General features: G+C 61.2%; 101 protein-coding genes and 2 pseudogenes (1 of these 103 running past the window's edge). 35 read left to right on the top strand and 68 right to left on the bottom strand.

Annotated elements, in window-relative coordinates:
• Positions 1-81: the 5' end (the start) of a cytochrome c biogenesis heme-transporting ATPase CcmA gene (gene ccmA / locus BUE09_RS14025; protein WP_073301540.1), read on the bottom strand. 555 nt of this gene lie to the left of the window's left edge; the window shows 81 of its 636 coding nt (coding positions 1-81); the start codon lies at positions 79-81; its stop codon lies beyond the left edge, outside the window.
• A gap of 126 nt (positions 82-207) precedes the next feature.
• Here ccmA and fliK point away from each other — a divergent pair, with 126 nt between their 5' ends.
• A complete protein-coding gene (gene fliK, locus BUE09_RS14020; protein WP_073301539.1) occupies positions 208-1731 on the top strand; it encodes a flagellar hook-length control protein FliK in 1524 nt (507 codons plus the stop codon).
• Positions 1728-2051 carry an EscU/YscU/HrcU family type III secretion system export apparatus switch protein gene (locus BUE09_RS14015; protein ID WP_073301538.1) on the top strand — a complete coding sequence of 108 codons (324 nt, stop codon included), beginning with the start codon at positions 1728-1730 and terminating at the stop codon, positions 2049-2051. The genes fliK and BUE09_RS14015 overlap by 4 nt, the downstream gene beginning before the upstream one ends.
• Here BUE09_RS14015 and BUE09_RS14010 read toward each other — a convergent pair.
• The 15 genes from BUE09_RS14010 to flhA all read right to left on the bottom strand — a co-directional run bounded on the left by BUE09_RS14010 (position 2032) and on the right by flhA (position 16858).
• Positions 2032-2472 (bottom strand): rhodanese-like domain-containing protein, encoded by a 441-nt coding sequence (locus BUE09_RS14010; protein WP_073302008.1) that lies wholly within the window; start codon positions 2470-2472, stop codon positions 2032-2034. The two genes, BUE09_RS14015 and BUE09_RS14010, sit on opposite strands and share 20 nt — an antisense overlap.
• Before the next feature lie 163 nt (positions 2473-2635).
• Positions 2636-3049, bottom strand: coding sequence for a DUF2802 domain-containing protein (locus BUE09_RS14005; protein WP_073301537.1), 414 nt, complete (start codon positions 3047-3049; stop codon positions 2636-2638).
• Positions 3050-3052: 3 nt separating this feature from the next.
• Positions 3053-3532: a chemotaxis protein CheW gene (locus BUE09_RS14000; RefSeq protein ID WP_019340623.1), complete on the bottom strand. Its 480-nt coding sequence runs from the start codon at positions 3530-3532 to the stop codon at positions 3053-3055.
• Between the two features lie 85 nt (positions 3533-3617).
• Complete coding sequence (locus BUE09_RS13995; protein WP_073301536.1) at positions 3618-4442, bottom strand: CheW domain-containing protein; 825 nt, start codon at positions 4440-4442, stop codon at positions 3618-3620.
• An 86-nt stretch (positions 4443-4528) separates the two neighbouring features.
• Complete coding sequence (locus BUE09_RS13990; RefSeq protein ID WP_073301535.1) at positions 4529-5317, bottom strand: ParA family protein; 789 nt, start codon at positions 5315-5317, stop codon at positions 4529-4531.
• Between the two features lie 90 nt (positions 5318-5407).
• Positions 5408-6235, bottom strand: a complete 828-nt coding sequence (gene motD, locus BUE09_RS13985; RefSeq protein WP_073301534.1) for a flagellar motor protein MotD — start codon at positions 6233-6235, stop codon at positions 5408-5410.
• Positions 6236-6376: 141 nt separating this feature from the next.
• On the bottom strand, positions 6377-7117 hold the full coding sequence (locus BUE09_RS13980; protein WP_019340619.1) for a flagellar motor protein: 741 nt from the start codon (positions 7115-7117) through the stop codon (positions 6377-6379).
• Positions 7117-8217 (bottom strand): protein-glutamate methylesterase/protein-glutamine glutaminase, encoded by a 1101-nt coding sequence (locus tag BUE09_RS13975; RefSeq protein ID WP_073301533.1) that lies wholly within the window; start codon positions 8215-8217, stop codon positions 7117-7119. The genes BUE09_RS13980 and BUE09_RS13975 overlap by 1 nt, the downstream gene beginning before the upstream one ends.
• A gap of 49 nt (positions 8218-8266) precedes the next feature.
• Positions 8267-10459 (bottom strand): chemotaxis protein CheA, encoded by a 2193-nt coding sequence (locus BUE09_RS13970; RefSeq protein ID WP_073301532.1) that lies wholly within the window; start codon positions 10457-10459, stop codon positions 8267-8269.
• A gap of 12 nt (positions 10460-10471) precedes the next feature.
• Positions 10472-11266 (bottom strand): protein phosphatase CheZ, encoded by a 795-nt coding sequence (locus BUE09_RS13965; protein ID WP_073301531.1) that lies wholly within the window; start codon positions 11264-11266, stop codon positions 10472-10474.
• Between the two features lie 23 nt (positions 11267-11289).
• Positions 11290-11664, bottom strand: coding sequence for a chemotaxis response regulator CheY (locus BUE09_RS13960; RefSeq protein WP_172830728.1), 375 nt, complete (start codon positions 11662-11664; stop codon positions 11290-11292).
• A 117-nt stretch (positions 11665-11781) separates the two neighbouring features.
• Positions 11782-12525 carry an RNA polymerase sigma factor FliA gene (gene fliA / locus BUE09_RS13955; RefSeq protein ID WP_172830747.1) on the bottom strand — a complete coding sequence of 248 codons (744 nt, stop codon included), beginning with the start codon at positions 12523-12525 and terminating at the stop codon, positions 11782-11784.
• The gene (fleN, locus tag BUE09_RS13950; RefSeq protein WP_019340613.1) at positions 12522-13352 is read right to left on the bottom strand and encodes a flagellar synthesis regulator FleN; all 831 of its coding nucleotides are present in this window, start codon (positions 13350-13352) and stop codon (positions 12522-12524) included. The genes fliA and fleN overlap by 4 nt, the downstream gene beginning before the upstream one ends.
• A gap of 91 nt (positions 13353-13443) precedes the next feature.
• Entirely contained in the window at positions 13444-14721 is a 1278-nt protein-coding gene (flhF, locus tag BUE09_RS13945; RefSeq protein ID WP_073301530.1) for a flagellar biosynthesis GTPase FlhF, read from the bottom strand.
• Positions 14722-14737: 16 nt separating this feature from the next.
• Positions 14738-16858 (bottom strand): flagellar biosynthesis protein FlhA, encoded by a 2121-nt coding sequence (flhA, locus tag BUE09_RS13940; protein ID WP_073301529.1) that lies wholly within the window; start codon positions 16856-16858, stop codon positions 14738-14740.
• 204 nt (positions 16859-17062) lie between these two features.
• On the opposite strand from flhA, the gene sodC reads away from it, so the two are divergent.
• Positions 17063-17584 (top strand): superoxide dismutase family protein, encoded by a 522-nt coding sequence (gene sodC, locus BUE09_RS13935; RefSeq protein ID WP_073301528.1) that lies wholly within the window; start codon positions 17063-17065, stop codon positions 17582-17584.
• A gap of 259 nt (positions 17585-17843) precedes the next feature.
• On the opposite strand, the gene flhB is transcribed toward sodC, so the two are convergent.
• The 18 genes from flhB to fliE all read right to left on the bottom strand — a co-directional run bounded on the left by flhB (position 17844) and on the right by fliE (position 33216).
• Positions 17844-18980, bottom strand: a complete 1137-nt coding sequence (flhB, locus tag BUE09_RS13930; RefSeq protein ID WP_073301527.1) for a flagellar biosynthesis protein FlhB — start codon at positions 18978-18980, stop codon at positions 17844-17846.
• A gap of 36 nt (positions 18981-19016) precedes the next feature.
• The gene (gene fliR, locus BUE09_RS13925; protein ID WP_073301526.1) at positions 19017-19796 is read right to left on the bottom strand and encodes a flagellar biosynthetic protein FliR; all 780 of its coding nucleotides are present in this window, start codon (positions 19794-19796) and stop codon (positions 19017-19019) included.
• Positions 19797-19832: 36 nt separating this feature from the next.
• Entirely contained in the window at positions 19833-20102 is a 270-nt protein-coding gene (fliQ, locus tag BUE09_RS13920; RefSeq protein WP_045425749.1) for a flagellar biosynthesis protein FliQ, read from the bottom strand.
• A gap of 18 nt (positions 20103-20120) precedes the next feature.
• A complete protein-coding gene (gene fliP, locus BUE09_RS13915; RefSeq protein WP_073301525.1) occupies positions 20121-20897 on the bottom strand; it encodes a flagellar type III secretion system pore protein FliP in 777 nt (258 codons plus the stop codon).
• On the bottom strand, positions 20897-21316 hold the full coding sequence (fliO, locus tag BUE09_RS13910; RefSeq protein WP_073301524.1) for a flagellar biosynthetic protein FliO: 420 nt from the start codon (positions 21314-21316) through the stop codon (positions 20897-20899). The genes fliP and fliO overlap by 1 nt, the downstream gene beginning before the upstream one ends.
• Before the next feature lies 1 nt (position 21317).
• A complete protein-coding gene (gene fliN, locus BUE09_RS13905) occupies positions 21318-21788 on the bottom strand; it encodes a flagellar motor switch protein FliN (protein ID WP_019340603.1) in 471 nt (156 codons plus the stop codon).
• A gap of 40 nt (positions 21789-21828) precedes the next feature.
• Positions 21829-22800: a flagellar motor switch protein FliM gene (gene fliM / locus BUE09_RS13900; protein ID WP_019340602.1), complete on the bottom strand. Its 972-nt coding sequence runs from the start codon at positions 22798-22800 to the stop codon at positions 21829-21831.
• A 12-nt stretch (positions 22801-22812) separates the two neighbouring features.
• On the bottom strand, positions 22813-23343 hold the full coding sequence (fliL, locus tag BUE09_RS13895; RefSeq protein ID WP_073301523.1) for a flagellar basal body-associated protein FliL: 531 nt from the start codon (positions 23341-23343) through the stop codon (positions 22813-22815).
• Positions 23344-23545: 202 nt separating this feature from the next.
• Complete coding sequence (locus BUE09_RS13890; RefSeq protein WP_073301522.1) at positions 23546-24775, bottom strand: flagellar hook-length control protein FliK; 1230 nt, start codon at positions 24773-24775, stop codon at positions 23546-23548.
• 121 nt (positions 24776-24896) lie between these two features.
• Positions 24897-25289, bottom strand: coding sequence for an Hpt domain-containing protein (locus BUE09_RS13885; RefSeq protein ID WP_073301521.1), 393 nt, complete (start codon positions 25287-25289; stop codon positions 24897-24899).
• On the bottom strand, positions 25282-26988 hold the full coding sequence (locus tag BUE09_RS13880; RefSeq protein ID WP_073301520.1) for a fused response regulator/phosphatase: 1707 nt from the start codon (positions 26986-26988) through the stop codon (positions 25282-25284). Before BUE09_RS13880 ends, BUE09_RS13885 begins: the two co-directional genes overlap by 8 nt.
• On the bottom strand, positions 26988-27293 hold the full coding sequence (locus tag BUE09_RS13875; protein ID WP_073301519.1) for an STAS domain-containing protein: 306 nt from the start codon (positions 27291-27293) through the stop codon (positions 26988-26990). The genes BUE09_RS13880 and BUE09_RS13875 overlap by 1 nt, the downstream gene beginning before the upstream one ends.
• Positions 27294-27467: 174 nt before the next feature.
• The gene (gene fliJ, locus BUE09_RS13870) at positions 27468-27920 is read right to left on the bottom strand and encodes a flagellar export protein FliJ (protein ID WP_073301518.1); all 453 of its coding nucleotides are present in this window, start codon (positions 27918-27920) and stop codon (positions 27468-27470) included.
• 3 nt (positions 27921-27923) lie between these two features.
• Positions 27924-29282: a flagellar protein export ATPase FliI gene (fliI, locus tag BUE09_RS13865; RefSeq protein ID WP_073301517.1), complete on the bottom strand. Its 1359-nt coding sequence runs from the start codon at positions 29280-29282 to the stop codon at positions 27924-27926.
• Entirely contained in the window at positions 29272-30060 is a 789-nt protein-coding gene (fliH, locus tag BUE09_RS13860; protein ID WP_073301516.1) for a flagellar assembly protein FliH, read from the bottom strand. The genes fliI and fliH overlap by 11 nt, the downstream gene beginning before the upstream one ends.
• 17 nt (positions 30061-30077) lie before the next feature.
• Positions 30078-31094: a flagellar motor switch protein FliG gene (gene fliG, locus BUE09_RS13855; RefSeq protein ID WP_029404681.1), complete on the bottom strand. Its 1017-nt coding sequence runs from the start codon at positions 31092-31094 to the stop codon at positions 30078-30080.
• A complete protein-coding gene (gene fliF, locus BUE09_RS13850) occupies positions 31087-32871 on the bottom strand; it encodes a flagellar basal-body MS-ring/collar protein FliF (RefSeq protein WP_073301515.1) in 1785 nt (594 codons plus the stop codon). Before fliF ends, fliG begins: the two co-directional genes overlap by 8 nt.
• 15 nt (positions 32872-32886) lie before the next feature.
• Positions 32887-33216 (bottom strand): flagellar hook-basal body complex protein FliE, encoded by a 330-nt coding sequence (fliE, locus tag BUE09_RS13845; protein ID WP_073301514.1) that lies wholly within the window; start codon positions 33214-33216, stop codon positions 32887-32889.
• Positions 33217-33520: 304 nt separating this feature from the next.
• Between fliE and BUE09_RS13840 the strand changes: the two genes are divergently transcribed.
• Complete coding sequence (locus tag BUE09_RS13840) at positions 33521-34708, top strand: benzoate/H(+) symporter BenE family transporter (protein WP_073301513.1); 1188 nt, start codon at positions 33521-33523, stop codon at positions 34706-34708.
• A gap of 553 nt (positions 34709-35261) precedes the next feature.
• Here BUE09_RS13840 and BUE09_RS13835 read toward each other — a convergent pair.
• Positions 35262-36023, bottom strand: coding sequence for an SDR family oxidoreductase (locus BUE09_RS13835; protein ID WP_073301512.1), 762 nt, complete (start codon positions 36021-36023; stop codon positions 35262-35264).
• A gap of 213 nt (positions 36024-36236) precedes the next feature.
• Here BUE09_RS13835 and BUE09_RS13830 point away from each other — a divergent pair, with 213 nt between their 5' ends.
• Positions 36237-37241, top strand: coding sequence for an NADP-dependent oxidoreductase (locus BUE09_RS13830; RefSeq protein WP_073301511.1), 1005 nt, complete (start codon positions 36237-36239; stop codon positions 37239-37241).
• Positions 37242-37288: 47 nt separating this feature from the next.
• Here the strand turns inward: BUE09_RS13830 and pyrF are convergent, their stop codons facing one another.
• Positions 37289-37984 (bottom strand): orotidine-5'-phosphate decarboxylase, encoded by a 696-nt coding sequence (gene pyrF / locus BUE09_RS13825; protein ID WP_073301510.1) that lies wholly within the window; start codon positions 37982-37984, stop codon positions 37289-37291.
• A 161-nt stretch (positions 37985-38145) separates the two neighbouring features.
• Between pyrF and BUE09_RS13820 the strand changes: the two genes are divergently transcribed.
• The gene (locus BUE09_RS13820; RefSeq protein ID WP_073301509.1) at positions 38146-38313 is read left to right on the top strand and encodes a DUF2897 family protein; all 168 of its coding nucleotides are present in this window, start codon (positions 38146-38148) and stop codon (positions 38311-38313) included.
• Between the two features lie 140 nt (positions 38314-38453).
• Positions 38454-41033: a bifunctional diguanylate cyclase/phosphodiesterase gene (locus BUE09_RS13815; RefSeq protein WP_073301508.1), complete on the top strand. Its 2580-nt coding sequence runs from the start codon at positions 38454-38456 to the stop codon at positions 41031-41033.
• Positions 41034-41048: 15 nt separating this feature from the next.
• Here BUE09_RS13815 and BUE09_RS13810 read toward each other — a convergent pair whose 3' ends face one another.
• From BUE09_RS13810 to BUE09_RS13780, 7 genes are all read right to left on the bottom strand, one after another.
• The gene (locus BUE09_RS13810; RefSeq protein ID WP_073301507.1) at positions 41049-41555 is read right to left on the bottom strand and encodes a hypothetical protein; all 507 of its coding nucleotides are present in this window, start codon (positions 41553-41555) and stop codon (positions 41049-41051) included.
• Between the two features lie 16 nt (positions 41556-41571).
• A complete protein-coding gene (locus tag BUE09_RS13805; protein WP_073301506.1) occupies positions 41572-43005 on the bottom strand; it encodes an aminotransferase-like domain-containing protein in 1434 nt (477 codons plus the stop codon).
• Positions 43006-43116: 111 nt separating this feature from the next.
• A complete protein-coding gene (locus BUE09_RS13800; protein WP_073301505.1) occupies positions 43117-43923 on the bottom strand; it encodes an OmpA family protein in 807 nt (268 codons plus the stop codon).
• Positions 43920-44231 (bottom strand): DUF4398 domain-containing protein, encoded by a 312-nt coding sequence (locus BUE09_RS13795; RefSeq protein WP_417777284.1) that lies wholly within the window; start codon positions 44229-44231, stop codon positions 43920-43922. The genes BUE09_RS13800 and BUE09_RS13795 overlap by 4 nt, the downstream gene beginning before the upstream one ends.
• A 49-nt stretch (positions 44232-44280) precedes the next feature.
• Positions 44281-45105 carry a substrate-binding periplasmic protein gene (locus BUE09_RS13790; protein ID WP_073301503.1) on the bottom strand — a complete coding sequence of 275 codons (825 nt, stop codon included), beginning with the start codon at positions 45103-45105 and terminating at the stop codon, positions 44281-44283.
• A 128-nt stretch (positions 45106-45233) separates the two neighbouring features.
• Positions 45234-46163, bottom strand: a complete 930-nt coding sequence (locus BUE09_RS13785; protein ID WP_073301502.1) for an electron transfer flavoprotein subunit alpha/FixB family protein — start codon at positions 46161-46163, stop codon at positions 45234-45236.
• Positions 46164-46913 carry an electron transfer flavoprotein subunit beta/FixA family protein gene (locus tag BUE09_RS13780; RefSeq protein WP_045425680.1) on the bottom strand — a complete coding sequence of 250 codons (750 nt, stop codon included), beginning with the start codon at positions 46911-46913 and terminating at the stop codon, positions 46164-46166. It lies immediately after the preceding gene.
• Positions 46914-47242: 329 nt separating this feature from the next.
• Between BUE09_RS13780 and BUE09_RS13775 the strand changes: the two genes are divergently transcribed.
• Entirely contained in the window at positions 47243-48898 is a 1656-nt protein-coding gene (locus BUE09_RS13775) for an electron transfer flavoprotein-ubiquinone oxidoreductase (protein WP_073301501.1), read from the top strand.
• Between the two features lie 218 nt (positions 48899-49116).
• On the opposite strand, the gene BUE09_RS13770 is transcribed toward BUE09_RS13775, so the two are convergent.
• From BUE09_RS13770 to BUE09_RS13755, 4 genes are all read right to left on the bottom strand, one after another.
• Positions 49117-49326 carry a cold-shock protein gene (locus BUE09_RS13770; protein WP_073301500.1) on the bottom strand — a complete coding sequence of 70 codons (210 nt, stop codon included), beginning with the start codon at positions 49324-49326 and terminating at the stop codon, positions 49117-49119.
• Positions 49327-49534: 208 nt separating this feature from the next.
• The gene (locus BUE09_RS13765) at positions 49535-51370 is read right to left on the bottom strand and encodes a GldG family protein (RefSeq protein WP_073301499.1); all 1836 of its coding nucleotides are present in this window, start codon (positions 51368-51370) and stop codon (positions 49535-49537) included.
• Positions 51371-51380: 10 nt separating this feature from the next.
• Positions 51381-52112, bottom strand: a complete 732-nt coding sequence (locus BUE09_RS13760) for an ABC transporter permease subunit (RefSeq protein WP_073301498.1) — start codon at positions 52110-52112, stop codon at positions 51381-51383.
• Positions 52109-53032, bottom strand: coding sequence for an ABC transporter ATP-binding protein (locus BUE09_RS13755; protein ID WP_073301497.1), 924 nt, complete (start codon positions 53030-53032; stop codon positions 52109-52111). Before BUE09_RS13755 ends, BUE09_RS13760 begins: the two co-directional genes overlap by 4 nt.
• Before the next feature lie 184 nt (positions 53033-53216).
• Between BUE09_RS13755 and BUE09_RS13750 the strand changes: the two genes are divergently transcribed.
• Entirely contained in the window at positions 53217-53693 is a 477-nt protein-coding gene (locus BUE09_RS13750) for a YqhA family protein (protein ID WP_073301496.1), read from the top strand.
• A gap of 210 nt (positions 53694-53903) precedes the next feature.
• Entirely contained in the window at positions 53904-56411 is a 2508-nt protein-coding gene (plsB, locus tag BUE09_RS13745; RefSeq protein WP_073301495.1) for a glycerol-3-phosphate 1-O-acyltransferase PlsB, read from the top strand.
• Here the strand turns inward: plsB and BUE09_RS13740 are convergent, their stop codons facing one another.
• The 3 genes from BUE09_RS13740 to BUE09_RS13730 are packed head-to-tail and all read right to left on the bottom strand — an operon-like array spanning position 56412 to position 60932.
• Positions 56412-57560, bottom strand: coding sequence for an L-lactate dehydrogenase (locus BUE09_RS13740; protein WP_073301494.1), 1149 nt, complete (start codon positions 57558-57560; stop codon positions 56412-56414).
• 13 nt (positions 57561-57573) lie between these two features.
• Complete coding sequence (locus BUE09_RS13735; RefSeq protein WP_073301493.1) at positions 57574-59304, bottom strand: thiamine pyrophosphate-binding protein; 1731 nt, start codon at positions 59302-59304, stop codon at positions 57574-57576.
• A gap of 17 nt (positions 59305-59321) precedes the next feature.
• On the bottom strand, positions 59322-60932 hold the full coding sequence (locus BUE09_RS13730) for an FAD-dependent oxidoreductase (protein WP_083380763.1): 1611 nt from the start codon (positions 60930-60932) through the stop codon (positions 59322-59324).
• Positions 60933-61122: 190 nt separating this feature from the next.
• Here BUE09_RS13730 and BUE09_RS13725 point away from each other — a divergent pair, with 190 nt between their 5' ends.
• From BUE09_RS13725 to trhA, 3 genes are read left to right on the top strand one after another with little or no spacing between them, the layout of a single operon-like run.
• The gene (locus tag BUE09_RS13725) at positions 61123-62127 is read left to right on the top strand and encodes an AraC family transcriptional regulator (RefSeq protein WP_073301492.1); all 1005 of its coding nucleotides are present in this window, start codon (positions 61123-61125) and stop codon (positions 62125-62127) included.
• Positions 62128-62179: 52 nt separating this feature from the next.
• A complete protein-coding gene (locus BUE09_RS13720) occupies positions 62180-62866 on the top strand; it encodes a DUF4197 domain-containing protein (RefSeq protein ID WP_073301491.1) in 687 nt (228 codons plus the stop codon).
• Between the two features lie 25 nt (positions 62867-62891).
• The gene (gene trhA, locus BUE09_RS13715; RefSeq protein ID WP_073301490.1) at positions 62892-63509 is read left to right on the top strand and encodes a PAQR family membrane homeostasis protein TrhA; all 618 of its coding nucleotides are present in this window, start codon (positions 62892-62894) and stop codon (positions 63507-63509) included.
• A 23-nt stretch (positions 63510-63532) separates the two neighbouring features.
• Here trhA and BUE09_RS13710 read toward each other — a convergent pair whose 3' ends face one another.
• The 3 genes from BUE09_RS13710 to BUE09_RS13700 all read right to left on the bottom strand — a co-directional run bounded on the left by BUE09_RS13710 (position 63533) and on the right by BUE09_RS13700 (position 66209).
• Positions 63533-63988, bottom strand: coding sequence for a hypothetical protein (locus BUE09_RS13710; RefSeq protein ID WP_073301489.1), 456 nt, complete (start codon positions 63986-63988; stop codon positions 63533-63535).
• 182 nt (positions 63989-64170) lie between these two features.
• A complete protein-coding gene (locus BUE09_RS13705) occupies positions 64171-65529 on the bottom strand; it encodes a heavy metal sensor histidine kinase (RefSeq protein ID WP_073301488.1) in 1359 nt (452 codons plus the stop codon).
• The gene (locus BUE09_RS13700) at positions 65526-66209 is read right to left on the bottom strand and encodes a heavy metal response regulator transcription factor (protein WP_073301487.1); all 684 of its coding nucleotides are present in this window, start codon (positions 66207-66209) and stop codon (positions 65526-65528) included. The genes BUE09_RS13705 and BUE09_RS13700 overlap by 4 nt, the downstream gene beginning before the upstream one ends.
• Before the next feature lie 219 nt (positions 66210-66428).
• On the opposite strand from BUE09_RS13700, the gene BUE09_RS13695 reads away from it, so the two are divergent.
• The 6 genes from BUE09_RS13695 (at position 66429) to BUE09_RS13670 (ending at position 71077) form a co-directional block, all read left to right on the top strand.
• Positions 66429-66692, top strand: coding sequence for a heavy-metal-associated domain-containing protein (locus BUE09_RS13695; protein WP_073301486.1), 264 nt, complete (start codon positions 66429-66431; stop codon positions 66690-66692).
• A gap of 22 nt (positions 66693-66714) precedes the next feature.
• Positions 66715-67158 carry a DUF411 domain-containing protein gene (locus BUE09_RS13690; RefSeq protein ID WP_073301485.1) on the top strand — a complete coding sequence of 148 codons (444 nt, stop codon included), beginning with the start codon at positions 66715-66717 and terminating at the stop codon, positions 67156-67158.
• 80 nt (positions 67159-67238) lie between these two features.
• Positions 67239-69101 (top strand): copper resistance system multicopper oxidase, encoded by a 1863-nt coding sequence (locus tag BUE09_RS13685; RefSeq protein WP_073301484.1) that lies wholly within the window; start codon positions 67239-67241, stop codon positions 69099-69101.
• Between the two features lie 11 nt (positions 69102-69112).
• Entirely contained in the window at positions 69113-69442 is a 330-nt protein-coding gene (locus BUE09_RS13680) for a hypothetical protein (RefSeq protein WP_073301483.1), read from the top strand.
• Complete coding sequence (locus tag BUE09_RS13675; protein ID WP_073301482.1) at positions 69432-70397, top strand: copper resistance protein B; 966 nt, start codon at positions 69432-69434, stop codon at positions 70395-70397. The genes BUE09_RS13680 and BUE09_RS13675 overlap by 11 nt, the downstream gene beginning before the upstream one ends.
• A gap of 11 nt (positions 70398-70408) precedes the next feature.
• Entirely contained in the window at positions 70409-71077 is a 669-nt protein-coding gene (locus BUE09_RS13670; protein ID WP_073302004.1) for a c-type cytochrome, read from the top strand.
• Positions 71078-71125: 48 nt separating this feature from the next.
• On the opposite strand, the gene mdoH is transcribed toward BUE09_RS13670, so the two are convergent.
• From mdoH to BUE09_RS13650, 4 genes are all read right to left on the bottom strand, one after another.
• Positions 71126-73711 carry a glucans biosynthesis glucosyltransferase MdoH gene (gene mdoH / locus BUE09_RS13665; RefSeq protein ID WP_073301481.1) on the bottom strand — a complete coding sequence of 862 codons (2586 nt, stop codon included), beginning with the start codon at positions 73709-73711 and terminating at the stop codon, positions 71126-71128.
• Positions 73704-75221: a glucan biosynthesis protein G gene (locus BUE09_RS13660; protein WP_073301480.1), complete on the bottom strand. Its 1518-nt coding sequence runs from the start codon at positions 75219-75221 to the stop codon at positions 73704-73706. The genes mdoH and BUE09_RS13660 overlap by 8 nt, the downstream gene beginning before the upstream one ends.
• A gap of 288 nt (positions 75222-75509) precedes the next feature.
• On the bottom strand, positions 75510-77801 hold the full coding sequence (bglX, locus tag BUE09_RS13655; RefSeq protein ID WP_073301479.1) for a beta-glucosidase BglX: 2292 nt from the start codon (positions 77799-77801) through the stop codon (positions 75510-75512).
• Between the two features lie 304 nt (positions 77802-78105).
• On the bottom strand, positions 78106-78645 hold the full coding sequence (locus BUE09_RS13650; protein ID WP_073301478.1) for a DUF3087 domain-containing protein: 540 nt from the start codon (positions 78643-78645) through the stop codon (positions 78106-78108).
• Positions 78646-78893: 248 nt separating this feature from the next.
• Here BUE09_RS13650 and BUE09_RS13645 point away from each other — a divergent pair, with 248 nt between their 5' ends.
• The 5 genes from BUE09_RS13645 (at position 78894) to pdeM (ending at position 86486) form a co-directional block, all read left to right on the top strand.
• The gene (locus BUE09_RS13645; protein ID WP_073301477.1) at positions 78894-79448 is read left to right on the top strand and encodes a hypothetical protein; all 555 of its coding nucleotides are present in this window, start codon (positions 78894-78896) and stop codon (positions 79446-79448) included.
• A 156-nt stretch (positions 79449-79604) separates the two neighbouring features.
• Positions 79605-80621 (top strand): ligase-associated DNA damage response exonuclease, encoded by a 1017-nt coding sequence (locus BUE09_RS13640; protein ID WP_073301476.1) that lies wholly within the window; start codon positions 79605-79607, stop codon positions 80619-80621.
• A gap of 223 nt (positions 80622-80844) precedes the next feature.
• Positions 80845-82551: an ATP-dependent DNA ligase gene (locus tag BUE09_RS13635; RefSeq protein ID WP_073301475.1), complete on the top strand. Its 1707-nt coding sequence runs from the start codon at positions 80845-80847 to the stop codon at positions 82549-82551.
• 423 nt (positions 82552-82974) lie between these two features.
• Entirely contained in the window at positions 82975-85593 is a 2619-nt protein-coding gene (locus BUE09_RS13630; protein ID WP_073301474.1) for a ligase-associated DNA damage response DEXH box helicase, read from the top strand.
• 236 nt (positions 85594-85829) lie between these two features.
• On the top strand, positions 85830-86486 hold the full coding sequence (gene pdeM / locus BUE09_RS13625) for a ligase-associated DNA damage response endonuclease PdeM (RefSeq protein WP_073301473.1): 657 nt from the start codon (positions 85830-85832) through the stop codon (positions 86484-86486).
• A 5-nt stretch (positions 86487-86491) separates the two neighbouring features.
• Here pdeM and BUE09_RS13620 read toward each other — a convergent pair whose 3' ends face one another.
• Positions 86492-86725 (bottom strand): hypothetical protein, encoded by a 234-nt coding sequence (locus BUE09_RS13620; RefSeq protein WP_019340258.1) that lies wholly within the window; start codon positions 86723-86725, stop codon positions 86492-86494.
• A gap of 185 nt (positions 86726-86910) precedes the next feature.
• Here BUE09_RS13620 and BUE09_RS13615 point away from each other — a divergent pair, with 185 nt between their 5' ends.
• Positions 86911-88242 (top strand): erythromycin esterase family protein, encoded by a 1332-nt coding sequence (locus BUE09_RS13615; protein WP_073301472.1) that lies wholly within the window; start codon positions 86911-86913, stop codon positions 88240-88242.
• 3 nt (positions 88243-88245) lie between these two features.
• A complete protein-coding gene (locus BUE09_RS13610) occupies positions 88246-88917 on the top strand; it encodes a phosphoribosyltransferase (protein WP_073301471.1) in 672 nt (223 codons plus the stop codon).
• Between the two features lie 10 nt (positions 88918-88927).
• Here the strand turns inward: BUE09_RS13610 and BUE09_RS20405 are convergent, their stop codons facing one another.
• The 6 genes from BUE09_RS20405 to cysM all read right to left on the bottom strand — a co-directional run bounded on the left by BUE09_RS20405 (position 88928) and on the right by cysM (position 95973).
• The gene (locus tag BUE09_RS20405) at positions 88928-89083 is read right to left on the bottom strand and encodes a hypothetical protein (protein ID WP_167369788.1); all 156 of its coding nucleotides are present in this window, start codon (positions 89081-89083) and stop codon (positions 88928-88930) included.
• A 313-nt stretch (positions 89084-89396) separates the two neighbouring features.
• Positions 89397-89936: a DUF2058 domain-containing protein gene (locus BUE09_RS13605; RefSeq protein ID WP_045425605.1), complete on the bottom strand. Its 540-nt coding sequence runs from the start codon at positions 89934-89936 to the stop codon at positions 89397-89399.
• A 108-nt stretch (positions 89937-90044) separates the two neighbouring features.
• Positions 90045-90875 (bottom strand): nucleoside triphosphate pyrophosphohydrolase, encoded by an 831-nt coding sequence (gene mazG, locus BUE09_RS13600; protein ID WP_073301470.1) that lies wholly within the window; start codon positions 90873-90875, stop codon positions 90045-90047.
• A 462-nt stretch (positions 90876-91337) separates the two neighbouring features.
• Positions 91338-93584, bottom strand: a complete 2247-nt coding sequence (gene relA, locus BUE09_RS13590; RefSeq protein ID WP_073301468.1) for a GTP diphosphokinase — start codon at positions 93582-93584, stop codon at positions 91338-91340.
• A 100-nt stretch (positions 93585-93684) separates the two neighbouring features.
• A complete protein-coding gene (gene rlmD / locus BUE09_RS13585; protein ID WP_073301467.1) occupies positions 93685-95040 on the bottom strand; it encodes a 23S rRNA (uracil(1939)-C(5))-methyltransferase RlmD in 1356 nt (451 codons plus the stop codon).
• 33 nt (positions 95041-95073) lie between these two features.
• Positions 95074-95973: a cysteine synthase CysM gene (cysM, locus tag BUE09_RS13580; protein WP_073301466.1), complete on the bottom strand. Its 900-nt coding sequence runs from the start codon at positions 95971-95973 to the stop codon at positions 95074-95076.
• A gap of 284 nt (positions 95974-96257) precedes the next feature.
• Here cysM and BUE09_RS13575 point away from each other — a divergent pair, with 284 nt between their 5' ends.
• Positions 96258-98054 carry a gamma-glutamyltransferase family protein gene (locus BUE09_RS13575; RefSeq protein WP_073301465.1) on the top strand — a complete coding sequence of 599 codons (1797 nt, stop codon included), beginning with the start codon at positions 96258-96260 and terminating at the stop codon, positions 98052-98054.
• A gap of 140 nt (positions 98055-98194) precedes the next feature.
• Here the strand turns inward: BUE09_RS13575 and BUE09_RS13570 are convergent, their stop codons facing one another.
• On the bottom strand, positions 98195-100948 hold the full coding sequence (locus BUE09_RS13570) for a response regulator (RefSeq protein WP_172830729.1): 2754 nt from the start codon (positions 100946-100948) through the stop codon (positions 98195-98197).
• 127 nt (positions 100949-101075) lie between these two features.
• Positions 101076-101702: a trimeric intracellular cation channel family protein gene (locus BUE09_RS13565; RefSeq protein ID WP_064480217.1), complete on the bottom strand. Its 627-nt coding sequence runs from the start codon at positions 101700-101702 to the stop codon at positions 101076-101078.
• A gap of 123 nt (positions 101703-101825) precedes the next feature.
• Here BUE09_RS13565 and BUE09_RS13560 point away from each other — a divergent pair, with 123 nt between their 5' ends.
• Positions 101826-102728, top strand: a complete 903-nt coding sequence (locus tag BUE09_RS13560) for an HTH-type transcriptional regulator ArgP (protein WP_073301463.1) — start codon at positions 101826-101828, stop codon at positions 102726-102728.
• Between the two features lie 171 nt (positions 102729-102899).
• A complete protein-coding gene (locus BUE09_RS13555; RefSeq protein ID WP_073301462.1) occupies positions 102900-103613 on the top strand; it encodes a 4'-phosphopantetheinyl transferase family protein in 714 nt (237 codons plus the stop codon).
• 142 nt (positions 103614-103755) lie between these two features.
• Here the strand turns inward: BUE09_RS13555 and BUE09_RS13550 are convergent, their stop codons facing one another.
• Together BUE09_RS13550 and BUE09_RS13545 are read right to left on the bottom strand one after the other, a co-directional pair.
• Complete coding sequence (locus BUE09_RS13550) at positions 103756-105372, bottom strand: ATP-binding protein (protein WP_073301461.1); 1617 nt, start codon at positions 105370-105372, stop codon at positions 103756-103758.
• On the bottom strand, positions 105369-106091 hold the full coding sequence (locus BUE09_RS13545) for a response regulator (protein ID WP_073302002.1): 723 nt from the start codon (positions 106089-106091) through the stop codon (positions 105369-105371). The genes BUE09_RS13550 and BUE09_RS13545 overlap by 4 nt, the downstream gene beginning before the upstream one ends.
• 929 nt (positions 106092-107020) lie before the next feature.
• Between BUE09_RS13545 and BUE09_RS13540 the strand changes: the two genes are divergently transcribed.
• The 6 genes and pseudogenes from BUE09_RS13540 to BUE09_RS13515 all read left to right on the top strand — a co-directional run bounded on the left by BUE09_RS13540 (position 107021) and on the right by BUE09_RS13515 (position 114503).
• Complete coding sequence (locus BUE09_RS13540; RefSeq protein WP_073301460.1) at positions 107021-109921, top strand: ribonucleoside-diphosphate reductase subunit alpha; 2901 nt, start codon at positions 107021-107023, stop codon at positions 109919-109921.
• A 455-nt stretch (positions 109922-110376) separates the two neighbouring features.
• Positions 110377-111627, top strand: a complete 1251-nt coding sequence (locus tag BUE09_RS13535) for a ribonucleotide-diphosphate reductase subunit beta (RefSeq protein ID WP_073301459.1) — start codon at positions 110377-110379, stop codon at positions 111625-111627.
• 177 nt (positions 111628-111804) lie between these two features.
• Positions 111805-112488, top strand: coding sequence for a hypothetical protein (locus BUE09_RS13530; protein WP_073301458.1), 684 nt, complete (start codon positions 111805-111807; stop codon positions 112486-112488).
• Positions 112489-112834: 346 nt separating this feature from the next.
• Positions 112835-113029, top strand: a pseudogene (locus BUE09_RS13525) (transposase); the annotation flags it as partial.
• A gap of 78 nt (positions 113030-113107) precedes the next feature.
• Positions 113108-113758, top strand: a complete 651-nt coding sequence (locus BUE09_RS13520) for a hypothetical protein (RefSeq protein ID WP_073301457.1) — start codon at positions 113108-113110, stop codon at positions 113756-113758.
• A gap of 183 nt (positions 113759-113941) precedes the next feature.
• Positions 113942-114503: pseudogene (locus BUE09_RS13515) on the top strand (REP-associated tyrosine transposase).
• Positions 114504-115070 lie beyond the last annotated feature (567 nt).

Below are 115070 nucleotides of genomic sequence, written 5' to 3'. Positions count from 1 at the left end.
CTGCAGGTCTAACCTCTCGAAAAGCAGGCGCCAGTCTCGCTCGCAGGAAAGCGCCACAGTTTCTACAAAGGGGCTGGACACGCTAGGGCTACCTCAAGATGAAAGGAGCCCGGCCGCTACATGCTCGGGCGGGCGGCGGAATTATACATGCCGAACCCGGGCGCCAAAGACCACAATGTAGAAAGGTTGTAAGAGCATTTAAGTAAGATGACCGAGATCAAAAGCACCCATGCAATTCCCGCGACCGGTCCCTCTCGCCCGGCAGTGGCGCCGGCTGACCTGGCGCTGAAACTGCTGCAGCCGATGCAGGGATTGCTTGCCGCTGGTGAGAGTGCCGAGGCGGAAGTCATCAGTATCAAGGAGGCCTTGCAAAGCTTTCAGTTGACGCTACGCCTGACCCTGACCAATGGACGACATGCAACGGTCGAAACCACGAGTCCAAAAGCAGCCACGCCCGGGGCTGCTCTGTTCATCACCGCTGTAACCGATTCGCGCCTGATAGCCACACTGCAGCCTAATAACCGTCAGCCGCAGAGCAGCATCGACCTTTCGCAACTGCCCACGGGCAGCGTGGTACAAGGCAAGGTGACGGCCAGCCAGCAGACCCAGCAGGACGGCAAGATTCTGTTCAAGGTCGTCATCACCCTGCTCAATTCGCCGCTCGCCGGACAGAAGCTCAATGTCGAATCCGCCATGCCGCTTGCGCCGGGCAGCCTGATTACCGCGCGCGTTCAGGGCGACCAGTCACTGGCCTTCTTGCCACTGAGCGGTCGCCTCGATCAATTGATGCTCGGTCAACAACTGACTGCCCAGCACAGCCGCCAAGGCTCGATCGAAGGGCTGCTCAGTGCGCTTACATCCAGCTCGGCATTGCCGGACCAGTTGCGAGGTGCAGCAGAGCGATTGCTCGGGCTGGTGCCGAACATGCAACAACTTGGCGATGCCAAGGCCCTGGCACAGGCGCTGGCGCGCAGCGGGGTCTTTCTGGAAGGCAATCTCCTGCGCGGCGAAGCAAGCGATCTGCCGACCGACATGAAGGCCACATTGCTCCGCCTGATCGCGCAACTACCGGGCCTACCGGGTGGAGGACCGCTAGGAGCGGCGCAAGCAAGTGCGAGCCTCGGCCAGGCCCTGCCGGCCTTTGCACGCAATGCGCTCGGTGCGCTTGGCCAGCCCAATTCGCGCCAGCTGGCGCAAAACTTCCCGTTATCGAACCGGTTATTGCCGAACGCCGATGAAGAGGCCGATCTTGAACTATTGCTCAAGCTAGCCGCGGCGGCCGTATCGCGGCTACAGACACATCAACTGTCCAGCTTGGCTCAGACCCAGACCAGCCCGGACGGCACCCAGGTCACGACCTGGCAGCTCGAGGTGCCAATGCGCGACCAGCGCGATATCGTCCCGCTGCAAGTGAAGTTTCAACGTGAAGACGAACCCCAACAAAGCCGCAAGGAAAAACCGGAAACGCTCTGGAAGGTCGAACTCGCGTTCGATGTCGCGCCCCTCGGCCCGTTGCAAGTCCAGGCACAACTGCTGCAGGGCAGTCTTTCGAGTCAGATCTGGGCCGAACGCAGCGGTACTGCCGAGCTGATCTCGGCAGAGCTTGAGCACTTGCGTCAGCGACTGGTCACAGCAGGGCTGAATGTCGGTGAACTGGCCTGTCGACAGGGCACGCCGCCACAGGGACCTCGCACTTCACTGGATCAACGCTTCGTGGATGAAACCGCATGACTGCCCCTACGCCGCGCCAGGCCATCGCTCTCACCTATGACGGTGCCACCGCACCGACCCTCTCAGCGAAAGGCGACGATGAACTGGCCGAAGCGATTCTGGCAATCGCTCGCGAACACGATGTACCGATTTACGAAAATGCCGAACTGGTGAAATTGCTAGCGCGCCTGGAACTGGGCGATGCGATCCCGGAAGCGCTTTACCGCACCATTGCCGAAATCATCGCCTTTGCCTGGTACCTGAAAGGTAAATGCCCGCCGGGCTTTGGCCGTGACAGAGATACATCGGCGATTCCGCGACTCAATGGGCCTGAGCATTGAGCGTCGCGATATCATCGATCTGGTCTTTTTCCTGCGGAAAATCAGCCAGCATCCAGGCGAAATAACCTTCCCGAAAATAAAAAACCTGCTGGTAGCCCCATTCGACTGCAAGGCGAACTGCCTCCGCGCTGGCCGGACAGACCTCGCTGTCGCAATAAACGACCAGCGGCACGCTTCTTGGCCATTCGGTGCGCGACAGGCCAATGAATTCACGCGCGAGATTCATATGCACCGCACCTTCAACGTGCCCCCAGCTCCATTCGCGCCTGGGGCGCACGTCGATGAACACCGCTCCGAGCGCATGAAGCTGCCGAGCCTGATAAACATTGATAGTCATTGCACCATCGACTTCCGCTGGCGCTTCCGCTGCAAAAACCCACGCGGGGCTCGCCAGCAGGCACAGCATTAGAATGCGCAGCATCACATCCTCCCCGCCCTTGAGGCACAGGTCGGCACCAGACATGGTGAGACCTTGTCCAGATTGGAGGAAGCAATGGTCATATCGTTCACTGCCGCGGTCGACGGGTCGACGGGTCGACGGGTCGACGTATTGGCAACTGAGCGCAGCGCTAAAATTCTCGGCGCTAATCGGTATCGCGGCGCGCCTGATGCAGCTTGCGCATCAATTCGGCTTCGGATTGGGACAACCCGCAGGACTGCGTCAGATCATCGACGCTAGCGCCCATACCGACCAGCTTAGCCGCCTGGGAAAAAGAGAAGTTATTGGGATCACGCTGTTCGAGCTGGCCTAGCTTTTCTGGCAACGGGGCAACGATGCGCGACAGCTCATGCAGGTCTTTACCCATCCGAACGTTGCTTTCGAGGTAATTATCCAGCCGCGCGCCGAGCGCCTTGATGCGTTTGTCACGGATAGCGTCTTCGCGCGCTTGCGCTTCGACCTGCTGGCGCTGACGGCGAAACAGCCAGATGCAGCAACCGAGCAATGCCAGGCAGCACAAGGCAAGCGCAACGACCGCCGCTACCAGCGACGCAATCATGCTTCAGATGCTCTCAAGTTCCGCCCATTCTTCTTCGCTCATCATCTTGTCCAGTTCGACCAGAATCAGCAGTTCATTGTTCTTGTTGCATACGCCCTGGATGAATTTCGCCGACTCATCGTTACCAACGTTCGGTGCGGTTTCGATCTCCGACTGGCGCAGGTAGACCACCTCGGCAACGCTGTCGACAAGAATGCCGACCACCTGGCGATCAGCCTCGATGATAACGATACGGGTGTTGTCCGATACCGGCGCCGTGTCGAGACCAAAGCGCTGGCGCGTATCGATCACCGTAACGACGTTGCCACGCAGGTTAATGATGCCCAGTACATAGCTGGGAGCACCCGGCACCGGGGCGATTTCGGTGTAACGCAGCACTTCCTGGACCTGCATCACGTTGATGCCATAGGTCTCGTTATCCAGTCGGAAGGTTACCCATTGCAGGACCGGATCATCGGAACCCTGTGCGGAAGTCATCTTCATAGCCCCACCTCTTCATGTACCGCACTGGCGGTTGATTCTATCGGTTACTCGGAGCGCTTGCGTGCCCCTCGGTTTGTTCAATTGGTTACGACGGGACGCCCTTGAGATGTCGGGTCGCGCCGCTGGCGATCAGCTCGGCGAGCGCGGTTACGTCGACCAGAGCACACATGTGGTCAATCACCGTCCCGGCGAGCCAGGGGCGCTGCGTGCGCTGCGTGCGCCACTTCACTTCTTTCGGGTCCAGACGAATCGAGCGGCTGACCTGGTGTACCGCCAGGCCCCACTCATAACCCTGCACTGAAATCACGTACTGAAGCCCGTCGCGGAAATCGTCGCGATAGCGCTCGGCCATGACCCAGCGTGCAGTGTCCAGCACTTTCAGATTGCCAGCCTGGCTCGGCAAGATGCCGAGAAACCAGGCGGGCTGGCCGAAAAGAGGCGTGAGTTCCTGCCCGGCAAGCGGATAGATCGAACCGAGACTGACCAGCGGCACCGCCAGCGTCAGCCCGGCCACATCAAACAGCAAACATTCGAACGGTTCCTCGCCCCACTCCGGCTGGCTGTTCGGGATCGCTGGCGGGCCGTTCGGCGCCTGCGCCTGCAAGTCGAAAATGGCAATCGGCTCGACCGTTGCAGGCGGTGCATCCACCGATGATTCGGGGGGCAATTCGAGCAACGCCTGCACCTCGGCAACTACCGGAACGGCAATGGCTTCGGGTTCAGGCGGAGCAACCGGACGTAGCGCCACGACCCGCTGTGTATCGCGCTGCTGCTCCTCGAGCACGGCCGCCTGGAACTCGTCTGGACTGACCGATTCGGCCAATTCCATGACGGCATCCTGCAGAAGTGCATCGAGATACGACTGCAGTGTCTGTTGCGATCGGCTTTCTTTAAGAACGGTACGACTCATGGAACCAACTCGTGCAAACCCACTGGATAGGCTATCGGCCGCACCCAGGGCGAACTTGAACGGCGAACGCGGCCATACGTCGTCATTCAGGCCACCTCTGGCGAGGCTTGCGCCGCCAACAGTGTCTTGAGCAGTGCGCGATAGGCGAGCACGCCACGGCTACTAGGATCGTGCTGCGATGGCGTCAGGCCGGCGCGACTGGCATCACGCAGACGTGTATCAATCGGAATGAAGGCTTGCCAGAGGTGCTCCTGATAGCCATTGCGCAAGACTTTGAGCGTGTTCATCGAGGCTTGGGTGCGGCGATCAAACATCGTAGGCACGATGGTGTAAGGCAAGGCCTGCCGACGCGACCGGTTGATCATGCTCAGCGTACTGACCATGCGCTCCAGCCCCTTCATGGCCAGGAATTCGGTCTGCACCGGGATGATCAGCTGCTGACTGGCGGCCAGCGCGTTGACCATCAGCACGCCCAGCAGCGGTGGGCTGTCGATAATGGCGTAATCGAAATCCTGCCAGAGCTGAGAAAGACTTTTGGCGATGACCAGGCCGAGGCCGTTCTGGCCCGGGGACTGGCGCTCCAGCGTCGCCAGCACTGTGCTGGATGGCAACAAGGAAAGGCGCTCATGGCTGGTTGGCAGCAACAACTGCCAGGGAAGCCCCTCGGGAACGGTACCCTGATGCTGGAACAAGTCGAAAACGCTGTGATCGAGGTTGTCCGGATCATGCCCGAAATAGCTGGTCATCGAGCCGTGGGGATCGAGATCCAGCGCTACGACCCGCTTGCCGGAGTCGGCCAGCAAACCGGCAAGTGCAATGGAGGTAGTGGTTTTGCCCACCCCGCCTTTTTGATTGGCTACAGCCCAGACTCTCATAACTCTCTTTCCATCCGGATCGAACCAGACCGGGACCGGCCGTCTCGGCATGAGCCAACGACGGAGAATTGACGATGCCGCGAGCGGCCCCTAACCATCAGAAGGCACAGCACGTTGTGTGCCAGCTTGCGAGGCATCGCTCACAGGCTGGGCATTCCCACTTCCCACACCGCTGACGCTGCGACGGACATCAAGATTGCGTGAAATAACCAGGATCACACGGCGATTACGTGCCCTGCCTTCGGCAGTGGAATTATCCGCAATGGGCTGGAATTCGCCGTAACCCACCGCCGCCAACCGTGCCGGGTCAACACCGTCCGCAGCCAACATCCGCACCACACTGCCAGCACGCGCCGCCGACAGTTCCCAGTTGGTCGGAAACTTCGCCGTATTGATAGGCAGATTGTCGGTGAAGCCTTCAACGTGAATCGGATTATCGAAAGGTGCCAGTATCCCGGCGACCTTTTCCAACAGGGCGAATGCATGGTCATTGGGCAACGCATCGCCGCTGGGAAATAGCAAGCTCGAGTTCAGCTCGATTTCGACCCAGAGTTCATTGCCGCGAATCGTCAGTTGATCAGAGGCGATCAGATCGGCAAAGGCCGCCTGCATGCTCTGCATGATGCTCTGCAGCGGATCGATTGGCTGCTGCGATGATTGCGGCTCATCGATCTGGGATGCGTCCTGCTGGGTAGTCCGCGGCCGCTCTTCTCCAATCGGAATCGGCTTTACGGCCCTGTCGACCTGGTTGAAGACACCGACCAGCGAATCGGACAGGATCTTGTATTTGCCTTCGTTGAGCGAGGAGATCGAGTACATCACCACGAAGAACGCAAACAGCAGCGTGATGAAGTCCGCATAGGACACAAGCCAACGCTCGTGATTCTCCGGCTCTTCGTGGGAGCGGCGGCGCGCCATAATCAGATCGACTCCAACCGAGAGCGACAGATGAACAGGCTCACCGTAGCGGCGCTTGGGCAGAGCGTAGTGGATAAAGCGTTTGCCATGTTCATTCCCAGACCCGCAGCGCGAAGCATACGCACCGTTGCTGAAGGGTTATCAATCGAGGAAACCTTGGAGCTTCATTTCGATTGAACGCGGGTTCTCTCCCTCAGCAATCGACAGAACGCCCTCAAGTAACATTTCGCGGTAAGCGGTCTGCTTCTGCACCACGCTTTTGAGCTTGTTGCCCATCGGCAACACCAACAGGTTGGCAAAGGCCACGCCGTAAATGGTGGCAACGAATGCAACCGCAATACCGCTGCCCAGCTGGCTGGGATCGGCGAGATTGCCCATGACATGGATCAGCCCCATCACCGCACCGATAATGCCGACCGTGGGGGAATAGCCGCCCATACTCTCGAACACTTTCGCCGCCCTGAGATCGCGGGTTTCCTGCGTATACAGGTCAACCTCGAGAATGCTGCGAATCACTTCCGGCTCAGCCCCATCGACCAGCAGCTGCAAGCCTTTGCGGGCGTAGGGGTCAGGCTCGGTTTCGGCGATCGGCTCAAGACCAAGCAGCCCCTCCTTGCGCGCCGTGGCACTCCATCCCGTGACCAGACTGATTCCACGAACCATGTCGATGCGCGGCGGGAAAAATATCCAACCCATCACAGACATCGCACGCATGAATACCGCCATGGGCGTCTGCAGCAGCACCGCACCGAGCGTACCGCCGAGTACGATCAATGCGGCTGGCCCGTTTAGCAGCGCCGAAACATGCCCGCCTTCGAGGAAGTTACCCCCGACAATGGCAACAAACGCAAGGACCAGCCCGATCAGGCTGAGTACATCCATCAGATGCACGCCTCGCTCAAGCGGCGACCAATGTCATCGAGCCCGTAGACGGCGTCGCTGAGGTTGGCCTTGACCACTGCCATCGGCATGCCATAGATGACGCAACTGGCCTCGTCCTGAGCCCAAACCTGGCTACCGCTCTGCTTGAGCATCCTCGCCCCTTCGCGGCCATCAGCCCCCATGCCGGTCAGCACCACGGCCAGTACCTTGTCGCCGTAAGCCTTGGCGGCGGAGCCGAAGGTGACATCGACGCAGGGCCTGTAATTGAGACGCTCGTCGCCCGGCAGGATACGCACCGTACCGCGCCCGTCGACCATCATCTGTTTGCCGCCGGGCGCCAGCAGTGCGAGGCCGGGACGCAACAGATCACCGTCTTCGGCTTCCTTGACGCGGATCTTGCAAAGCTTGTCCAGGCGTTCGGCAAAGGCTTTGGTAAAGGCCGCGGGCATGTGCTGGATCAGCACGATAGGCGCCGGAAAGTTTCCGGGCAGCTGGGTCAACACGCGCTGAAGCGCCACCGGCCCACCGGTCGAGGTGCCGATGGCGACCAGCCTGTACGGCTTGCGCCGAGGCGCCGGCGTCGACGCCGCATGGACTGGCGCGGCAGGCCTCGCATGGGTTGTGCTACCCAAAGAGGTGCCAATCGGACGCACTGCCTGGGGAGGAGCAGCCGGAGCGCTAACGGTGCTGCTGAAACGGCGATTGCTACGCGAGATGCTATGCACCTTCTCGCAGAGCAACTGCTTGACCTTGTCCGGGTTTCGCGAGATGTCCTCGAAATTCTTGGGCAGAAAGTCGACGGCGCCCGCATCCAGCGCATCGAGCGTGACCCGTGCGCCTTCGTGGGTAAGCGAGGAGAACATCAACACCGGCGTTGGGCAGCGCTGCATGATCTGCCGGACTGCGGTGATACCGTCCATCATCGGCATCTCGTAATCCATGGTGATGACGTCCGGTTTCAGCGCCAGCGCCTGGTCGATCGCCTCGCGCCCGTTGGTCGCGGTTCCGATCACCTGAATGTTCGAGTCTGAGGAAAGGATCTCCGATACACGACGGCGGAAGAAGCCGGAATCGTCCACCACCAGGACCTTGACTGCCATAAAACAACTCCTAGCGACAGCGGTCCGTGAAGACACCGCTGGCTACTGATCAGATCCGGCGCGCGTAGCGCTTGAGCATGCTCGGGACATCCAGAATCAAGGCGATACGACCGTCGCCGGTGATAGTCGCACCGGACATTCCCGGAGTGCCCTGCAGCATCTTGCCCAGCGGCTTGATTACCACCTCCTCCTGCCCAACCAGCTGATCGACGACGAAGCCGATACTCTGATTGCCGACGTTGAGGATCACCACGTGCCCTTCACGCTGCTCTTCGAGCTCGGCTCCGTGCACCAGCCAGCGCTTGAGATAGAACAACGGCAGCGCCTTGTCGCGGACAATCACGACCTCCTGACCATCAACCACGTTGGTGCGGGACAGGTCGAGGTGGAATATTTCGTTGACGCTGACCAGCGGGAAGGCGAACGCCTGGTTGGCGAGCATCACCATCAGGGTCGGCATGATTGCCAGCGTCAACGGCACCTTGATCACGACGCGCGAGCCCTGGCCTTTGCTGGAAAAGACATTGACCGTGCCGTTAAGCTGCGAAATCTTGGTCTTGACCACATCCATGCCGACGCCGCGGCCGGACACATCGGAGATTTCGGTCTTGGTCGAGAAGCCCGGCGCAAAGATCAGATTGTAGGATTCCAGGTCGCTCAGGCGATCGGCTGCGTCCTTATCGAGCAAGCCCTTCTCAACCGCCTTGGCGCGCAGGACGTCCGCATCCATGCCTTTGCCGTCATCGGTGATCAGCAGCAGGATATGGTCGCCTTCCTGCTCGGCGGAAAGCACCACCTTGCCGGTCCGCGGCTTACCGGCAGCTTCGCGCTCTTCCGGTGTTTCGATGCCGTGGTCCACCGCGTTTCGCACCAAGTGGACCAGCGGATCGGCCAGCGCTTCCACAAGGTTCTTGTCCAGATCGGTTTCTTCGCCGACCAGCTCCAGATTGATTTCTTTTTTGAGGCTGCGCGCCAGGTCGCGAACCAGACGCGGGAAGCGGCCAAAGACCTTCTTGATCGGCTGCATGCGCGTTTTCATCACCGCGCTCTGCAGGTCGGCAGTCACCACATCGAGGTTGGACACGGCCTTGGCCATGGCCTCATCGGCACTGTTGGAGCCCAGGCGCACCAGGCGATTACGCACCAGCACCAGCTCACCCACCATGTTCATGATTTCATCGAGTCGCGCCGTATCGACTCGAACGGTTGTCTCCGCCTCGCTCGCGGGCTTCTCCGGTGCGGCGGCAGGCTTGGATGCAGGCTCCGCTTTCGCCGGAACAGCGGCTTTGCTTGCTACAGCGCTTGCAACTGACTTAGCTGGCGCAGCTTTCTTTTCCGCAGGCGCGGCAACCGGTGCAGGCTTAGCAGCGGGCGCCACTGCAGCTGCGGCTGGAGCGGCTGCGTCGGGCTCAAATTTCCCTTTGCCATGCAACTGGTCCAGCAGCGCTTCGAATTCGTCGTCGCTGATATTCTCACCACCTGCGGCTACAGGCTTGGCAACCGCCTCAGCAGGTGCAGCTGCCACTGGCTCGGCGAACTGGCCTTTGCCGTGCAGTTGATCGAGCAGTGCCTCGAACTCATCATCGGTGATCTCGTCGTTGGCAGACGGCTGCACGGCCGCAACCGGTGCAGCCGGGGTCGCGTCCTGTTCAGTCGCAAACTGACCCTTCCCGTGGAGCTGATCAAGCAGCGATTCGAACTCCTCGTCGGTGATTTCGTCTGCACCGCTGGAATTCGGGGTCTCGGCAGACTCGTCCAGCGCACCAAGAAACTGCTCGAATTCACTGTCGGCGGTTACCGCAGGCTCGGAGGCCGGCTCGACAGGTGCTTCGGCCACTGGCTCCTGCGCTCCGGCCGGCTCGGCCAAACGGGCCAGAGCTGCCAGCAGCTCAGGGGTCGCAGGGGTTACCTCGGTACGCTCACGCACCTGGCTAAACATTTCATTGACGGCATCCAGAGCCTGCAGCACGACATCCATCAATTCCGAGTCGACGCGACGTTCACCCTTGCGCAGGATGTCGAAGACGTTTTCGGCGATGTGGCAGCACTCCACCAGCTCATGCAGCTGGAGAAACCCGGCACCGCCTTTTACCGTATGGAAACCGCGAAAAATCGCATTGAGCAAGGCTGTGTCATCGGGGCTGCTTTCCAGCTCCACCAGCTGCTCTGACAATAGTTCGAGAATCTCGCCGGCCTCTACCAGGAAATCCTGGAGGATTTCTTCATCGGCGTCGAAGCTCATATTTAACTTCCCCTAAAAGCCCAGGCTCGAAAGCAGATCATCGACATCGTCCTGCCCGGAAACGACGTCTTCACGTATATCGGCATGCATCTGCGGACCTTCACCATTGGAAGGCTGTTTTTCTTGTTTTTTCATTTCCTGCTCGGCGCGCATCGCTTCGCGGTCATGCTGGATGCCCGCCACGCGGTCAACCTGGCCCGCCATCAGCACCAGATTAAGCAGGTTGCTTTCGAGTTCGGTAATGAGCCGGGTCACCCTTTTGATCACCTGACCGGTAAGGTCCTGGAAATCCTGGGCCAGCATGATTTCGCTAAGGTTCTGCGACAGCTGACTGCCATCGTTCATGCTGCGCTGGAGAAACTGATCGATGCGCTTGACCAGGTCGCGAAACTGTTCAGCATTCATATCGCGACGCATGAAGCGCTGCCAGTCGGCAGTCAGGCTCTGAGCTTCGTAGCTAACGTAATTCACCAGCGGTGCCGATTCTTCAACCAGGTCCATGGTGCGGTTGGCCGCTTTTTCGGTCATTTCCACCACATAGGACAACCGGTCCGTGGCGTCGGTAATTGGCGACGGGTCGCCCCCCGTCGCACAGGTGTCCATTTCGAGCTTGACGATGGCGTTGTGCAGCTCGCGGGTGAGCTTGCCAACCTCTCGATAAAGTCCGTTATTTCGCGCCTGATTGAGCTCGTTAAACATCTGCGTCGCTTCTTCGAAGCGGCCTTGTTGCAGACTTTCAATTAATTGGGGTGCATGAGCCTTCAGAGTCGCTTCGAACTCTGCCAGGCCTTGGTCTGCTTGCGTCATAGTGCCCTCGCGGCGGTACTGCTTCAGCCGTTGACGCGCTCGAAGATCTTCTCGATCTTTTCTTTGAGCACTTGAGCCGTGAATGGCTTGACCACGTATCCGTTAACGCCAGCCTGCGCGGCCTCGATGATCTGATCACGCTTCGCTTCGGCGGTGACCATCAACACCGGCAGGTGCTTGAGGCGCTCGTCGGCGCGCACGGCGCGCAGCAGATCGATGCCGCTCATGCCGGGCATGTTCCAGTCGGTGACGAGGAAATCGAAACTTCCGCTTTTCAGCATCGGCAGGGCAGTCGTGCCGTCGTCCGCTTCAGCGGTGTTGGTAAATCCCAGATCACGCAAAAGGTTCTTGATGATCCGTCTCATGGTCGAGAAGTCATCGACGATGAGGATTTTCATGTTCTTGTCCAAGTACACCTCCGTAAACCCGAATCCGAGACCTGCTCACGGTCTGTTTGCGGGCCTCATGAATGAAGCTCGTAAGCGGTCTCTAATGCTTTTGTTGCAAACCGGTCGTTAACGCGCGCGCCACTCGCCAAGACGAGCCCGCAGACGTGCCGCGCACTGACTGTGCAACTGGCTCACCCGCGATTCGCTGACGCCCAGCACCTGGCCAATTTCCTTCAAGTTCAACTCTTCGTCGTAATACAGCGAAAGCACCAACTTTTCACGTTCAGGCAGGTTACCGATGGCCTCAGCCAACGCCTGTTGAAAACGCTCGTCTTCAAGATCGCGGGACGGTTCCGGATGGGTGCTGGCAGCATCCTCCTCGAACTCCCCATGCTCGCCTTCGGTCAGCAAGTCATCGAAGCTGAACAGGCGGCTGCCCAGGGTGTCGCCCAGAATGCCGTAGTACTCATCGAGACTCAATTTAAGTTCGGCCGCAACGTCCTGATCTTTAGCGTCGCGCCCGGTTCTGGCCTCAATTACCCGAATCGCCTCACTGACCATGCGCGAATTCCGGTGTACCGAACGCGGCGCCCAGTCACCTTTGCGCACCTCGTCGAGCATGGCGCCGCGTATGCGAATACCCGCATAGGTCTCGAAACTCGCACCCTTACCAGCGTCATATTTCTTTGACGCCTCCAGCAAACCGATCATGCCGGCCTGCATCAGATCGTCGACCTGAACACTCGCCGGCAACCGCGCCAGAAGGTGATAAGCGATGCGCTTGACCAGCGGCGCGTACTGATCGATGAGTTGGTACTGCGAGTCTTTAGCCTGAGCTTTGCTGTAATACATACCGGATCCAGCCGCTATTGTTCGTTAGGCTCTGCGGCGGGCCTGACCAGGCGCTCCACAAAGAACTCCAGATGACCGCGCGGCGTCGCCGGCAAAGGCCAGGTATCGACCTTCTGCGCAATGGCCTTGAACGCCAGCGAGCATTTAGCCCGCGGGTAGGCCTCGTAGACAGCGCGCTGCTTTTGCACGGCCTTGCGCACCAACTCGTCGTACGGGATCGCGCCGACATATTGAAGCGCCACGTCGAGGAAGCGCTCAGTTACCTTGGTCAGCTTGGCGAACAGGTTGCGACCTTCCTGTGGCGCATGGGCCATGTTGGCCAGGACTCGGAAGCGGCTGATGCCGTAGTCGCGATTGAGCAACTTGATCAGCGCATAGGCATCGGTGATCGACGTGGGCTCGTCAGTCACCACCAGCAGCACTTCCTGTGCGGCGCGCACAAAGCTCACCACACCGTCACCAATACCCGCAGCGGTATCGATGATCAGCACATCAATGTCATCACCAATGTCGCTGAACGCCTGGATCAAGCCAGAATGTTGCAGCGTCGATAGCTGCACCATGCTCTGAGTGCCGGAAGCGGCCGGCACGATACGCACCCCGCCCGGCCCCTGAATCAGCACATCGCGCAGGTCGCATTCACCGGCAATGACATCGGCCAGGGTGCGCTTGGTCGTCAGGCCGAGTAGCACGTCGACGTTAGCCAGACCAAGGTCGGCGTCGAGCAATACCACTCGGCGCCCGAGATCAGCCAGGGCCAGCGCCAGATTGACCGACACGTTGGTCTTGCCGACGCCACCCTTGCCGCCGGTCACTGCAATAACCTGTACGGGATGCATACCCATTTTCACACGCCTATCTCTTGCTGGAGCCCTTGGGCCATCGATGCGTTCAGCCCGAACGCGTCTTCTTTGTGTGTCTCACGTAGCAAAGCGTTCATCCGACCTTCCGAGAACTGTTGTACAGATCGGAGAACATGTCAGCCATGGTTTCCTCGCTGGGATTCTCTTCCGATTGCAGACTCACCGCGCGACTGACCAACTGATGGCTGCGCGGGAGATGCAGATCGTCAGGGATGCGCGGCCCATCGGCAAGGTACGCGATGGGCAGATGCTGGCTGATGGTCAGGCCCAGCACATCACCCAGGCTCCCGGCTTCATCCAGTTTAGTCAGGATGCAGCCAGCCAGTCCGCACCGGCGGTAGTTGTGCCAAGTTGCCTTGAGCACCTGGCTCTGGCTGGTCGCCGGCAGGACCAGATAATTCTTCGCTTTAATGCCACGGTCCGCCAGTGCCTCGAGTTGCATCTTCATCATCGAGTCACCTGCCGGCAAGCCAGCGGTGTCGACAAGAATCAGCCGCTTACGGGCCAGTGGCGCAAGCGTTTTGCTCAGGGGTTGACTCGGGTCCAGCTGAACAACCGGGACATTGAGAATCCGCCCCAGCGTCTTCAGCTGTTCCTGAGCACCGATGCGGTAGTTGTCCATGCTCGCCAGCGCGATGCTTTGCGGACCGTGCTTGAGCACGTAGCGCGCGGCAAGCTTGGCCAGCGTAGTGGTCTTGCCGGCACCGGCCGGGCCGACCAACGCGATCACCCCGCCCTCTTCCAGCGGCTCGACCTTGGTCACCTTGATCGATTGCGCCAGATGCGCCAATAACATCCGCCAGGCCTGGCGTGGTTCCGATACGGTCGAAACTTTTTCCAGCAATGCGCGTGACAGCTCGGCAGGTAGGCCGATGCGCTGGAGGCGGCGCCACAGGCCAGCCTGTTGTGGACGGCGGCTCTGCTCCTGCCCCCAGGCAATCGAACCGAGCTGTACTTCGATCAATTCGCGCAGGCCCTGCAGCTCCGACTGCATCGCTTCGACCGCACGTGACTCGAACGACGGGCTAGTGGCGCCTGGGGTTGCCTGGGCAGCCGCAGAGGGCTTCTCGTCAAGCAGTTGGCGATCCTGACCGATCGACCCGCGTGCCGGGCCGCTCATTTCCGCATGAGCGCTGGCAAGACGCGCCTGAGTCTTGCGCAGCTCGGCTTCGAGGGCTGGGTTCGGCTGCTTCGCCGCCGCCGACTCCATCGGATAATCAAGCACAGCGGTCAACTCGACGCCGCCTGCGACCCGACGGTTTCCCGTGATCACGGCATCAGCGCCCAGCTCGTCACGAATCATCTTCATGGCGATACGCATGTCGGCTGCGAAGAAACGTTTGACCTGCATGGCCTGTAGCCCTCAGTTAATTCTGACCCACCGTTGAAACGATGGTGACCTGCTTGTTATCCGGTATTTCCTGATAGGCCAGGACATGAATGTTCGGTACGGCGAGCCGGGCAAATCGCGACAGCATTGCGCGGACCGGACCTGCCACCAGCAGAATCGCCGGCTTGCCTAACATTTCTTGACGCTGTGCCGCCTCTACCAGAGAACGTTGCAACTTTTCGGCCATTCCCGGCTCGAGGAGAATGCCATCTTCCGAGCCTTGCCCAGCCTTCTGAAGACTATTGAGCAATATCTGTTCCAACCTGGGTTCAAGAGTGATCACAGGCAGCTGCGGCTCAAGCCCGACAACGTTTTGCACGATTGCACGAGACAGCGCGACACGCACTGCCGCCACCATCGCGGCGGGATCTTGACTCTTGGCGGCAACGTTGGCGATGGCCTCGGCAATCGTACGGATGTCGCGCACCGGCACCTGCTCCTGCAGCAGCGCCTGCAATACCTTGAGCAACGTGGACAAGGAGATCATCCCTGGCACCAGCTCCTCGGCAAGCTTGGGCGAGCTCTTGGCCAACAACTGCAGAAGTTGCTGAACCTCCTCATGCCCGAGCAATTCATGGGCATGCTTGTGCAGGATCTGGTTGAGGTGCGTCGCCACCACGGTGCTGGCATCAACCACGGTGTAGCCGAGCGATTGCGCCTGATCGCGCTGACTGGCTTCAATCCATACCGCCTCCAGGCCGAAAGCCGGATCCTTGGCGGCGATGCCGTTGAGCGGGCCGAACACCTGGCCCGGGTTGATCGCCAATTCTCGATCCGGATACACCTCGGCTTCCGCCAGGCTGACGCCCATCAGCGTCAAGCGGTAGGCGTTGGGCAGCAGGTCGAGATTGTCACGAATGTGCACCGACGGCATCAGAAAGCCGAGATCCTGGGACAGCTTCTTGCGCACGCCCTTGATCCGGGCCAGCAGCTGTCCACCCTGATTGCGGTCAACCAAGGGGATCAGCCGGTAGCCGACTTCCAGGCCGACCATATCCACCGCGGTCACATCATCCCAGCCCAGTTCCTTGGTCTCGGCGGCCCGCTGGGCCGGAAGCATCTCCTGCTGCTTCTGGACATCCTGCTCGGCCTGTTGCGAGACCTGCTTCTGACGGTGCCAGATCCAATAGGCGCCACCTGCTGCCACCGCACCGAGGCCGAGAAACGACATGTGCGGCATGCCCGGCACCAGGCCCATGGCGATCATGATGCCCGCCGCCACCGCCAGCGCTTTGGGCGAGGCGAACATCTGCCGGTTGACCTGCTGCCCCATGTCCTCGGAACTGGTAACGCGGGTCACCATGATGGCAGCGGCCGTCGACAGCAACAGCGACGGGATCTGCGCAACGAGGCCGTCACCGATCGTCAGCAACGCGTAAACCTGCCCCGCCTCACTGAAGCTCATGCCGTGCTGCGCCATGCCGATGCCGACGCCGCCGATGAGGTTGATGAACAGAATCAGCAGGCCTGCAATGGCATCACCGCGAACGAATTTGCTCGCACCGTCCATCGAACCGTAAAAATCCGCCTCGGAGGCGACTTCGACCCGGCGCACTTTCGCTTCAGTTTGATCGATCAGGCCGGCGTTAAGGTCGGCGTCGATCGCCATCTGCTTGCCAGGCATGGCATCAAGGGTGAAGCGCGCGCTGACTTCGGAGATTCGCCCGGCACCCTTGGTGACCACGACGAAGTTGATGATCATCAGGATCGCGAATACGACGATGCCGACGACGTAGTTGCCGCCGATCACCACGTTGCCGAAGGCCTCGATCACATGGCCAGCCGCTGAGCCGCCCTCATGGCCATTGATCAGCACCACCCGCGTCGACGCCACGTTGAGCGCAAGACGCATCAGCGTGGCGACCAGCAGAATCGTCGGAAATACAGCGAAATCCAGTGGCCTCAGCGCGTAGACGCTGACCAGCAACACGACGATCGACAAGGCAATATTGAAGGTAAACAGCAGGTCCAGAAGGAACGGCGGCACCGACAACATCATCATGCCCATCATCACCAGCAACAGCAGTGGCACTCCGAGGTTGCCGCGCCCTGCGCCCGCTAGGCCATTGCCGAAATTGATGAGTTGCGAGCGATCCACGTAAACCCCGCCAGACAAGAACAAAGAATTGACGCAAAAACGCGCCCTGTCCGGGCTATAGCAAGAAGGGGTCCAGTTTTGGTCGAGCCTCGATACGACCACGCAAGGCCACGGCGGGCCAACCGAACGCGTCTGGGCCGAGACAGTCAGACACTCGACGGGGCGGTGTAACGCTGCCCCACTTAGTCAGTACAGGAGCGTGCTATGAAACAGTGGTTAATCGCTGCAATGGCCGGCTGCGCCGCAATGGGCGTGCAGGCCGAAACCCTTTCAGTAAACATGAACAAGGTCAACGACCAGGGCGTCGCCAGCGCCGTCGGCACCGTGAAGATCGAAACCACCGATCAGGGCCTGGTATTTCGTCCCGACCTGTCTGGCCTGAATGCCGGCGCGCATGGCTTTCACGTCCACGCCAATGGCAGCTGCCAGCCGGCAGAGAAAGATGGCAAGCCGGCAGCAGCGGTTGCGGCTGGCGGCCACTGGGATCCGAAGAACGCTGGCAAGCACGGCGAACCTTGGGGTGAAGGGCACATGGGTGATCTGCCGGTTCTGGTGGTTGATGCCGAAGGTAATGCCAACCAACCAGTCGTGGCGCCGCGCCTGAAAAGCCTGGGCGATCTCAAAGGTCACGCGCTGATGGTTCATGAAGGCGGCGACAATTATTCTGATGAACCCAAACCGCTCGGCGGTGGAGGCGCTCGGGTCGCCTGCGGCGTGATCGAGTAACGCGGCTTCAGGTTTCGTCGGGTTGCGCTTCTGCGACCCGGTTCAGATCCGCACTGGTGGGCTGAAGCCCACCCTACCGGGTGTAAGTCGAATGATGACCGTCGTAGGGTGGGCTTCAGCCCACCAGCCCGGTATGACGGCTCAACCCGCCAAGAAGATGAACACGGAGCCGACGGCGGACTAACCTACCGGACGGCTCCACGCCCAACGTTTCAAACCTCGAAGCATCAAACGTTATACAGAGAACGTTTTCCCTCGATCATTCATCACGGCGCAAGTCCGGTGGAATGGGCAGACTGCTCAACGGATCGGGCCGCTTGCCCTTGCCGGAGCGGTACTGGCGTAGCTGATACACGTACGCCAGTACCTGTGCCACAGCGAGGTACAGCCCCGCCGGAATCTCCCGGTCAAGCTCGGTCGAGTAGTACACCGCTCGCGCCAGAGCCGGGGATTCGAGCACTGTCACGTGATGCTCGTTGGCAATTTCGCGAATCTTCAGGGCGACAAAATCCCCACCCTTTGCCACCAGCATCGGCGCCCCGCCCTTGCTGCCGTCGTATTTGAGCGCCACGGCGAAGTGCGTCGGGTTGGTGATGACCACATCCGCCTCCGGGACCGCCTGCATCATCCGCCGCTGGGCCGCATCGCGCTGCAGCTGGCGAATCCGCGATTTAACCTCGGGCTTGCCCTCGCTGTCCTTGTACTCGTCGCGCACTTCCTGCTTGGTCATCATCAGCTTCTGCTTGTTGTCCCAGAGCTGAAAAGGCACGTCCACCGCAGCAATCAGGATCAAACCACAGGCCATCCACAGCGCACACCAGCCCACCACCTCGACACTGTGCATGATGGCTAGGTCCAGCGGCTGTTTGGCAATCGACAAGAGGTCGTCCTGATAGGCACCTAGCACCGCCAGCGCCACCAGTAACACTACGAGAAACTTGCCCAGCGCTTTCAGCAGCTCGACGAGGGCCTTGGTCGAGAACATCCGTTTCAGGCCGGGACCGGGGTTCATCCGGCTGAACTTGGGCGCCATCGCCTTGCCAGAAAACAGCCAGCCACCCAGCGAGATCGGGCCGATGATGGACACCACCAGCAGCACGATCAGCAACGGCATGATGGCTTCGAGCGCGATCATGCCGCTGCTCATCAGCAGTCGCACCATGGCGCCTTCGTCCAGCAGGGTTTCACGGCTGAGCTCGAAGCTGCCTTGCATGACGGCCATCAGGCTGCCAGCCAGGCTGCCACCAGACGCTAATAGACCGCCAATGCCACCCAGCGTCACCGCCACCGTATTCAGTTCACGGGAACGGGCCAGCTGGCCTTTTTCGCGCGACTCACGGATGCGTTTCTCCGTGGGCTCCTCGCTTTTATCGGCGCCGCTTTCGCTCTCAGCCATATTCGGCCTCCGCCAGCGTTAGGGAACAGATCAGCATCAGCGCAGGCCGATCAGTTCGCGCAGCATCGCCAGCGCTTCACTGACGAAGGTCTGGTACTGCGCAAGAATGTCGGCCATGCCGATCCAGACGATGATCAAACCAAGCACCAGCGTCAGCGGGAAACCGATCGAGAAAATATTCAACTGCGGCGCGGCGCGGGTCATCAGGCCGAAGGCGAGGTTAACCACCAGCAGCGCGGTGATCGCCGGCAGCACCAGCAGCAACCCGGCACCCAGCACCCAACCAAGCTTACCGGCCACCTCCCAGAAGTGGTTGGTGCCAACCAGCCAACCGCCAATGGGTAAGGTCACGAAGCTCTCGGTGAGGATTTCCAGCACCACCAAGTGCCCATTCATGGCGAAGAACAGCAGAATCACCAGCATATTGAAGAACTGGCCGATCACCGGCACCGAGACACCGTTGGCCGGGTCGACCATCGACGCGAAGCCAAGGCCCATCTGCATGGCAAGCAACTGCCCGGAGACGATGAATACCTGGAAGAACAGCTGAAGCACGAAGCCCAACATGACACCGATGAGGATCTGTTCGGCAATCAGCACCAGCGCCTGCCCGCTCAACGCCTCCACCACCGGCACCGCTGGCAACCCCGGGACGAGGACAACTGCAATCGCGACTGCCAGGTAAAGCCGAACCCGCATTGGCACCAACTGGGTGCCGATAATCGGCATGCTCATCAGCAGCGCCGCAATGCGAAACAACGGCAGCAGAAATTGCCCGACCCAGGCACCGATCTGAGCATCGCTGAGCTCAAGCATTGGCGCACCGCTTGCGAGAGTCTTCGATGATCATGACTAGCCGATGATCAGCGGAATGTTCTGGACCAGCCCCTGGGTGTACTCCATCAGCTCTCGAACCAGCCAAGGCCCGGCCCAGATCAGCGTCAGCAGCATGACCAACAAGCGCGGCAGAAAGCTCAAGGTTTGTTCGTTGATCTGAGTAGCCGCCTGGAACATCGCCACCACCAGGCCGACCAGTAGACTCGGCACGACCAGCACGCCAACAATCATGGCGGTCATCCAGAGGGCCTCACGAAACAGGTCAACCGCGACTTCGGGTGTCATGCGTGTCTCCGTATTGCCCTAAAGCGTGCCGAAACTGCTGGCGAGCGTGCCGATGATCAGTCCCCAGCCGTCAACCAGCACGAACAGCATGATCTTGAACGGCAACGAGATGATCAGCGGCGAGAGCATCATCATGCCCATAGCCATCAGCACGCTGGCGACCACCATGTCGATGATCAGAAACGGAATGAAGATCATGAAGCCGATCTGGAACGCGGTTTTCAGCTCGGAAGTCACGAATGCTGGGACCAGGATGGTTAGAGGCGCTGCGTCCGGCGTCTGGATATCGGTCCGGCGAGACAGCCGCACGAACAGCTCCAGGTCGCTCTCGCGAGTTTGCGCGAGCATGAAATTCTTCAACGGTACTTCGGCCCGTGCTATCGCATCCGGTGCAGACAGTTGCTCGTTCAGATATGGCTGCACCGCCTCGTTGTTAATCCGTTCGAACACTGGCGCCATGATGAACAGCGTCAGAAAGATGGTCAGGCCAACGAGGATCTGGTTCGACGGCGTCTGCTGCAGGCCCAATGCCTGACGCAGGATGGAAAAGACGATGATGATTCGGGTGAAGCTGGTCATCAGCATGACGAACGCCGGAATGAAGCTCAGCGCGGTCATGATCAGCAAGATCTGCAGACTGACGGAGTATTCCTGCTGGCCCTCGGCATCGGTGCTCAGCGTGATCGCCGGGATCGACAGCGGATTGTCGCCCTGCGCGATCAAACCACCGGCATCCTGGCCCACGGCGAACGGGGCGGCCAGGATCAGCACGGCCGCCAACAACAATCGAAGCATCAGAGCTTGTCCTTATGGTCCCGCCCGAGCAGCTCCATCAGGCGCTGGGCAAACTCCGGATTGGCAGGCTCGGCGTCCGGCAGATGTACCGGCTCCTCAAGCACATGCAGCGGTGTAATTCGACCGGCACTGAGGCCGAGCAGCACCTGCTCACTACCAACCTGCACCAGCACCAGCCGCTCACGGGGGCCGAGCGCATGGCTGGAAATCAGCTTGATCGCCTGGTTGCTGCGCGGATTCAACTGCTGCATACGACGCAGCAACCACGCCAGCAGGAAAATCAGCCCGATCACCAGCAGCAGGCCGAGCAGCAACTTGGTCATCTGCCCACCCATGCCGGTGCTGCTCATATTTGCAGCCGGCTCGGCAGCCATTACTGGCAAAGCCAGAAACACCGAGAGAAAGGCCAAGATCCGCATGTCAGCGTAGCTTCTTGATGCGTTCGCTCGGACTGATCACATCAGTCAAACGAATGCCGAACTTTTCGTTCACGACCACCACTTCGCCGTGCGCGATCAAGGTGCCGTTAACCAGTACATCGAGCGGCTCGCCGGCCAGGCGATCGAGTTCGACGACAGAGCCCTGATTGAGCTGCAGCAGGTTGCGGATACTGATTTCGGTACTGCCAACTTCCATCGAGATGGAAACCGGAATATCCAGAATGACGTCCAGGTTCGGCCCTTCCAGGCCAGCGGACACGGCGGCCGCCTTCGGACTGCTACCAAACTCTTCCAGCGGCGCGCGGGGTGGCGCGGGCGCCGTCGCCGGCCCCTGGTTCAGCAAGGCATCGATGTCATCCTGATTGGCGTCACCGGCTTCAGCCAGCGCCGAAGCCCACTCGTCGGCCAGCGCCTGCTCTTCAGCGGAAGTGTTTTCGTGTTCGTCTGCCATCGCTAATCCTCGACCGGCGGGTAATTGAATAAAGACTGAATCAACGTGGTCGCAGTACGGATTCGAGCACTTGCAACGCCAGGTTGCCCTTGTGCGCACCCAGCTTGACCTTGAACGCCGGCATGCCATTGGCGCGCATAATCATGTCTTCGGGCATTTCCACCGGGATCACATCACCCGGCTGCATGTTGAGAATCTCGCGCAACTTGAGCTGGCGCCGTACCACCGTCGCACTGAGCGGCACGCTCACATCGAGCACGTCTTCGCGCAATGCATTGACCCAGCGCTCATCCTGATCGCTGACGTCGGACTGGAAACCGGCATCGAGCATTTCGCGGATCGGCTCGATCATCGAGTACGGCATGGTGATGTGGAAATCGCCACCGCCGCTTTCCAGCTCGATATGGAACGTCGACACCACTACCACTTCGCTGGGGCTGACAATATTAGCCAACGCCGGATTTACTTCCGAATGTACGTACTCGAAGTTGACGTCGAGCACCGCGTGCCAGGCTTCCTTCAGATCGACGAATGCCTGATCCAGCACCATTCGCACAACACGCAGCTCGGTGGGTGTGAATTCACGCCCCTCAATCTTGGCGTGCCGACCGTCGCCGCCAAAAAAGTTATCGACTAGCTTGAACACCAGCTTGGCATCGAGGATGAACAGCGACGTGCCCCGCAGCGGCTTGATCTTCACAAGGTTGAGACTGGTCGGTACATACAGCGAATGTATGTACTCACCAAACTTCATCACCTGAACGCCACCGACAGAAACATCTGCCGAGCGACGCAGCAGGTTGAACATGCTGATGCGTGTGTAGCGGGCAAAACGTTCGTTGATCATCTCCAGGGTGGGCATGCGCCCCCGAACGATTCGGTCCTGGCTGGTCAGGTCGTAGCTCTTGATGCTGCCCGGTTCGGAATCGCTTTCGGTATCGACCAGACCGTCGTCGACTCCGTGCAGGAGCGCGTCGATCTCGTCTTGCGAGAGCAGGTCTTGAACAGCCATCTGAAACGACCCCTATTGCAATACGAAATTGGTGAACAGGACTTGCTCGATCGCGAGCTTCCCGATTTCCTTCTGCGCCAGCTCCTGAACACTGGCAGTCGCCTGCTGCCGCAGCATCTCTTGGCCGACAGGCGTCGCCAGGCTGGCAAAGTCCTGACTGGAGAACAACATCACCAGTTGATTGCGTAACAAGGGCATGTGTTCCTTCAATCCGTCGAGCGCTGTTTGATCCCGTGACATCAGCGCAACGCTGACTTGCATGTAACGCTGGCGGCCATTGGCATTGGTGAAGTTGACAATAAAAGCCGGCGCCAGCACTTCGTAGATCGCCGCTTGCCGCTGGGGCGCGGCATCAGTTTTGGCAGCCTCATCCGCGGGCTGTTCTGATTCGCCTCGAGACATGAAATACAAAGTAGCGCCCACCGACACCCCCACCGCCAACAGCAATCCCAGAACAATCATGATGATCAGTTTGAGCTTGCCCTTCCCTTCGGTCGCAGCCGCAGGACTCGGAACGTCCGGTGGTCCTTGTTTCTTCGCCATGCCAAATATCCGTCATCACAAGTGTTTTCACTCGCCTCACAACGATGCGAGCAACTGCTATGCCAAAGTATCGACCAGCGAACAGGCAGCGTAAACGATTGCCACACCGCATCGCTTTTTTGCAGACGAATAGATTGAATCGCGCGGTGCCGCAAGCAAAAAAAACCGGGCGCGAAGCCCGGTTCCGGTCAGTTGGTTACATTCACGCGTAGTAGTCCACCAGACCACGGTCACCACCGGCACGGCCGCCGCTGATTTCCATCGTGCCTTGGATAATCTCTTCTTCCCCCGCGGCCAACGCCCCGGCAACGCCACGGTTACGCGAATCGCCGCCGCTCTCGCCCTGCCAGCCGCGCGACTGGTCAGAAACGTTGACATCCATGGTCATGCCCTGCTGGGCAAAACTGTCACGCAATCGCTGCATCTGGCCTTCCAGCGCCTCGCGGACGTTCGCATGGGGACTCATGAAGGTCACCTGCGTCTGGTCTTTGTTCATGTCGATCCGAACCTCCATGCGCCCCAACTCAGCGGGATCAAGCTGGATCTCGGCCGACTTGAGGTTTTGGCTGGATAGCCACATCACCCGGTCTACTACCGCCTCACTCCAACCGGACTGCTGCATCTGGACCGGTTGGCCAGGCACCATTGGCGGTCTGTGTAGCTGCTGCATCTGGTTCTGCTGCGTGATCGCTTGAGTCAGTGGACTAAGCCGATTGATCGCCGCTTCGCTGGCGCTCGTGCGGCTTTCTTTGGGCGCTTCCAGCGTCTCGAGCAGCTCGGCGAAGCCTTCTTCCAACGAGCTTTCGTCGGCCTCGTCGACTAGCTCATCAGCCAACAGGCTCGTCGAGACTGCTTCCTGGGCGTCCAGTGTGGGGTCCGTTGGAACGAGGTTCGCTACAGGGCTCTTCTGAGCGGCGGATTGAATCTCCAGCGCCCGCTGCCCAGTTAGCACCGTTTCCTCCCCTTCGATATGTTCTGCAGCCGCCTGCGGCGGTGTCAGGCCTGCTAGAAATTCGCTGCCGGCCAGAGCCGACTCGGCGACCGGCTGTTCCGTGCCGGCTTCACCCTGGCCGCCCATGCCGAACAGCAGCAACGGGTCAAGCTCGGCCTCCGGGTTCGACACGCTGTCATCGGCCGTCTCGGTGCTGGTGGGCAAGTCATTGCCGGTCTCGGGCGCTATCGGCTGTTCGCTGCCGCTCGCCTTGTCGGTTTCCTGACTCGACTCCTCGCCAGCTGGCTTGTTTTGGGCTGGCTTCGCCGCCGCACTCTGCGCTTCGGCAGGCTTCCCCTGACGCTCTTTTGCGTAAACGTTGGCGAAGCTGGAAGCCTCGTCCCGACTGGATTGAGGAGCAGGCTTGGAGGAACTGCCCGCTGACTTGGCGGCAGTGGTCGGCGCCTTGATATTGAGCAACAGATCGGGGGAAACGGCCATGATCTTTCCGCTGAGGATGGGGACGTGCCCATGATCAAGCAAACTCCGGGCCAGTTAGTAGCGGACCGAAGTCCCGTCACAGCGTAGCGACCCGCAGCACGCCGGGGGGCACAGCTGACGATCAGCCAGGCCCGCCCCAACGCTGGCGTTCGGCGCGATAGAGAATGCGCACGATGGCAAATTCGCGTTCGATGCGCTCGATCAGCGCGGGTGTCTCATCGAGCTGATCGCGCCTGGCGGTTTCCTCCATCTCGCGACAAAGTTCTGCCAGCAGCGCGGCGCCCATGTTGCTGCAGCTGCCTTTGAAGCTGTGCGCGGCCTGCCGCAAGCTCTCTGCCTGGCCGCTCCGACAGGCCGCGTGCAACAGGCGCAGTCGCTCTTCCGAATCGACGAGGAAAGTATCCAGCAGCGCCGGATACTCCGCTTCCATTACGGCCTGTAGCGTTTCCAACACACTGCTGTCGAGATGCTCGGCCACGGAGTTACTCCCGGCTGTAAACGGCGAATTATGCATGACCGGACCAATGGAACTCCACGTTGAGTACCTTGCCGTCGGGCTGCCAATGAAAGCGTTCGCTCAACTGGCGAATCATGCGCAGGCCTCGCCCGCCCAGGCGCTCGCTGCAATATTGCTGATTCAGTGCACGCTGCACGTCGAACCCCGCTCCGCTGTCGCGGACAGCGATGCGCAGATACCCATTCGCCCCTTCAGACTTGACGGTCAGCTCGATGGACACGAAGCCTTCATCAAGCGCGTCCAGCCGTTGTTGGCGTTCCCGGTAATAGCTGGCGAAGCCTTCTGCGTCGCGCTTGATCGATGAATCGAGCGACAGCACGCCATGCTCCAAGGCGTTGGAGTAAAGCTCGGTCAGCACGGTAAAAATCGTGCCGATACGGTAGCGCAAAGGTGAGATCTGCAGCAGAAGCTGCATCGTCATGGGCAACGGGTCAGCCGTGCGCAGACTGTCGGGGCGCAGCTCGAAGCAGGTCGACCAGTCCCTCGGGCGCCGCTCTCGGCTTCCCAGAGGATAAGCATGAAGCGGATGAAGTGCTGCCGTGCCCGGCTCGATGAACATGCTGACTTCGACCAGGCTCAAATCGTCAAGTATTTGACCATGAAAGGTATGGAGTGCCTCCTGAATGTCGTCGAACAAGGTCGCCGGGTTGCCGTTGGCCTCCATCACGGCAAGCAACCGTTGCTCGCCGAACAGCTGATCGTCGGCGTTTCGGCTCTCCAGCAGCCCGTCCGATAGCAGTAGCAGGCGATCACCCGCCGCCAGCGGCAGCGTCTCAAAGCTGTCATCGAATGACGATGCTTCGCGCACCCCAAGCGGCAGATGCTTCGATCGTAACGGCAACCGCTCGTTGTCCGCTGCCTTGAGCAGATAACCGTCCGGCAATCCACCGTTCCATACGCGCAAAATTCCCTGCTCGAGGCTGATATCGAGAAAGGTGGCGCAGCAGAACATCTCGACCGGCAGGATCAACTTAAGCTTGGCGTTGATATCACGAAGGATCTGGTTGCTCGAATAGCCCTTGGCAGTCATTCCGTAAAAGGTTTCGGCCAGCGGCATGGCCCCGATCGCAGCCGGCAGTCCATGGCCCGTGAAGTCGCCGAGCAGCACGAACATCCTGCCGGCGGGTGCGTCGGCAGCCAGCAACAGATCGCCGTTGAACAGCGCACGCGGCGACTGCCGGTAACGGATATTGGGGGCGTTCAGGCAGCCGGCGTGGGCAACCTTGTCGAATATGGCCTTGGCCGCGCGCTGCTCGTCGAGCAATTGCTGATTGCGGTGCCCGATGAGATCACGCTGCTCCAACACCGTCGCCTGCAATCGCCGCAAGCGGTGCATGGCCTGGATCTTTGCTTCCAGAATTATCGGGTTGTAGGGCTTGGCGATGAAGTCATCGCCGCCCGCCTCCAAACAGCGAACCAGCGCTTCATTCTCGGTCAGCGAGGTGAGAAAGATGATCGGCACCAGTTCATTGCCAGCCAGCCGCTTGATCTGCTGTGCCGCTTCGAAGCCGTCCATCACCGGCATCAATGCATCCATCAATACCAGCTGTGGGCGCTCGCGCTCGAACAGTTCCACCGCTTCAGCGCCATTGGCGGCGGTCACCACATGATGGCCCTGCTGGCGGACGATAGCCGCCAACAGCATGCGATCAGCCGCACCATCCTCGGCAATGAGTATGGAGAGCCGGCGAGGCATCAGGCGATCGCGAACAGTTGTTCGAAGTTGGAAACCGAAAGGACTTTGCGAACATCCGAATTGCAGTTGATCAGGCGGATATCGGCCTTATCGCTGCCCGCATGATCACGCAGCAAGAGCAACATGCCAAGGGCAGAACTGTCGAGATAGGTCGCGCCGTTGAGGTCGACCACATAGCGTCGCGGCGAACTCCCGGCACACTGATAGGCATCGCGAAAGGCCTGATGAGTATTGAAATCAAAGCGCCCCTGAATCGTAATGGTCAGCTCCTGTCCATCGGCCGATAGCTGTGAACTGATGGTCATCTAGCACTCCTGATCCGAACGAGGTCGTAGCCTTTCGCCACGGCTGTCGTTATTGCTGGGTTGGTGATGGCCGCTGACTGGCGCCTTGTCCAGCGCCAGCAGCTTCAATTCCAGCCGCGCCGTTGTAAAGAAAGCTGATGAAGATTTAGCACCCAAAGCCCGGCACAGCAAGCTTCAATCCTGCCTGGGCCGACCCGAGAGTCGCTGGGAAAACTCGTCCAGCAATTTTTGCTCTCGCTTGTCCGCTGCGATCCTCGCCTCCTGCAGGTAGCGTTCGACCAGTTTGCGCAGGCCATCGAGCCGCGCGCGTCGCTGCTGCCATTGTTCACGCAGCTTGTCGAGGTTGTTACGGTGCCAGTCCAGGCTGCGCTGCTGTTGTCCGATGGCCGATTCGAGCTGAGAGAGAAAACGCTGATAGTTCATCAGCCATTGGCCAGATACACCCTGGCTGCCTTGCGCCATCCACTGCTGCTGGTAATCGGCAAAGTATTGTCGTAACTCGCCGAGCTTGGTTTCAGCCTGGGCGACCTGGGTCTGGCCCTGCCCAAACAGCTTCGCGGCCTCTCGCTCGGCACGCTCGGCCATATCGATCACCGGCGCCAGGCGCGCCGCTCGGCTGGCTGGCAAGGATTAGCCTGCGGCCTTGGGATTGAATACGCTGGCCAGCAGCGCTTCGCTCTGGGCCAAATGCTCGGCTTCGTTCAGGCCCTGCCGAAGATAGCGAACCATCTCCACCTGCCGGGCGATGGCGAGGTCGGTTTCCGGATCGCCTCCCGGTACGTACGCACCGACGCTGATCAGGTCGCGGCTCTGCTGAAAACGCGACCAGAGCTGCTTGAAGCGCTGTGCATTGCGCATATGCTCGGCACTGACCACCTGCGGCATGACCCGGCTGATCGAGGCCTCGATGTCGATTGCGGGGTAATGCCCCTCCTCCGCCAAGCGGCGCGACAACACAAAGTGACCATCCAGCACGCCTCGCGCGGCATCGGCAATCGGATCTTGCTGGTCGTCACCCTCGGACAAGACGGTATAAAAGGCCGTGATCGAGCCGCCGCCTTCTTCCGCGTTGCCAGCGCGCTCCACCAGGCTTGGCAGCTTGGCAAACACCGAGGGTGGGTAGCCCTTGGTCGCGGGCGGCTCGCCAATGGCCAGGGCAATCTCGCGCTGGGCCTGGGCGAAGCGGGTCAGCGAATCCATCAGCAGCAGTACGTTCTTGCCCTTGTCGCGGAAATACTCGGCGATGCGCGTGCAGTACATGGCCGCGCGCAGGCGCATCAGTGGCGCATCGTCAGCGGGCGATGCGACAACGACCGAACGCTTAATACTTTCTTCGGTGAGGATGTTTTCAATGAATTCCTTCACCTCCCGACCACGCTCGCCGATGAGCCCGACAACGATGATGTCGGCCTCTGTGAAGCGCGTCATCATGCCAAGCAGGACCGACTTACCGACGCCGGTGCCGGCAAACAGGCCGAGACGCTGACCGCGCCCCACGGTGAGCAAGCCGTTAATGCTGCGGATACCGACGTCCAGCGGCTCGCTGATCGGGTGGCGTTTGAGCGGGTTGATCACCGGGCCGTCCATCGGCACCCAGTCTTCCGCTTTCATTCCGCCCTTGCCGTCCAGTGCACGGCCGGCGCCATCCAATACGCGCCCCAGCATCGAAGTACCCATCGGCAAGCGACCGGTATTGGCCAAGGGCACCACCCGTGCACCAGGCGCGATACCGGCGAGACTGCCGACCGGCATCAGGTAGAGCTTGCCGCCGGAAAACCCCATCACCTCGGCTTCGACCTGGGTCGGGTGGTAGCTGTCCTCGTTGATCACCAGACAGCGACTGCCGACAGCAGCGCGCAAGCCTTCGGCTTCCAGCGTCAACCCGACCATACGCAACAACCGACCCTCGAGGATCGGTTGGCTGGGAAGCTTGATCGCCTGGCCGTAGGTTTCGAAGCGCTTGGCGAAGCTGGTGCGTTCAAGACGCATCGGGTTTTTCCAGGTCCGGATTCAAATTCAGGTGGAGGTCGGCCTCGGGTGGACTGGTGGCGTTTTCACGCTGCTGTTCGAACAGCTGACTGATGGCTTGCCCCAGGCGCGTCTCGATGCTGGCATCGATGCGGCTCTGCTCGGTCTCGATCCGGCAGCCGCCGGGCAGCAGATCACTGTCCTCGACTATCTTCCAAGCCTCTTCGTGACGCTCCCGCAGCGCCTTGACCAAGTCGAAATCTTGCGGGTTTATATAGATGCGCACGTTGCTGGCGCCCATGGGTAGCAGCTTGAGCGCTTCGCGCAGCACCTGGCGGATTTGGCTGGAATCGATCAGCAGATCGCGCTGAATCACCTCGCGAGCCAGCTGACTGACCAGCGTGACCATAGCGTGTTCGAGGTTGCGATCCTGATCGGCGATGGGTTCGAGCAGCTGCGTCATCAGCTTTTCCAGGCTTTCCAGCCTGGGCGTCAGGGCCGCCTCAGCCTCCTGCTTGGCCTTCAGCTGACCGGCGTGAAAGCCATCCTTCTCGCCAGTACTGAAGCCTTCGTTGTAAGCCTCCTGACGAATCGCCTCGAGCTCGTCGAGCGTCAGTGGTTTGACTTCCTCGACCGGCACGTCTTCGCTGCGCGCCAAGTCTTCGACTTCAACTGGCCCCTCGCCAACCTCTGAGTCCTCCGGCTCAGCACCCAGAGGGTCGAAGCTCGGCAAGGCCCAGCGATCGAAAATGTTGACGTCTTTCGCGCGAATTACATCGCTGGGGTTTTCCTTGGACATTCAGGTTCTGCGCCTTGCTAGACCATTTCCTCGCCGCCCTTGCCGCCGAGCACGATTTCTCCGGCTTCGGCCATGCGGCGAGCGATAGTGAGAATTTCCTTCTGCGCGCCTTCGACTTCGCTGATGCGCACCGGCCCCTTGGCTTCCAGATCGTCACGCAGCAATTCGCCGGCGCGCTTGGACATGTTCTTGAAGACCTTCTCCTTGATCGCTTCATCGGCGCCCTTGAGCGCCAGAACCAGCACATCGGAGGATACTTCGCGCAGCAGCACTTGAATGCCCCGGTCGTCGACATCGGCAAGATTGTCGAAGACGAACATCAGATCTTCGATCTGCGACGACAGATCTTCGTCGACGTCGCGAATGGCGTCCATCAGCTGGCCTTCAACGGAGCTGTCGAGGTAGTTCATGATGTCCGCGGCGCGCTTGACACCGCCCAGCGTTGCCCGCGTGGTGTTGGCGTTGCCGGAGAATTGTTTCTCGAGGATCAGGTTCAGCTCCTTCAGCGCCGCCGGCTGCACGGTGTTGAGCGACGACACGCGCAGCACGATGTCGAGGCGCACCTTGTGGTCGAAGTGCGAAAGCACCTCGCCCGCCTGGTCTGGGTCCAGATACGCCACCACGATGGCCTGGATCTGCGGGTGCTCGTAGCGGATCACGTCAGCGACCGCGCGCGGCTCCATCCACTTGAGACTGTCCAGGCCGCTGGTGTTGCCGCCGAGCAGAATCCGGTCGATCAGGCCACCGGCTTTGTCCTCACCCAGTGCCTGAGTCAGCATCTTGCGGATGTAGCCGTCCGAACCGACCCCGAGGCTGGTCTGGTCGCCCACAATCTCGACGAACTCGCCCATTACCTGTTCAATCTGGTTTTTTTGCACGTTTCGCAGCTGCGCCATCGCCGTGCCGACCTTCTGTACTTCCTTCGGGCCGAGGTGACGCAGCACCTGCGCGGCGTCGGCCTCGCCCAGCGAGAGCAGCAGGACCGCAGCCTTGTCGACTTTATTCAGCTTGACGGGAACTCGAGCATCACTCATCTGCGTTGATCCACTCTTTGACAACCTGAGCCACCCGGCCCGGGTCCTCTGCTACCAGATTCTTGATGGCATTCAATTGCGCATCGTATCCCTCGGTCGGGCTCGGCAGCATGATGCTCTGCGGTCCGCTCAGGCTGACGCGGTCGCTGGAAAGCGCACCGTCTATGCCTTCCATGTCACCGAGTTCTGCATCGCCACCGACTGTTTGCAATTCCTTGCTCTTGCCCGCATTGGTCAGGTTGTTCAGCACGGGCCGGAGCACGCCGAACACCAGCACCAGGATGAACAGGACGCCGAGCACCTGCTTGACGATGTCCCAGAACCACGGCTGCGAGTAGAACGGAATTTCGATGAACGTCTCGTCGAGCGAATCAGCAGCAAACGGCGCATTGATTACGCTGACGCTGTCGCCACGGCTCGCATCGAAACCGACCGCGTCCTGTACCAGCCGGGTGAAGCGCGCCAGTTCATCGGCAGTGCGCGGCACCCGAGTCGTGGTTCCATCAGCTGCAACGGTCAGCTGATCGTCGAGCACCACGGCGACCGACAGCCGACGTAGACGTCCCTGCTGCTGCTTGGTGTAGCTGATCGAACGGTCCAACTCATAGTTGCGGGTCGCCTGTTCGCGCTTGTCTGCGGGGTACGGCGCCAACATCGGTTGGCCTGTTGCCGGATCCATGACCTGCTGACCGTTGGCGTCCAGCAATGGCTGCCCCGGCGCAACGGCACCCGCCGCGGCCTGGCCCGCCATAGCATTCTCCGGCGCAGTCGCGGGTCCCGGTGGCTGATTGCTCAGCGCGCCAGGTACGCCCTGCGGACCAAGGCTGCTCTGACGCTGCTCGCTAACACTCTGCTCACTGCGCAGTGCCGGTTGATCCGGGTTGAAGGTCTCGGAGGTGGACTCAACCGCGCTGAAATCCACATCAGCAGACACTTCGGCCTTGTAACGACCGCTGCCCAGCACCGGCTGCAGGATGTTGTGCACGCGCTGGGTATAAAGACTTTCCATGCGCCGGCTGTAGTCGAACTGCTTGCCGGCCATGCTCAGCTCGGTGAGACCTTGCTGGTCGGACAGCAGGTTGCCTTTCTGGTCGACTACGGTGATCTGTGACTTGGTCAGCTCAGGCACGCTGGTGGCGACCAGGTTGATGATGGCCATCACCTGACTTGGCTCGAGATTGCGCCCTGGATACAGCTCGACCAGAACCGATGCACTCGGCTTGCGCTCGTCTCGGACGAACACCGAACTCTTCGGAATGGCCAGGTGGACGCGAGCGCCCTTGACGTTATTCAGGCTGGAAATGGTACGACCCAGCTCACCTTCGAGACCACGGCGATAGCGGGTCGCTTCCATGAACTGACTGGTGCCGAGGCCTTGCTCCTTGTCGAGAATCTCAAAGCCGATGTTGCTGTCAGTCTGGGCGATGCCGGCGCTGGCAAGTTTCAGCCGCGCACGCGCAAGGTCGTCCGCCCTGACCAGCAAGGCGCCGGAATTGGGCTCGACGGTGTATGAAATATCGGCAGCCGCCAAGGTTTCCATCACCTGGTTGGCGTCCATTCCGGCAAGGCTGCCCAGCAGCGGGCGGTAGTCCGGCTGCTGTGACCAGAGCACCACGGCAAACCCGATGGCAACGCTCGCAGCCAGACCAACCAGCAGGCCGATCTGCCGCAACATCGACATTTCGGAGAGGTTTTCCAGAAAGGACAGGCCCAACAGGGGCTTCTTCGGGACTTCCGAAGCAACCGGCACTGGAACCTTGCTAAGCGCGTCAGCCATTATTCAAACCCTGCCTTAAACCGGCATCTGCATGATGTCTTGGTACGCCTGGACCAGCTTGTTGCGCACCTGGGTCATTGCCTGGAAGGAGACGCTGGCCTTCTGCGACGCGATCATGACCTCGGTCAGATCGATGCCACCCTGGCCCATCTCGAAAGCGGTGGCCAACTGGTTGGAAGCCTGCTGGGTTTCGTTCACTTTATTGACGGCCTGGCCGAGCATGTCGGAAAAGCTTGGAGCGCCCACTTCTGGGGCCGCCGTCACAGGCTTGGAACGCGCCATTGCATCGGTCTGCATGGCCCGCATTTCCAGCATCAAGCGATTGAATTCGATACCCTGACTCATCATTCCTCCAACAGTTGCGGTTTTTTTGACGCCTCGCAGCAGGTAGAGGAGTAATAGCAACATCGGTGCCAGTGTCCGCCCGACGATTGCGGTGTAGCGTGGAAGCGAGGACGAACGGTGCTGAGATGGAGCCGGTGACTGTTACGTTGATCGCGCCATTGGCTGTATCGCGACGCGATGCGCGCAACGTCCTAGCCTGTCGTTTCCGCGCCGACCGGTTCCAGTCGAAGCAGGCTAACCGCTTCACTTGTCGGTAACCCTCACTCCTGCGTATCCACCGCTCAAACCAGACCCTAAGCCGACGATGACCGAAATCACCGCCTCACCTCAGCGATTCTTCAAGGACAGTTCGGCTTCTACGGTCGTAGCGGGCTTCATCGCCATGCTGACCGGCTACACCAGTTCGCTGGTGCTGATGTTCCAGGCCGGACAGGCTGCCGGGCTCAGTAGTGGTCAGATCTCATCGTGGATCTGGTCACTGTCGATCGGCATGGCAATCTGCAGCGTCGGGCTGTCGTTGCGTTACCGAACGCCGGTCGTTATCGCCTGGTCGACGCCCGGCGCTGCGCTGCTGATCAGTAGCCTGCCTAGTGTTCCCTATGGCGAAGCCATTGGCGCGTTCATCTTTGCCTCAGCGTTGATAGCGCTCTGCGGGATCACAGGCAGCTTCGAACGGCTGATGCGCAAGGTGCCCTCCTCGTTGGCCGCGGCCTTGCTGGCCGGTGTGTTGTTCAACATCGGCATTGAAATATTCCGCGCTGTTGAAGTCCAGCCAGTACTGGTGCTGGGCATGTTTTTCAGCTATCTGCTCGCCAAGCGCTTTCAACCCCGCTATGCCGTGCTGGCTGCGCTACTGATTGGCTGCGGTCTGTCGGCAATTATGGGTCTGCTGAATTTCAGTGAGCTGAGCCTGGAAATTGCCGTGCCGGTTTGGACCACGCCGAGCCTGTCGCTCGCTGCCATCTTCAGCATTGGCATACCGCTGTTCGTGATTGCCATGGCCTCGCAGAACATGCCGGGGCTGGCCGTACTTCGCGCCGAGGGCTATCAGGTGCCGGCCTCGCCATTGATATCGGTGACGGGCATTGCCTCGGTGTTGCTGGCTCCGTTCGGCTCCCACGGCATTCACCTGGCGGCGATCACCATGGCCATCTGCAGCGGGCCGGAGGCGCACCCGGATTCATCCCGGCGCTATACGGCGGCGATCTGGTGCGGCGTGTTCTACGGGATTGCAGGGATTTTCGGCGCCACGCTGGCTGCGCTGTTCGCCTCGTTTCCGGCGGCGCTGGTGTTGTCCATCGCCGCCCTGGCCTTGCTCGGCTCGATCGGTTCAGGCCTGACCCAGGCCATGCAACAGCCCAACGAGCGCGATGCGGCGTTAATAACTTTCATGGTAACGGCGTCGGGGCTGACGCTGTTTGGCATAGGGGCGGCGCTCTGGGGGTTGATTGCGGGCGGGCTGACGTTGGCAATACTCAACAAGCGGGCCTGAGGAACGAGATTGGATTCGACTACCTGACTAGGAGGATTGTGAGTGGTTAATTTAAGGGAGTGATCTTGAGGGAGCGATCTTGATCCGATCTCTCTGCTGCGATACCGCCTCTTTCGCGGTCGAGACCGCTCCCACAGAAACCCTGCCCCGCCGCCGTAGCCTCACCCGTGGGAGCGGTCTTGACCGCGATCTTTTTACTCAATGCCGCCGCCTTTCGCGGTCGAGACCGCTCCCACAAAAACCCAGCCCCGCCGCCGTTGCCTCACCCGTGGGAGCGGTCTTGACCGCGATCTTTCTACTCAATGCCGCCGCCTTTCGCGGTCGAGACCGCTCCCACAAAAACCCAGCCCCGCCGCCGTAGCCTCACCCGTGGGAGCGATCTTGATCGCGATCTCTTTGCTGCGATACCGCCTCATTCGCGGTCGAGACCGTTCCCACAAAAGCCCAGCCCCGCCGCCGTAGCCTCACCCGTGGGAGCGATCTTGATCGCGATCTTGCTACTCAATGCTGCCGCCTTTCGCGGTCGAGACGGCTCCTACAGGTTTCGGCGCCGCTAGATTGCCGTCGCTCCGCCATCCACCGCCAGTGCATGGCCGGTGGTAAAGGCCGCAGCATCGCTGCAGAGATAGAGCACAGCAGCAGCAATTTCCTCGACCTTACCTACGCGACCGACTGGATGCATGGCTGCCGCGAACTCCGCCTTACGCGGATCCGCCTCATAAGCACGACGAAACATGTCGGTATCGATCACCGCGGGGCAGACCGCGTTGACCCTGATCTTCTTCTTGGCGTATTCAATGGCCGCTGACTTGGTCAGACCAATAACCGCATGCTTGGACGCCGAATAAATGCTCATCTTCGGTGCCGCCCCGAGACCTGCCACCGACGCCGTGTTGACGATGGCGCCGCTGCCCTGCGCGAGCATCAGCGGTAATTGGTGTTTCATGCACAGCCAGACCCCTTTGACGTTAACCCCCATGATCGCGTCGAACTCGGCTTCACTGCCTTCGGCCAGGCGCCCCTGTTCGATTTCGATTCCAGCATTGTTGAATGCATAGTCGATGCGACCAAAGGCCGCCACCGCCTGCTCGATCATCGCCTTGACCTCTGCGTCGCGGGTGACGTCACAGCGCACGAATACCGCCTCGCCGCCGGTCTCACGAATTGCCTCAGCGCATGCAGCCCCACCCGCTTCATCCACATCGGCCACCACCACCTTCAGCCCCTGCTCGGCAAACGCCAGTGCCGTCGCGCGGCCGATGCCCGCGGCACCGCCGGTAACCAATGCGACCTGACCGGAAAAACACATGCTCATGCTAGATACCCTGATCAATTGAAAGAAGGCGCCAGTCCGAATGTGACTGCAAGCCATATGCTGGTCATGGTTATACCGCCATCGCGTGATCCGCTTAAGCGGTAGCTGGCGATATCACTCGCGCGGATGCCAATGCATTCCAGCGCGGCCGCCTTGCTTGCGGTGCTGCTTCAGGGAGGCTAAACCAAGGGTTTGCACACACAAGAGGTTTCCATGGACAAGACCAATCGCCAGTTTCTGCTGGCCAAGCGCCCGGTTGGCGCACCTAACCGCGAAACCTTCGAATTCGCGGAAAAACCGCTGGGCGAACTCGGCCCGAACCAGATACTGGTGAAGAACGAGTACCTGTCGCTAGACCCAGCCATGCGGGGCTGGATGAACGATGCCAAGTCCTACATTCCCCCGGTCGGAATTGGCGAGGTGATGCGAGCCTTGGGCGTCGGCAAGGTCATCGCCTCCCAACACCCCGGGTTCGCCGAAGGAGATTACGTCAATGGCGCGCTGGGCGTGCAGGACTACTTCCTCGGTGAGCCGAAAGGCTTTTACAAGGTCGATCCGAACCAGGCGCCGCTGCCTCGCTACCTGTCTGCGCTAGGCATGACGGGTATGACCGCCTACTTCGGGCTGCTGTCGGTAGGCGAGCCGAAAGCCGGCGAAACCGTGGTGATCTCAGGCGCAGCAGGCGCGGTTGGCAGCGTCGCGGGCCAGATCGCGAAGATCAAAGGCTGTCGCGTGGTCGGGATTGCCGGCGGCGCGGACAAGTGCCGCTTTCTTACCGAAGAGCTCGGTTTCGACGCGGCCATCGATTACAAGAGCGAAGACGTAGCCGCTGGCCTGAAGCGCGAATGCCCGAAAGGCGTTGACGTCTATTTCGACAATGTCGGCGGCGACATTCTCGACGCGGTGCTGACGCGTATTGCTGTTGGCGCGCGCATCGTCATCTGCGGCGCCATCAGCCAGTACAACAACAAGGAAGCGGTCAAGGGACCGGCCAACTACCTGTCGCTGCTGGTCAATCGCGCAAGGATGCAGGGCATGGTGGTGATGGACTACGTTTCACGCTATCCAGAAGCCATGAAAGACATGGCAGGCTGGATGCAAAGCGGCGAGCTGAAGAGCAAGGAAGACATCGTCGAAGGGCTGGAAACCTTCCCTGAGACACTGATGAAGCTGTTCACCGGCGGTAACTTCGGCAAGCTGGTGTTGAAGGTCAGCTAAGCGGGCAGCAGAGAAGCCGGTCGCTACGATGGCGACCGGCTATTCGATCAGGCCAGTTCTGCAACGACCGCCGCCAGCGCTTGAGCCGGGTCGGCGGCCTGAGCGATTGGGCGGCCAATCACCAGGTAATCAGAACCTGCCTGAATGGCCTGCGAGGGCGTCAGAATGCGCCGCTGATCATCCGCTGCGCTGCCGGCGGGACGAATGCCCGGCGTCACCAGCTGCAGGCCGGCGAACTGTGCCTTCAGTGGTTGCGCCTCCTGAGCCGAGCAGACCAACCCATCCAGTCCAGCCTTTTCGGCCAGACCCGCGAGCCGCAATACCTGCTGCTGCGGTTGCAGATCCAGCCCGATATCCGCCAGGTCAGCCTGCTCCATGCTGGTCAACACTGTCACGCCGATGAGCAGAGGCTTTTGCCCGCTCAGCTTATCCAAAGTCTCCCGGCAGGCGGCCATCATCCGCAGGCCACCCGAGCAATGTACGTTCACCATCCACACGCCCAGTTCCGCAGCAGCCTTTACGGCCATCGCCGTAGTATTCGGAATGTCATGGAATTTCAGGTCGAGAAACACCTCGAACCCCTTAGCCTGCAACGCCTCAACTACTGGCGGGCCGCAGCGGGTGAACAGCTCCTTGCCAACCTTGACGCGACACAACGCCGGGTCCAGCTGCCCGGCCAGTGCCAGCGCAGCATCACGGGAGGGAAAGTCGAGCGCAACGATAATCGGCGTCTGGCAGGGCATGGCAAGTCCTCGGCAAAATTCGGCGCGCATTGTCGCAGAAAAACAACGGCCGAGCGGAGCCGCTCAAGCGAAGCTCGCCACACTGTGGTGCACCGGTATGGCTTCACAATGCTGCCCGGCGTAAGGTGGTATGCATACAGATCAAGCTACTGGAGAAGTCCATGCCCTGGTATATCTGGCTTTTGCTGGCTCTCGTCATTGGCACGGTCATCGGCGGCCTGCTGATGTTGCGCGCGGGTGCGCGCAAGATCCCTCTGACCGAAGAGCAAAAACAGCGCATTGCTCAGCGCAACGCTGAAGCAGACGCCCAAGACGCTCGGGATCGCTGAGCCCAGCCCGGGTTTAGCGCCGCATCCACTGATGCTTGGCATCTGCTGACCGCGCGTCCAGAAAAGCGCTGAACTGGAGACAAAAGATGGCCTTTAGCCATAAACCAAGCGATCATCCGTCCTCTTTACGGGATGATTGAATGTCAGCATCGCGCCAGCCCACCGATAACATCGATCCCAACGTCAAAAGCGCCTTCGCTCGTCGCACCCTGCCTGGCATTGCCTGCCTGTTGGCGGTTGCGCTGCTGGCAGCTGCCGTTGCGGTTATCCAGATCGCCAGGACCATCGACAGTGATGCGCTTGTGCGGGAGCATTTTCTGACGGGCAAGGCATTTGAAGCGCACCGGCGCGGCATGAGCCGACACGTGGCGGACAACGCCTTCTGGGGCGACGCCTATGCCAATCTGAGCAGTCGGGTAAATCTGAACTGGGCATACGAACAGGAAAACCTGGGCCCCTCTCTTTACGCAGACTTTGGCTATGACGCCGTTTTCGTGATCGATTCGGAAGGCAAAACCACCTACTCAGTTGTTCGCGGTGAGCTCGTTCAGGTCGACGCTCAGCAATGGCTCGAGAGCGGTTTGCAGAACCTGCTGGCCGATGCGCGGATCGCCCTCGAGGATGATGAGACTTCCGCTGGCATACTCACCGCCGAAGGACATCCGGCCATGGCGACTGCTGCGGTGATGACAACCGGCGGCAGCGATATCGAAGAGCACCCCGGCCCGGCCTCGGTACTGGTCTTCGTTGACCTGTTGGACTCCAACCGACTCCTTGAGCTAGGCGAAGCGTATGCCGTTGAAGGGCTTCGCGTGGACGATAGCAGCGAGCGCATCGACGGCGCGCTGACCGAGCTGATCAGGCTCGACGGCTCTCCGGTGCGCTTTATCTGGAGCGCGTCCCAGCCCGGCGAATATCTGCTGTGGATGACACTACCGGTACTCGGCGCCGTAACCCTCGGGCTTGGCCTGCTGGCCTGGCTGCTGTTGTGCCAGGCGCTCAAGACCGTACGTATCATGGATGCAGGCTACAAGCGCCTGGCGAGCAGCCGCACCGCGCTGGCGGCCAGCGAGGAACGCTTTCGTGACGTGGCAGAAGCCGCTTCCGACTGGATATGGGAAACGGACCAGAACGCCCAATTGACCTATTTGTCGGCCCGCTTTCAGGAGATTACCGGGCATGCGCCTGCGACCTGGATCGGCCGCCCGCTGATCGACCTGCTGGTCACCGATCACGCCGCGCTGCAGGACTGGCTGAGCGGTAAACACAGCGTGCCGCTGCGTTGCAGCTATCACGCCGCTGATGGGGGCGTGCGCCATTGCCGCTTATCCGCTCGCGAAATTCGTGATGATGGCCGGCTGCTCGGATATCGAGGCACCGCCAGCGATGTCACCGAGGAGACCAAGGCTCAGGCGCGGGTCCAGTATATGTCTCAGCACGATGCCTTGACTGGCTTACCCAACCGCAACCGGTTACGCGACTACCTCGAAGGCAAGCTCAACTCACTGACTACCGCGTCGCGGCTGAGCGTTCTCTATATCGACCTGGATCGCTTCAAGCCGGTGAACGATACCCTCGGTCACGGCGCCGGCGACGAAGTCCTCATCGGCGTCGCCAATCGCCTGAAGCAGTGCATCAGAGGTGACGATCTGGTCGCCCGCCTGGGCGGCGACGAGTTCGTCATGGTAATGAGCCGTCTGCAACACAACGAAGATATCGAAATGCTCTGTGCCCGCGTTGTCGGAGCCATCAGCGAGCCATTCAGCTATGAAGACAAGCTGATCCATATCGGCGCCAGCGTGGGAATCGCCGTGGCGCCGACCGATGCCAGCCAGGCTAGCGAACTGCTGCGGTGCGCCGATATTGCGCTGTACCAGGCCAAGGCCAACGGGCGTGGTACCTGGTGCTTCTATGGCAGCGAGATGGACAAACGACTGCATGAAAGGCGTAACCGGGAGGACGAGCTGCGTCAGGCAATCGCCGAAGGCCAGTTCGAAGCCTATTACCAGCCCCGCTACCTGAGCAAAGACATGAGCATCAACGGTGCCGAAGCCTTGCTGCGCTGGCACCACCCCAGCCGGGGCCTGCTGCTACCTGAACACTTCATTCCGCTCGCAGAGGAAACCGGGCTGATCGTGCAGCTGGGCGAGTGGGTGCTGCGCGAGGCCTGCTTCGAGGCGGCAAGTTGGGCTGATGACCTGGTCGTGTCGGTCAATCTTTCGCCGCTGCAACTGCGCGTTGGCGATTTGTACCAGATGATTGTCAGTGCACTCGGGGATAGCGGTCTGCCCGCAAACCGCCTGGAGCTGGAGATTACTGAAACCGCATTGCTGCAGGAGAACGAGAGCACACTGGGTGTGCTCAATCGCTTGAAATCGCTCGGTTTGCGGCTTGCAATGGATGATTTCGGTACCGGCTACTCGTCGCTGAGCAACCTACGTAAATACCCGTTTGACATGATCAAGATCGACGGCAGCTTCGTTACCGGGATGTCTCATTCAAATGAAAGCCATTCAATCGTCAAAGCCTTGATCGATCTTGGCCATGGCCTGCGCATGCGTGTCACCGCGGAAGGTGTGGAAACGCTGGAACAGCTGAATTTGCTGCTCGCCGACGGCTGTAGCGAACTGCAAGGGTTTCACATGAGCCATCCGCTGCCAGCCACGGAACTTAACGCATTGCTCAACAGCACGCGCCCGCGCGACGAGACGAAACAATAATCCAGCAGCAGCGGTTCAACGTTTGAGCTCAAAATTGATCTGCGCCCCATCGATAAGGGCTTCGTCCTGGGCCGTTCCAGGCAATAGCTCGCCGCTCATGTGCAGCGAGCGAGAACTCTGGCTGGACTCGAACAGCGGTGGGAGGAGACTCAGGGACCTCGGCTCGTCAGCTGGCTCGAGATCTTCGGCCCAATCCTCCGGAAGGCTCAGGTCGAGATCCGGCTCGGGCAGTTTGACCTTTTCCACCGCGGCCTTGGGCTCCGAGGTAGAAGGCTTGGTCTTTGGCGCAGGTGCAACGGGATCAGTCGATAGCGGATCGGGAGACCCTGCCAGGGCCGACTCATTCTCGATCTCGATATTTTCCAAACTGTCCGGCACATCTAGCCTGGGCTCGGCTTCTACCGGCGCAGCGGCGTCAGGCGGAGAAACGGCGATCTTTGGCGGCGTGGGAGGCTTAGGCTGGTTCGGAACCTCATCACAGGCGGCAAGTAGCGACAGCCCTATTAACATCAGCCACCTCATTTTCCCGCCCTCCTCGTCATTTATCGCATTGTCGGCAAAGCTCCCCCGCAAGCTCACCTAAGGTCTTCAACGCTCGCTCCGCCTCGGCCGTCCAGGGCAGCGCGCAGTTGAGCCGCACACAGTGATTGAACTGCTGAGTGTTGCTGAAAATCAGGCCCGGCGCGATGCTGATCCCCCGCTTCAACGCCTGGACGTGCAGCTCCTTGGTATTCACCCGAGCCGGCAAGCTGACCCAGAGAATGAACCCGCCCGTCGGCCGAGTCATCTGCGTGCCCTCTGGGAAGTAGCGCTGCACGGCAAGCTGGAAAGCGCTGAGATTCTTCCGATACTCGTGGCGAATGTAACGCAGATGGCGATCGTACCCCCCGTTTTCAAGATACGCCGCAACGCCCATCTGCGTGACGCTGCAGGCCGAATGCGTACTGAAGGTCTGCAGACGTTTTACCTCCTCGCGGTATCGGCCTGGCAGTATCCAGCCGATACGCACACCCGGCGAAAGGGTCTTTGAGAAGCTCGAGCAATAAATCACTCGCCCCTCGGTGTCATTGGACTTGAGCGCCCGGATCGCCCCTACGTCGAACAATAACTCGCCATAGATATCATCTTCGACAATCTGAATGTCGAAATTCGCCGCCAGTTTCAATAACTGCTTCTGCCGCCCGTCGGGGATGCTGCCACCGAGGGGATTGCTCAAACGCGCCGTCAGCACGAGCGCCTTGATCGGCCACTGGCTAGCCGCGAGCTGCAACGCCTCGAGGCTAAGCCCGGTATCCGGATCGCAGGGAATCTCGATCACCTTGAGCCCGAGCAAATCGGCCAGTTGAAGCAAGCCGTAGTAGCTGGGCGATTCCGCTGCGATCAAATCGCCGGGTTTGGTCAGCACGCGCAAGGACATCTGTAACGCATCGACACAGCCGTGCGTGATCACCACTTCGTCAGGCCCGACGACCACACCCGCGTCGCGCATGCGAATCGCCACCTGTCGACGCAGCGGCTCATAACCGGGGCTGAACATGTAGGTGAACGCCTGCTGGCTCTGGAAGCGAGTGACCTTGGCAAGCTGCTGATGCAATGCACGGACGGGCAAATAATCTACGTGCGGTACGGCAGCGCCCAACGGTATGAGCCCGTCACGGCGTGACTCACTGAGCACCTGATTGATAATGCTGCTGCGGGTGACCAGCGTTGGTCGTTCGACCTGAGCGATGTCCGGCGTAGGGGCGGTCAATGCAGGGGTGTGATGCACGTAAAACCCCGACTGTGGACGGGCACGGATCATCCCTTGGTCTTCGAGATTGGCATAGGCCTGCAGAACGGTTGCGTGACTTACGTTCAGCTGCATGCTCATCTTGCGCACCGAAGGCACCCGCTCACCCGGCCGGTACACGCCTCGACGAATATCGTCCGCCAGCTGGTGTGCGATGCGCTGATAAAGCAACAGATTGGTCATAACGTCCGCTCCCGCCAACTGAACCATAACAGTAGTACAACACCGCTATGCACGACCAATACAGTTGCCGCTTAACTCGGCGACACAGTCAGTTACGTCTATCGAATCTTTTCAGCGCGGGTTACTCAGCCGTCCTTGCTCATCGGAAAACAGGATCTCGACGCGACGATTCTGCGCGCGCCCGCGCGCCGACGCGTTTTCCGCAACGCGATATTGCTCGCCATAGCCAACCACCTCGATGCGTCCCGCATCGACTCCGAGACTTTGCATGAACTCACCCACCACCTGCGCACGGGCCTTCGACAATGCAAAGTTCTCGGCCTTATCACCCCGATTGTCGGTATAGCCTTCAATCCGGACCCGCCGCTTGGGATTGAGCTGCAGAAAATGGACGACCTTGAGCAGCGTGCGGTTGGCCGAAGATCCCAGTTCGGCACTGGACGGTCTGAACAACACATCCCCAAGGGTCATGACCAGACCGCGGTCGGTCTCGGCAGCTGCCAGGCTGACCATCTGATCCTCCAACCAGCGACCCTGGTGTTGCATGTCCAGTATCCGGGCTTGCTGTACAGCCTCACGCAAACGCTCGCGTTCCATGTTCAGCTGGGTCGCGCGCCGCTGGTTCTGTAGCTGTTCGCTGTGCTGGCGGGCAATCTCGCTATAACGCTTGCTGAGGTATGCGTAATGAATGACGTCCTCTGCACTGCCCCAGTAGTCGGCGAACCGCTTGGCCCGGTCCAGCGACTCGCCCGCCCGCATCACGTCCTTGGGCGCATCCTGAAGGATTTGTGGTTCCTCACTTACGCTCTGAAGAGCCATCGATGCGTCTTGCAGCTGCTGTTGCGACTCGCGCGTTGCGCAACCTTGAAGCGCACCGAGCGCAAGCAGCACTGCAGGTACCAAGTAGGCCGGTTTCACTGCAACGCTCCCAGCTGTTCACGCAAGCGCGCGATGCGGCGGTGCAATTCCGCCAGTTCCTGCTGACTTTTCTCGTTTAGAACTCGAGCTTCTGCCAGCCGCGCATCAAGCTCGGCTTGCTCGGCCTGCAGACGTGCCTCTCGGTAACGCTCATCCTTCATCGCGGCGACCGCAGCCGTATATTTCTGCTCCGCCTGCGTCAGTTCCGGCGTCTGCTCCGCAGCGCCCACCGAGCGTGCCTGGTTCAGCGCCTGTTCGGTAAGCCGCAGCTGTTCAGTGGGTGCAGGATCGCTGGCGCAGCCAGCCATCACCAGAAGCATGAGCATGCCGCAAAGATGTTTTATCAAGTGAAGAGTCCTAGCGTTGCGAATTGCGGGTCGGCGCTGGCTGCTGTTTCCAGCGTTCAAGGTTCTCTACCAGCAGTTGCTGCGGTACCCCCGCGGCGCGCAATTCTGTCATTTTTATCGCGAGCTGTCCGCGGAGCCACGGGCCGTTACACGCCGAGTCGTGAGCGACCGCAAAGTGCAAACCGCGACTGAACACCGGTGGCTCCAAGCGCTGGATATCAGCGAGAAGCCCTTGTCGGGCGGCATATGCAATGAAACTGTAACGCTCATGCAGGACATAATCGGCCTTGCCCGTCGACAGCCTGTTCAGGGCCTCGGCCAGACTGGGAGCAGCACGTAAACGAAGGTTTTCCTTGGCATAGCGCTCGAACGCACTGCCATAGCCTTCAGCCTTCACATAAGCGCCCGTTCGACCTGCCAGATCTCCCCGGTCTGAATAGAGGAAGCCAGGCTTCTGACCTACCCAGGCGGACACCTGCAAGGCTGTGATCGATGGATGGATGAAATCCAGATAGGCCAGTTCCTTTGGTGCCAGGACCGCATCGGCCAGCACATCGACCCGCCCGCTGCGCACCTGCTCCAGCGCTGCGCCCGCATCACCGGTGTAGAGCACTTCGAGCTTCAGGTCGAGCGAGTCGGTGATCTTTTTCAGCAGATCAGCGTTCGCTCCAACGAGCCGCTTGGGATTCTGCGGATCGCGCCAAAGAAAAGGAGGGTTGTCTGCACCGCCAGTCGCGATCAGCCGATCACACTTTGCAGCCGCCGCGTGTGCTGCGACGGGTGTTGCCAACAACACGGCGAGCAAAGCGGACTTCAGCAAAACGGCACAGCGCATGGAAAACCTCGTTGGTCGGGATCGGGCAGGCTTCTTCTCGGGCCTGCCGGAATCTTACCATTGGCCAGCGCAGCCAAGCGCCCATAAAAAAACCCGCTGCGAGAGCGGGTTTTTTCCAAGCGGCTCAGTTACACGAGCTGCTCCAGTTCCGGCAGGATTTCGAACAAATCGCCCACCAGGCCGTAATCGGCGACCTGGAAGATTGGCGCTTCTTCGTCCTTGTTGATCGCGACGATCACTTTGGAATCCTTCATGCCCGCCAGGTGCTGGATCGCACCGGAGATGCCCACCGCGATATACAGCTGCGGTGCAACGATCTTGCCGGTCTGGCCGACCTGCATGTCGTTCGGCACGAAGCCGGCATCGACCGCCGCGCGCGATGCGCCAACGGCGGCACCGAGCTTGTCGGCCAGCGAGTAGAGGTGCTTGAAGTTGTCACCGTTCTGCATACCGCGACCACCGGAGACGACGATCTTCGCAGCTGTCAGCTCGGGACGATCAGACTTGGCCAGTTCTTCACCTACGAACGCGGAAACGCCCGCATCGCCAGTACCGGAAACTTGCTCGACAGCCGCCGATCCGCCTTCAGCATTGACCGGATCAAAACCAGTGGCACGCACGGTGATGACTTTGATCGCCGCGCTGGATTGCACGGTGGCAATGGCGTTACCGGCATAGATCGGACGCTTGAAGGTGTCTGCGCTTTCGACAGCGATGATTTCCGAGATCTGATCAACGTCCAGCTTGGCGGCTACGCGCGGCAGGAAGTTCTTGCCGTTGGTAGTGGCAGCAGCCAGCACGTGGCTGTAGTTCTTGGCCAGATCAGCAATCAGTGGTGCAACGTTTTCCGGCAGCTGGTTGGCGTAGGCAGCGTCGTCGGCGACCAATACCTTGGATACGCCTTCGATCTTGGCAGCCGCCTCACCGATAGCAGCGCACCCGGCGCCCGCAACCAGCACGTGAATGTCGCCGCCGATCGCCTTGGCTGCAGCCACGGTGTTCAGGGTGGCCGCAGCCAGAACGGCATTGTTGTGTTCAGCGATAACCAGGATAGTCATTTAGATTACCTTCGCCTCGTTCTTCAGTTTCTCGACCAATTCAGCCACCGACTTGACCTTGATACCCGCGCTGCGTGCAGCAGGCGCTTCGACTTTCAGGGTCTTCACGGTGGAAGTGGTGGTTACGCCCAGCGCGTCCGGCGTCAGCACTTCCAGCGGCTTCTTCTTGGCCTTCATGATGTTCGGCAGCGACGCGTAGCGCGGCTCGTTCAGGCGCAGGTCGGTGGTCACGATTGCCGGCAGATTCAGCGCAACGGTTTGCGCGCCGCCGTCGATTTCCCGTTCGACGTTTACCTTATCGCCCGACACTTCGACTTTCGAAGCGAAAGTGCCCTGAGCGAATCCGGTCAGTGCACCCAGCATCTGTCCGGTCTGGTTGTTGTCGCTGTCGATGGCCTGTTTGCCAAGGATCACCAGCTGCGGCTGCTCCTTGTCGACTACAGCCTTCAGAAGCTTGGCGACGGCCAGGGAATTGAGTTCTTCGCTGGACTCGACCAGCACGGCGCGATCAGCACCCAGCGCCAGCGCGGTGCGCAGCTGCTCCTGGGCAGCGGTCGGACCGATGGATACGACAACGATCTCGCTCGCCACGCCTTTTTCTTTCAGGCGTACGGCTTCTTCCACAGCGATTTCGCAGAAGGGGTTCATCGACATTTTGACGTTGGCGAGGTCGACGCCGGAGTTGTCCGCCTTGACGCGAACCTTGACGTTGTAATCGACCACTCGTTTGACAGCTACAAGAATCTTCATGGATTCCTCGTTACTCTCCGGTGAATAGAATTTCGCCGAGGCGAACCGAGCCATGCTCAAGGACCGGGCTGCCTTAGCCTTCGGACCTGTTCGGCGAGCACAAAACTGCCTGTATCTTGACTGCAGGCAACAGCTGGGGTCAACAACGCAAATGACCCGTCATAAGCCGCTGTTTCCGGATTCTATCAGGCTTGAGAGAAATTCAAACAAACGTTTGTATTGGACCCTTTCGGGCGTCTATATATAATGCGGCAGCTCGGCTTGGTCAGGGATACGATCCAGCCCTCCACTATCTATAAAACAATCAAGCCTTGAGTAGGAGATAGCCAATGGAACGCGAATACATGGAATTCGACGTAGTCATCGTCGGCGCCGGCCCCGCGGGCCTGTCCGCTGCCTGCCGACTGAAGCAACGAGCCGCCGATGCCGGAAAGGAAATCAGCGTCTGCGTCGTTGAGAAGGGTTCCGAAGTTGGCGCCCACATCCTATCCGGTGCCGTGTTCGAGCCGCGCGCGCTAACTGAACTCTTTCCCAACTGGAAAGAACTGGAGGCGCCGCTCAACACACCAGTCAAGCGTGACGACATCTACCTGCTCAAGACTGCCGAAGCCGCTCGCAAGCTGCCCAATGCGTTGGTTCCGAAAACCATGCACAACGAAGGCAATTACATCATTTCGCTGGGCAATCTGTGTCGCTGGCTGGCCCAGCAGGCCGAAAATCTTGGTGTCGAAATCTACCCGGGATTTGCCGCTCAGGAAGCGCTGATCGACGAACAGGGCGTGGTGCGCGGCATTCTAACCGGTGATCTCGGCGTGGACCGCGAGGGCAATCCGAAAGAAGGCATGTACACCCCCGGCATGGAGCTGCGTGCGAAGTACACCCTGTTCGCCGAAGGCTGCCGTGGTCATATCGGCAAGCAGCTGATCAATCGATTCCAGCTCAATGCCAACGTCGATCCGCAGCACTACGGGATTGGCATCAAGGAGCTTTGGGACATCGACCCGGCCAAGCACGAGCAGGGTTTGGTCGTGCACACTGCGGGCTGGCCGCTGAACGATGACAACACCGGCGGCTCCTTCCTTTATCACCTGGAAAACAACCAGGTCGTGGTCGGGCTGATCGTCGATCTCTCCTACAGCAACCCGTACCTTTCGCCGTTCGATGAGTTCCAGCGCTACAAGCATCATCCGGTGATCAAGCAGTACCTGGAGGGCGGCAAGCGCGTCTCCTACGGCGCGCGGGCGATCGCCAAAGGCGGCATCAATTCGCTGCCGAAGATGGTGTTCAATGGCGGCGCATTGATCGGTTGCGACGCCGGCACCTTGAACTTCGCCAAGATCAAGGGCAGTCACACCGCCATGAAATCCGGCATGTTGGCCGCAGAAGCGGTAGCAGACGCCCTGTTCGCAGGCCGTGAGGGTGGCGACGAGCTGACTGGCTATGAAGAAGGTTTCAAAGCCAGCTGGCTTTACCAGGAGCTATACGCCAGCCGCAATTTTGGCGCAGCGATTCACAAGTGGGGCGCCATCAAGGGCGGTGCGTTCAACTTCATCGACCAGAACATATTCAGCGGCAAGATTCCGTTCACGTTGCACGACACCAAGCCGGATTACGCGTGTCTGAAGACAGCCGCAGAGTCGAAGAAGATCGACTATCCCAAGCCGGACGGTAAGCTCAGCTTCGACAAGCTGAGTTCGGTATTCCTCTCCAACACCAACCATGAAGAAGAGCAGCCGGTTCACCTCAAACTGATCGATCCGAGCATTCCGATCGAGAAGAACCTGCCCATGTACGACGAACCTGCCCAGCGTTACTGCCCGGCCGGCGTCTACGAGGTGGTGGACAATGATGAAGGCGGCAAACGCTTCCAGATCAACGCGCAAAACTGCGTGCACTGCAAGACTTGCGACATCAAGGACCCGGCCCAGAATATTGTCTGGGTCGCGCCGGAGGGCACCGGGGGTCCGAACTACCCCAACATGTAACTAAGGCTGCCCTGCAGTGCAGCGAACCCCGCCCCGGCGGGGTTTTTGCTTTTTTGAGATCCATCATTTCGGCGAATGCGAAGGAAATATCCGCCATCGAGCACGTCACCAGAGCAGCCACCCAGCAAAAAGCCCTGAAAACGAAAAGCCCCGGCCTGGGCCAGGGCTCTGTCACAGTTCCGCTAACAGCCGAAGGGCTGTTAGCGAATAGCCGGCGGTTACAACCCAGCCACATCCTCCGCCTGCAGGCCTTTCTGTCCCTGGGTGACCGAAAACTCGACCTGTTGCCCCTCGGCCAGAGAGCGGTGGCCTTCGCCACGAATCGCCTGGTAATGCACAAACACATCCGCACTACTGCCACGCTGGATGAATCCATAACCCTTGGCATCGTTGAACCACTTGACGGTCCCGGTTTCGCGCTCAGCCATCCTACTTCTCCAACTCGATTCTTATTATTCCCGCTCGGGGATCAACGGACAGGCGTGATCTTCTTAGATCAACGCCAGCGCCAAATATAGCGCAGCGGCCATGACAAGTACGTTTCTGGCGGTGCCGGCGCATCAGCATCGGCCCGATTGGGGCTCGGGCGCTCAGCACACAACACAAGCAAACCGCCAGGCCGGCAGCTCACCATGTTCATACGGATCGACGCCTGCGCCAGAACCACAGCAATAACATCCCGAGCGTGAGCAACAGCGGCACTAAACCGATATTGAAGAATTTGAGCGTCCGTCCCAGCGCCTCAATATCTGCGTTGAGCTGGTAACGCACCTCACGCAACTCTTTGCGGATGAGGAGCTTCTCCTGCATGAAATCCTGCAGCGCGGACTGTTGTTCAACAGTCAGCTGTACAGCTCCTTCCGCGTCCGGCCCCTGCAACTCGGCAAGCTGTGCCTCGGTCGCAGCCAGCCGTTGCTGCAACACGTCTTCCTTCTCGCGAAAGCGGTTCTCTGCCTGACGTTGCAAGTCTTCGACAACCGTAAACGGTCGAGCAAACCGACCACGTGAGCGGACGCTGATCAACGCATCGGTGCCGGACAGATTGTCCAGCGCATTGATAACGAAGGTGCCATTGTCAGCCCAGGGCTGGGGCATGCGCTGGCCGAAGAAGTTCTCGACCTGCACCCACATGCGGTCAGCAAGCAAGTCGGTGTCCGCCACAGCCAACACATTGATGCTCGAGCTGTCTTTCAGACCGTCCTTGCGGCCCTCGATACCGTTGGGATAAGCCGATTTAGCGGAGCCCTGGATACGCGCCGCAAGCGTGTAGCGCTCGCCTGTGGGCTCCAGCTCCCGCAAGAGCAGCTCGGGATTTTCCAATGTCGCAAAGCGCTCCGCCTCGATCGGCATGGCATAGCTGGAGCTCTGGATCAGCGGCACGAAACGAGTCGTTGCATCCTTCAGCGGCTCGAGAAAGCCCACGGTCGCCATGTTCAGGCTCTCCAGCGAAGCGGTTACGACGTCCTCGCTGTCCATCATGCGCTGCGGCAAGCTCAGCCAGGCCGGATGCCTGACCGGGCGGCGCTCCTCGCCCACTCCGACTGACATCGCATAGGACGCGTCCAATACCACCTTATTGGGCACCATGCGCACGCCCCAGGCGTTGAACAGGGGCTCCAGATCCGACGCGTTGCCCTCGCCGAACTCACCTGGCCCGATGCCCATGCCAGGGTCCGCCTCACTGTAGGGGTCGAGAAATACCAGTAGCTTGCCGCCCCGCATGACGAACTGGTCGATGGCATACAGGGTCTGCTGCGGCAGCTGCTTTGGATGGATCAGCATGAGCACCGAAACGTCCGAAGGGATCATGTCTACATCGGGCTTGAGGCTTTCGATATGGAACAGCTGACGGATGTTCTCCAGCACCATCCAAGGAGGCGCTGCCTGCTGGGTACGCATGTCAAAACCGCTCATGATGGACAGCCCTGAAAGCACGCCGACCACCGGCATTTGTGGCGTAGAAAGCGTCTGCACCAGACGACTGATTTCGTACTCGAGAAACGCCTCCTGATCCAACGGGAAGAACGGAATGCTCTGCGTCTGCCCCGCCGCGTTGATACCCGCCAAGCCGAAGTAGACATTGTCGCCGCCCTGATCCAGCGGCACAGCCTGCAGCCCGAGCTCGGCGGCCCGATCCTCCTCCTCGGAGAACGGCTCGGGATCGATCATCCGCAGCGTGATCTTTCCATCAGCCTCACGCTGATAGGCATACAGCAGCTCCTCAACGCGCCGTGCATAGTTGCGTAGCGCGACCAGGTCCCCCGTCGCCTCGTCCGAGTAGAACAACTGCAACTCAATCGGCTCCTCAAGCCCAGCCAGGATGGTCTCGGTACCTTTCGATAAGGTGTAGAGCTTCTGCTCGGTTAGATCCAGCCGCGCGTCGGTAAGCATCAGGCTGGAAACAGCATTGAATGCCAGGAAAGCCAGTGCGATCAGCAGCAGCCCGGCACCTGAATACATCAGTCGTTTCATGCGGGCTTCCTTATGCAGCTTTCTTCAAATCGACGACGATGGCAGTGGCCATCAGCCAGGCGATGATCAGGGTGACGAAGTACAGCAGATCTCGCAGATCAATGACCCCTTTGCTGAGCGAATCGAAACGAATCAGGATACTCAGCGATGCCACCGCGTCCACCAGCCACTGCGGCGCCCAGGCGAAGGCATCGAGCACCATCGGCAAACCGCTGACGATGAACAGAAAACACACGCTGACCGCCAGGATGAAGGCAACCACCTGATTTTTGGCCAGCGCCGACATGCAGGAGCCGATCGCCAGAAAAGCGCCAGCCAGCAGCCAGCTACCGAAATAGCCGGTGATGATCGCGCCGTTGTCTGGCTGGCCCAGGTAGTTGACGGTGATGACCATCGGAAACGTCAGCAGCAAGGCAAGCCCGGCAAACACCCAGGCCGCCAGGAATTTGCCGGTGACCGCCTCGAAACGGGTAATGGGCAAGGTCATCAACAGCTCGATGGAACCCGACTTGCGCTCCTCGGCCCACAGCCGCATGGCGATCGCTGGAATCAGAAACAGATAGAGCCATGTATGAAAACTGAAAAAGGGGACGAGATCCGCCTGGCCCCGCTCGTAGAAACCGCCCAGATAAAAGCTGAATACGCCCGACAACACGAGAAAGATCAACGTAAAGACGTAAGCGAGCGGCGTCGCGAAATAACTGCCCAGCTCACGTTTGAAGATCACCGGCAACTGACTCATAACGCCTCCCCACGCGTTAACGTCTGAAATACTTCGTCCAATCGGCCGCGTTCCACATCCAGCTCCCGCACGGCCCAGCCCTGCTGGGTGATCAAGGCATTGATCTGCGGAAAGATCACCTGACCCGGTTTGGCCAGCACCGTAAGGCTGTGCTCCAACTGATTCACCTCAATTCCGGCCACACCCGGCAAAGCCGCCAGGGCGACGTCATCCAGCGGCCCTTCGCCGACCAGCGTCACGGCCTGGTGATACCTGGAGCGACTTTGCAGTTCCAGTGGCGTTCCGTCGGCCACCAGCTGGCCGCGAGCGATGACGATGGCGCGCGTGCAGACCGCCGTGACCTCTTCGAGGATATGCGTAGAGATGATGACGATCTTGTCCCGGGCCAAGCCCTTGATCAGCTGGCGAACCTGGTGCTTCTGGTTCGGGTCCAGGCCATCGGTAGGCTCATCGAGGATCAGTACGCGCGGGTCATGCAGAATCGCCTGCGCCAGTCCAACACGACGCTTGAAGCCCTTGGACAGCGTGTCGATGCTCTGGCCAAGCACCGACTCCAGCTCGACCTGTCCCACGGCCGTGTCGACCCGCACGCGTTTATCCGCACCGCGATAACCACGCACCTCAGCGATGAACTCGAGGAAGCCCCGCACCGTCATGTCGCCGTAGCAGGGCGCGCCCTCAGGCAGATAGCCCATCTGGCGCTGTGCCTGAAGCGCCTGGGTCCGGATATCGCAACCAAAGATGCTTGCGCTGCCTGACGTCGGCGTGAGGAAGCCGGTCAACATCTTCATCGTCGTGGACTTTCCAGCCCCGTTCGGACCTAGAAACCCCAACACTTCGCCCGGTTCGACGGAGAAGGACAAGGCATCAACTACCGTGTGCTGGGCAAATCGCTTGGTCAGATTGTTCAGTTCGATCATCAACTTTCATCCGTGCTGACGGGCCTGCGGCCACGTTTGGCATACCGGCCCAATGCGCGCCGGACTATAAGGAGAGCCGCAACGCTATTGCAACCAGACCAGGTGGCTACTCGACAGCTAGGCCGCATTGCCTCGACTTGCACTAGCCTCAAGCGAGAGCAATAGGCGACCGGGATGTTAAAACATGATCGAACGAATCTTTCGCAGCAGCCGTTTCCTGGTACTGGTTGCCGTTGCAACGACGGCAATCTCGGCCGTGCTGTTGTACGGCGTCAGTCTGAACACCATGGTGCATCTGCTGCTGGAGCTGATCCATCAATTCCCGCACACCGCAAACGACAGCAAAAGTCTCGCCGTCAAGCTACTGAAGCTGCTAGATCTGCTGTTAATCGCCATTACCTTTCAGCTGATTGCCATCAGCCTGTATCGACTGTTCATCAAGCCCGTGCCGGCCGAACAGAGCGCCTCGCTCGGGCCGCTGGATATCAGGTCTTTCCATGACCTGAAGAAAACCCTGATACAGGTTTCGGTGGTGATCATCATCATTTTGTTTCTCGAGCATGCCGTCGAGGTGGGCGCTCAGCTGGAAAACCTGTATTTCGGAGCAGCCGTAAGCCTTGTCGTGTTCTCAGCCGCCTACGCATGGAGAAACATGAAGTAGGCCAGGACGAACGCTCAGGGCGACTATTGAATAGCAGCTCGCCCCTTCTGCAAACGGAACAGTGCCCTCACCCGCTTCGAACGTACCTCACCCGTCGAGCCAGCGCACCGAACCACGGACTTGTTTCACCAGACTTTTGCCCGCCAACACCGCATGCGGCACACTTGCGCGCTTCAAGGGCATTAACCCTTCCACAGTCGAATCTGCCGAATGACCCGCTCTCCGTTTCGCCGTCTCGTTTTTTCCCTCGTGCGTCGCCTGCTGTATGTCTGGGTGCGCTCCGAGACGATCAACCAGTCCGCTTTCACGCTCAAGCTAGACCGCAGCAAGCCGGTGTTCTACGTGCTGCAACGCGCTTCGCTGAGTGATCTGGCAGTGCTCGATCACGAGTGCAGCAAGGCCGGCCTGCCGCGCCCGGTAGCGGACGTGGCGGTGGGCAATCATGTCGAACCGGCGGCATTCATTTTTCTCAACCCCGCCGCCAGCTGGTTCGGCACACGGGCCCGCGCCGTTACGCCAGTGCCACTGGTGCGCCTGGTCGGTGCCCTGGAACAGAACGCCGTAGACAACGCCCAGATCATCCCGGTCAGCGTGTTCTGGGGTCGTTCGCCGGATCGCGAAACCAGCGCCTGGAAACTGCTGTTCGCCGACAGCTGGGCCGTCACCGGACGGCTGCGCAAGTTGCTCAGCATCGTCATGCTCGGGCGCGAGACCCGCGTGCAGTTTTCCACGCCGATTCAGCTCAACGAGCTGGTAGCCCAGAACAAGGGCCACGAGCGCACCCTGCGCATGGTTCATCGCATGCTGCGGGTGCATTTCCGCAATCAGAAGACGGCGGTGATCGGCCCCGACCTGTCGCACCGTCGCAACCTGGTCAAAGGTCTGGTGCATGGCCCGCAGGTGCGTCAGGCCATCAGGGACGAGGCCGAGCGCGAGAGCATTTCACTGGAAAAGGCCGAAGCGCGTGCGCTGCGCTACGGCAACGAAATCGCCTCGGACTACGCCTACACGGCCGTGCGCTTTCTTGAGGTAGTGCTGTCCTGGTTCTGGAACAAAATCTACGACGGCATCCGCGTCAATCACCTGGAGCCGCTGCAGGAGGCGGTGCAGGGCTACGAAGTCATCTACGTGCCGTGCCACCGCAGCCATATCGACTACCTGCTGCTGTCCTACCTGCTGTTTCGCAACGGCCTGACGCCGCCACACATCGCCGCGGGCATCAACCTCAACATGCCAGTGATCGGCAGCTTGCTGCGTCGTGGCGGGGCTTTCTTCATGCGCCGCTCGTTCAAGGGCAACCCGCTCTATACCTCCGTGTTCAATGAGTATTTGCACACCCTGTTCAGCCGTGGCTTTCCGGTCGAGTACTTCGTCGAGGGCGGTCGCTCGCGCACCGGGCGCATGCTGCAACCCAAGACCGGCATGCTCGCCATTACTCTGCGCAGCTACCTGCGTTCGTCGCGTCTGCCGATCCTTTTCGTGCCTGTGTACATCGGCTACGAGCGCGTGCTGGAAGGCCGCACCTATCTGGGCGAATTGCGCGGCGCGGCGAAGAAGAAGGAATCGATCTTCGACATCTTCAGGGTCATCGGCGCGCTGAAGCAGCGCTTTGGCCAGGTCTGGGTGAATTTCGGCGAGCCGCTGAAGCTCAACGAGTTTCTCGAGCAGCAGCAACCGGGTTGGCGCAAACAAGATCTGGCGCCGAATTTCCGCCCTGACTGGCTCAACGAGACCACCAATAAACTGTCCGAACGCATCGCCCAACGCCTCAACGAAGCCGCTGCGGTCAATCCGGTCAACCTAGTCGCGCTGGCGATGCTCTCCACCAGCCGTCAGGCGCTGGATCGCCGTTCACTGGCGCGCATCCTCAATCTCTACCAGAACCTGCTGCGTGCCGTGCCCTACTCGCCCCATACGACCCTGCCGGACGGCGATGGCGAGGCGCTGATCAGCTACGTGAAAGATCTCGGACTGCTCGCTGAGCAGAAGGATGCGCTGGGCAATATCCTCTATCTGGACGAGCAGAACGCCGTTCTGATGACCTACTACCGCAACAACGTGATGCATATCTTCGCCCTCCCAGCTTTGCTGGCGAGCTTCTTCCAGAGCAGCTCACGGATCGGCCGGGAACAGATCCTGCGTTTCACCGAGGCGCTCTATCCCTATCTGCGCGCCGAGTTGTTCATACGCTGGGAGCCAGAAGAGTTGCCTGCAGTGATTGATCAATGGCTGGCAGCCTTCGTCGAACAGGGGCTGCTCAAGCGCGACGGCGAAACCTACGTACGACCAGCGCCCAGCTCTCGTCAGTTCGTCCTGCTGACGCTGCTGGCGCGGACGATCATGCAGACGCTGCAGCGCTTCTACATGGCGATCTCGCTGCTGCTAAACAACGGTCAGAACACCCTAGACGCCGAGGAGCTGGAAACGCTCTGCACGGTCATGGCCCAGCGGCTGTCGATCCTGCATGGCCTGAACGCGCCGGAGTTCTTCGACAAGAGCCTGTTCCGGCACTTCATCAAGAGCCTGCTGGATCAGGACGTTCTGCGCGAGGATGCAACCGGGAAGCTCGGTCACCACAACAAACTCGGCGAATTGGCCGAGGGCGTGGCCAAGCGCGTGTTGCCAGCCGAAATTCGCCTGTCGATCCGCCAGGTGGCGCTGGAACGTCACGACGAGGAAACGCCGCCCGAGCAGCTGGAGGGTGGTCGGCTGCGCTGATCACGCGCCAACCAAACTGCCATCGATAGCGACCAGGCCCTTCACGCCACAGAGCGCCATGGCCACCGCCAGTTCGCATTGCAGACCGGCCAAAAGCTGCGCAACGGCTGCCTCGCCGCCGGCAGCCAGCGCCCAGGCCCAGGGGCGACCGATCATCACGCCCTGGGCGCCTAGCGCGAGCGCCTTGAGAATGTCGGCGCCGCTGCGAATACCGCCGTCGAGCAGAATCGGCAAGCGCCCGTCGAGCGCCTCAGCCACCGCCGGCAACTGGCAAACAGTGGACGAAACGCTATCGAGCTGACGCCCACCGTGGTTGGAGAGGACGATGCCATCTGCGCCGCAATCAAGCGCCTGCAACGCGTCATCCGGCTCCAGAATGCCCTTGAACACCAGCTTGCCCGGCCACTGCTGACGCAGCCAGCGGATGTCATCCCAGGTCACGCAGGGATCGAACTGTGCATCCAGCCAGGCCTTGAAGGCGCGCAGGTCGTTGGGGTCGGCCACCTGGTCGGTGAGGCTGCCGAAATGGTGTGGCTTGCCGAGAATGCCCACGTCCAGCAGCCAGCCGGGTCGCTGCGCCAGTTGGCTGGCCTTGGCCAGCTTGCCGCGCCATCCGGGGTCGAGCATGCCGTTGCGGATGTCGCGCCGACGAATCCCCGCGACCGGCAGGTCCACGGTGAACAGCAGTGTGTCGCAGCCGTTGGCCAGAGCCTGTTGCAGCAGGCCCTGCACCGCCTCGCGGTCGCGCAGCATATAGAGCTGAAACCAGCACTTGTTCGCACTCGCCGCCTGCACCTCGGCCAGCGAGCAGATGCCCACGGTAGACAAACTGAACGGCACACCGACCGCAGCAGCCGCCCGCGCGGCCTGGGCCTCGCCACGGCGTGCGTAGAGCCCGGCCATGCCCAGCGGCGCCAGCGCGAGGGGCATGCTCGCGGGCTGGCCGAATAGTGCGCAGCGTGTGTCGAGATTGTCCACATCGCAGAGCACTCGCTGGCGCAGATGCACATGCTGGAAGTCCCGACTGTTGGCGGCCAGGGTGTGTTCGTCACCCGCGCCACCGTCGATGTAGTCGAACAGGAAGCGCGGCAGTCGGCGTTCAGCCAGGCGTCGGTAGTCGTCGCAGCTGGCAGCCAAGTGGTGGCTCATGGCGTCGCCCTCCTCAACCGGTCACCCGACGCCACAGTGCGCGGCCCACCACCCGTATTTTGTCGCGCGGGGTAAAGCGCTTGAGGGTGGCCTTGACCACGCCTTCGGTGAAGCGCGTGCGCTTGCTGTAGTCGATGCGCACGTCCACCAGCACCGGCCTGCCCTCGCCGACGAACGCCATGGCACGGGCGATGCCGTCCATGCACTGCTCGGTGCTCTCGATGACGACGAAGGCCGCGCCGGTGGCCTCGGTCAGCGCGGCAAGATTGAGCGGATGCAGCACCGTGCAGGCCTTGCGGTTGTAGGGAATTTCCTGGGCCTGGGCGATCTGCGACAACTCGCCGTCATTGAACACGAATAACGCCACGCCCAGCCCGAGGCTGCTGGCGGTGACCAGCTCCAGCCCGGTCATGCGCAGCGCACCGTCGCCTACCACGCCCACCACTTGCCGCTCGGGATTGGCCAGCTTGGCGCCGATCATCCCCGGCACGCAATAGCCCATGGCGTTGAAATCGCTGGGCGAGATGAAGCCACGCGGACCATGGATCGGCATCAGCTCGGCCAGCAGGAACGTGTGGTTGCCATCGTCAGCCACCATGATGGCCTCGTCGTTCAACTGGGCGCGCAGGGCCTGGCAGAACGCTGCCGGGTTCACCCGTCCACGGCTGTCGTGCTGCAGCCATTCCTTCAAATAGGCAGCCTTGTCGGCGGCGATCCGCGCTGGCAGCGGGCTGACCGGCGCCTCCTTGCGCAGCGCCCGAACCTCGGTCAGCAACGCCGGAATCAACTGTTCCGCCGCGCCAGCCAAAGCGATGCGCGCGGGGTAGTTGGCATCGAAGACCTGGGGGTTGATGTCCAGGTGAATCAAGTTGTCCGGCACCGGCATGCTGTAGCTACCGGTGGGGATTTCTGCAAAGCGCGTACCCACCGCCAGCAGGCAGTCGCACTCGGCGAAGGCATTGGCCGCCGCTGGCACCGCGTAGTCGCCAAAACCCATGCCCACATGCAGCGGATGCGTGGCGGGAAAGGCGCTGAGCCCCTGCAGTGTGGTACAGACCGGCGCACCCAGCAGCTCGGCCAACTCGATCAGTTGCGCCTGCGCCCCCACCGCGCCCCAGCCGAGGAACAGGCCGGGCTGCCACGCCTCGACCAGGAGCCGTGCGGCTTCGCGCAGCTGCGCAAGGTCATGGCTGGGTGTCAGCGCCTCGGCGACGAAGGGTGGCATCTCAGCCACTTCGCCAAGGAAATTGCCGATGTTGTACGGCAGCTCGACGAACACCGGCCCCGGTTCTCCACCCTTTGCAATGCGGTAGGCCTCGTAAAGAGTCGGAATCACCTCGGCATGGCTGAGGATACGGAACGTCGCCTTGGTGATCGGTGCCAGCAGCGCGTGCTGGTCGATGTCGTGCAGCTGATAGCGCCGCCCGCTTTCGCTGTGGATGCCGCCGGAGATGATCAGCATGGGAATGCCGTCCAGCCCCGCCTCGCCGATTCCACTGGCCGCGTGGGTGACGCCGGCAGCCGGTACGATCACCAGGGTGCCGATACTCGACCCGGTGCGGCTGAAGGCATCGGCCATGAAGGCCGCACCGCATTCGTGGGTCACCAGCACCGGCTGGATGCTGTCCGAGGCGTTCAGCTCGTCGTACAGCTCGGTGTTGTGTACCCCCGGAATGCCGAAGGTGTGGCTGACGCCTAGTTGTTCCAGGGCGAAACGTGCCAGTGCGGCGCCGGTTTTCTTCATGGTGGTGCTCCTTGTTCTTATGTGTGCGATGCGTAGCCGACGATAGCCTGCGCAGCGCGGCGGCCATTGAGGATGCAGTTGGAGAGAAAGGTGCCCTCCAGCGAACGAATGCCGCTGATGCCACCACCACCGAAACCCGCCGCCTCCCCCGCTGCATACAGGCCCGCTACAGGTTTGCCCTCGGCGTTGAGCACCCGCGAATGCAGGTCGGTAAGCATGCCACCCATGCTCTTGCGGCTTATCAGCCGGGTGCGGATCGCGATCAGCGGGCCACCACCGGAATCCAGGATCGGCTGCACGCGGCAGGTGCGCAGGCGGTCACCGCGCCACTGCCGCAGTTGCTGCAGGCGGCGTAGCTGTTCGTCGTTGTACAGCGTCGGGCCGCGGCGGATACCGGCGTCGTAGCGCTGTATCGCGGCGTCCAGCAGTTGGGGATCGAGCTGACCGTCGCCGGCCAGCGCAGCCATGCGCCCGGCCAGTTGCGGCAGGTCTTCGGCAGCCAGCACGTCAGGGCAACGGTCGATCATCCAGCGCACCAGCTCGCGGTTGCCGGTGAACAACTGCCACAGCAGGCGCAGCAGCTTGCGGTCGCGAAAGTGCGGATTGCTGTCGGTGCCGGAGATGGCCATTTCCTTGATCGCGATGCGCCAGTTCAGCAACTGCCAGCTGTACTGGCCGGGCAGATGGCCGATGCGTTTGCACTGGTCATGAGTATCGAAACCGCCCACGAGAGGTTGTGGGCCGATGCGCCGGCCCGTGGCGTCGAGCCAGAGCGCCGAGCGCGAGGGAATCAGGCTCAGGCCGTGCTGCGGATACTGCGGCTCGGGGTGGGCAATGCCGGCAGCGTAGTTCCACATGCGCCCGAGCTTGACCACCTGCCCGCCCACCGCTTGGACCTGCTCATGCAGAGCGCCATCGGCGCGCGGGTCGGTGCCGTTGAGGATGTTTTCGGGAAAAGGGCCGTAGAGTGGGTCCCAGTGCTGACGCACCTTGGCCAGATCACCGTTGATGCCGCCGCTGCATACCACCACATGCTCAGCTTCGATACGGAACTCGCCGTCGGCGCTGCGCCCATGGCAACCCACTACGGCGCCATTGCGCATGTCCAGCCCCAGCACGCGATGCTCGAACAGACAACTGAGCCCGTCGTGCTCTAACAACTGCCGGACCAGCGTCTGCGCGATCCCACGCCCGCAACCCCAGGCCACGTGGTAGCGCGGCAACGAGTTGCCATCGCCGAAATTGCCACGTTCGACCCACTGCACCGCTGGAAAGAAGCTGACGCCGCGCTGACGCAGCCAGTCGTAGATATCCGCCTTGTTGCGCTCGGCATAATGCTCGGCCCAGCGCTGCCCCCAGTGATCGTCGGGCTCGAAGGCAGCCACGCGCAGCCAGTCTTCGAGCAGTTGCTGCGGCGAATCCTGCACTTTGTTGCGCCGCTGCTCGGGGGTGCCGCACAGCAGCATGCCGCCGAAGGCATCGTTGGCCTGACCACCGCAATGGCTGCGCGGCCCGGCATCGAGCAGCAGCACCTTACGGCCCTGTTCGAGCAGTTCCAGCGCGGTGCTGATCCCCGCCAGCCCGGCGCCGATCACCAGGGTTTCACAACGATGAAGCACAGCGCTCATAGGACCTCCTGGCAAACGCAGCGACACCATGAGACTAGGCTGATACGCCCAATTCAGCCTGACATTTCACGAACATCAAGTTGACATATTGCGAATATCTGGCAGAAGTAGAGCCCGCTCACTCCTGTCGGAGCGAGTGCGAGCTTCGCGGCGAAGCCGCTCCTTCAGCCGCCATGCCAGGACCGCTTGCATGACCCAGATCGCCCGCAGCGCCGTATTTATCGGCTTCGACAGCCTCTGTCGCCGCCATGGCCTCAACCCTCACGAACTGCTGCGCCGCTGCGAGCTGGACCCACTGGTGCTGCGCCGTCCCGATCTCTATGTGCCCTATGCGCGCTTTGCCCAGGCACTCAACCTGGCCGCCGCCGAAGGCCCGGCGCCGAGCTTCGGCCTGCAACTGAGCGAGTACCATGACTACCTGGTGTTCGGCCCGTTCGGCCTGCTGTTGGCGCAGGCAGACAGCTTCGCCGAGGTACTCAAGCTCACCCAGCAGTACGTGCACCTGCATGCCCAGGGCATCTCGCTGCATCTGCAGACGCAAGGCGAGCAGCTGCGCGTCGAGTACCGCCTGCAGTTGCAGGAGCCGGTGGACTTGCGTCAGCTGCGCGAGCTGGGGCTGGGCGTGACCCAGCGCACCATGGCCGGGCTGTTCGCCGCCGAATGGCAACCGCGCCAGTTACTGATCAGCCACGCGGCGTTGGGCGAGCCGCAGGAATATGCGCGGCTTTTCCCTTGCCCGGTGCTGTTCGAGCAGCCTTGCAGCGGCTTCATCACCAACGCCAACATTTTCACCCTGCGCCCGGTGGAGCAGCGCAGCCAGCTCAAATCGCACCTGATCGAACAGTTTCGCCACAACTCGCAGTTGCCGACGGATCACGTCGAGCGCACGCGCTACGTCCTGCAATCGATCCTTTCCACCGGCGAGGCCCGACTGGAGGTGGTCGCCAGCCTGCTCGGCCAGCATCCACGCAGCCTGCAATTGGCGCTGCAACGCCAGGGCCAAAGCTTTCGCAGCCTGCTCGATGAGGTTCGCTACGACGAGGCGCGCCAGCAACTGCGGCTTTCCGCGCAATCGATTACCGATCTGGCGCTGCACCTGGGCTATGCCGACGAGACGGCCTTTTCCCGTGCTTTCAAGCGCTGGAGCGGAGTGGCGCCGCAACAATGGCGCAAGGCGCATTTCAACATCACGTAGCGCGTCCGGGAGACCTGCTAAGCTCGCCGAATCACTACCAGAGGATCTGCCCATGCGCCGCATCGCTACTCTTATCGCCGGCCTGTTGCTGTCTACCGGCGCATTCGCGCTTTCGCTGTCCGATCTCAGCCAGGGCGACGCCAGCAACGCCCTCAAAGATGCGCTCAGCCAGGGCACCAAAGTGGCCGTCCAGCAACTCGGGCAGCCTGGAGGTTTCAGCAACGATCCGGATCTGCGCATCGAGCTGCCTGGCAACATCGGAAAGGCCTCTCGCATGTTGAAGATGATGGGCATGGGCGCTCAGGTCGAGGAGCTGGAAACCGGCATGAACAAAGCCGCCGAAGCGGCCGTTCCCCAAGCGCAGGCTTTGTTGCTGGAGGCAGTGAAGAAGATGACCGTAGCCGACGCCAAGGCCATTCTTGCCGGCGGCAATGACTCGGCGACGCAGTACCTGAACAAGACCAGCCGTGACGAAATCCGTACCAAGTTCATGCCGATCATCAAGCAAGCCACCGACAAGGTCGGCGTCGCTCAGCAGTACAACGCGCTGGCCGGTAAGGCGTCCGGACTGGGCGCGATTGACCCCAAGTACGGCACTGTCGAGGGCTATGTGGCCGAACAGACGCTTGATGGCCTGTTCGCGGTCATCGCCGAGCAGGAAGCGGCTATTCGCCAGAACCCTACGCAGGCCGCAACGAGCGTGGCAAAGAAAGTGTTCGGCGTGTTGATGGGCAATTGATCGATCTGTTTCAAGGCTGCATACGATGTATCACGGAGAAAAATTCAACGCTTGGACGCACCTGACAGGCGGTGTGCTGGCGCTGATCGGAACAGTCTGGTTGCTGGCCCTGGCAGCCATGGATGGAGACCTGGCGAAGATCGTCAGCGTCGCCATCTACGGTTTCACCCTGGTGCTGCTGTACAGCGCCTCGACGCTCTATCACAGCGTCCGTGGCCGCGCCAAAGCGGTGATGCAAAAGCTCGATCACCTGTCGATCTATCTGCTGATCGCCGGCAGCTACACACCGTTCTGCCTGGTCACGCTGCGCGGTAGCTGGGGCTGGTGGCTGTTCGGGATCGTCTGGTCACTGGCTGTCATCGGCATGCTGCAGGAGATCAAGCCACGCTCGGAAGCGCGGGTGCTGTCGGTGATCATCTACGCCATCATGGGCTGGATCGTACTGGTGGCCGTCAAGCCGCTGCTTGCCGCACTCGGCACCGCCGGTATCAGCTGGCTGGTGGCCGGCGGCGTTTCCTATACGGTCGGCATCATCTTCTTCGCCTACGACCAGCGCTTTCGCCATTGGCATGGCATCTGGCACCTGTTTGTCATGGCTGGCAGCCTGCTGCATTTCGTGGCCATCCTGCGCTACGTCATCTGACGCCATCCCTCTGCATTGGTCAGCTACAGCTCGTGCATGCGGTTGACCTGCTGAGCCAGACGCATGGTTTCGTGCTCCTCGAGCTGAAGCAGCTCGCCGAGCAGCTCGCGTGCCTTATCCAGCGCTGGACGCTTTTCCAGCGAGCGGTACAGGTCGATGATCCGGTTGTGAAGGGCGAAGACCTCGCGTGAAATGCCGTCGACACTCATCTGTGCATAGGCCTCGCTGTCGAGGTCCAGCGCCAGCACTTCACCCTCGACCGCCTCGTGCAGTCGGGCTTGCAGCGCGCGCGGATCGGCGTGCTCCTTGATCCGTGCAATGGTGTGGGTCAGCTCGTGCTCGTGCTGCGCGAGATAAGTCATCAGCATCGAGGCCAATGAGTCGCTGCGCTCATCGGCGGCTTCTGTCATGCACTCGGAGAGCCGGGAATGGGCCTGGCTGGTCCAGTCGATCAGGTCTTCGCATCGTTCGATGTTCATACCACCTCCATCCGCCGCGTTTGATTTGCCGAGCAGGATAGCCAGCAGGGTTGCACGTCAAGCGGTAACCCGATGCAAACACGCGCAGCCTGGATTGGCCAGTACTGGGTATCGGCCGCCTCTGTGATCTCGCAGCCATCATGCTCCGTAAGCCTATCTCAGGCCAGCGTCCCCGTCGGTTGTCAGTCAGCTAAGCGGAACAGGATATCGAACGACGTCCAGCCGTCGCGGCTGCTGCATTGGATCTCGCCATGGTGCGCCTCGATGATCGAACGGGTGATCGCCAAGCCCAGCCCGGCATTGCTCGGGCTGCCTTCCCGGCGCGCCGGGTCGACGCGATAGAAGCGGTCGAACAGTCGCGGCACGTGTTGCTCGGAAATGCCCACGCCAGGGTTGCCGATGCTCAGCGACACCCCCTGCTCACCCGCCGCAATGGCCAGCTCGATCGTGCCACCGTCGGGCGTGTAACGCAGTGCGTTGGACAGCAGGTTCGACAGCGCACGACGCAGCATGGCGGGATCCCCCTGGATGCGCGCATCGCCCGACAGCACGAAGCGGATACCGCGTTCATCGGCGGTCAGCTGGTAGAAATCCAGCAGTTTTTCGCACAACGCGTGCAATTCGATCGATTGCCCCTCGGGGATAATCAGGCCGTTATCAGCTTTCGCCAGGAACAACATGTCGTCGATCATCCGCGCCATGCGACGTAGCTCGTCCAGGTTGGAATACAGGTTCTCCTGATAGTCCTCACGGCTGCGCGCACGGGTTAGCACCACCTCGGTGTGCGTCATCAGATTGGACAGCGGCGTGCGCAGCTCGTGGGCGATGTCCGCCGAGAAGTTCGACAGCCGCACAAAGGCGTCTTCCAGTCGCGCCAGCATCGCATTGAACGCCAGCACCAACTGCTGCAGCTCCGCCGGCGTCGACTCGGCCGGAATCCGCTCGGTCAGCGACTTGGCCGACACCGATGCCGCCACCAGCGTCACCTCGCGCAACGGCCGCAACCCGCTCCGCGCCAGCAGCCAACCGAGCACGCCGCTGAGCAGCGCACAGAGCACCAGCGCGCCCCAGAGCCATCCCGCCAAGGTGTTCAGGAAGACTTTGTGCGTGGTGATATCGAGCGCCAACTCGATGCTCAACGGACGGCCTGCCACCTCGATGACGGCAGTCCTGCGACGCCACACCCGCTGCACATCTGCGCCGACGGAACCATGCGCGTGCGGTTTGGCCGCGTAGGCGGCGCCGCTGGCGGCAAACAACACCTGACCCTCGGCATCGACGATCCGCACCGCCAGGTCGCTGTGCCCGCCGAGCAATGCCTGCAGTTGCGGCCGCAGCGCGTCGAACCGGGCCAGATCATCGAGGCCCCGCAGCAGCTGTCGGCTGGCCTGGAGCTTGTCCTCCAGGGTATGCCGATCCAGCTCGTCGAAGTGGTGCTGACTCAACTGGAAGAAAAAGAAGCCCGCCGCGCCGAGCACCCCGGTGACCGCCAGCATGAACATCAGGCTCAGCCTGGCGGTTAGCGACAACTGCTTCGTCATGCTGGGTCCGGCTCGTCGATCATGTAGCCCATGCCGCGCGCGGTATGGATGAGCTTGGGTTCAAAGCCATCGTCAATCTTCGCGCGAAGCCTGCGAATCGCCACCTCGATGACGTTGGTGTCGCTGTCGAAATTCATGTCCCAGACTTGCGACGCGATCAGCGATTTGGGCAGTACTTCGCCGCGCCGACGCAGCAGCAGCTCCAGCAGGGCGAACTCCTTGGCGGTCAGGTCGATGCGCTGACCGGCACGGACGGCACGGCGCTTGAGCAAATCCACTTCCAGGTTGGCAATGCTCAGCTGGGTCTGTAAGGCAGCCGCGCTGCCCCTGCGCAGCAAGGTACGTACCCGCGCCAGCAGTTCGGAAAAGGCGAAGGGCTTGATCAGGTAGTCATCCGCGCCCAACTCCAGGCCCTTGACCCGGTCTTCCACGCGGTCACGTGCGGTAAGGAACAACACCGGCACCTCCTGCCCCGCTGCACGGACCATACGCAGCACTTCCCAGCCGTCCAGACCCGGCATCATCACGTCCAGGATCAGCAGGTCGTACGACGTGCTCAGCACGTGCTGCAAGGCGTCGGTGCCGTTGGTGACGAGATCGACAGAGAATCCTGCCTCACTCAAGCCCTGCTGCAGGTAGGTTCCGGTTTTCGGTTCGTCTTCAGCGACCAAAAGCTTCATTCGGCTCGTCCTCTCCATCCGTCACTCAAGTCTGCCGGGAACACCGCTGACGGACCACAAGCTGACAAAAAAGTAATATTCCGCTCAGCTTGCGGAAAGCCGACTCGGGCTATGTTGGCAGCCAGACGAAGCGTCAGAGGCAACACCTTGACCTTGCCATCAGGACAAGGTTGATGATCAAGCCTAGCCGGACTGGCCGGCATCTACGGAGGGCTTCTCATGAATTCCACCCAGCTTCAGGTTCAAGGCATGACGTGCGGCGCCTGCGTTCGACACGTCACCCAGGCGTTGAACACCATCGCCGGCGTCGAGGCTGTCGAGGTCGATTTGCAAAGCGGACGGGTTCGCATCGATGGGGACGCCGAAAACGCTGTTTTGATTGCCGCCCTGAACGAGGCCGGCTACCCCGCTCAGCTCGCGAGCCAGACCACACCCCCCGCTGCACCGAAATCAGGCTGTGGCAGCGGCTGCGGTTGCCGTTAATTGCTCATTCAGGAGTGCTGTCATGCGTTTCATAAAACCCAAGTTCGCATTCATTGCCGCCCTGTTTATGGCCGGCAGCGTCCATGCCGCTGATGTGATCGACGTGCACCGGGACGCCAACTGTGGTTGCTGCAAGGACTGGGTCAAGTACCTGCAGGCCAATGGTTTCGAGGTTCGCGACCATGTTGAAAGCAACATGTCGGCTGTCAAACAGCGTCTGGGCGTGGCCCCGCGGCTGGGCTCGTGCCATACCGGCGTGATCGACGGCAAATTCGTGGAAGGTCACGTGCCGGTCGCACAGATCCGCGAGCTGCAACAACGCAGCGATCTGCTTGGCGTGGCTGCACCCGGCATGCCTGCCGGCTCGCCCGGGATGGATTATGGCCAGCCAGCACAGGCCTATCAGGTCATTGGGCTGACCGCCGAGGGCACCGATCTGGTGTTGGCAAACTACCCGGCAGAGTGAGTCTGGCCGGAACCTCTTCGCCCGCCTGCCTCAGGGCTGGCGGGCGTATTCGCACTCAGGGCTGACCAAACAGGATCTCCATGCTCAGTACATCCTCGCGCCGTACCTTCGTCAAAAGCCTGGCTGCCGGAGGCGTCGTCGCCGGGCTGGGCATCTGGCGTCAGCCTGTGTGGGCCGTTGCGCGTCCTCACCAGACCGGTGACCAGGGCGTATTGGCCGGAACGCAGTTCGACCTGATCATCGACTCGCTGGCGGTCAACTTCAGCGGTCGCGAGCGCACCGCGATGGCCATCAACGGGAGTATTCCCGGCCCCCTGCTGCGCTGGCGTGAAGGCGACACCGTGACGCTGCGAGTGCACAACCGCCTGCCACAGGATACGTCGATCCACTGGCACGGCATCCTGCTGCCGGCCAACATGGACGGCGTACCCGGCTTCAGTTTTGCTGGCATCGCTCCGGACGGCCTCTACGAGTACCGGTTCCGAGTGAAACAGAGCGGTACCTACTGGTACCACAGCCACTCGGCGTTTCAGGAGCAGCTTGGTGTCTACGGGCCGCTGGTGATCGATCCGCTCGAGCCCGAACCCTTCGAGTACGAACGTGACTACGTGGTAATGCTCACCGACTGGACCGATAAAGGCCCGGCCCGCGTACTCGACAAGCTGAAGAAGCAATCGGATTACTACAACCGCGGGCGGCGAACCCTCGGCGACTTCATCAATGATGTGGCCGACCAGGGTTGGCGCGAGACCGTTGGCAATCGCTGGGCCTGGGCCAAGATGAAGATGACGCCCACGGATCTTGCCGATGTCAGTGGCGAAACCAACACCTACCTGCTCAACGGCCACGCGCCGGACGGCAACTGGACCGGCGTCTTTGAACCGGGCGAGCGGGTGCGTCTGCGCCTGATCAACGGCTCGGCAATGACCTATTTCGACTTCCGCATACCGGGCCTGAAGCTCACCGTGGTGGCTGTGGACGGGCAGACCGTCGAGCCGGTCGAGGTCGATGAACTGCGCCTGGCCGTCGCCGAAACGGTCGATGTGATCGTCACGCCGGATGGCGGCCAGGACGCCTATACCCTGTTCGCCCAATCAATGGATCGCAGCGGCTTCGCCCGTGGCACCCTGGCTCTTCACCAGGGGCTGAGCGCGCCCGTGCCAGAGCCCGACGCCCGTCCTGAGCTGAACATGGATGACATGGGCCATGGCGATCACGGTGCACACGCAGCGGGCAACGATCAGCCGGCGATGCAGCACGAAGCGCCACAGCACGGCCAGATGGAACATGGACAGATGAATCATGGCCAGGTGGACCACAGCCAGATGCAACCGTCGAGCATGGAAGACATGGACGGCATGGACGGCATGGACCATTCGGCAATGGGCCACGGCGGCGGTGCCGCGGCCAGCAGCCAGATGCAAACGCACCCTGCCAGTGAGAAGGGCAATCCGCTGGTCGACATGCAGACCATGATGCCTGTGCCAAAGCTGGATGATCCGGGTATCGGCCTGCGTGATAACGGCCGCCGCGTGCTGACCTACGCTGACCTGCGCAGCACCTTCCCCGATCCGGATGGCCGTGAGCCGACGCGCACCATCGAGTTGCACCTGACCGGCCATATGGAGCGCTTCGCCTGGTCATTCGACGGGATCCCCTACGCGAAATCCGAGCCGATCCGGCTCAAGTACGGCGAGCGGGTGCGCTTCGTGCTGGTCAACGACACCATGATGCACCACCCCATTCACCTGCACGGGTTGTGGAGCGACCTAGAGGACGAACACGGCCGGTTCCAGGTACGCAAGCACACCATCGACATGCCTCCCGGCTCCAAACGGAGCTATCGCGTCACGGCTGACGCACTGGGCCGCTGGGCCTATCACTGCCACATGCTGATGCATATGGACCTCGGGATGTTCCGCGAAGTCCGGGTAGAAGAATGAAGGAGAACCTCATGAGCATTTTCAAGCGCAACTCACTGATCGCTATCGTTCTGCTCGCCGCCCTGCCCCTGACCGCTGTGCAGGCACAGACCGAGCACGACGGTCATCATCCGGGCGAGGCCCCGCCGCAGCAAGCTGCCCCAGAGGTCAGCCACGCGCAGAAAGCGCAAGGCGGAATATCGGACCATGAAGGGATGGGCCACGGGCGCATGGATCACGATCAGATGATGCAGATGCATAAGCAGCACATGGGATCCGGACAGATGGACCAAGGCAGCATGGGCGCAGGGCCTCATCAATCCCAAGGGCGTGACGATAAGAGCCCCAAGCATGACCATTAAGATCGCGCTGCTAAGCGCGCTCTGCCTGGCCGCCGCCACCAGCCAGGCGCAGGAAGCGATGGACCACTCTGGCCATGCCGGCCACTCACCGGCTGCACCTGTTCCTGCTGAACAGCAGCGTTGGGACCACACAGAGCCGAACCATGGGCAACCGGACCACGGCAGAATGGACCATGGCGCGATGGATCATTCAGGTCACGCCATGCCGCATCCACCCGCAACGGGGATCCCGCCAGGCGAGGCAAATCGCCCGCCTGTCCCGACGCTTCGTCCCGCCGACATCGAGGCGGCCTTTCCCGACCTGCCCGACCACGGCATGCATCAGGGCAGCAGCCATTTCATGTTCGTCGCCGACGAGCTGGAATGGCAGGACGCCGACGCCGGCAGCACGCTGGCCTGGGATCTGAGTGGTTGGGCTGGCGGCGATATCGACCGGCTGGCCTTTCGCTCGGAAGGCGAACGAACCAATGGGCATACCGAAGAAGCCGAACTGCAGCTGCTCTGGAGTCACGCAATAGGTCCCTGGTGGGAAACCGTCGCCGGTGTCCGCCAGGACTTCGAACCCGGCTCGCCGCAAACCTGGGCGGCATTCGGCGTGCAGGGCATGCCGCTGTACGGGCTGGAAACCGAGGCCACAGCTTTCCTTGGCGAGGGCGGTCAGTCCGCGCTGCGGCTTGAGGCCGAATACGACATGCTGCTGACCCAGCGCTGGGTGCTGCAGCCCACCGCCGAGCTTAATCTGTATGGACGCACGGACGAATCCCGTGGCACCGGCTCCGGGCTAAGCGATGCCAGCATTGGGCTACGGCTGCGCTATGAAATCAGCCGACAGTTCGCGCCTTACGTGGGCGTCAGCTGGAGCCGGGCTTACGGCAACAGCGCCGAGCTGCAGCGGGCTGAGGGTGAAGACACAAGCGAGGCTCGCCTGGTGGCGGGCATCCGATTCTGGTTCTGAGGTAATGGATGATGCTCAAAACCCTGACGACACTGCTACTGGCTGCAGTGGCATTGGTGCTGGCCGCTGCGGCCGTGGTGTATTTCGGAGTCGTCAATGTCGGAGCCGACGTGCCGCATAGCGGGCCGATCCACTCACTGCTGGAGACCGCCCGCCAGCGCTCCGTGGCGGTTCGCGCCGAAGCCATCAAGGTGCCGGAACTGGGCGATGCCGAACTGATTCGCTCAGGCGCTGGCAATTACGAAGCCATGTGCGTCGCCTGCCATCTCGCACCGGGTGCCGGTCCGACCGAGCTAAGCGAAAATCTCAGCCCTGCGCCGCCAAATCTGACTGACGTCAACCGCAAGCGCGACCCGGCCGAGAATTTCTGGACGATCAAACATGGAATCCAGGCCTCCGGTATGCCTGCATGGGGCCGGAGTATGGAAGACCGCTACATCTGGGAGCTCGTTGCCCTGCTCGAGCAACTGCCGGCGCTGACGGCCATGGAATACAAAGCGCTGGTGGCGACGAGCGGCGGTCATCATCACGGCGGTGGGGAAACCAACATGCCCAACGCCGCGCCCGTAGCTAAAGACGATCACCATGGCGACATGCACTCGACTGAAAACCTACATCAGGCGGAGGCCGCCAAGCCTGACATCCACCGCCATGCCGATGGCAGCGATCACGCTCATTGACCGACTGCTCCGCGGCGTCTGGCTCAGACGCCGCGGAGCCTCTTTGCTTTAGCCCTGCGACACTGCGGCTGCTTCGGTGCTCGACGCGTTATCGAAGTCAGGCTGACGGTAGGCATCGCGCCACGCCTGATAGCGCTGATCCTGCCAGACCCGCGAATGCAGCTGCGCCATACCGTCCGGGTCATTGAGCAAACGCCATCGGGCCGCTTCGGCAGCTCCGTTCGGCCCCGCATCGAGGATCTGCTGCATCCGTTGCTCACGCAGCAACTCGGCACCCGGTACCACCTTGGCATGCCGCGCCCGCGCCATGCCGCACACCAGCGCGTTGTAGATCGGATCGACAGTGGCCGCGATAAAGCCGTTCGCCAGTGCGTTGGCCTGGTTCTCCCGCGTGTAGCGGTCGGTCGATGCCAGTTCCTGCGGCGGCTGGAACTCCTCGGGGATGAGGAACAACTTGCGACGAAACGCGGCCTGCCCCAGGCCCGTGCGGCTGGTGATCACCGACACAGGCGCCGACAGGATCAGCGAAACCACAATCGGCGCCAACCACCAGAGGAAGGCTGGGTCGAGCCAGCCCACCAACGCCATCCAGAGCACGCCCAGCAGCATCTGCGGACCGTGCCGCCGCAAGGCTTCGCTCCAGGGTGTCGCATTATCGGCGCGCTGCGGTGAGTTCCACTGCACCGACCAGCCGAGAAACGCGGCGCTGACGAACACCGTATGGAACAACATGCGCACCGGCGCGGCCAGCATCGAAAACACGCTTTCCAGCAGCATCGACAGCAACAGGCGAGCACGCCCGCCGTACTCGTGAGCGCCCTGAATGCAGATCAGCAATACGCTGAGCAGCTTCGGCAGGAACAGCAGCGTCAGCGTCGCCGAGAACAGCGCGATGGCCTCCTGCGGATGCCATTGCGGCCACAGCGGATACAGCTGATTCGGCTGCAGGAAGTACTCCGGCACCATCAGCGTGTGGATCGCCAACAGCCCGGTCGACAGCGCCAGGAAGACGAACCACAACGGCGCCGACAGGTAGGACATCACCCCCGTCAGGAACACGAAGCGGTGCACCGTGTGCATGCCCTTGACCAAGAACAGCCGGAAGTTCATCAGGTTGCCGTGGCACCAGCGGCGATCGCGCTTTAGTTCGTCGAGCAGGTTCGGTGGCAGTTCCTCGTAACTTCCTGGCAAATCATAGGCGATCCAGACGCCCCAGCCGGCACGACGCATCAGCGCCGCTTCGACAAAGTCGTGGGACAGGATGTCGCCCGCGAAGGCGCCTTTGCCAGGCAACGGCGCCAAGGCGCAGTGCTCGATAAAGGGTTTGACCCGGATAATCGCGTTGTGACCCCAGTAATGGGACTCGCCCAACTGCCAGTAATTAAGCCCGGCCGTGAACAACGGGCCATAGACGCGCGTGGCGAACTGCTGCATGCGCGCATATAGCGTGTCCATGCCCGATGCCTTTGGCGCCGTCTGGATAATGCCTGCACCGGGATTGGCTTCCATCAGCCGCACCAGGCTGGTCAGGCAGTCGCCGCTCATGACGCTGTCGGCGTCGAGCACCACCATGTAGCGGTAGCTGCTACCCCAGCGGCGACAGAAGTCGTCGATGTTGCCGCTCTTGCGCTTAACCCGACGACGGCGACGCCGATAGAAGATATGGCCGAAGCCGTCGACTTCGCGACAGACCTCCAGCCAGGCCTTCTGCTCGGCGACGCAGGTATCCGGATCATTACTGTCGCTGAGCACGAAAATATCGAAGTGCTCCAGCTGTCCCGTCGCCTTGAGCGACTCGAAGGTCGCACGCAGCCCGGCAAACACACGTGGCACATCCTCGTTGGCAATTGGCATCACCAGTGCCGTGCGTGCCTCGCGCGGGATCGGCTCATCGCCCAGGGTCGTCGCCGAGATGTTGTATTGGTCACGCCTTTTGAGCAGCTGAATGAAGCCCATCAGCGCTGTCCAGAAGCCCACCGACACCCAACAGAACAACAGCGCAAACAGCAGCAGGATGCTCGTCTGCACCACATACGGAAGAATCTGCCGCGCCGACTCTTGCAGCGGTTGCTGGAACACTTCCTGCAGATCGACCAGCGCCCAGCCCTGATACGGCAACACCGATTTCATGTGCCAGGTCGCTATAACAGTCTGCACGAGCATCAATATCAGCAATGTTGCGCGGCGATAGGCCGCCACCTTGCGCCAGCCGGAACGATCGACGGACTGGGCAGGCGGCAGCTCCACCGTGCGGTTCTTCTTGCGCAGAAAACGCCACCAGCTGAGTCGCAACACGTTGGTATGCCACGGCTCGGGCACCATCCGCGTGCGCACGATGGGCGGGGTCGAGTCGATGCAGGTGCGTCCCTGATAGTCATGCGTGAGCGCCTTTGCGCGCTCCAGGGTCTCGCCCCAGCCGAGTTTCAGGCGAGCGGCGACCGATCCCAGCAGATCACCTCCGCCCGGTTCGATCTCGCTGGCAGTCGGTACCGCTCGACCCAGTGCCCGATGAATATCCGCCAGCTCGCCATTGCCCTGCTCCACGTCTTGGATCAGCGCTTGGCGTTGCGGGTCATCCAGGGGCAACTGGCTAATGTAGCGCCCGATATTTGAAGGCTCCACGAGGTTACTCACTGATCGGAATCTGGTAGCTCCAGGTTTCGGAAAGCGTCTTCTCGCCTTCCACCAGGGCTGCGCGCAGTTCAACGGGACGTTTGGGGTCGCGCACCTTCAGACGCAAGGTAAGGCGCCAGCCATCGGTGACCGGGTTGTGCCGCAGGTTGTTCTCCACCAGCTCGGCGTTCTCGCCAATGCTGACCCGCGTCGAGACCGGCGCGTCTGCCGGCATTTCGGCCAGATTTTGGCCGACGAAATCGACGATCAGCGCGGTGCTGCCATCCGGCTGACGGATGAGGTTGGACTGCTTCACATCACCCGCAGACAGCCGTGTCTGGCTGACCCAGGCGAGCTTCGGATCATGCAGCGCCGGTTCATCCATGGTGAAGTGCAGACGGTATTCGAAATCCAGCGGTTCGCCGGGCTCCGGTCGCTTCTCGGGGACCCAGAACGCAACGATGTTGTCGTTGGTTTCGTCCGGCGTGGGGATTTCGATCAGCTCCACCCGGCCCTTGCCCCAGTCGCCCTTCGGCTCGACCCAACCGCTGGGGCGCAGCTCGTAGCGGTCGTCCAGATCCTCGTAGCGGCTAAAATCGCGGGTGCGCTGGAGCAGACCGAAACCGCGCGGGTTTTCGACCGCGTAACTGCTGATCGCCAGCCGCTTGGGATTGTTCAGTGGCCGCCAAATCCACTCATCAGCGCCGGTGTGAATCGCCAGCCCCTCGGAGTCGTGCAGCTGTGGCCGATAATTGAGCAGTTCGCTGGGCTGATTGGCACCGAACAGATACATGCTGGTGAGGGCACCGATACCGAGTTTCTCCACCGGCTCACGCAAATAAACACGCGCTTTGACGTCGACCGTGCTGTCCTTGCCCGGCGTGACCACCATCCGATAGGCGCCCGTGGCGCGCGGCGAATCCAGCAGCGCATAGATCACCAGGTTGCGGCGATCGGCTTCGGGGCGTTCGATCCAGAACTCCCGGAAACGCGGAAACTCCTCGCCAGTCGGCAGTGCCGTGTCGATAGCCAGACCGCGCGCAGACAGGCCGTATACCTGATCCTTGCCGATTACCCGGAAATAGCTGGCACCGAGCAGCGTCATCAGCTCGTCGGCCTTATCCGCCTTGTTCAGCGGATAGAGCACCTTGAAACCGGCAAAACCGAGATTTTCCAACGCAGCCGGGTCAATCTCGACCTTGCCAAACTCGAACATGTCCGGGTTATAGCGGACCTTTTCGACGCCGTTGGCCGTGATCTCGTTGATTCGCACCGGCACATTGAAGTGCATGCCCTGATGGTAGAACTGCACTTCGAAAGGTGTCGGCTCGTCGTGCCAGAGCGCCTTGTCACCGCGGAAGCGCAGCTGCTGATAGTCAGCAAACGCCATGTTGCGGAACACCGGCGGCAGATTGCTCTGCGGCGCTGCATAGCCTTCGGCGGCCAGCTTTTCCGCCTTGGCCGCGACATCATCGAGGCTGAACGCCCAGCTATTGCTGGCAAACAGTCCCAGACACAGACTCAACGTCATTCCCAGTGCCCGCCCCGTGCGAGCGCCTGTTTTGAAATGATAGGTACGTGACACATTGCCTCCTGAGCAATTGCGATTACCGCTGACCGCATTGCGGCCCGGTTTGCTGTCGTTGGTCTTCCTCAGTGGCAAATGATTCACTGGAAAACCAAGCAAAGCGGCAAATCATCCCACGCCGCCTGTGCGCCGGATAGCTACTGCGAGAGGTCTTTTGCAGATTGTTCAACGCCGCTCAGCCCCCAGCCAGAGCGGGCTGAGGGCCAGGCGGCCAGCGACCAACTCAACGCCTTACAGGAGGGTGAATTGCGCTCGTTCGACCTCGGCCGAATCCAGCCCGATCTGCACCTCGAACACGCCGGGCTCGGCCACCCTTTCGAGTTGTGCGTTGACGAATGCCAGGTCGTTTTCTTCGAGTTTGAAGCGGACTCGCCGCGTCTCGCCGGCCTTGAGGAACACCTTGCGAAACGCTTTGAGTTCCTTGACGGGACGAATCACCGACGCGACTTCGTCCCGGATATACAACTGCACGGCCGTCGCGCCATCACGCGACCCAGTGTTCTTCAGCGTCACACTGGCTTCCAAATCACCACCGCGCGCCATGGTCGGGCTCGACAAGCGCACCTCGGACAACTCGAACTCGGTGTAGCTCAAACCATAGCCGAAGGGGTACAACGGCCCATTGGGTTCCTCGAAATACTGCGAGGTGTAGTTGCCCGGCTTGCCCTCGACATACGGACGACCGACGCGCAGGTGGTTGTAGTACGTAGGGATCTGCCCGACCGAACGTGGAAAGGAGATCGGCAGTTTGCCAGCGGGGTTCTGATCGCCAAACAGCACGTCAGCGATCGCATGCCCGCCTTCGGTGCCACTGAACCAAGTTTCCACAACCGCATCGGCATTGGCCTTCGCCCAGTTGAGGTCCAGTGGACGCCCGTTCATCAGCACCAGCACCAGCGGTTTGCCGGTCTTCTTCAGTGCTTTCAAAAGTGTTTGCTGGTTTTCAGGGATCTGCAGGCTGGTGCGGCTCGATGCTTCATGGGACATGCCGCGCGATTCGCCCACAGCCGCAACGATGACGTCGGCCTGTTCGGCAACTGCGACCGCCTCGGCAATCATTGCTTGCGGCGAGCGGGCATCCTGTACTACCTCGGGTTTGTCCCAGTTGAGGAAGTTCAGGTACTCGACCATGTGCGGGTCGTCGGTGATATTGGCCCCGCGAGCATGACGGACAACGGCGTTGTCGCCCACCGCATCAAGCAAGCCCTGGCGCAAGGTCACCGACTGTTTGGCGACGCCCGCTGCGGACCAACTGCCCATCATGTCCACCGGTGAATCGGCCAGCGGCCCCACCAGCGCGATGGTTCCGCGCTTTTGCAACGGCAAGGTCTGATCCTTGTTTTCAAGCAGCACGATTGATTCACGCGCCACGGCTCTGGCAGCCTCGCGATGCAAACGGCTCTCCGCGTTGACGTCTGCGGGATCGTCCTTGGCCGAGCCGATGCGTCGGAATGGATCATGAAACAGACCCATGTCGTACTTGGCGCCCAGCACCTCGCGCACGGCCGTGTCGATCTCACCGATCCCGACCTCACCCGACGCCACCAGATCCGGCAGCTCCTCGCGGTATAAGGAATCGGCCATGCTCATGTCGATACCGGCCTTGATCGCCAGCTTTGCCGCCTCGCGGCCATCCTTTGCAACGCCATGCCGCATCAGCTCGCTGATCGCCCCGTGATCGCTGAGGGCAACGCCGTCGAAACCCCAGTCGCGCCGCAGCAGGTCCTGCAGCAGCCAGGTGTTGGCGCTGGCCGGCACGCCGTTGATGGCATTGAGCGCGACCATCACGCCACCGGCTCCGGCATCGATGGCAGCGTGATAAGGCGGGAGGAAATCCTGATGCATGCGCATCGGGCTCATATCCACCACGTTGTAGTCACGCCCGCCTTCGACCGCACCGTACAGGGCGAAATGCTTGACGCTGGCGGTCACGCTGTCCGCCGCAGCGGGCGACTTGCCCTGATAGGCCTGGACCATGGTGCGCGCGATCTCCGACACCAAGTACGGGTCTTCACCAAACCCTTCGGACGTCCGCCCCCAGCGCGGATCGCGGGAGATATCCACCATTGGCGCAAAGGTCATGTCCAGACCGTCCGCACTGGCTTCGATGGCCTGAACGCGCCCGCTGGTGGCGATTGTGTCGAGATCCCAGCTCGAAGCCAGGCCCAGGCCGATGGGAAAGATCGTCCGGTGGCCATGCACCACGTCATAGGCAAAGAAGATCGGGATCTTCATCCGGCTGCGCAACGCCGCTTCCTGCATTGGCCGGTTGTCATGACGGGTCACCGTATTGAAGGTGCCGCCAATGTGACCGGCCGCCAGTTCATCGAGGATGCGCTCGCGCGGCATGTCGCCACCGATGCTGATCAGCCGCAATTGGCCGATTTTCTCTTCCAGCGTCATCTGTTCGATCAGGCTGGCGATGAAGGCCGGCTTGTCGTCCAGCAACGGGAAACGGGGCTCGGCGGCGACTGATTGCAGCGAAAGACCGGCCATCAGACCGAGCAGATACAGCCTTTTCATTATTGGGAGATTCCTGAGCCTGAGAGGCTAATGAGACGAACCATCTGATTCCGGCAGCGACGGCTTAAGCGCTGCTGAGTATGAATTTTCTGATGGGTTACAACCAGCGCTATACATCAGCGGCGCAGCCGTTGCAGCGCGCCGCTATGGTATTCGGAGTCACAGCCGTGCAGGCCGCATGATTCGTATCGCCAGCAACCCGGGGCGCCCAGCTGTTTGGCCCGTCAGCGATGCGCCTTCCCTCGACGGTCGCAGCAAGCGTTGCCGGCAGCGGACCACCTCGTGCGCGATTCGCTTCACAAGGCTACTTTTTGCCGGGGAAACGCTTCACGGAAGCGAGCCAGGCATCGTCGAGGCAGTTCTGATCGATATCCAAACCGCGCGCTTCCATCAGGTCGCGATGCTGATTGATTTCCCCGGTCACTTCGCTGAGCGAGGCGCTATTGCCATCGAGCTGATGCATTTGCGTAAGCCCGAGATGGTAGAAACGCAGTAGCTTGATCGCCTCGGGATCGCCGGCCGCTACGCCCGCCGTAACGTGATGCATGACGTTGGTCACGCTCATAAGGCTGCGCTTGAGGCGCCAGCCATAAGCCGCACAGGACATCCAGGCCTGCTTGAGATAGACAAAACGAACCAGTGCGGCGGTCAGGAGCAATCCGGTCGCAACACCTGTCACGTTCCACTTCAGGTTATCGGCACCCGCCTCGCCGAACAGCGCAACGGCCAGGGTCGCCAGCCCCATCGCCAGCACAGCGAAGGTCGCTACCACAACCAGGGTGCTTCGCCGCGTCTGTTGCCGGTAGCTTTCCGGGTTGAGCGGCTTGATTTCAAATACAACCATGTTCGCAATCCTTGGGTTGGACGGGTCCGCGAGTGCCGACGAGGCGGCATTATCACCCAGCCGACGATCGGGCAGCTGATGCGGGACAGTCTTTGTACCGCCCGCACAGGCCACTATCGGGGCTGACGGTTCGGCATGCCAACGGCGTCGCAGCACAAACAGCGCGGGCAACCCGCTGGCTTTCAAGCGACCGTATCAGCCTCTATGATCAGCGCATCGTACCTGTAGCAGTCAAAAGGACCTCAATCATGAGCCGCTATGAGATTTCGTTTTCCGGCGAACTCGCTCCGGGCGCCAAGCTGGAGCAGGTCGAGGCCAACCTGACTCGCCTGTTTCAGGCGGACGCCCAGCGCATCGCCGTGCTGTTTTCCGGTCGGCGGATCGTGATCAAGCAGGACCTGGACCATGCCAGCGTCGAGAAGTATCGCCAGGCTATGGCGCGCGCCGGCGCCATCGCAGAAGTCCGACCGGTGCCGGTTGAAGTCGAGGAAATCGAGCTGGCTCCGCCACCGCCGGAAGACCCGGTCGCAGCACAGCGGACTTCAGCCACGCCTGCATCGCAACAACCATTGAAGGTCGCCCCACGCGACGAGTACATGGCGGCCTTCGTCGACGTCGAAGCGCCCGACTTCGGCATTGCACCGGTCGGCGCCGACCTGCAGGACGCACGCCCCCCCGTGCAGCCGCCTGCTGTCGACTTGTCACAATTCAGCCTGGCACCGGTGGGCAGCGATATGGGCGAAAGGCGCCGTGCCAGCGATGCGCCTGTGCCGGACACCTCTCATCTGAAGTTGGTGGACTAATCCCCGCCCAGCAGGATGGCTTTTACTCCGCCCACCTGACCAGAGGCGACCTCCCGGCCCTGCGGGTGGGCTTCAGCCCACCGACGCGACCTTGCAGGCGAACTCCCAACGCCGACCCGGGCTCCAACGCTACAAGCCCGCAAAGTGTCTGTATTCATGGATCTTGTCGTTGCCCGCCCTGAAGGCCTGTATTGCCCGCCTGGTGATTTCTATATCGACCCTTGGCGTCCGGTCGATCGCGCCGTCATCACCCACGCCCACGGCGACCATGCGCGCTGGGGCATGGGCCATTACCTGGCCTCCCGCGACAGCGAAGGCATCCTGCGCTCACGCATCGCCGCAGACATGCCACTGCAGACGCTGGCGTATGGCGAGTCCATCGAGCACCACGGCGTAAAGCTCAGCTTCCATCCCGCTGGCCATGTACTCGGCTCGGCCCAGGTGCGCCTGGAATACAAGGGTGAAGTCTGGGTCGCCTCGGGCGACTACAAAGTCGAGCCGGACGGCACTTGCGCACCCTTCGAGCCGGTGCGCTGCCACACTTTCATCACCGAATCGACCTTCGGCCTGCCGATCTACAGGTGGCCGTCACAGGCGCAGGTGTTTCGCGAGATCAACGACTGGTGGCGCGCCAACGCCGCCGCCGGACGCGCCAGCGTGCTGTTCTGCTACGCCTTCGGCAAAGCGCAGCGCATCCTGCACGGCCTGGACGAAAGCATCGGCACCATCGTCGTCCATGGCGCGGTGGAGCCGCTGAACAAGGTCTACCGCGAAGGCGGCATCTATCTCCCTCCCACCGTCTATGCCGGCGACCTGAAAAAAGGCGACCCGCGCCTGAAGCACGCCATTATCCTCGCCCCGCCCTCCGCCGGCGGCAGCACCTGGATGCGCCGCTTCGGTGACTACGCCGACGCCTTCGCCAGTGGCTGGATGATGCTGCGCGGCACGCGGCGCAGGCGCGGGGTCGACCGCGGCTTCGTGCTCTCCGATCACGCCGACTGGCCCGGCCTGCTCTGGGCCATCGAGCAGACCGGCGCCGAGCGGGTGATGGTGACCCACGGCTCGGTGCCGGTTCTGGTGCGCTACCTGCGCGAGACACGCGGCCTCGACGCCCAGGCCTTCGAGACCGAATACGGCGACGAGGACGACACCACGCCTCAGGAGGCCGGATGAGCCTCAGCCAGGCCTTGCGCTTCGTGCCGAAAGGCACCGTTGCGGAACCACGACACCTCCTTTGCAGGTGCGAGCTTGCTTGCGAACCGGATCCCTCACGTCGCCACGGTTCGCCAGCAAGCTGGCTCCTACAGAAGAGCACCCGCGTAGCAGCACGACGCCATTCCTGTAGGAACGAGCGTGCTCGCGAACCGGCCGCACCACGCCGGTACGGAGGCGCCACATGAAAGCCTTCGCCACGCTCTACAGCCGCCTCGACGCCACCACCTCGAGCAACGCCAAGCTTGCTGCAATGCGCGACTACTTTCGCGAGGCCGATCCGGCTGATGCCGCCTGGGCGGTCTACTTCCTCGCTGGCGGTCGACCGCGCCAACTGGTGCCGACCCGCGTGCTGCGCGAAACTGCCATGCAAGCATCCGGACTGCCGGAATGGTTGTTTGAGGAGAGCTACCAGGCGGTTGGCGACATGGCCGAAACCATCTCGCTGCTGATGCCCGAGGCCGAGCACAGCTCCGACGACGGGCTGGCCGTATGGATGCAGGACAAGCTGCTGCCACTGCGCGGTCTGCCGCCCGAAGAGCTGGCCGCACGTCTGCCAGCCCTCTGGGCACAGCTGGATCGCCTGAGCCTGATGGTCTGCATCAAACTGATCACCGGTGCGTTTCGCGTCGGTGTCTCGAAGCTGCTGGTTACCCGCGCGTTGGCCTCGCTGGTCGATCTCGATCCCAAGCGCGTGGCGCAGCGGCTGGTGGGTTACACCGACCTGTCGCATCGCCCCAGCGCCGAAGGCTATCTCGGCCTGATCGCCGACGAATCCGAGCACGAACATGCCCAGCGCGGCGGCCAGCCCTACCCCTTCTTTCTTGCCCATCCGCTGCAGGCACCGGTCGAAGAGTTCGACATGCTGCTTGGTGCGCCGGAGAACTGGCTGATCGAATGGAAGTGGGACGGCATTCGCGCGCAGCTGGTCAAGCGCGACGGGCAGATCTGGGTCTGGTCGCGCGGCGAAGAACTGGTCAGCGAGCGCTTTCCGGAACTCTGCGAACTGGCGAGCTGGCTGCCGGACGGTACCGTGATAGACGGGGAAATCCTGGTCTGGAAACACGCACCCGGCGAGCCCGCGACAGAGCTCTTTGAGCAACCAGAAGGCGACGGTGAGGCGACCGAGCGTTTCGGCGTGCAGCCCTTCGCCCTGCTGCAACAACGGATCGGCCGCAAGAACCTGACTGCAAAAGTGTTGCAGGACGCCCCGGTCGCGGTGCTCGCCTACGACCTGCTCGAATGGCAGGGCGACGACTGGCGGCAGCGCGAACATCGTGACCGCCGGCAGCAGCTCGAAACGGTGGTCGGCAACTGCCCCAACCCACGTTTGATGCTCTCGCCGCTGGTCACTGGCAGCGATTGGGCTGACCTGGCACGCCAGCGCGAGGCGTCACGCGCGCTTGGCGTCGAGGGCATGATGATCAAGGCGCGGGCCGCGCAGTACGGTGTCGGCCGGACCAAAGACGTCGGCGTCTGGTGGAAATGGAAGATCGACCCGTATTCGATCGACGCCGTGCTGATCTATGCCCAGCGCGGTCATGGCCGCCGCGCCAGCCTCTACACCGATTACACCTTTGCCGTCTGGGACGGCGAGCCGGGCGACCCGGAGCGCAAGCTGGTGCCCTTCGCCAAGGCGTATTCCGGACTGACCGACGAGGAAATGCGCAAGGTCGACGCCATCGTGCGCAAGACCACCGTGGAGAAATTCGGCCCGGTGCGCAGCGTGACCCCAACGCTGGTGTTCGAGCTCGGCTTCGAAGGCATCGCGGCTAGCAGCCGACACAAGAGCGGCATCGCCGTGCGCTTTCCGCGCATGCTGCGCTGGCGCCTCGACAAACCAGTGGATGAAGCTGACACGCTGGAGACGCTAAAGGAATTGCTGGGATGATCGGCTTCGATTGCCGAAGCGCCCGCTTTCATCAAATGAACCTCGGGGATAGGCGACTCATTTTTCGCGGTCGAGACCGCTCCCACAGGTCGGATATTCACTCAAACCGTGGGAGCGGTCTCGACTGCGAAAAAGCCCCAAAACAAGACCATCGACCGGTTTGCACACTGTTTGTGCCTACGCCGGCTGATGCATTCCAACCAGATATTCCACGCGCACCGTGGCAAGTGCGAAGCACGCGGATCATCAAAAGCATCTCAGACATGAGCGGCCCCTTTTTCGCAGCCAAGGCCGCTCCCACAAGTCGGAGATCTTTTTCACACCGTGGGAGCGGTCTCGACCGCGAAAAAGGTACGGCGCACCGGGCCTCACCCGCGCAGATGGCCCGTACGTGCCCGTGCGGCAACCTCAGCAGGCTAGCCAATGACTGATGCGTCCGGCCGTCTAAGCGAACACTGGTTCGCCAGCCGCAACTGGCAGCCGTTTCCCTTTCAACGTGAAGTCTGGCAAGCGGTCGAGCGAGGTGAATCCGGTCTGCTTCACGCCACCACCGGCTCGGGCAAGACCTATGCCGTCTGGCTCGGCGCGCTCAATCGCCTCGCTTCTATAGGTGCGGGCTTGCCCGCGAACGAACTGCGGGCGCCGATCAAGCCTACAGACAAACCTGCCCCGCTCACCGTCCTCTGGATCACCCCCATGCGTGCCCTGGCCGCCGACACGGCCCGCGCGCTGCAGGCGCCGCTGGACGATCTGGGCATCAACTGGAGCATCGGCCTGCGCACCGGCGATACCAGCAGCGCCGAGCGGGCGCGCCAGGCTCGGAGATTGCCCAGCGCGCTGGTTACCACACCGGAAAGCCTGACCCTGTTGCTGACCCGTGCCGACGCTCGCCAGGCGTTTGCTGGCCTGCGCATGCTGGTGGTAGACGAGTGGCACGAACTGCTGGGCAACAAGCGCGGCGTCCAGCTGCAACTGGCGCTGGCGCGGCTGCGTCACTGGATGCCGGACCTGATTGTCTGGGGTCTATCGGCAACGCTGGGCAATCAGCCGCACGCGCTGGAAGTGCTGCTACATCCCGGTGATGGCAAGCTGGTGCAGGGCAAACTCGACAAGGATCTACGTGTCGACTCGCTGCTACCGCCGAGCATCGAGCGCTTCCCCTGGGCCGGTCATCTCGGGCTGCGCATGCTGCCGCAGGTGGTCGAGCAGATCGATTCAGCCGCCACCACGCTGGTATTCACCAACACCCGTTCGCAATCCGAGATCTGGTATCAGGCGCTTCTCGAAGCGCGGCCCGACTGGGCGGGGCTGATCGCCCTGCACCACGGCTCGCTGGCGCGCGAGGTGCGCGATTGGGTCGAACTGGGCCTCAAGCAAGGCGCACTGAAAGCAGTGGTCTGCACCTCAAGCCTCGATCTCGGGGTCGACTTCCTGCCCGTCGAGCGGGTGCTGCAAATCGGCTCGCCGAAAGGCGTAGCGCGGCTGATGCAGCGTGCAGGGCGCTCGGGACATGCGCCCGGGCGGACATCGCGGGTCACGCTAGTGCCGACGCACAGTTTCGAAGTGGTAGAGGCCGCAGCCGCCCAGGTCGCCATCGCCGAACGCCGTATCGAAGCCCGCAGCGCACCGCACCGGCCGCTGGACGTACTGGTGCAGCATCTGGTCAGCATGGCGCTGGGCGGAGGCTTCCGGCCGGACGAACTGTTCGCCGAAGTGCGCCAGGCCTGGTCGTATCGCGAACTCACCGAAGCCCACTGGCGATGGGCGCTGGCCTTCGTCCGCCACGGCGGCCACTCGTTGACGGCATACCCGGACTATCAGCGTGTCGAGCCAGACGAAACGGGGCTGTGGAAAGTCCCCAGCCGCCGCGTCGCCCTGCGCCACCGCATGAGCATCGGCACCATCGTCAGCGATGCCAGCCTGACGGTAAAGTTCTGGGCCAAGGGTGGCAGCGGCCGTTCGCTGGGCACCATCGAGGAAGGGTTCATTGCCCGCTTGCGCCCCGGTGACAACTTTCTCTTCGGGGGCCGACTGCTGGAACTGGTGCGGGTGGAGAACATGACCGCCTACGTCAGTCGCGCCACGGGCAAGAAAGCCGCCGTGCCACGCTGGAACGGCGGGCGCATGCCGCTGTCCAGCGAACTGGCCGATGCGGTGGTCGAGCAGCTCGGCGCCGCCTCGCGCAGTCGGTTCGAGAGCCCCGAGATGCAACTGGTCGAGCCGCTGCTGCGCGTGCAGCTGGACTGGTCGGCGCTGCCGACCGAAACCACCCTGCTGGCGGAAGTGATGAAATCCCGCGAGGGCTGGCACCTGTTCCTCTACCCTTTCGCCGGCCGCCACGTGCATCTGGGGCTGGCCAGTCTGCTGGCGTGGCGCATGGGTCAGCGCCAACCGCTGACCTTTTCCATCGCGGTCAACGACTACGGTTTCGAACTGCTCTCGGCCACCGAGGTGGACTGGCTGCACTGGCTGACGCCCACGCTGTTCAGCCAGGACGACCTGCTGCATGACGTCCTCGCCAGCCTCAACGCCGGTGAGCTGGCCCGTCGACGGTTCCGTGAGATCGCGCGCATCGCTGGGCTGGTCTTTTCCGGCTACCCCGGTGCGCAAAAAAGCGCACGGCAGCTGCAGGCCTCCAGCGGTCTGTTTTTCGACGTATTCCGCCAATACGACCCGGCCAACCTGCTGCTGACCCAGGCCGAAGAAGAGGTGCTGCGCCAGGAGCTGGAAGTCGAACGGCTGGAGCAGACCCTGAACCGCTTGCAGCAGCGTGAGCTGGACGTGCATGTCGTCAAGCGCACCACACCCCTCGCCTTCCCGCTGATGGTCGAACGCTTCCGCGAAAGCATGACCTCGGAAAAGCTCGCCGACCGCATTCGCCGGATGGTCGCCGAGCTGGACAAGGCCGCCGGGCCGGGCGGCTATCAGCCGCAAGCAGGCGCCAGCATCGCCGTTGAGCGGGAGACCAGCGCGAAGCGCAAACCGCGCGCGACCAAGGACGGTACGCCGAGGGTGAAAAAGGCGAAATCATCCCGCTTGTGAATGCTGCACCTCGCGTTCAACAGCCCCTGTCTGCATCAACCAGCCGACCTGCAGGTTCGGCACCCTGGTGCGTCGTACGGACGAAGCCTAAGCTTCGCGAGCAAGCTCGCTCCTACTGGGAGCCGCAGCTAACGACTGGCGCTGCCGGAGGAGATGGCAGTACGTGCAACCACGCGACTCACTCGACATCCAGCGGCTCAGTGGGAACGACCCCGAACGCACGATAGACTCCGCGCATGACCTCGCACCTCTCCATCGAACTCGAACAGACCGAACTCTGGTTGCTGGCCGATAAGGCCGTTTACTGGCCGCAACAGCAGGCGTTACTAATTGCCGATATTCACATCGGCAAAGCCGCTGCCTACCGTCGTCTCGGTCAGCCGGTGCCCCACGGCACCACCCAAGCCAACCTGCAACGACTCGATACCCTGCTTGCGCGGTACCGTTGCGAGCAGTTGATCTTTCTCGGTGATTTTCTGCATGCACCGGAATCGCAAACGCCCGCCACGTTGAGCCAGTTGCATGCATGGCGCGCGACGCATCCCAGCCTGGCGATCACCTTGATTCGCGGCAACCACGACCGCCGCGCCGGCGATCCACCCGCAAGCCTTGGGATGAACATTGTCCCCGAGCCGCTGCTGCTCGGCCCCTTTGCGCTGCAGCACGAGCCGGATCCGCACCCCACTCACCATGTCCTCGCCGGTCATCTTCACCCCGCGTTCCGCCTCAACGGCCGCGGTCGGCAAAGCCTGCGTCTGCCCTGCTTCTGTATTGGCGCGCGACTCAGTCTGCTGCCTGCCTTCGGCAGCTTCACCGGAATGATGGAGGTCGACGCCGACCCGGGCCGGCGTCTGTTCGTGGTTGGGGATGAGGAAGTGTGGCAGGTGGTCTGAGCGGATCAGGCCTGAGAAATACCGGTCACGGTGATACCGAAACGCTGGGCCAGGCGGGTCGCGGGAGTCTGCTCTACGTCCGGGTCCATCTCGTAGGCATCATCCTCACCGGCATAGTCCTGCTCGGCCTTTTGGGTTACCAGCTCAACTGCCTCGTCTATATCCGGCTGGCGATCGGATTCAGTCCGCACAATGGAGGTGTTGCCGTCTTTGCTGTAAGCGATGATCCAGGTCGTCATAGGTGCCCCTCGTGTCTTAGCGCCTTCAGCGGAAACTTGCTTGCCGAAATTGGCGTCGCCTTGTTTAGAGACTAGTTCGTCGCATTCAGTTCTGCCGCCTGTGCTTGTTTAATCTGCCGCCGGACGGTCTGAACGGAGGCAACTTGGCGTCGGTCATCCTTGAAAGCCGATCAGGAGACGAGACCATGATCCAATCGCACCCACGCCCTTTAGAGGTGACCGAGGAGCAGTTGATCGAGTTGTTGCGCCTCAGCGCAACCGTATTGCCCGACATCGATGATCCGGAATTTGCCGACGCCTTCGAGCAGTTCGCTGACGCACGGGTGGTATTGATCGGCGAAGCCAGCCACGGCACATCGGAGTTCTACCGGGCCCGAGCAGCCATCACCCGCCGATTGATCGAGCGCCACGGCTTCACCATTGTCGCCGCCGAAGCCGACTGGCCGGATGCGGCGAAGATCGACCGCTACGTGCGTCAACATCAGCCGCCCGCCTGGGTCGAGGAAGGTTTCAAGCGCTTTCCGACCTGGATGTGGCGCAACCAGGAGGTCGCTGATTTCGCCCGTTGGCTGCGTGACCACAACGATGGACTAGCCGCCGAACAACGGGTGGAATTTCGTGGGCTGGACGTCTACAGCCTTGGCGCTTCGATTCAGGAGGTGCTCGGCTATCTCGACCGGGTCGACCCCGATGCCGCTGCCACCGCGCGGCGTCGATATGGCTGCCTCAGTCCATGGCATGACGAGCCGGCGATCTATGGTCGCAACGTGATGCGCGGGGAACCGTCCTGCGAAGCCGCGGTGGTCGAACAGCTACGCGCCTTGCTCGCCCAGCGGCTGGAATACATGAAGAAGGACGGCAGCAGCTTCTTCAATGCCGAGCAAAATGCGCGCGTCGTGCTCGCCGCCGAGCAGTACTACCGGGCCATGTACCAGGGCTCGACCGAATCGTGGAACCTGCGTGATCGGCACATGTTCGACACCCTGCAGACCCTGCTGGCGCATCGCGGTGATGGCGCCAAGGCGGTGGTCTGGGCGCATAACTCGCACATCGGCAACGCCGCTTCGACCTCCATGGGCTGGGGCGGCGAGTTCAATATCGGTGAGCTGTGCCGCACTGCTTTCGGCCGGGATGCGGTGCTGATCGGCATGGGTACCGACCGAGGTGAGGTCGCGGCTGCCGACAACTGGGACGAGCCCATGCAGGTCAAACAGGTTCGCCCGTCACGCCCGGACAGCTGGGAACAGCTATTCCTGCGTGCTGGGCTACCGGCTTCGCTGACAATGTGGCGCGACAATCCACAGCTTCGCGAAGCCTTGGCCAGGCCGCGCCTCGAGCGCGCCATCGGGGTGATCTACCGTCCGGCTACTGAACGCCAAAGCCATTATTTCCAAGCCATACTGTCTGAACAGTTCGATGCCCTGCTCTGGCTCGAACAGACCCATGCGGTCAAACCGATCGGCCCTCAGCAGATCGACGAGGAGAGCGTTCCGGATACCTACCCATTCGGAGAGTGAGCCATGCGCGCCTTAATGCCCGAGTCCCAACTGTTTCGCGACCGTACCCATGCCGGCCAGGAGTTGGCCGAAGCCCTGCAGCACCTGGCAGCGAATTCGCCCCTGGTGCTGGCCCTGCCGCGTGGTGGGGTTCCGGTAGCCTTCGAGGTGGCGAAGCGCTTGAGCGCGCCACTGGATCTGGTGCTGGTACGCAAGATTGGCGCGCCCGGCAACGAAGAGTTGGCATTGGGCGCGGTGATCGACGGCGCCGAGCCGAAGTGGGTGATCAACCAGGAACTGCTTCACCAGATCGCGCCACCACCAAATTGGTTCGAGGAAGAAATGCAGCGCCAACTGACCGAGCTGGAGCGCCGTCGGAAGCGTTACTGCGGCGAGCGACCGGCACCCGTGCTCACGGACCGCTGCGTAATCGTGATCGATGATGGCATTGCCACCGGCGCCACGGTTCGGGCAGCGTTGAAGGGACTCAAGCAATCGAAGCCGAGCCACGTGGTGCTGGCTGTGCCAGTGGGTCCGCGGGATGTGATAGAGATGTTGAAAACAGAAGTGGATGAGCTGGTCTGTCTGGCAATGCCCGAGCCGTTCATCGGGGTCGGCTGTCATTACCGCGACTTCGAGCAAACCAGCGACGAGCAGGTGGTTGACCTGCTCGCACGGGCCGCGCCTCAGGCGTGATGATGGGCAGTCAGGCTACCGGGTCTGGCGGCGGCTGATCCGGGATAGTCGGCTCGCCAGGCTCGCTCGGCAGGTCCGGCACGCCAGGCTCTTCGGGGTCACCGGGCACACCTTGGGCTTGCCAGCTGAGCGTATCGATCTCGTCCGAATAACGTGTGGTTTCCATTTGAGTCCTCCTGCTGTAACCGAAAGCCCGGACGGGCTGTAGCAGTAGAGGCCGCAAGTCGGGCATAAGTCCGTCCTTCCGTCGGAGGGGCTCGGGAACTCCGCTAACGGCTACCTCCGCGAGCACCGCCAAGAGCGTGCTCGCGGACCGATAACACGCATTCGCCAGCAAGCTGGCTCCTACAGAGGCGGCTGTGCAGTGATCGTGGAGCACGCAGGATGCGCTATCCACCGATAGTGACCCTAACGGCATACAGGTCGCCCACCTCAACAACGCGCCGTACTGGCTGACCGCACCGAGGATCGGCGCGCTCTTACCACATCAGATCGTCAGGGATCTGGTAAGCAGCATAAGGATCATCGGCATCCGGCGCTTCGGTCTGCACATTGAGCTGCACGATGCGGCGCGGGTCGCGCTCTTGGATCTTCAGCGCCGCCTCGCGAGGAATCACTTCATAGCCGCCGCCATGGCGGACGATGGCCAGCGAACCACTGGAGAGCTTGTCGCGCATCAGCTTGTTGACCGACAGGCGCTTGACCTTCTTGTCGTCGACGAAGTTGTAGTAGTCCTCGGTGGTCAGCTTGGGCAGGCGGCTGCCTTCGATCAGCTGCTTGACCTGTGCAATGCGGGCCTTCTGCTCGGCCTTTTCCTGCTGCTGCCGGTTCAGCTCCTGGTCACGGGCCAGCTTTTCGGCATGCGCCTTCAGCGCCGCATCGCGCTGCGAAGTGTCCTGTTCGGCCTGGCCTTTCTTCACCAGGCGCTGCTGTTTCTGCTGTTGCTTGCCGGCCTGCTTGGCTTGCTTTTCATTGACCAGCCCGGCTTTTAGCAGCTGATCGCGAAGGGAAAGACTCATGTGTCGGGTCGTCTCGTCGTGAGTTCAAATTAGACGTAAGGGCGGATCAACCAGGATCCACCGAGCGGGTTCGTGGCACTGACAACTTCCACGATCAGGCTCCGGCTATCAACCGCAGGTCGGTGTCTTTTCGGCTTTCTTAGCCTCGCCCCATAGCGCGTCGAGCGTCTCCAGGTCGCAATCTTCGATGGGCCGGCCGCTTTCCCGCAAGGCTTGTTCGATAAAGCGGAAGCGGCGCTCGAATTTTTGGTTGGCCGCACGCAAGGCGTTTTCCGGATCGACCTTCAGGTGCCGCGCCAGATTCACCGTGACGAACAGCAGATCACCAATCTCCTCGGCAATGGCGTCGGGGTCATTTTCGCTCATGGCTTCGAGGACTTCGCCAAGTTCCTCACGCACCTTGTCCACCACCGGCAGCGCGTCCGGCCAGTCGAAGCCGACCTGAGCCGTACGCTTCTGTAGTTTGGCCGCGCGGCTCAGCGCGGGCAATGCGCTGGGCACATCGTCGAGCAGCGAAAGTTGCTCCGGCGCAGCAGCTTTCTCGGCGCGCTCCTCCGCCTTGATCTCCTCCCAACGCACCTTGATCGCTGCCTCATCGAGACGCGGCAACTCCGGCGAGCCGTAGAGATCGCCGTCAGGGAACACATGCGGGTGCCGACGCAACAGCTTGCAGGTGATGCCGTCGACCACCGCATCGAATTCGAAGCGACCCTCCTCCTTAGCCAGCTGGCTGTAATAGACCACCTGGAACAGCAGGTCACCCAGCTCACCGGGCAGGTGCTCGAAGTCGCCGCTCTCGATGGCATCCGCCACCTCGTAGGCTTCTTCCAGAGTATGCGGCACGATGCTGGCGTAATCCTGCTGCAGATCCCACGGGCAGCCATGCTGCGGATCACGCAGCCGGGCCATCAGGTGCAACAGGTCATTGAGCTGGTACATGAGATTCCTCGGTGAAAGCCTGAGAGTGAAGCTGAGCCCATTGTAGGGTGGATGACGCTTCATCCATCCACCGCGCACAGTCCCATAACGATTTCAGTCCGGCCCCGACATCGTCATGGTGGATGTAAAAAGCGACATCCACCCTACGGTGTTACGAGCTTTTCCTGCGACCATCTGGCCCCGAGCCAAGCAGCTCCGTACATCATCCTGATCGTCGCGAGCGAAGGCCAGACAAGGCGCAAGCTTGCTGAAAAAACGGAGTTGGCTGCTCCACTGAGCATGTCCAGGCCTCAGGGTAACCATTCTATCGATCCACCTCATTCATGCGTCCGGCCCCGAGCGTCGCGAGCGAAGAGCTGGCTAGGCGAAGCTCAACCGAAAAAGCGGAGTTGGCTGTTGCCAATGAGCATTTTTCGGTTGGGCTTCAACAACGCCAGATCGAGCGCAGCAGCTCGGAGCAGGTCAGGAGGTACGCTGGCGCTTGGCCTCGATAATATTGGGCAGCTGCGATATCCGGCTGAGCAGACGCCCCAGCGCATCCAGCCCCGGGATTTCGATGGTCAGGGTCATCTGCGCTGTGCTGTCTTCCTTGTTCGAGCGGGTGTTGACGGCCAGTACATTGATTCGCTCGTTGAGCAGGATCTGCGATACGTCACGCAGCAGACCGGAACGGTCATACGCCCGGATACTGATGTCCGCCGGATAGGTTTTCTCCGGGATCGGCCCCCAGCTGACCTGGATGATCCGTTCTGGCTCACGGCCGGCCAGCTGCAGCACCGAGGCGCAATCCTGGCGGTGAATGCTGACACCCCGCCCCAAAGTGATGTAACCGACAATCGGATCGCCCGGCAGCGGCTGGCAGCAGCCGGCCATCTGCGTGAGCAGGTTGCCGACACCCTGGATCTGCACGTCGCCGCGCTTGCCCGGCTTGGTGCTGGTGGGGCGCCGCGGAATCAGCTCCAGCTGGTCGGCTGCGTGGCTATCCGGCTCCACCAGCTGCTGGGCATGGTTGACCAGCTGCGACAGGCGCAAGTCACCCGCGCCCAACGCGGCGAACATGTCTTCGGCCGTCTTCAGATTCGCCTTTTCCGCGAGCTTGTCGTAATCCACCGGCGGCAGATCGAGACGGCCCAGCTCGCGTTCCAGCAGTGCCTTGCCGGCAGCCACGTTCTGGTCGCGGGCCTGCAGCTTGAACCAGTGGACGATCTTCGCCCGCGAACGCGAGGTGGTGATGTAGCCCAGGTTGGGGTTCAGCCAGTCGCGGCTCGGCGAGCCGTGCTTGCTGGTGATGATCTCCACCTGCTCGCCGGTTTGCAGGCTGTAGTTGAGCGGCACGATGCGCCCGTTGATCTTGGCACCGCGGCAGTTGTGGCCGATTTCGGTGTGCACGCGGTAGGCAAAGTCCAGCGGCGTGGCACCCTTGGGCAGATCGATAGCATGACCGTCCGGGGTAAACACGTAGACGCGATCGGGTTCGATATCGACGCGCAGCTGATCGGCCAGACCGCCAATATCACCCAGCTCTTCATGCCATTCGAGCACCTGACGCAGCCAGGAAATCTTTTCCTCGTAGTGGTTCGAAGTGCTCTTGACGTCGGTGCCCTTGTAACGCCAGTGCGCGCACACGCCCAGCTCGGCCTCTTCGTGCATGGCCTGGGTGCGGATCTGTACTTCCAGCACCTTGCCTTCCGGCCCGAGCACGGCGGTATGCAGCGAGCGGTAGCCGTTTTCCTTGGGATTGGCGATGTAGTCGTCGAATTCCTTGGGGATGTGCCGCCACAGGGTGTGCACGATACCGAGCGCGGTGTAGCAGTCGCGCACTTCCGGCACCAGCACGCGAACGGCGCGAACGTCGTAGATCTGGCTGAATTGCAGGCCCTTCTTCTGCATTTTCCGCCAGATCGAGTAGATGTGCTTGGCACGCCCGTCAATCTCAGGGTGAATCCCGGTGGCGGTCAATTCGTCCTTCAGTTGCTGGACGACGTTCTGGATGTACTGCTCGCGATCCAGTCGGCGCTCATGCAGCAACTGGGCAATCTGCTTGTACTGTTCGGGTTCGAGGTAGCGGAAGGACAGATCCTCCAGCTCCCACTTGATATGACCGATGCCCAGCCGGTGGGCCAGCGGTGCATAGATATCGAACACTTCCCGAGCGACGCGATGGCGTTTGTCGTCATCGGCATTTTTCACGGCGCGGATGGCGCAGGTCCGCTCGGCCAGTTTGATCAGCGCGACGCGGACGTCATCGACCATCGCCACCAGCATCTTGCGCAGGTTTTCCACCTGGGTCTGGGTGCCCAGCACCAGCGACTCACGCGGGTTGAGGCTGTCGCTGATGGCCGCCATGCGCAGGACACCCTCGATCAGCTTGGCCACCACCGGGCCGAACTGCTGGTGCACCTCGGCGAGCGGGATCTTGCCTTCGCGCACGCCACGGTAGATCACCGCGGCCACCAGGCTGTCCTGATCGAGCTTGAGGTCGGCGAGTATCTCGGCGATCTCCAAGCCAGTCTGGTAGCTGGAGGTGCCTTCGCTCCAAAGATTCTGCACCGCGTTGGCCTGCTGCTCTGCCTCTCGGGCGAACTCGCAGGCCTGTTTGAGAGCCTCGCGGTCGAGTGCCGGGTCCATCCCCAGCACGTGATCGAGCCAGCCATCGAGGTTGATGCTGCCGTCGGTGTTGATCGGCTGAAGCGCTCTGACCTGGACCATTTAAATACCTTCCCTCTACGCATCATCTGCGTCGAATACGCCGACTTTCTGGGAGCCGGTCGGTTGAACCACAGGCCGATCGCCTGTCAAAAAAGTTGCGCTACGCAGGTCGCTCGAAGAGCGCCATAGCCTCGACGTGCGCCGTTTGCGGAAACATATCGAGCATGCCGGCCCGCTTCAGCTGGTAGCCCTGGCCGATCAACTCGGCAGCATCGCGCGCCAGCGTTGCAGGATTGCACGAAACATAGACCACGCGCCGTGCGCCTAAAGTCGTCATCTGCCGCACGATTTCCAAGGCACCGTCACGCGGCGGATCGAGCAGGACCGCTGCGAAGCCATCTTTTGCCCACTCCGCCTTGGCAAGCGGCTTCGACAGGTCCGCCTGATAAAAGTGCGCCGTATCCAGACCGTTGTGCTCCGCATTGGTGCGGGCGCGCTCGACCATCTCGCCGACACCCTCCACCGCCACCACCTGCGCACCAAGACGTGCCAGAGGGAGGCTGAAGTTGCCCAACCCGCAGAACAGATCGAGCACCCGCTCGCCCGCTTCCGGTGCCAGCCATTCCAGCGCCTGCGCGACCATTGCCTCGTTCACCGGCGCGTTGACCTGGACGAAGTCGCCTGGTCGCCACGCCAGTTCCAGATCCCATGCCGGCAAGCGGTAGCCCAACCTGTACGCGGCGTCCAACGGCTGCGGCGCACCCTCGCCTTGCTGCCAAAGCTGCACGCCGTGCGCTTCGGCGAAATCGGTGAAACGCTGCAGGTCGTCTGGCAACAGCGCAGCGGCGTGGCGCACCAGCACCGCTTCGCTGGTTCCGCTGAACAACTCCAGGTGACCAATCACCTGCGGTTTTCCTAATTCATGCAACACGGTTAGCAGCGCCGGCAACAGCGTCTGCAAGGGCTGTACCAGCACCGGACATTCGCGAATCGCGACGATGTCCTGGCTGGCACTGGCGCGGAAACCTACATCGAGCCGCCGCGCCTTGTTGTCCCAACGCACCGCCAACCGTGCGCGCCTGCGATAGCCGAACTCCGGCCCGCTGAGCGGCGCCGCCCATTGCTGCGGCTCGATCGAGGCCACGCGGGATAATTGTTCAGCAAGGCTGCGCTGTTTCAGTTCGAGCTGATCGGCCGCACTCAGGTGCTGCAGGTTGCAGCCGCCGCAAACCCGCGCATGTGGGCACGGCTCGGTACGCCGCTGGGCGCTGACCACCGATACCCGCTCGGTGCGGGCTTCGACGATCTGGCTTCGCGCATTCAGGACGCGCGCCTCGACGTCTTCCCCGGGCAAGGCACCCTCGACAAACCAGGTGCGGTTGTCGAGAAAGGCGATGCCGCGGCCATCGTTCGCCAGCCGCTGAATACTCAACCGCTGCTTTTTGCCAGTCGGAATCTGCGGCTTCTTCTCGCCACCGCTGGGCTGGAAGCGTAAACCGCCACTGCGCTTGGCCATCAGCAGGTTCCGCCTTGCAGCGTCATGTCACGATCAGGGCTGGTCATAGACGCCCGTCGACAGGTAGCGGTCGCCACGGTCACAGATGATCGCCACGATCACCGCATTTTCGACTTCCTTGGACAGCCGCAGCGCCGCCGCCACCGCACCACCGGACGATACGCCACAGAAGATGCCTTCCTCTCGGGCCAGCCGGCGCATGACGTGCTCGGCCTCGTCTTGGGCCATGTCGACGATGCGGTCGACGCGCTCGGCCTGGTAGATTTTTGGCAGGTATTCCTGCGGCCAGCGGCGGATGCCCGGAATCGCTGCGCCTTCCATGGGCTGCAAGCCGACGATCTGGATCGCCGGGTTCTGCTGCTTGAGGTAGCGCGACACGCCCATGATGGTGCCGGTGGTACCCATTGAGCTGACGAAATGGGTGATGTTGCCCTGAGTCTGCTGCCACAGTTCCGGCCCGGTGCTGGCGAAATGGGCCTCAGGATTGTCGCCATTGGCGAACTGATCGAGTACCTTGCCGTGCCCTTCGGCGGCCATCTTTACCGCCAGATCGCGAGCGCCTTCCATGCCCTCATCCTTGCTCACCAGAATCAGCTCGGCGCCATAGGCCGTCATGGCAGCCTTGCGCTCTGCGCTGGAGTTGTCGGGCATGATCAGGATGAACTTGTAGCCCTTGATCGCCGCGGCCATGGCCAGGGCAATACCGGTATTGCCGGAAGTGGCTTCGATCAGGGTGTCGCCGGGCTTGATATCGCCACGCGCTTCGGCCCGGGCAATCATCGACAACGCAGGACGGTCCTTGACCGAGCCGGCGGGGTTGTTGCCTTCGAGTTTGACCAGGAGGGTATTGCTGGTTTCGCCGGGCAGACGCTGCAGGCGAACCAGAGGGGTGTTGCCGACGCAATCGGCGATGGTCGGGTACTGAATTGTCATGGCTTCGATGGACCGCACAGCCTTTGAGAGGCGCACATGATACCGGCAACCATCGGCCACGGGCAGACCGCGCTACCCTTGCATCGGTCAGGCGGGCATCGCGAAATAGCTGCCGATGCGCGACGCACCCTACCCATTCGGCGAAGCAGGCAGACGAACGGCTCAGCACAATGATCGTACGGAGATGTTGCCAACCGCAGCGATCAAGCTTGGCAGACCGGGGTCAGTGGTCTAGGCCTGTAATCAGTTACACATTTTCTTCCGCCCCAGACAAGGAACATCCCATGCACGTCGGACGAGCCGCCCTGGTTCCTTCAATACTGTTGTTGAGCCTCACCGCCTGTACTCAACCGGACGGCCCGTCCAGCGAAGTCCCGCCGGCCCCGGAGGCGTCCAGCGGCTATTCGGCCAAGCCCGGCTGGGCGCTGGAACGCTTTGCCGTTGCCGCAGCCAACCCGCTGGCAACCGAAGCCGGCTACCAAATACTCAAGGCCGGCGGCAGTGCAATGGACGCCGCCGTGGCGGTACAGATGGTGTTGAGCCTGGTCGAGCCGCAATCCAGCGGGCTTGGCGGCGGTGCCTTTCTGCTGCATTGGGATGGCGAACACATCGCAGCGCTGGACGGCCGGGAGACCGCACCGGCAGCGGTCGACGAACGACTGTTCCTGACTGCCGACGGCAAGCCGATGGCATTTCTCGATGCCGTCGTTGGTGGTCGCTCGGTGGGTGTGCCAGGCGTGGTGAGAATGCTTGAACGCGCGCACGATCAGTACGGCAACTTGCCTTGGAAAGCCTTGTTCCAACCAGCTATCGAACTTGCTGAAAACGGTTTCGAAGTCAGCCCGCGCTTGCATGGCCTGCTGGTCAACGATCCGGCCTTGCGCAAAGACCCGCGCGCTGCGGCGTTCTACTACCAGGACGATGGCGAGCCGATACCGGTCGGCCATCGCCTGCGCAATCCAGCCCTCGCCGCGCTGCTCAAGGACATCGCCGCACGCGGCAGCGAGGCGTTCTACACCGGCGCCAACGCCCGCTCGCTGGTCCTGCAGGTGAACACTCACCCGACCAATCCAGGTCGCATCAGCCTGAACGATCTGGAGGGGTACCAGCCGCGCGAGCGGGACGCGATCTGCACGCTCTGGCAGAAGCGCTATCAGGTCTGCGGTTTCCCACCGCCGTCGTCGGGCCACATTACGCAGATGCAGATTCTCGGCATGCTGGAACAGCTGCCGACTGTGCAGCCGCTCGATCAGGGCGTGCCCTCCGTCGAATTCCTGCACCGCTATACCGAGGCTTCACGACTGGCGTATGCCGACCGCGCCAAGTACTTGGCTGACCCTGATTTCGTGCCCGTTCCGGGCCGCACCTGGAACAGCATGCTTGCACCGAGTTACCTCAAGCAGCGCGCCGCATTGATCGGCCCGCGCAGCATGGGCACTGCCGAAGCGGGCGAACCCGGCGAAATGCCGATCGTGTTCGCCCCGCAGGCGGCACAACCGGAATACGGCACCAGCCATATCAGCATCGTCGACGCCGAGGGCAACGCGCTGGCGATGACCACCACCATCGAGCAAGCCTTCGGCTCACGTCTGCTCAACGATGGCGGCACTGGCCTCCCCGGCGGCTACCTGCTGAACAACGAACTCACCGACTTTGCCTTCGAACCCTACGACGCTTTTGGTCGGCAGGTGGCCAACCGGGTCGAGCCGAACAAGCGCCCACGCTCGAGCATGAGCCCGACGCTGGTATTCGACGTCACCGGCGAGCAGCTTCTGGCGAGCCTCGGCTCCCCTGGCGGCGCGGCGATCATCCACTTCACCGCGAAGACCCTGCTGGGCATGTATGACTGGGATCTGGATGCGCAACGGGCAATAGACCTGCCCAACTTCGGCAGCTTTAACGGCCCGACGGTGCTCGAAGCAGGACGCTTTCCAGCGAGCACCGTACAGGCACTGAAAGCACGCGGCCATGAGGTCAACGAGGCGAAAATGACCAGCGGACTTCAAGCTATTCAACGCACCGACAGCGGCTGGTTCGGCGGCGCCGACCCGCGCCGCGAAGGTGTGGTGATGGGCGAGTAACGTCTCGACGACTGCCAGCCGTCAGGCAGCCCTGCGGCTGGCATCTGCCGCCGAGCGCGGCCCTGCACGTTCGAGTGCGTGATGGACGTCGCCGCCGGAGGAGCCTCCTTGGGTAGTGCACTCAGGGACGACCTCCTGCGCTAGACCACGCGCGCCTCGATCTCCAGCCGCTCGATGGCGCTGTCCAGCTCATCCAGTGCCTGGGCCGCGCTCGGGTGATTCTGCTTGAGCAATGTTTCGCTGCGTTCGCAGGCAGCCCGTAGCTGCGGGACACCGCAATAGCGGGTAGCGCCGTGCAAACGGTGCACACGGTCGATGGTCGCCTGCCGGTCATTGGCCAGACGCGTCTCGCGGATCACCTGGCGATCATCCTCCAGCGAGGCCAGCAGCATGCTCAGCATGTCCGCGGCCAGATCGGCTTTGCCGGCGGCCAGGCGCAATCCCTCTTCCGCATCGAGCACTTTGAGGTTGTTTTCCGGCGTCAGTGTCTCGAGGGGTGCAGCCACAAAGCTGCGCGCCAGCGGCAGACCGGTCCATTTCAGAATTACCTGGGCCAGCTGGCGCTCGCTGATCGGTTTGGTCAGGTAATCGTCCAGTCCACTCTGCAACAGCGAGCGCTTTTCGTTGGACAGCGCGTGAGCCGTGAGCGCGACAATCGGCATCGGCGGCTGCGCACTGTCATCTTCCCAGCGACGAATCGCCTCGGTGGTCTGGCGTCCGTCCATTCCCGGCATCTGCACATCCATGAACACCAGATCGAAAGACCTGAGTTTGACCGCCTCCAAGGCTTCGGCGCCGCTGCTCACCGCCTCGACTTCGCCGCCCATATCGGTGAGCAGGGTTTCCAGCAACAGCAGGTTGGCCGGATTGTCATCGACACACAGCACGCGCGGCGGTCGGGTTTCCGATACCGCGATGCTCTCGATCATCGTCTGTGGCGGGCGCAGCAGATCGAGCAGCACCCGCTGCAACTTGCGGGTACAGGCCGGCTTGCTTTGCAGCTGGGCGTGGGTGTGCGATTCGGGCAGCGCCTCGTGGTACTGCGCCTGTTCACTGGTCGGGCACAGCACGATGCATTTGCAGCCCAGCCCTTCGAACTCCCAGAGCCGCAGGCATAGCTGTTGCGGTGCGATTTCTCGATGGGTCACGCCGAGCACCGCTATTTCGATCGGTTTATCGCTGGTATGCGCCTCGAATACCGCCGCCTGCAGCTGATCCAGACTGTCGAACAGCAACACCTCCATGCCACAGCTTTCCAGCTGGTGCTGCAGGGCCTGACGCGTCAGCGGATGCTGCTCAAGCAAGCCGACTTTGCGTCCGAGCAGCGCCGCCCGTGGCAGGTCCTCGATGTCGTCACGCGCTTTGGGCAGGCTCAGGCTGATCCAGAATTCGGAGCCCTCTTCCGGAATGCTGTCGACGCCGATTTCCCCGCCCATCTGCTCGATAAGACGCTTGGAAATCACCAGGCCGAGGCCAGTACCACCGGGCTGGCGCGACAGCGAGTTGTCCGCCTGGCTGAACGCCTGGAACAGGGAGCGCAGATCCTGATCGGTCAGACCAATGCCGGTGTCCTGCACGCTGATGCGCAGCTGCGCACGGTCGGAGCGTTCATCCTCGACCATCGCACGGACGATCACGGTGCCTTCGTTGGTGAACTTGATGGCATTGCTGACCAGGTTGGTCAGCACCTGTTTGAGCCGCAGCGGATCGCCGACCAGCGACAGCGGTGTGTCGCGATAGATCAGACTGACCAGCTCGAGATGCTTCTGGTGCGCCGCCGGACCGAGGATGGTCAGGGTGTCCTCGATCAGATCGCGCAAGTTGAACGGAATATTGTCGAGGACCAGCTTGCCGGCTTCGATCTTGGAGAAGTCGAGAATCTCGTTGATGATTCCGAGCAGGCTGTCCGCCGATTTTTCGATGGTCGACAGGTAGTCGTGCTGCCTGGGCGTGAGGTCGCTCTTCTGCAGCAGATGGGTAAACCCGAGGATGCCGTTGAGCGGCGTGCGGATCTCATGGCTCATGTTGGCCAGAAACTCGGACTTGATCCGGCTGGCCTCCAACGCCTCCTTGCGTGCCAGGTCCAGCTCGATGTTCTGGATCTCGATGGTCTCGAGGTTCTGCTGCACGTCTTCGGTGGCCTGGTCGATGCTCTGCTGCAACTCTTCACGAGCCGCCAGCAAGGCCTCAGCCATACGGTTGATGCCTGCCGCGACCTCGTCCATTTCGTGACTGCCGAGCGCTGGCAAACGCGTCTCCAGGTGACCATCCTTGAGCTGCGCCACTGCCACCTTGACCTTGTGCAGCGGCTTGCTGATGGCCGTACTCATGCGCAGCGCCAGCAGCGCGGTGATGATCAGCCCGGCGCCAATCAGCAACAGGCTGGCAAACAGGCTGCGATAACCGCGCAACAGCGTGCCCTGGTGCGACAGTTCCAGCTCCAGCCAGCCAATCACGCGGAGGTCGTTTTCAGGGTTGTCTTCGGCGAGATTCAGATGCTTGCCACGCACCGGTAGGAGGATGCGTGTGGTGTCGACGCTGCTGACCTGAGTCAGCGCCTCGGGATCGGTTGGTGGCGACGGGGTGATCATGTTCGGCCCGGCATGGGCCTGCAAATTGCGCTCGGGGTCGAGGATGGACACCGCACGCACGTCAGGCTGATCCAGCACCTGATTGAGAATACGCTGCAGCCGCTTGTCGTAGCCCTGCGCCATGGCTGGGGCAGCCAGCGGCGCCAATTGTTCGGCGATCAGCTGACCGCGCGCATCGAGCTGATGGCGCATCTCCGACAGCTGCATCCAGGTGAAGTAAATGCCAAGCGCCACGGCCAGAACTGTACTGGGCAACAAGATCAGCACCAGCACGCGACTCTTTATTCCCAGGTCTTTCAGCACGGTTCCATTCCCCTTGGTAGGCCGGCCGCTAGTGTAGCGGCTCGCCGGTCGGGAATCAGCACGGCTGCGCCTTAGGGTGATGGAGTGCTAGATCATCAGCCGGGTTCAGGCGTGGAAGCGCAGCGGGTCAGTCCAGGCCACGAATATCACGTCCCTGAAAATCCGGAAGTTTCCAATGGAAGGTCATCGCCAGCACCCGGAACAGGAAACCGGCACAGAGTGTCGCCAGCGAAGCAATTGAATTGCTCACCCCCAACCACAGCAACCCGACGTACAGCAGGCCGGTAAACAGCGCGACCGTTGCATAGAGCTCACGCTGCAGCACCATGGGCACCTCGTTGCAGAGGATGTCGCGCAGCAGTCCGCCGAAGACGCCGGTGATCACACCGGCCAGCACGACGATCACCATATGTGCGCCCATTTCCATCGCCACGCCGCAACCAATTACCGTGAACGCCACCAGGCCGAGGCCGTCAACCAACAGAAATACCTGCCGCAGGTGATGCATGTGCCGCGCAACCATCGCCGTGACGATGGCCGCACCGACAGTAAAACCGAGGTACTCGGGATGGGCGATCCAACCCACCGGATAGTGTCCGAGCAGCACATCACGCGCCGTGCCGCCACCCAACGCCGTGACAGTGCCGAGCAGGCAAATGCCGAACAGATCCATGCCGCGGCGCATGCCCATGATGGCGCCGGACATGGCTTCCGCCGTGATCGCGACAAGGTAGATGATGTGCAGCAGGGTCACGGCGCGACTCCAATGAGGACGAAAAGCTGAAAGTCCCGTAAGTATGGGGCACACTCGCAAATAATTGGTGTAGCTAAGTAAATTTAGGCTATACCAACATTTACTTAATATAAGGCTCAGCCATTGAATCTCGACCCCAAGCAGACAGAAGCCTTCCGCACCGTGATCAGGACTGGCAGTTTCGAACAGGCCGCCCTGCGCCTGCATCTGACGCCGCCGGCGATCTCGCAGCGGGTGCGTGCCTTGGAAAGTACGTTGGGCAGCGCGCTGGTGGTACGTAGCCGACCTTGCCGCCCAACAGAAACCGGTCAGCGCCTGATGCAATACCTCAAGCGCGCCACGCTGCTGGAAGCGGATCTGATGGCCGAACTCGCCGAGCGCAGCGACGCCCCCCTGGTGGTCGTAGCCGCGCTCAATGCCGACAGCCTGGGCACCTGGTTCTTTCCGGCGCTGGCCGACGTATTGATCCGCGAGCGTGTGCTGCTGGACCTCACCATTGAAGATCAGGACCACACCTACAGCCTTCTGGAAACCGGCCTTGCCATCGGCTGTATCAGCACCGAGCCCAAGCCCATGCGTGGATGCACGGCCAGCCCGCTGGGCAGCATGCGCTACCGATTGGTCGCGTCGCGCGGGTTTCAGCAGCAACATTTCATCAACGGGCTGAGCCGCAACGCCGCGCGCAAAGCACCGGTGGTCGCCTACACACGCAAAGACAGCCTGACCTCATCCTTTTTGCTCAACCAGCTGGGACTGCCCGAAGGTGCCTATCCCTGCCACTACGTGCCCGGTGCAGAACCGCGCTTCTGTGCCATTCGATACGGGCTGGGCTACGGCATGGTGCCAGAGTCGCTGCTGGGCGAAGCCTTGGTGCAGGGCGATCTGGTCGACCTTGCAGCCGAAGCGCCTCTGGACATCGCGCTGTATTGGCACACCTGGAAAGTGCAGTCTCCGCGCATGGAAAACCTGTCGCGGCAAATCATCGAAGCGGCGCCGAAGATTCTTGCGCGGCCTGAAGGAGCTTGATGAATGATTGCCCGTCCATGTGTCCTGGTTCGCGAGCAAACTTGCTCCTACCTAATCGTATGGCGTTAACCTGGCCCGCATTGGTGCGATGCTCGCTTGCGAAGAGGCCATCTATAGGGGAAGTGCATCGCCGGGACTGCGCCCGGCCCCGCCCTGAGGCAAACTGACGCCATGACATCTACTCTTTATCACCCGGCCTGCTGCTCGCCCCTGAGCGATCACTGGCCGCTGCCGCTCGCCTTGCCCGGCGTGCAGTTGATCAGCACCCGCTTCGACCCTGCTCTGCTCGACCCCGAGGACTTCACGCGTTGCGGCGTGCCGGGCATGAGCGCCGTAAGCAAGCGCCAGACCGAATTTCTCGCCGGCCGTCTCTGTGCCCGCGAAGCCTTGCGCAGGGTGACCGGCGCACCCTGCATCCCGGCCGTGAACGAGGACCGCTCGCCCTGCTGGCCTGCCGGGGTGGTCGGCTCCATCACCCATGGCGCCGGTTGGGCTGCAACCGTTGTGGCGCGTCGCGAGCAGTGGCGCGGTATCGGGTTGGATGTAGAGAAGCAAATTCCCCTTGCGCGGGCCGACCGTCTGGTCGCTGAAATCCTCACGCCGCGCGAACTGGGAGATTACGCCGCACTCAACGAGGCTCAGCGAGGGCTGCGCGTCACCCTGACCTTTTCCATCAAGGAAAGCCTGTTCAAAGCGCTCTACCCGCTGGTGAACAAGCGCTTCTATTTTCAGGACGCCGAGCTGATCCATCACGACAGCAGCGGCTACGCCCGCCTGCGCCTGCTCACTGATCTATCGGAAGAATGGAAAACCGGCGCCGAGCTGGATGGCCAGTTCGTCCAGTTCGAGGATTACCTGCTGAGCCTGGTCGGCATTACCGCCTGATTGCGTTTGAGGGATGAATGGTTGTGTGCATAGGGTTGATGGGTTTTACCCACCCACATGCAGGACAATCGCGGCGTTGGCGGTTCGAGAGTTCGTTTACGTAGCGATGGGTGCAACCCATCGCTGCAAACACTGGAGTCGGTCACTGAGCTGGGAGGCGCGAACCCGTCTGCCTTCGCGGCCAGATGAGAGTGAAACGTGCGCCGCCCAATTCGCTGTGTCCGATCTGCGAACGGCCGCCGTGCCAGTAGGTAATCCGCCGGACGATGGACAGCCCCAAACCATGCCCGCCGGAAGCTCGGGTGCGGCTGTCATCCAGGCGCAGGAAAGGTGCAAACACCTTCTCCCACGCTTCCTCGGGCACGCCCGGGCCGTCATCGTCGACCATCAATTGTGCCCGTTCGGCATCGACGACGAAGCCGACCTGAACCCGCGTTTCGGCATGGCGCATGGCGTTGCTGATCAGGTTGCTCAAGGCGCGGCGCAGGTAGTGCGGTTCGGCATCGACCACACTGCCGGTATCGTTCGCAACACAGGCCCCACGTTCGACCCTTACATTTGGACGCAGCGGAGCGAGCTCGCCGATGACCTGATCGACCAGCGCGCTCAGATCCACCTGCTTAAACGTCAGCTCCGGCGAGCCGCGCTCGAGGCGCGTATAGACCAGCATTTCATCCACCAGACGATCCAGATCGTCGATGTCACCGTCCATGTCTCCCAGATAGCGGTTCCGCGCTTCCGGTGTCTGCGCCGAACCGGCCATTTCCAGGCCGAAACGCAACCGGGCGACCGGCGTTCTCAGCTCATGGGCCACCGCGCTGACCATCTCCCGCTGCACTGCCAGCAAGCGCTGCAGATGACTGGCCATGCCATTGAACGCCTTGGCTAGACGGCCCACCGAATCGGTGCCGGCATCCGGCACGCGGGCATCCAACTGGCCGGTGGCAATGCGTGTGGCAGCGCGCTCGACGCCTCGCAGGCGCCGCTCCAGCTGGCGCACCAGCAGATACACCGTCAGCCCGATTAGCGACAGGCCCAGCACACCGATGAATATCAGCAGCTCAGGCGGATAAGGATTGAGTTGACGCAGCGGCCCCAGCGACATGATCCAGGGCGTTCCGGCAATTGCAGCGAACACCCGGATGGCCTCGCCGCCGTTGACCAGCGCCATCACCGTGTCACCTTCATCCAGCCGGCGCCGCTGATCATCATCGAGACTGGCGCTGTCGCGGGTCAGCAACTCCAGCGGATAGCCGAAACCGCGCGCCGCCTTGAGCTCGGCCAGGCGCTGGGGCTGTTCGGCCTCGGGATAACGGATCAGCTCGTCAATCAGCAGATAGATAGTCGCGCGAGCCAGCTGTTCACTGAGCTGTTCGACCTCGCCCGTCAGCGCCAGACGGTCATCGGCGCTGACCAGGGAGTAGATCGTCACGCTGCCAGGGCGGATCTGCTCCACCAGCACCTGGCCGCGCAGCAGTCGGGCCTCCAGGCCGCTCTCGAGCCTGATGTCTTCCAGGGTGCGCACGCGTAAGGGGATACCTAGCAACCGCCCCCAGAGGTTCGCCGCCTGGCGCCGTTCGATGGGCGTCATGCTGCTCATGTTGTGTGCCATCAGGCGAAAGGTGCCGGCTGCCAGCGCCTCTCGGTGATGATCCGCCCGCACTTGGTTGAGCAGATGCAGACCACCGGCGCCCAACAGCCCCACCAGCACCAACACGGCGAGCATGCCGCCGTAGATGCGCAGGAAGATCGAATTCACTGCAGCGCTTCAGCCGCTTCGGATACGAATAGATAGCCTTTGCCGCGCACCGTCTTGATCAATCTGGGATGCTCGGGATCGTCGCCGATCTTCGGACGAATACGGGAAATCCGCACGTCGATGGAGCGGTCCTGGCCGTCGTATTCGATCCCGCGCAACTCGGTGAAGATATGTTCACGGGACATGATGCGTCCGGGATTGGATGTCAGCAGCCAGAGCAGGTCGAACTCGGCACCGGTCAATTCGATGCCTTCGCCTCGCAACCAGGCCTCGCGCAGCGCGTTGTCCACCACCAGAGGGCCGTACTTCAGCCGTTTGCTGCCGGTCGCCGCGGCTGCCTCCACGCCTTCGCGTCGGCGAAGTAATGCACGAATACGCGCCAGCAACAGCCGTGGCCGCACCGGCTTGCAGACGTAGTCATCAGCGCCGATTTCCAGGCCAAGTACCTGATCGAGATCGTCGGCGCGGGCGGTCAGCATCAGGATCGGGCCGTCATAGCGGTCACGCACCTTGCGGCAGATCGACAAGCCGTCCTCGCCCGGCAGCATCAGATCGAGCACCACCAGATCGGGCCGCTCATCGATGATGCGTTCGGCCGCCTGGGCGCCGTCCGCCTCGATCGACACCTGCAAACCGTTGCTTTCGAGATATTCACGGGTCAGCTCGGCCAACCGCTGGTCATCTTCGACAATCAGGATGTTCCAAGACTCTTGATCCACCAACGCGCCCTCCTCAGACACCGGCCGGCATTGTAGCGTCAGGGCACTTGCAGATGGCAGCGGCAGACGTGCTCCGCTTGCCTGCCGATCCGGGCGTAGCCACCCCCATGAAAATGCCTTCGTTTGACCCAGCTCCGATCAGCGATGAACGCTACACGCGTGGCAGCGGCTACTTCGTAGCGGCCTTCACATCTCTGCGCCCAACGGAGCCCCAGGCAAAAGGCCAGTATTCACGCCCGATCCGTCAAATCACCCGTCTCGCAAGCCGCATAATGCTATAAACCGCCTTTGACAAAACACCACATATAGTGTTTTGCATTCAGCAGAGCCAGGCATCTGAAAACACGCTTGAGCACGCATTTCATCTGAACATCGTGCAGCCCCGAAACGGCGCGGGCTGCGCCCTGATCGCGCACAGCTCACCCACATCTTATCCACAGGTTGTTCATTTCGAGCGCCTTGCGCTGTGTCTGAACCGCCACTATCGTGTCGCTCCAGGCGCCTTTTACCCCATATGTTGGGTGTCGAAAGCCAAACAGGCACAAGCGCCGAAAAAAGCAAGCAAATAAATTCGCTCTGATTTTTACCCGGCTCGCGCCCGCGCCTGGCGCGATAGATCGCCGCCGCAGATCGCGATACTGCCGCGTCTAACGTTGATTTTGCTCAAGCCCAGCAGTAGCGCATGCGAGGAACGCATCACACTACATGTTGTGTTTTGAGGTTGTGATCTTCACAACGCCTGACTATGCTTCGGCACAATCGATTCGCCACCCCCGGTGCCGGATCGTTTCCAGTTTTGAGTCACCCATGGGCCGGTTCGCCGGGGCATGGTTCATGCAGTACGAGATAGCAACACCCGATCAAGGCCGCCCCACGAGGCAGGCCTGACACTTAACGTGCTACCGAGACAGAGAGAATCCGGAGACCCCATGCAGAACGAGTCCACTCGCGAGAACCCCCACGCCGACAACAGCACGCTGGACCTGGCCGCCACTGCGCCGGGCCAGCTGCGCGTGATCAAGCGCAACGGTACAGTCGTCCCCTACACCGATGACAAGATCACCGTCGCCATCACCAAGGCGTTTCTCGCAGTGGAAGGCAACAATGCCTCCGCCTCGTCGCGCATCCATGACACCGTTGCCCGCCTGACCGAACAGGTCACCGCCACCTTCAAGCGCCGCATGCCCTCCGGCGGCACCATCCATATCGAAGAAATCCAGGACCAGGTCGAACTGGCCCTGATGCGTTCCGGCGAGCAGAAAGTCGCCCGCGACTACGTGATCTATCGCGAATCCCGTAGCCAGGAGCGCAAGCGGGGCGCCGTGGAAACCCCGGTCGACGCCCACCCGAGCATTCGCATCAAGCGTGCCGACGGCAGCATGGCGCCGCTGGACCTGGGCCGCCTGAACACCATCATCACCGAAGCCTGCGAAGGCCTCGAAGAAGTCGATGGTGCGCTGATCCAGAAAGAAACCCTGAAGAACCTTTACGACGGTGTCGAGCAGACCGACGTCAACACCGCCCTGGTGATGACCGCCCGCACCCTGGTCGAGCGTGAGCCGAACTACTCCTACGTCACCGCCCGCCTCTTGATGGACACCCTGCGCGCCGAAGCCCTGAGCTTCCTGGAAGTCGCCGAGTCCGCCACTCATCACGAAATGGCCGACCTCTACGCCAAAGCCCTGCCGGCTTACGTGGAAAAAGGCGTGCAGTTCGAGCTGCTCGACCCGCGCCTGAAGGAATACGACCTGGCCAAGCTGGGCGCTGCGATCAACCACGAGCAGGACCAGCAGTTCACCTACCTCGGCCTGCAGACCCTTTACGACCGTTACTTCATCCACAAGGACGGCGTGCGCTTCGAGCTGCCGCAGATCTTCTTCATGCGCGTCGCCATGGGCCTGGCCATCGAGGAAGAACAGCGCGAAGCCCGCGCCATCGAGTTCTACAACCTGCTGTCGTCGTTCGACTACATGGCCTCCACACCGACCCTGTTCAACGCCGGCACCCTGCGTCCGCAGCTGTCCTCCTGCTACCTGACCACCGTGCCGGACGACCTCGGCGGCATCTACGACGCCATCCGCGATAACGCCCTGCTCTCCAAGTTCGCCGGCGGCCTGGGCAACGACTGGACCCCGGTGCGCGCACTGGGCGCCTACATCAAGGGCACCAACGGCAAATCCCAGGGCGTCGTTCCCTTCCTGAAAGTGGTCAACGACACCGCCGTTGCGGTCAACCAGGGCGGCAAGCGCAAGGGCGCGGTCTGCGCCTACCTGGAAACCTGGCACCTGGACATCGAGGAATTCCTCGAGCTGCGCAAGAACACCGGTGACGACCGTCGCCGTACCCACGACATGAACACCGCCAACTGGATTCCGGACCTGTTCATGAAGCGCGTCTTTGACGACGGCAAGTGGACCCTGTTCTCGCCAAGCGAAGTACCGGACCTGCACGACCTCACCGGCAAGGCCTTCGAGGAGCGCTACGAGTACTACGAAGCCCTGATCGAATACGGCAAGATCAAGAACTACAAGACCCTGCAGGCCAAAGACCTGTGGCGCAAGATGCTCTCCATGCTGTTCGAAACCGGCCACCCATGGCTGACCTTCAAGGACCCGTGCAACCTGCGCAGCCCGCAGCAGCACGTCGGCGTGGTGCACAGCTCCAACCTCTGCACCGAGATCACGCTGAACACCAACAAGGACGAGATTGCCGTCTGCAACCTGGGCTCGATCAACCTGCCGCGTCACATCGTCGACGGCAAGCTCGACACCGCCAAGCTGGAGCGCACCGTGCGCACCGCCGTGCGGATGCTCGATAACGTCATCGACATCAACTACTACTCGGTGCCGCAGGCGCGCAACTCCAACTTCAAGCACCGTCCGGTGGGCCTGGGCATCATGGGCTTCCAGGACGCGCTGTACCTGCAGCACATTCCGTACGGTTCCGATGCCGCCATCGACTTCGCCGACAAGTCCATGGAAGCGGTCAGCTACTTCGCCATCCAGGCCTCCTGTGACCTGGCCGACGAGCGCGGCGCTTACGAAACCTTCCAGGGTTCGTTGTGGAGCCAGGGCATCCTGCCGCTGGATTCGCAGCAAATCCTCATCGAAGCGCGTGGCCAGAAGTACATCGACGTCGACCTGACCGAGTCCCTGGACTGGGCTCCAGTTCGCGCCCGCGTCAAGAACGGCATCCGTAACTCGAACATCATGGCCATCGCGCCGACCGCGACCATCGCCAACATCACCGGCGTGTCGCAGTCCATCGAGCCGACTTACCAGAACCTGTACGTGAAATCGAACCTGTCGGGCGAGTTCACCGTGATCAACCCCTACCTGGTTCGCGACCTCAAGGCGCGCGGCCTGTGGGACGCGGTCATGATCAACGACCTCAAGTACTACGACGGTTCCGTGCAGCAGATCGAGCGCATCCCGCAGGAGTTGAAAGACCTCTACGCGACCGCCTTCGAAGTGGAAACCAAGTGGATCGTCGACGCAGCCAGCCGCCGCCAGAAGTGGATCGACCAGGCCCAGTCGCTGAACCTCTACATCGCCGGCGCCAGCGGCAAGAAGCTGGACGTGACCTACCGCATGGCCTGGTACCGTGGCCTGAAAACCACCTACTACCTCCGTGCCCTGGCCGCAACCAGCACCGAGAAGTCCACCGTCAACACTGGCAAGCTCAACGCCGTGTCCAGCGGTGGCAACGCCAGCGCCAGCGCCAGCGCTGCGCCGACTAAAGCTGCGCCAGCACCAGAAATGGCCGCCGGCCCAGCACCGGTCCCAAAGGCCTGCGCCATTGATGAACCGGATTGCGAAGCCTGCCAATAAGGAGCCTGGCTGACGCACGAATCTGAGCGGACCGCGCGTTGTTGTCCGCCAAGCCGGCCCCCATCACGTACAGCTGTACGCTCAGGGCTCCGACTTGGCAGACGCCTAGCGCGGCCTCGCTCAGCTTCGCGCTCACACCGAGTGGCTGCGTTCGCTTTGATCTTCGTAGGAGCGAGCTTGCTCGCGAAGCGCTATCCGCCAACTCATCACCCGAGTTAGCGCATAGCCCGACGCCACCTCAAATCCAATCCCCTCGCCCCTCCGGGGAGAGGGCTAGGGTGAGGGGCAAACCCACCAGACAACACAAAGGCCGGGCCCAACCCCCGACCTGTTACAGAACACCGGGACGCAGGGCACCACCACCCTCCCCCAACCACAACACCCGCTTTTGCGCACACACAAAAGCCCAAAACATTCCGACCGGCCAAGCCGGTCCCCAATCGGGAGAAACCGCCATGCTGAGCTGGGACGAATTCGACGAAGAAGACACCACCACCACCGCGCAGGCCGCCCCCCAAGCCGCTGCCGCCAAGACTGAATCTCCCGCCAAACTCGACCAGGACGCAGCAGGCTCCGTCGAAGAAGCCCGCGCCGTTGCCTCTGACGACTCCGCAGCCGTCGCCCGCGCCAAGAAAGCCCTGGACGACCTCGACACTCAGGAAGGCCTGGACGAACTCGAAGGCGAATCCGCCCGCGTTCACGTCGGCGACAAACAGATGATCAACGCCCGCGCCGACCTCAACCAGCTCGTACCCTTCAAGTACGACTGGGCCTGGCAGAAGTATCTGGATGGTTGCGCCAACCACTGGATGCCGCAGGAAGTGAACATGAACGCCGACATCGCCCTGTGGAAGACGCCGGACGGCCTCTCCGAGGACGAGCGCCGCATCGTCAAGCGCAACCTCGGCTTCTTCTCCACCGCCGACAGCCTGGTCGCCAACAACCTCGTGCTGGCCGTGTACCGCCTGATCACCAACCCCGAGTGCCGCCAGTACATCCTGCGCCAGGCCTTCGAAGAGGCGATCCACACCCACGCCTACCAGTACTGCATCGAATCGCTGGGCATGGATGAAGGCGAGATCTTCAACATGTACCACGAGATCCCGAGCGTCGCGAAGAAGGCCTCATGGGGCCTCAAGTACACCCGCTCCATCTCCGACCCGACCTTCCAGACCGGCACCGTCGAAACGGACAAAGAATTCCTGCGCAACCTCATCGCCTACTACTGCGTACTGGAAGGCATCTTCTTCTACTGCGGCTTCACCCAGATCCTCTCCATGGGCCGCCGCAACAAGATGACCGGCACCGCCGAGCAGTTCCAATACATCCTGCGCGACGAATCCATGCACCTGAACTTCGGCATCGACGTGATCAACCAGATCAAGATCGAAAACCCGCACCTGTGGGACGCCGCCATGAAGGACGAAGCGACCCAGATGATCCTCCAGGGTACGCAGCTGGAAATCGAATACGCCCGCGACACCATGCCCCGTGGCGTACTCGGCATGAACGCCTCGATGATGGAGGACTACCTCAAGTTCATCGCCAACCGTCGTCTGACGCAGATTGGCCTGAAGGAAGAGTACCCAGGCACCACCAACCCGTTCCCGTGGATGAGCGAGATCATGGACTTGAAGAAGGAGAAAAACTTCTTTGAGACGCGGGTTATTGAGTATCAGACTGGTGGGGCGTTGAGCTGGGATTGATTTTTTAGTTTAGATAGTTAGGACAGATTAGAAGCGCTTTACCTGAGTACGGAAGTCCGGGGTAGCGAGAGAAACTAAAAGCCCCGCCTAGTGCGGGGCTTTTTTTGCTCATAAAATTGCACGAACAACCAGAATCAGCCCACCGCGCTACCTCACCGACTTGCCAATGGAACCAGCATGCAGAACATCACAGAGAGCATCATTTTGGGAGTTGTTGCTGGACTACTAACCGCAGCCGTACTTCTAATAACAAAAAGCATAATTATAACCGTCCTCCTACCGCTATACCGCCAATTTATGTATAGAGGAATCCACATAAATGGCACATGGCACCACGTCAACTCCAGCCAAAAGCTACTACTTGAGCTGAAGCAAAACTGCGAGAAGCTCAGCGGGAAAGCAACCTTCCAATGGGTCGACTCCGAAAATCACTTTCACATTGAATCAATTAGAACATTTGATGTTAGCGGATGCCTTGAATCCAGATTTATCACTCTTACCTTCAGACACACTGACAGATCTCGTCTCGGAATAATTACATGCCTACTTCAGGTAGATGGGGACGGAACCATCTTAAGCGGGCAACGCTGCTGGTATGCGCCACTAACAACAAAAATAAACTCAGGCGGCATTCGACTTTACCGCGACGAGCGGCGCGCACTTGATGCAGCGCGCAGACCCGCAGAGCAATACCAGACAGATGAAACGAATGAATCATACGAATCATATGACACAGACAAACTAAACGACATAAATACAGAAATAGAAGAAGCTGAATTCTATGAAGAAGCTGATACAACCAATACCAGCAAGCAAATAAGCTCAGAAAGACAGGAAGACAGGGCTCTCGAAGATCTTTAATAAAAGAAACAAAACAGGGGACAGTTTATTTTCTGTCCTTTGCTGGGTCGCCACCTCATTTTCGTCAGCCTTGGCGACAGGTTTGTAGAGGTCAACCCATTCCGGACAATGGGTTAAGTTTGTTCTGTGGCCACCGCAGGTGGCAACCCGTCGTTAAATTGATGCGGCCTGATCCAGCGAGGTAGCCTGGAAGTGACGCGTGGAAAGGCTTCGCCGTTTTCCACCCTACCTCCGGCAACGTCGATGCGTTGGCGGTGTGGGCGGTTAAGGTGGCGTAGGGTGGATAAAGCTTTGATTATACCGATACAGACCCTCCCGCCGACACAAAGATCAAGGATGAGCTGCCATGTCCCGCTACCGCTGCGCCCAAATGCCGGGCGCCACGTATTTCTTTACCGTCAATCTGCTCAACCGGCGCAGCGACCTGCTGGTCCGCCATGTCGACCTGCTCCGCGAGACGGTGCGAGCCACACGCTCGCGCCATCCCTTCCACATCGACGTCTGGATCGTTCTGCCCAACCACATGCATTGCGTCTGGACGCCATCGATGGCAAAGCTGGTTTAACGCCGACCTGGAAGTTATTCTTAACACACACCTAAAAAGAATGGATCGACTTAAATGAATAAAAAAATGGCAATACTGGCTACCATTCTTGCTCTTTCAGGCTGCGGACAGCACAAGCTAGCTCCGGTTATTGTTTATAACGCGCCAGACCAAAAAACCGACACAACCATAAGCATTGGCGACATCGCTTACATACATTATGAATGCCCATGCAAAGAAATCTATATAGCTAGACGCGACATCCCAATCGCTGGGCGAGCTGCAGTTCCAGTTAATTCAATATGGGAAGCACAGTACAACAATATCGAAACTGGTGAGCAGTATCTAACGAACTCGGAGTACCACCCACAGCTAGCGCTCGTAACTAAGAACCACAAACTCAACACTCAGAAAACGATGGTGCAGTTTGCTGGCATGAAAACGCACCGCACGTGGCCTCTCATAAAAAAGGAAGACACATCGAATTTATCATACGAGGGCCGTATCGCCGTCTATCCGTCCTGGAAGTTGCAGTATCTTGGTACAGATAAGGCTGACAGCGACGTGCTACGTTTTTCCGTAGCCACCATGAGCCAATCCGAAACCATAGGCCAGATTGAATACACGCATAATCTAGCCCAAGGGGAAGTATTTATTCTAAAGGGGACTAAATTCGAAGTTCTGAAAAACCACCCTGACGGCCGTTTGCACCTAAAAATCAATTAACTTCCAAGGCTAGCGAGGTAGCCTGAAAGAAACGCGTGGAAAAGGCTTCGCCGTTTTCCACCCTACCTTCGGCAACGTCGATGCGTCGGCGGTGTGGGCGGGTGAGATGGCGTCGGGTGGATAACGCTTTGTTTATCCACCAATACGAACTTGCCGCAAACACAATGCTCAAGGATGAGTCGCATGTATCGATACCGCCGCGCCCAGATGCCGGGCGCCACCTATTTCTTCACGGTCAATTTGCGTAACCGTCGAAGCGATCTTCTTGTCCGTCACATTGACCTTCTCCGCGAGACGGTTCGCGCCACCAAGGACCGCCATCCCTTCCGTATCGATGCATGGGTCGTCCTGCCAGATCACATGCATTGCATCTGGACGCTACCTGATGGCGACGCTGATTTCGCTTTGCGTTGGAAGGTCATTAAGTTCGCGTTTGCTAGGAGGCTTCCCAAAACGGAGGTGCTCACAGTAACGCAACGATCCCGTAATGAACGAGGGATCTGGCAGCGACGTTATTGGGCACACCTGATTCGTGACGAGCGCGATTACCGCCATCACGTCGATTATGTCCACCTAAATCCGCTGAAACATGGATGGGGTTACCCGTGTCGCCGATTGGCCCTACTCGAGCTTCCATCGCGCCGTCAGGGTTGGGATATATCCCAACGACTGGAGGAGGGAAAGAGCTGCCTGCTCCGATGCCTCAAGCACAAGCCCACACTCTGTGATCCAAGGTAAGAACTAACGCTCCGCGCGCTCCCGTAGCGTGGCCGCCTTCGAATCGGCTTCAGGGATGACGTGATGCAACAGCGATGAATCGACCAGCCAGCGTCAGATGAAGACGTGTTTGACCGCTTTCTTGAATCATCCAGCGCATTTCTCAATCAGCATATATCGATCATTCTCAAGGCCGGGCCACCACTGCTCGGCTTCGCGATATTTGTCTTCTATTTCTACCGCCGTCTTTTCGCAAGTTCGGGATGTTGTACAAGTCACGCTCCAGCCTCCGGCTAACGACATCAGCTCGACGTTGCTTTGCCTGCTCTAGATGACAATTATCCAGCCCGGAGACTTTGCTAGACCACCCGGAATCGGAGGCGCTGGGCATCATCCTGTGTGCCTGGCAAATTGCTCAGGCGAACAAGTGCCCGCCTGATCGTAGGTTTCGAATTTGACCTGACTGGTGGCGCCGGCTTTAATTTTTATCACAAGAAAGCTAAGGATGGTCTGAAGTAGTCAGGTATTTCTGGCTGACTCCAGCCCTTGCCGATTTCAAAACGGTGATTCGGCTAAAAAACGATCAAATCATCCC

The sequence above is a fragment of the Stutzerimonas xanthomarina DSM 18231 genome (genome assembly GCF_900129835.1).
In the GTDB taxonomy this organism is placed as follows: Bacteria; Pseudomonadota; Gammaproteobacteria; order Pseudomonadales; family Pseudomonadaceae; genus Stutzerimonas; species Stutzerimonas xanthomarina.
The sequence above is the reverse complement of the archived record's forward strand: the minus strand, read 5'-3'. Positions and strand labels throughout refer to the sequence as shown.

Bases quoted from the DNA above. Each gene is read 5' to 3' on its own strand.
- fliK (WP_073301539.1), top strand. From the start codon at position 208: ATGACCGAGATCAAAAGCACCCATGCAATTCCCGCGACCGGTCCCTCT.
- BUE09_RS14015 (WP_073301538.1), top strand. From the start codon at position 1,728: ATGACTGCCCCTACGCCGCGCCAGGCCATCGCTCTCACCTATGACGGT.
- BUE09_RS14010 (WP_073302008.1), bottom strand. From the start codon at position 2,472: ATGCTGCGCATTCTAATGCTGTGCCTGCTGGCGAGCCCCGCGTGGGTT.
- BUE09_RS14005 (WP_073301537.1), bottom strand. From the start codon at position 3,049: ATGATTGCGTCGCTGGTAGCGGCGGTCGTTGCGCTTGCCTTGTGCTGC.
- BUE09_RS14000 (WP_019340623.1), bottom strand. From the start codon at position 3,532: ATGAAGATGACTTCCGCACAGGGTTCCGATGATCCGGTCCTGCAATGG.
- BUE09_RS13995 (WP_073301536.1), bottom strand. From the start codon at position 4,442: ATGAGTCGTACCGTTCTTAAAGAAAGCCGATCGCAACAGACACTGCAG.
- BUE09_RS13990 (WP_073301535.1), bottom strand. From the start codon at position 5,317: ATGAGAGTCTGGGCTGTAGCCAATCAAAAAGGCGGGGTGGGCAAAACC.
- motD (WP_073301534.1), bottom strand. From the start codon at position 6,235: ATGGCGCGCCGCCGCTCCCACGAAGAGCCGGAGAATCACGAGCGTTGG.
- BUE09_RS13980 (WP_019340619.1), bottom strand. From the start codon at position 7,117: ATGGATGTACTCAGCCTGATCGGGCTGGTCCTTGCGTTTGTTGCCATT.
- BUE09_RS13975 (WP_073301533.1), bottom strand. From the start codon at position 8,217: ATGGCAGTCAAGGTCCTGGTGGTGGACGATTCCGGCTTCTTCCGCCGT.
- BUE09_RS13970 (WP_073301532.1), bottom strand. From the start codon at position 10,459: ATGAGCTTCGACGCCGATGAAGAAATCCTCCAGGATTTCCTGGTAGAG.
- BUE09_RS13965 (WP_073301531.1), bottom strand. From the start codon at position 11,266: ATGACGCAAGCAGACCAAGGCCTGGCAGAGTTCGAAGCGACTCTGAAG.
- BUE09_RS13960 (WP_172830728.1), bottom strand. From the start codon at position 11,664: ATGAAAATCCTCATCGTCGATGACTTCTCGACCATGAGACGGATCATC.
- fleN (WP_019340613.1), bottom strand. From the start codon at position 13,352: ATGGGTATGCATCCCGTACAGGTTATTGCAGTGACCGGCGGCAAGGGT.
- flhF (WP_073301530.1), bottom strand. From the start codon at position 14,721: ATGCAGGTCAAACGTTTCTTCGCAGCCGACATGCGTATCGCCATGAAG.
- sodC (WP_073301528.1), top strand. From the start codon at position 17,063: ATGAAACAGTGGTTAATCGCTGCAATGGCCGGCTGCGCCGCAATGGGC.
- flhB (WP_073301527.1), bottom strand. From the start codon at position 18,980: ATGGCTGAGAGCGAAAGCGGCGCCGATAAAAGCGAGGAGCCCACGGAG.
- fliR (WP_073301526.1), bottom strand. From the start codon at position 19,796: ATGCTTGAGCTCAGCGATGCTCAGATCGGTGCCTGGGTCGGGCAATTT.
- fliQ (WP_045425749.1), bottom strand. From the start codon at position 20,102: ATGACACCCGAAGTCGCGGTTGACCTGTTTCGTGAGGCCCTCTGGATG.
- fliP (WP_073301525.1), bottom strand. From the start codon at position 20,897: ATGCTTCGATTGTTGTTGGCGGCCGTGCTGATCCTGGCCGCCCCGTTC.
- fliO (WP_073301524.1), bottom strand. From the start codon at position 21,316: ATGCGGATCTTGGCCTTTCTCTCGGTGTTTCTGGCTTTGCCAGTAATG.
- fliN (WP_019340603.1), bottom strand. From the start codon at position 21,788: ATGGCAGACGAACACGAAAACACTTCCGCTGAAGAGCAGGCGCTGGCC.
- fliM (WP_019340602.1), bottom strand. From the start codon at position 22,800: ATGGCTGTTCAAGACCTGCTCTCGCAAGACGAGATCGACGCGCTCCTG.
- fliL (WP_073301523.1), bottom strand. From the start codon at position 23,343: ATGGCGAAGAAACAAGGACCACCGGACGTTCCGAGTCCTGCGGCTGCG.
- BUE09_RS13890 (WP_073301522.1), bottom strand. From the start codon at position 24,775: ATGGCCGTTTCCCCCGATCTGTTGCTCAATATCAAGGCGCCGACCACT.
- BUE09_RS13885 (WP_073301521.1), bottom strand. From the start codon at position 25,289: ATGCATAATTCGCCGTTTACAGCCGGGAGTAACTCCGTGGCCGAGCAT.
- BUE09_RS13880 (WP_073301520.1), bottom strand. From the start codon at position 26,988: ATGCCTCGCCGGCTCTCCATACTCATTGCCGAGGATGGTGCGGCTGAT.
- BUE09_RS13875 (WP_073301519.1), bottom strand. From the start codon at position 27,293: ATGACCATCAGTTCACAGCTATCGGCCGATGGACAGGAGCTGACCATT.
- fliI (WP_073301517.1), bottom strand. From the start codon at position 29,282: ATGCGTCTTGAACGCACCAGCTTCGCCAAGCGCTTCGAAACCTACGGC.
- fliH (WP_073301516.1), bottom strand. From the start codon at position 30,060: ATGTCCAAGGAAAACCCCAGCGATGTAATTCGCGCGAAAGACGTCAAC.
- fliG (WP_029404681.1), bottom strand. From the start codon at position 31,094: ATGAGTGATGCTCGAGTTCCCGTCAAGCTGAATAAAGTCGACAAGGCT.
- fliF (WP_073301515.1), bottom strand. From the start codon at position 32,871: ATGGCTGACGCGCTTAGCAAGGTTCCAGTGCCGGTTGCTTCGGAAGTC.
- fliE (WP_073301514.1), bottom strand. From the start codon at position 33,216: ATGAGTCAGGGTATCGAATTCAATCGCTTGATGCTGGAAATGCGGGCC.
- BUE09_RS13840 (WP_073301513.1), top strand. From the start codon at position 33,521: ATGACCGAAATCACCGCCTCACCTCAGCGATTCTTCAAGGACAGTTCG.
- BUE09_RS13835 (WP_073301512.1), bottom strand. From the start codon at position 36,023: ATGAGCATGTGTTTTTCCGGTCAGGTCGCATTGGTTACCGGCGGTGCC.
- BUE09_RS13830 (WP_073301511.1), top strand. From the start codon at position 36,237: ATGGACAAGACCAATCGCCAGTTTCTGCTGGCCAAGCGCCCGGTTGGC.
- pyrF (WP_073301510.1), bottom strand. From the start codon at position 37,984: ATGCCCTGCCAGACGCCGATTATCGTTGCGCTCGACTTTCCCTCCCGT.
- BUE09_RS13820 (WP_073301509.1), top strand. From the start codon at position 38,146: ATGCCCTGGTATATCTGGCTTTTGCTGGCTCTCGTCATTGGCACGGTC.
- BUE09_RS13815 (WP_073301508.1), top strand. From the start codon at position 38,454: ATGTCAGCATCGCGCCAGCCCACCGATAACATCGATCCCAACGTCAAA.
- BUE09_RS13810 (WP_073301507.1), bottom strand. From the start codon at position 41,555: ATGAGGTGGCTGATGTTAATAGGGCTGTCGCTACTTGCCGCCTGTGAT.
- BUE09_RS13805 (WP_073301506.1), bottom strand. From the start codon at position 43,005: ATGACCAATCTGTTGCTTTATCAGCGCATCGCACACCAGCTGGCGGAC.
- BUE09_RS13795 (WP_417777284.1), bottom strand. From the start codon at position 44,231: ATGGCTGGCTGCGCCAGCGATCCTGCACCCACTGAACAGCTGCGGCTT.
- BUE09_RS13790 (WP_073301503.1), bottom strand. From the start codon at position 45,105: ATGCGCTGTGCCGTTTTGCTGAAGTCCGCTTTGCTCGCCGTGTTGTTG.
- BUE09_RS13785 (WP_073301502.1), bottom strand. From the start codon at position 46,163: ATGACTATCCTGGTTATCGCTGAACACAACAATGCCGTTCTGGCTGCG.
- BUE09_RS13780 (WP_045425680.1), bottom strand. From the start codon at position 46,913: ATGAAGATTCTTGTAGCTGTCAAACGAGTGGTCGATTACAACGTCAAG.
- BUE09_RS13775 (WP_073301501.1), top strand. From the start codon at position 47,243: ATGGAACGCGAATACATGGAATTCGACGTAGTCATCGTCGGCGCCGGC.
- BUE09_RS13770 (WP_073301500.1), bottom strand. From the start codon at position 49,326: ATGGCTGAGCGCGAAACCGGGACCGTCAAGTGGTTCAACGATGCCAAG.
- BUE09_RS13765 (WP_073301499.1), bottom strand. From the start codon at position 51,370: ATGAAACGACTGATGTATTCAGGTGCCGGGCTGCTGCTGATCGCACTG.
- BUE09_RS13760 (WP_073301498.1), bottom strand. From the start codon at position 52,112: ATGAGTCAGTTGCCGGTGATCTTCAAACGTGAGCTGGGCAGTTATTTC.
- BUE09_RS13755 (WP_073301497.1), bottom strand. From the start codon at position 53,032: ATGATCGAACTGAACAATCTGACCAAGCGATTTGCCCAGCACACGGTA.
- BUE09_RS13750 (WP_073301496.1), top strand. From the start codon at position 53,217: ATGATCGAACGAATCTTTCGCAGCAGCCGTTTCCTGGTACTGGTTGCC.
- plsB (WP_073301495.1), top strand. From the start codon at position 53,904: ATGACCCGCTCTCCGTTTCGCCGTCTCGTTTTTTCCCTCGTGCGTCGC.
- BUE09_RS13740 (WP_073301494.1), bottom strand. From the start codon at position 57,560: ATGAGCCACCACTTGGCTGCCAGCTGCGACGACTACCGACGCCTGGCT.
- BUE09_RS13735 (WP_073301493.1), bottom strand. From the start codon at position 59,304: ATGAAGAAAACCGGCGCCGCACTGGCACGTTTCGCCCTGGAACAACTA.
- BUE09_RS13730 (WP_083380763.1), bottom strand. From the start codon at position 60,932: ATGAGCGCTGTGCTTCATCGTTGTGAAACCCTGGTGATCGGCGCCGGG.
- BUE09_RS13725 (WP_073301492.1), top strand. From the start codon at position 61,123: ATGACCCAGATCGCCCGCAGCGCCGTATTTATCGGCTTCGACAGCCTC.
- BUE09_RS13720 (WP_073301491.1), top strand. From the start codon at position 62,180: ATGCGCCGCATCGCTACTCTTATCGCCGGCCTGTTGCTGTCTACCGGC.
- trhA (WP_073301490.1), top strand. From the start codon at position 62,892: ATGTATCACGGAGAAAAATTCAACGCTTGGACGCACCTGACAGGCGGT.
- BUE09_RS13710 (WP_073301489.1), bottom strand. From the start codon at position 63,988: ATGAACATCGAACGATGCGAAGACCTGATCGACTGGACCAGCCAGGCC.
- BUE09_RS13705 (WP_073301488.1), bottom strand. From the start codon at position 65,529: ATGACGAAGCAGTTGTCGCTAACCGCCAGGCTGAGCCTGATGTTCATG.
- BUE09_RS13700 (WP_073301487.1), bottom strand. From the start codon at position 66,209: ATGAAGCTTTTGGTCGCTGAAGACGAACCGAAAACCGGAACCTACCTG.
- BUE09_RS13695 (WP_073301486.1), top strand. From the start codon at position 66,429: ATGAATTCCACCCAGCTTCAGGTTCAAGGCATGACGTGCGGCGCCTGC.
- BUE09_RS13690 (WP_073301485.1), top strand. From the start codon at position 66,715: ATGCGTTTCATAAAACCCAAGTTCGCATTCATTGCCGCCCTGTTTATG.
- BUE09_RS13685 (WP_073301484.1), top strand. From the start codon at position 67,239: ATGCTCAGTACATCCTCGCGCCGTACCTTCGTCAAAAGCCTGGCTGCC.
- BUE09_RS13680 (WP_073301483.1), top strand. From the start codon at position 69,113: ATGAGCATTTTCAAGCGCAACTCACTGATCGCTATCGTTCTGCTCGCC.
- BUE09_RS13675 (WP_073301482.1), top strand. From the start codon at position 69,432: ATGACCATTAAGATCGCGCTGCTAAGCGCGCTCTGCCTGGCCGCCGCC.
- BUE09_RS13670 (WP_073302004.1), top strand. From the start codon at position 70,409: ATGCTCAAAACCCTGACGACACTGCTACTGGCTGCAGTGGCATTGGTG.
- BUE09_RS13660 (WP_073301480.1), bottom strand. From the start codon at position 75,221: ATGACGTTGAGTCTGTGTCTGGGACTGTTTGCCAGCAATAGCTGGGCG.
- bglX (WP_073301479.1), bottom strand. From the start codon at position 77,801: ATGAAAAGGCTGTATCTGCTCGGTCTGATGGCCGGTCTTTCGCTGCAA.
- BUE09_RS13650 (WP_073301478.1), bottom strand. From the start codon at position 78,645: ATGGTTGTATTTGAAATCAAGCCGCTCAACCCGGAAAGCTACCGGCAA.
- BUE09_RS13645 (WP_073301477.1), top strand. From the start codon at position 78,894: ATGAGCCGCTATGAGATTTCGTTTTCCGGCGAACTCGCTCCGGGCGCC.
- BUE09_RS13640 (WP_073301476.1), top strand. From the start codon at position 79,605: ATGGATCTTGTCGTTGCCCGCCCTGAAGGCCTGTATTGCCCGCCTGGT.
- BUE09_RS13635 (WP_073301475.1), top strand. From the start codon at position 80,845: ATGAAAGCCTTCGCCACGCTCTACAGCCGCCTCGACGCCACCACCTCG.
- BUE09_RS13630 (WP_073301474.1), top strand. From the start codon at position 82,975: ATGACTGATGCGTCCGGCCGTCTAAGCGAACACTGGTTCGCCAGCCGC.
- pdeM (WP_073301473.1), top strand. From the start codon at position 85,830: ATGACCTCGCACCTCTCCATCGAACTCGAACAGACCGAACTCTGGTTG.
- BUE09_RS13620 (WP_019340258.1), bottom strand. From the start codon at position 86,725: ATGACGACCTGGATCATCGCTTACAGCAAAGACGGCAACACCTCCATT.
- BUE09_RS13615 (WP_073301472.1), top strand. From the start codon at position 86,911: ATGATCCAATCGCACCCACGCCCTTTAGAGGTGACCGAGGAGCAGTTG.
- BUE09_RS13610 (WP_073301471.1), top strand. From the start codon at position 88,246: ATGCGCGCCTTAATGCCCGAGTCCCAACTGTTTCGCGACCGTACCCAT.
- BUE09_RS20405 (WP_167369788.1), bottom strand. From the start codon at position 89,083: ATGGAAACCACACGTTATTCGGACGAGATCGATACGCTCAGCTGGCAA.
- BUE09_RS13605 (WP_045425605.1), bottom strand. From the start codon at position 89,936: ATGAGTCTTTCCCTTCGCGATCAGCTGCTAAAAGCCGGGCTGGTCAAT.
- mazG (WP_073301470.1), bottom strand. From the start codon at position 90,875: ATGTACCAGCTCAATGACCTGTTGCACCTGATGGCCCGGCTGCGTGAT.
- relA (WP_073301468.1), bottom strand. From the start codon at position 93,584: ATGGTCCAGGTCAGAGCGCTTCAGCCGATCAACACCGACGGCAGCATC.
- rlmD (WP_073301467.1), bottom strand. From the start codon at position 95,040: ATGGCCAAGCGCAGTGGCGGTTTACGCTTCCAGCCCAGCGGTGGCGAG.
- cysM (WP_073301466.1), bottom strand. From the start codon at position 95,973: ATGACAATTCAGTACCCGACCATCGCCGATTGCGTCGGCAACACCCCT.
- BUE09_RS13575 (WP_073301465.1), top strand. From the start codon at position 96,258: ATGCACGTCGGACGAGCCGCCCTGGTTCCTTCAATACTGTTGTTGAGC.
- BUE09_RS13555 (WP_073301462.1), top strand. From the start codon at position 102,900: ATGACATCTACTCTTTATCACCCGGCCTGCTGCTCGCCCCTGAGCGAT.
- BUE09_RS13540 (WP_073301460.1), top strand. From the start codon at position 107,021: ATGCAGAACGAGTCCACTCGCGAGAACCCCCACGCCGACAACAGCACG.
- BUE09_RS13535 (WP_073301459.1), top strand. From the start codon at position 110,377: ATGCTGAGCTGGGACGAATTCGACGAAGAAGACACCACCACCACCGCG.
- BUE09_RS13530 (WP_073301458.1), top strand. From the start codon at position 111,805: ATGCAGAACATCACAGAGAGCATCATTTTGGGAGTTGTTGCTGGACTA.
- BUE09_RS13520 (WP_073301457.1), top strand. From the start codon at position 113,108: ATGAATAAAAAAATGGCAATACTGGCTACCATTCTTGCTCTTTCAGGC.